The organism is Paenibacillus sp. OK060 (genome assembly GCF_900101205.1).
GTDB classification, from domain to species: Bacteria; Bacillota; Bacilli; order Paenibacillales; family Paenibacillaceae; genus Paenibacillus; species Paenibacillus marchantiae.
In genome coordinates, this window is the sequence record NZ_FNFR01000002.1 from 1 (window position 1) to 115,343 (window position 115,343).

Annotated in this window: 95 protein-coding genes and 5 pseudogenes (1 of these 100 running past the window's edge); 20 read left to right on the forward strand and 80 right to left on the reverse strand. The window is 41.3% G+C overall.

The features are described from left to right. Positions 1-636 precede the first annotated feature (636 nt). From BLS14_RS06420 to BLS14_RS06500, 17 genes are all read right to left on the reverse strand, one after another. Positions 637-1,194, reverse strand: a complete 558-nt coding sequence (locus tag BLS14_RS06420; protein ID WP_090950273.1) for a hypothetical protein — start codon at positions 1,192-1,194, stop codon at positions 637-639. A gap of 173 nt (positions 1,195-1,367) precedes the next feature. Continuing rightward, the gene (locus BLS14_RS06425; protein ID WP_090950276.1) at positions 1,368-2,336 is read right to left on the reverse strand and encodes a hypothetical protein; all 969 of its coding nucleotides are present in this window, start codon (positions 2,334-2,336) and stop codon (positions 1,368-1,370) included. Between the two features lie 660 nt (positions 2,337-2,996). Continuing rightward, complete coding sequence (locus tag BLS14_RS06430; protein ID WP_090950280.1) at positions 2,997-3,611, reverse strand: DUF1349 domain-containing protein; 615 nt, start codon at positions 3,609-3,611, stop codon at positions 2,997-2,999. Positions 3,612-3,692: 81 nt separating this feature from the next. Next, entirely contained in the window at positions 3,693-4,667 is a 975-nt protein-coding gene (locus tag BLS14_RS06435; RefSeq protein ID WP_090950283.1) for an aldo/keto reductase, read from the reverse strand. 51 nt (positions 4,668-4,718) lie between these two features. Further along, positions 4,719-6,332: a glycoside hydrolase family 13 protein gene (locus BLS14_RS06440; RefSeq protein ID WP_090950287.1), complete on the reverse strand. Its 1,614-nt coding sequence runs from the start codon at positions 6,330-6,332 to the stop codon at positions 4,719-4,721. A 48-nt stretch (positions 6,333-6,380) separates the two neighbouring features. Beyond that, a complete protein-coding gene (locus BLS14_RS06445; protein ID WP_090950290.1) occupies positions 6,381-7,217 on the reverse strand; it encodes a carbohydrate ABC transporter permease in 837 nt (278 codons plus the stop codon). Further along, entirely contained in the window at positions 7,217-8,086 is an 870-nt protein-coding gene (locus BLS14_RS06450; protein WP_090950294.1) for a carbohydrate ABC transporter permease, read from the reverse strand. Before BLS14_RS06450 ends, BLS14_RS06445 begins: the two co-directional genes overlap by 1 nt. A 97-nt stretch (positions 8,087-8,183) precedes the next feature. Then, positions 8,184-9,428: a sugar ABC transporter substrate-binding protein gene (locus tag BLS14_RS06455; protein ID WP_090950297.1), complete on the reverse strand. Its 1,245-nt coding sequence runs from the start codon at positions 9,426-9,428 to the stop codon at positions 8,184-8,186. A gap of 225 nt (positions 9,429-9,653) precedes the next feature. Further along, a complete protein-coding gene (locus tag BLS14_RS06460; protein ID WP_090950300.1) occupies positions 9,654-11,198 on the reverse strand; it encodes a response regulator transcription factor in 1,545 nt (514 codons plus the stop codon). After that, the gene (locus BLS14_RS06465) at positions 11,176-13,035 is read right to left on the reverse strand and encodes a sensor histidine kinase (protein WP_090950304.1); all 1,860 of its coding nucleotides are present in this window, start codon (positions 13,033-13,035) and stop codon (positions 11,176-11,178) included. Before BLS14_RS06465 ends, BLS14_RS06460 begins: the two co-directional genes overlap by 23 nt. Before the next feature lie 142 nt (positions 13,036-13,177). After that, on the reverse strand, positions 13,178-14,578 hold the full coding sequence (locus BLS14_RS06470) for a Sapep family Mn(2+)-dependent dipeptidase (RefSeq protein ID WP_090950308.1): 1,401 nt from the start codon (positions 14,576-14,578) through the stop codon (positions 13,178-13,180). A 33-nt stretch (positions 14,579-14,611) separates the two neighbouring features. Beyond that, a complete protein-coding gene (locus tag BLS14_RS06475; RefSeq protein ID WP_090950311.1) occupies positions 14,612-15,457 on the reverse strand; it encodes a carbohydrate ABC transporter permease in 846 nt (281 codons plus the stop codon). 2 nt (positions 15,458-15,459) lie between these two features. Beyond that, positions 15,460-16,332, reverse strand: coding sequence for a carbohydrate ABC transporter permease (locus BLS14_RS06480; RefSeq protein WP_090950314.1), 873 nt, complete (start codon positions 16,330-16,332; stop codon positions 15,460-15,462). Between the two features lie 95 nt (positions 16,333-16,427). After that, the gene (locus BLS14_RS06485; protein WP_090950317.1) at positions 16,428-17,693 is read right to left on the reverse strand and encodes an ABC transporter substrate-binding protein; all 1,266 of its coding nucleotides are present in this window, start codon (positions 17,691-17,693) and stop codon (positions 16,428-16,430) included. Between the two features lie 42 nt (positions 17,694-17,735). Then, positions 17,736-18,911 (reverse strand): acyl-CoA dehydrogenase family protein, encoded by a 1,176-nt coding sequence (locus tag BLS14_RS06490; RefSeq protein ID WP_090951693.1) that lies wholly within the window; start codon positions 18,909-18,911, stop codon positions 17,736-17,738. A gap of 116 nt (positions 18,912-19,027) precedes the next feature. After that, complete coding sequence (locus BLS14_RS06495; RefSeq protein ID WP_090950321.1) at positions 19,028-20,104, reverse strand: response regulator transcription factor; 1,077 nt, start codon at positions 20,102-20,104, stop codon at positions 19,028-19,030. Then, positions 20,097-21,818, reverse strand: a complete 1,722-nt coding sequence (locus BLS14_RS06500) for a cache domain-containing sensor histidine kinase (protein WP_143021517.1) — start codon at positions 21,816-21,818, stop codon at positions 20,097-20,099. The genes BLS14_RS06495 and BLS14_RS06500 overlap by 8 nt, the downstream gene beginning before the upstream one ends. A 406-nt stretch (positions 21,819-22,224) precedes the next feature. Here BLS14_RS06500 and BLS14_RS06505 point away from each other — a divergent pair. Beyond that, positions 22,225-23,078: pseudogene (locus tag BLS14_RS06505) on the forward strand (manganese catalase family protein). 659 nt (positions 23,079-23,737) lie between these two features. On the opposite strand, the gene BLS14_RS06510 reads toward BLS14_RS06505, so the two are convergent. Both BLS14_RS06510 and BLS14_RS06515 read right to left on the reverse strand, forming a co-directional pair. Continuing rightward, a complete protein-coding gene (locus BLS14_RS06510) occupies positions 23,738-24,352 on the reverse strand; it encodes a hypothetical protein (RefSeq protein WP_090950327.1) in 615 nt (204 codons plus the stop codon). 1,006 nt (positions 24,353-25,358) lie between these two features. Further along, complete coding sequence (locus BLS14_RS06515; protein ID WP_090806589.1) at positions 25,359-25,964, reverse strand: TetR/AcrR family transcriptional regulator; 606 nt, start codon at positions 25,962-25,964, stop codon at positions 25,359-25,361. A gap of 195 nt (positions 25,965-26,159) precedes the next feature. Here BLS14_RS06515 and BLS14_RS06520 point away from each other — a divergent pair, with 195 nt between their 5' ends. Next, the gene (locus BLS14_RS06520; RefSeq protein WP_090806591.1) at positions 26,160-26,939 is read left to right on the forward strand and encodes a nuclear transport factor 2 family protein; all 780 of its coding nucleotides are present in this window, start codon (positions 26,160-26,162) and stop codon (positions 26,937-26,939) included. Positions 26,940-27,661: 722 nt separating this feature from the next. Here the strand turns inward: BLS14_RS06520 and BLS14_RS06525 are convergent. The 11 genes and pseudogenes from BLS14_RS06525 to BLS14_RS06570 all read right to left on the reverse strand — a co-directional run. Then, positions 27,662-27,987, reverse strand: a pseudogene (locus BLS14_RS06525) (elongation factor G); the annotation flags it as partial. Between the two features lie 215 nt (positions 27,988-28,202). Further along, entirely contained in the window at positions 28,203-30,299 is a 2,097-nt protein-coding gene (locus tag BLS14_RS06530) for a CAP domain-containing protein (RefSeq protein ID WP_090950330.1), read from the reverse strand. A gap of 91 nt (positions 30,300-30,390) precedes the next feature. Next, positions 30,391-31,341 (reverse strand): stalk domain-containing protein, encoded by a 951-nt coding sequence (locus tag BLS14_RS06535; protein WP_090950334.1) that lies wholly within the window; start codon positions 31,339-31,341, stop codon positions 30,391-30,393. 190 nt (positions 31,342-31,531) lie between these two features. Continuing rightward, complete coding sequence (locus BLS14_RS06540) at positions 31,532-31,774, reverse strand: hypothetical protein (protein ID WP_063563787.1); 243 nt, start codon at positions 31,772-31,774, stop codon at positions 31,532-31,534. A 226-nt stretch (positions 31,775-32,000) separates the two neighbouring features. Further along, positions 32,001-32,147, reverse strand: a complete 147-nt coding sequence (locus BLS14_RS32465; protein WP_176854397.1) for a hypothetical protein — start codon at positions 32,145-32,147, stop codon at positions 32,001-32,003. A 742-nt stretch (positions 32,148-32,889) separates the two neighbouring features. After that, a complete protein-coding gene (locus BLS14_RS06545) occupies positions 32,890-33,243 on the reverse strand; it encodes a hypothetical protein (RefSeq protein WP_063563786.1) in 354 nt (117 codons plus the stop codon). A gap of 302 nt (positions 33,244-33,545) precedes the next feature. Beyond that, entirely contained in the window at positions 33,546-34,025 is a 480-nt protein-coding gene (locus BLS14_RS06550) for a hypothetical protein (protein ID WP_090806595.1), read from the reverse strand. 749 nt (positions 34,026-34,774) lie between these two features. Continuing rightward, on the reverse strand, positions 34,775-35,176 hold the full coding sequence (locus tag BLS14_RS06555) for a DUF3888 domain-containing protein (protein ID WP_063563784.1): 402 nt from the start codon (positions 35,174-35,176) through the stop codon (positions 34,775-34,777). Positions 35,177-35,680: 504 nt separating this feature from the next. After that, positions 35,681-36,121, reverse strand: a pseudogene (locus BLS14_RS06560) (IS30 family transposase); the annotation flags it as partial. A gap of 200 nt (positions 36,122-36,321) precedes the next feature. Further along, on the reverse strand, positions 36,322-36,966 hold the full coding sequence (locus BLS14_RS06565; RefSeq protein WP_063563783.1) for an SDR family oxidoreductase: 645 nt from the start codon (positions 36,964-36,966) through the stop codon (positions 36,322-36,324). A gap of 148 nt (positions 36,967-37,114) precedes the next feature. Further along, positions 37,115-38,248: an NADH-dependent flavin oxidoreductase gene (locus BLS14_RS06570; RefSeq protein ID WP_090950337.1), complete on the reverse strand. Its 1,134-nt coding sequence runs from the start codon at positions 38,246-38,248 to the stop codon at positions 37,115-37,117. A gap of 224 nt (positions 38,249-38,472) precedes the next feature. Between BLS14_RS06570 and BLS14_RS06575 the strand changes: the two genes are divergently transcribed. Further along, the gene (locus BLS14_RS06575) at positions 38,473-38,955 is read left to right on the forward strand and encodes a MerR family transcriptional regulator (RefSeq protein ID WP_176854399.1); all 483 of its coding nucleotides are present in this window, start codon (positions 38,473-38,475) and stop codon (positions 38,953-38,955) included. Positions 38,956-39,433: 478 nt separating this feature from the next. On the opposite strand, the gene BLS14_RS33455 is transcribed toward BLS14_RS06575, so the two are convergent. From BLS14_RS33455 to BLS14_RS32475, 4 genes are all read right to left on the reverse strand, one after another. Next, positions 39,434-40,657, reverse strand: a complete 1,224-nt coding sequence (locus tag BLS14_RS33455; RefSeq protein WP_218133133.1) for a copper amine oxidase N-terminal domain-containing protein — start codon at positions 40,655-40,657, stop codon at positions 39,434-39,436. A gap of 538 nt (positions 40,658-41,195) precedes the next feature. Further along, complete coding sequence (locus BLS14_RS06590) at positions 41,196-41,663, reverse strand: S-layer homology domain-containing protein (protein ID WP_090806599.1); 468 nt, start codon at positions 41,661-41,663, stop codon at positions 41,196-41,198. Positions 41,664-41,861: 198 nt separating this feature from the next. After that, positions 41,862-46,202, reverse strand: coding sequence for an AAA family ATPase (locus BLS14_RS06595; RefSeq protein WP_143021519.1), 4,341 nt, complete (start codon positions 46,200-46,202; stop codon positions 41,862-41,864). Positions 46,203-47,052: 850 nt separating this feature from the next. After that, the gene (locus BLS14_RS32475; RefSeq protein WP_176854395.1) at positions 47,053-47,328 is read right to left on the reverse strand and encodes a hypothetical protein; all 276 of its coding nucleotides are present in this window, start codon (positions 47,326-47,328) and stop codon (positions 47,053-47,055) included. Positions 47,329-47,464: 136 nt separating this feature from the next. Between BLS14_RS32475 and BLS14_RS32925 the strand changes: the two genes are divergently transcribed. Further along, positions 47,465-47,836, forward strand: a complete 372-nt coding sequence (locus BLS14_RS32925) for a hypothetical protein (RefSeq protein WP_218133134.1) — start codon at positions 47,465-47,467, stop codon at positions 47,834-47,836. A gap of 483 nt (positions 47,837-48,319) precedes the next feature. On the opposite strand, the gene BLS14_RS06605 is transcribed toward BLS14_RS32925, so the two are convergent. The 3 genes from BLS14_RS06605 to BLS14_RS06625 all read right to left on the reverse strand — a co-directional run bounded on the left by BLS14_RS06605 (position 48,320) and on the right by BLS14_RS06625 (position 51,686). After that, the gene (locus BLS14_RS06605; protein ID WP_063567440.1) at positions 48,320-48,517 is read right to left on the reverse strand and encodes a hypothetical protein; all 198 of its coding nucleotides are present in this window, start codon (positions 48,515-48,517) and stop codon (positions 48,320-48,322) included. A gap of 981 nt (positions 48,518-49,498) precedes the next feature. Then, a complete protein-coding gene (locus BLS14_RS06620; protein WP_072732990.1) occupies positions 49,499-50,458 on the reverse strand; it encodes an L-threonine 3-dehydrogenase in 960 nt (319 codons plus the stop codon). 37 nt (positions 50,459-50,495) lie between these two features. Then, positions 50,496-51,686, reverse strand: a complete 1,191-nt coding sequence (locus BLS14_RS06625) for a glycine C-acetyltransferase (protein ID WP_064637899.1) — start codon at positions 51,684-51,686, stop codon at positions 50,496-50,498. Positions 51,687-52,136: 450 nt separating this feature from the next. Here BLS14_RS06625 and BLS14_RS06630 point away from each other — a divergent pair. Both BLS14_RS06630 and BLS14_RS06635 read left to right on the forward strand, forming a co-directional pair. Further along, positions 52,137-52,328 (forward strand): annotated as a pseudogene (locus BLS14_RS06630) (response regulator); the annotation flags it as partial. A gap of 494 nt (positions 52,329-52,822) precedes the next feature. Further along, entirely contained in the window at positions 52,823-53,023 is a 201-nt protein-coding gene (locus tag BLS14_RS06635; protein WP_064637898.1) for a hypothetical protein, read from the forward strand. Positions 53,024-53,379: 356 nt separating this feature from the next. Here BLS14_RS06635 and BLS14_RS06645 read toward each other — a convergent pair whose 3' ends face one another. After that, on the reverse strand, positions 53,380-53,763 hold the full coding sequence (locus BLS14_RS06645) for a DUF2750 domain-containing protein (protein WP_063567447.1): 384 nt from the start codon (positions 53,761-53,763) through the stop codon (positions 53,380-53,382). 525 nt (positions 53,764-54,288) lie between these two features. Here BLS14_RS06645 and BLS14_RS33520 point away from each other — a divergent pair. Continuing rightward, a pseudogene (locus BLS14_RS33520) lies at positions 54,289-54,429 on the forward strand (transposase); the annotation flags it as partial. Between the two features lie 46 nt (positions 54,430-54,475). Here the strand turns inward: BLS14_RS33520 and BLS14_RS06660 are convergent. Beyond that, a complete protein-coding gene (locus tag BLS14_RS06660; protein ID WP_090950356.1) occupies positions 54,476-55,057 on the reverse strand; it encodes a TetR/AcrR family transcriptional regulator in 582 nt (193 codons plus the stop codon). Positions 55,058-55,149: 92 nt separating this feature from the next. Further along, positions 55,150-56,160, reverse strand: coding sequence for a fumarylacetoacetate hydrolase family protein (locus tag BLS14_RS06665; protein WP_090950358.1), 1,011 nt, complete (start codon positions 56,158-56,160; stop codon positions 55,150-55,152). Positions 56,161-56,326: 166 nt separating this feature from the next. Between BLS14_RS06665 and BLS14_RS06670 the strand changes: the two genes are divergently transcribed. Continuing rightward, the gene (locus BLS14_RS06670) at positions 56,327-57,169 is read left to right on the forward strand and encodes an MBL fold metallo-hydrolase (RefSeq protein WP_256336219.1); all 843 of its coding nucleotides are present in this window, start codon (positions 56,327-56,329) and stop codon (positions 57,167-57,169) included. A 400-nt stretch (positions 57,170-57,569) separates the two neighbouring features. Here the strand turns inward: BLS14_RS06670 and BLS14_RS33040 are convergent, their stop codons facing one another. Further along, the gene (locus tag BLS14_RS33040) at positions 57,570-57,797 is read right to left on the reverse strand and encodes a response regulator transcription factor (protein ID WP_256336220.1); all 228 of its coding nucleotides are present in this window, start codon (positions 57,795-57,797) and stop codon (positions 57,570-57,572) included. A gap of 108 nt (positions 57,798-57,905) precedes the next feature. On the opposite strand from BLS14_RS33040, the gene BLS14_RS06680 reads away from it, so the two are divergent. Further along, positions 57,906-58,163, forward strand: a complete 258-nt coding sequence (locus BLS14_RS06680; protein WP_024630063.1) for a GlsB/YeaQ/YmgE family stress response membrane protein — start codon at positions 57,906-57,908, stop codon at positions 58,161-58,163. A 138-nt stretch (positions 58,164-58,301) separates the two neighbouring features. Here the strand turns inward: BLS14_RS06680 and BLS14_RS06685 are convergent, their stop codons facing one another. From BLS14_RS06685 to BLS14_RS06695, 3 genes are all read right to left on the reverse strand, one after another. Continuing rightward, complete coding sequence (locus BLS14_RS06685) at positions 58,302-58,526, reverse strand: alpha/beta hydrolase (protein WP_090950361.1); 225 nt, start codon at positions 58,524-58,526, stop codon at positions 58,302-58,304. A 69-nt stretch (positions 58,527-58,595) separates the two neighbouring features. Then, complete coding sequence (locus BLS14_RS06690) at positions 58,596-59,162, reverse strand: sugar O-acetyltransferase (protein WP_063567453.1); 567 nt, start codon at positions 59,160-59,162, stop codon at positions 58,596-58,598. Between the two features lie 86 nt (positions 59,163-59,248). Further along, complete coding sequence (locus tag BLS14_RS06695; RefSeq protein WP_079693627.1) at positions 59,249-59,608, reverse strand: cyclophilin-like fold protein; 360 nt, start codon at positions 59,606-59,608, stop codon at positions 59,249-59,251. Between the two features lie 259 nt (positions 59,609-59,867). Here BLS14_RS06695 and BLS14_RS06700 point away from each other — a divergent pair, with 259 nt between their 5' ends. After that, a complete protein-coding gene (locus tag BLS14_RS06700) occupies positions 59,868-60,413 on the forward strand; it encodes a TetR/AcrR family transcriptional regulator (RefSeq protein ID WP_090950363.1) in 546 nt (181 codons plus the stop codon). A gap of 187 nt (positions 60,414-60,600) precedes the next feature. Here the strand turns inward: BLS14_RS06700 and BLS14_RS32480 are convergent, their stop codons facing one another. The 7 genes from BLS14_RS32480 to BLS14_RS06730 all read right to left on the reverse strand — a co-directional run bounded on the left by BLS14_RS32480 (position 60,601) and on the right by BLS14_RS06730 (position 68,128). Continuing rightward, complete coding sequence (locus BLS14_RS32480; protein ID WP_176854401.1) at positions 60,601-60,756, reverse strand: hypothetical protein; 156 nt, start codon at positions 60,754-60,756, stop codon at positions 60,601-60,603. A 170-nt stretch (positions 60,757-60,926) separates the two neighbouring features. Further along, on the reverse strand, positions 60,927-61,286 hold the full coding sequence (locus BLS14_RS06705; RefSeq protein WP_176854403.1) for a hypothetical protein: 360 nt from the start codon (positions 61,284-61,286) through the stop codon (positions 60,927-60,929). A 406-nt stretch (positions 61,287-61,692) separates the two neighbouring features. Further along, on the reverse strand, positions 61,693-62,544 hold the full coding sequence (locus tag BLS14_RS06710; RefSeq protein WP_090951702.1) for a PRD domain-containing protein: 852 nt from the start codon (positions 62,542-62,544) through the stop codon (positions 61,693-61,695). 17 nt (positions 62,545-62,561) lie between these two features. Beyond that, the gene (locus BLS14_RS06715) at positions 62,562-64,004 is read right to left on the reverse strand and encodes a glycoside hydrolase family 1 protein (RefSeq protein ID WP_090950370.1); all 1,443 of its coding nucleotides are present in this window, start codon (positions 64,002-64,004) and stop codon (positions 62,562-62,564) included. A gap of 59 nt (positions 64,005-64,063) precedes the next feature. Then, positions 64,064-66,022, reverse strand: coding sequence for a beta-glucoside-specific PTS transporter subunit IIABC (locus BLS14_RS06720; protein WP_090950374.1), 1,959 nt, complete (start codon positions 66,020-66,022; stop codon positions 64,064-64,066). Positions 66,023-66,319: 297 nt separating this feature from the next. Beyond that, positions 66,320-66,928 carry a chloramphenicol phosphotransferase CPT family protein gene (locus BLS14_RS06725; RefSeq protein ID WP_072733003.1) on the reverse strand — a complete coding sequence of 203 codons (609 nt, stop codon included), beginning with the start codon at positions 66,926-66,928 and terminating at the stop codon, positions 66,320-66,322. 477 nt (positions 66,929-67,405) lie between these two features. Then, a complete protein-coding gene (locus BLS14_RS06730; RefSeq protein WP_090950378.1) occupies positions 67,406-68,128 on the reverse strand; it encodes a class I SAM-dependent methyltransferase in 723 nt (240 codons plus the stop codon). A gap of 989 nt (positions 68,129-69,117) precedes the next feature. On the opposite strand from BLS14_RS06730, the gene BLS14_RS06735 reads away from it, so the two are divergent. Then, positions 69,118-70,443: a hypothetical protein gene (locus tag BLS14_RS06735; protein ID WP_090950383.1), complete on the forward strand. Its 1,326-nt coding sequence runs from the start codon at positions 69,118-69,120 to the stop codon at positions 70,441-70,443. A 275-nt stretch (positions 70,444-70,718) separates the two neighbouring features. Here BLS14_RS06735 and BLS14_RS06740 read toward each other — a convergent pair whose 3' ends face one another. Next, a complete protein-coding gene (locus BLS14_RS06740; protein WP_256336223.1) occupies positions 70,719-71,684 on the reverse strand; it encodes a DMT family transporter in 966 nt (321 codons plus the stop codon). Beyond that, positions 71,677-72,291 (reverse strand): non-canonical purine NTP pyrophosphatase, encoded by a 615-nt coding sequence (locus BLS14_RS06745; RefSeq protein WP_090950385.1) that lies wholly within the window; start codon positions 72,289-72,291, stop codon positions 71,677-71,679. The genes BLS14_RS06740 and BLS14_RS06745 overlap by 8 nt, the downstream gene beginning before the upstream one ends. Positions 72,292-72,416: 125 nt before the next feature. Here BLS14_RS06745 and BLS14_RS06750 point away from each other — a divergent pair, with 125 nt between their 5' ends. Beyond that, positions 72,417-74,267 carry an ABC transporter substrate-binding protein gene (locus BLS14_RS06750; protein WP_143021521.1) on the forward strand — a complete coding sequence of 617 codons (1,851 nt, stop codon included), beginning with the start codon at positions 72,417-72,419 and terminating at the stop codon, positions 74,265-74,267. An 882-nt stretch (positions 74,268-75,149) separates the two neighbouring features. Here the strand turns inward: BLS14_RS06750 and BLS14_RS06755 are convergent. The 7 genes from BLS14_RS06755 to BLS14_RS06785 all read right to left on the reverse strand — a co-directional run bounded on the left by BLS14_RS06755 (position 75,150) and on the right by BLS14_RS06785 (position 82,454). After that, the gene (locus tag BLS14_RS06755) at positions 75,150-76,190 is read right to left on the reverse strand and encodes an NADH:flavin oxidoreductase (RefSeq protein WP_170867796.1); all 1,041 of its coding nucleotides are present in this window, start codon (positions 76,188-76,190) and stop codon (positions 75,150-75,152) included. 202 nt (positions 76,191-76,392) lie between these two features. Next, positions 76,393-76,968, reverse strand: coding sequence for a TetR/AcrR family transcriptional regulator (locus BLS14_RS06760; RefSeq protein WP_090806636.1), 576 nt, complete (start codon positions 76,966-76,968; stop codon positions 76,393-76,395). A gap of 96 nt (positions 76,969-77,064) precedes the next feature. Then, a complete protein-coding gene (locus BLS14_RS06765) occupies positions 77,065-77,628 on the reverse strand; it encodes a GNAT family N-acetyltransferase (RefSeq protein ID WP_064637872.1) in 564 nt (187 codons plus the stop codon). Between the two features lie 160 nt (positions 77,629-77,788). Further along, positions 77,789-79,762, reverse strand: coding sequence for an elongation factor G (locus BLS14_RS06770; RefSeq protein ID WP_218133135.1), 1,974 nt, complete (start codon positions 79,760-79,762; stop codon positions 77,789-77,791). Positions 79,763-79,978: 216 nt separating this feature from the next. Next, on the reverse strand, positions 79,979-81,061 hold the full coding sequence (locus BLS14_RS06775) for a nucleotidyltransferase domain-containing protein (protein ID WP_090950394.1): 1,083 nt from the start codon (positions 81,059-81,061) through the stop codon (positions 79,979-79,981). 156 nt (positions 81,062-81,217) lie between these two features. Beyond that, positions 81,218-81,484 (reverse strand): CD3324 family protein, encoded by a 267-nt coding sequence (locus tag BLS14_RS06780; RefSeq protein ID WP_064637866.1) that lies wholly within the window; start codon positions 81,482-81,484, stop codon positions 81,218-81,220. A gap of 304 nt (positions 81,485-81,788) precedes the next feature. After that, positions 81,789-82,454: a GntR family transcriptional regulator gene (locus tag BLS14_RS06785; RefSeq protein ID WP_063567471.1), complete on the reverse strand. Its 666-nt coding sequence runs from the start codon at positions 82,452-82,454 to the stop codon at positions 81,789-81,791. Positions 82,455-82,633: 179 nt separating this feature from the next. Here BLS14_RS06785 and BLS14_RS06790 point away from each other — a divergent pair, with 179 nt between their 5' ends. Continuing rightward, positions 82,634-83,167, forward strand: a complete 534-nt coding sequence (locus BLS14_RS06790; protein WP_090950397.1) for a YbhB/YbcL family Raf kinase inhibitor-like protein — start codon at positions 82,634-82,636, stop codon at positions 83,165-83,167. A gap of 450 nt (positions 83,168-83,617) precedes the next feature. Beyond that, positions 83,618-85,021 carry an MFS transporter gene (locus tag BLS14_RS06800; protein WP_090950402.1) on the forward strand — a complete coding sequence of 468 codons (1,404 nt, stop codon included), beginning with the start codon at positions 83,618-83,620 and terminating at the stop codon, positions 85,019-85,021. A gap of 269 nt (positions 85,022-85,290) precedes the next feature. Here the strand turns inward: BLS14_RS06800 and BLS14_RS06805 are convergent, their stop codons facing one another. Next, positions 85,291-86,265 carry a phosphotransferase enzyme family protein gene (locus BLS14_RS06805; RefSeq protein ID WP_090950405.1) on the reverse strand — a complete coding sequence of 325 codons (975 nt, stop codon included), beginning with the start codon at positions 86,263-86,265 and terminating at the stop codon, positions 85,291-85,293. A gap of 316 nt (positions 86,266-86,581) precedes the next feature. Further along, positions 86,582-87,163: an LOG family protein gene (locus BLS14_RS06810; protein WP_063567475.1), complete on the reverse strand. Its 582-nt coding sequence runs from the start codon at positions 87,161-87,163 to the stop codon at positions 86,582-86,584. Positions 87,164-87,274: 111 nt separating this feature from the next. Here BLS14_RS06810 and BLS14_RS06815 point away from each other — a divergent pair, with 111 nt between their 5' ends. Next, positions 87,275-88,198 (forward strand): helix-turn-helix transcriptional regulator, encoded by a 924-nt coding sequence (locus BLS14_RS06815; protein WP_090950408.1) that lies wholly within the window; start codon positions 87,275-87,277, stop codon positions 88,196-88,198. 191 nt (positions 88,199-88,389) lie between these two features. Here BLS14_RS06815 and BLS14_RS06820 read toward each other — a convergent pair whose 3' ends face one another. From BLS14_RS06820 to BLS14_RS06845, 7 genes are all read right to left on the reverse strand, one after another. Next, on the reverse strand, positions 88,390-90,321 hold the full coding sequence (locus BLS14_RS06820) for a fructose-1,6-bisphosphatase (protein ID WP_090806650.1): 1,932 nt from the start codon (positions 90,319-90,321) through the stop codon (positions 88,390-88,392). Beyond that, positions 90,303-90,557, reverse strand: a complete 255-nt coding sequence (locus tag BLS14_RS32485) for a hypothetical protein (protein WP_176854405.1) — start codon at positions 90,555-90,557, stop codon at positions 90,303-90,305. Before BLS14_RS32485 ends, BLS14_RS06820 begins: the two co-directional genes overlap by 19 nt. A 241-nt stretch (positions 90,558-90,798) precedes the next feature. After that, positions 90,799-91,536 (reverse strand): hypothetical protein, encoded by a 738-nt coding sequence (locus tag BLS14_RS06830; RefSeq protein WP_090950413.1) that lies wholly within the window; start codon positions 91,534-91,536, stop codon positions 90,799-90,801. Between the two features lie 380 nt (positions 91,537-91,916). After that, positions 91,917-92,063, reverse strand: coding sequence for a hypothetical protein (locus BLS14_RS32490; protein ID WP_162842462.1), 147 nt, complete (start codon positions 92,061-92,063; stop codon positions 91,917-91,919). 318 nt (positions 92,064-92,381) lie between these two features. Beyond that, positions 92,382-93,047, reverse strand: coding sequence for a Type 1 glutamine amidotransferase-like domain-containing protein (locus BLS14_RS06835; protein ID WP_090950416.1), 666 nt, complete (start codon positions 93,045-93,047; stop codon positions 92,382-92,384). A 297-nt stretch (positions 93,048-93,344) separates the two neighbouring features. Beyond that, positions 93,345-93,749 carry a GNAT family N-acetyltransferase gene (locus BLS14_RS06840; protein ID WP_072733020.1) on the reverse strand — a complete coding sequence of 135 codons (405 nt, stop codon included), beginning with the start codon at positions 93,747-93,749 and terminating at the stop codon, positions 93,345-93,347. A gap of 263 nt (positions 93,750-94,012) precedes the next feature. Beyond that, positions 94,013-94,921: a LysR family transcriptional regulator gene (locus tag BLS14_RS06845; protein ID WP_090950418.1), complete on the reverse strand. Its 909-nt coding sequence runs from the start codon at positions 94,919-94,921 to the stop codon at positions 94,013-94,015. 143 nt (positions 94,922-95,064) lie between these two features. Between BLS14_RS06845 and BLS14_RS06850 the strand changes: the two genes are divergently transcribed. Next, positions 95,065-96,084, forward strand: coding sequence for an alpha/beta fold hydrolase (locus tag BLS14_RS06850; RefSeq protein ID WP_090950421.1), 1,020 nt, complete (start codon positions 95,065-95,067; stop codon positions 96,082-96,084). A 517-nt stretch (positions 96,085-96,601) separates the two neighbouring features. On the opposite strand, the gene BLS14_RS06860 is transcribed toward BLS14_RS06850, so the two are convergent. Genes BLS14_RS06860 through BLS14_RS32935 form a run of 5 tightly spaced genes read right to left on the reverse strand, consistent with a single transcriptional unit; the run spans position 96,602 to position 100,564 of the window. Further along, positions 96,602-97,567, reverse strand: coding sequence for a zinc-binding alcohol dehydrogenase family protein (locus BLS14_RS06860; protein WP_090950424.1), 966 nt, complete (start codon positions 97,565-97,567; stop codon positions 96,602-96,604). A 6-nt stretch (positions 97,568-97,573) separates the two neighbouring features. Then, a complete protein-coding gene (locus BLS14_RS06865) occupies positions 97,574-98,200 on the reverse strand; it encodes an ABC transporter permease (protein WP_064637842.1) in 627 nt (208 codons plus the stop codon). After that, a complete protein-coding gene (locus BLS14_RS06870) occupies positions 98,197-98,997 on the reverse strand; it encodes an ABC transporter ATP-binding protein (RefSeq protein ID WP_256336225.1) in 801 nt (266 codons plus the stop codon). The genes BLS14_RS06865 and BLS14_RS06870 overlap by 4 nt, the downstream gene beginning before the upstream one ends. Then, a complete protein-coding gene (locus tag BLS14_RS32930; protein WP_090950428.1) occupies positions 98,981-99,895 on the reverse strand; it encodes a glycine betaine ABC transporter substrate-binding protein in 915 nt (304 codons plus the stop codon). Before BLS14_RS32930 ends, BLS14_RS06870 begins: the two co-directional genes overlap by 17 nt. A 9-nt stretch (positions 99,896-99,904) precedes the next feature. Next, positions 99,905-100,564 (reverse strand): ABC transporter permease, encoded by a 660-nt coding sequence (locus tag BLS14_RS32935; RefSeq protein ID WP_090950431.1) that lies wholly within the window; start codon positions 100,562-100,564, stop codon positions 99,905-99,907. Positions 100,565-100,692: 128 nt separating this feature from the next. Here BLS14_RS32935 and BLS14_RS06885 point away from each other — a divergent pair, with 128 nt between their 5' ends. Then, positions 100,693-101,043 (forward strand): winged helix-turn-helix transcriptional regulator, encoded by a 351-nt coding sequence (locus tag BLS14_RS06885; protein ID WP_063567488.1) that lies wholly within the window; start codon positions 100,693-100,695, stop codon positions 101,041-101,043. Positions 101,044-101,355: 312 nt separating this feature from the next. Here BLS14_RS06885 and BLS14_RS06890 read toward each other — a convergent pair whose 3' ends face one another. Both BLS14_RS06890 and BLS14_RS06895 read right to left on the reverse strand, forming a co-directional pair. Further along, a complete protein-coding gene (locus BLS14_RS06890) occupies positions 101,356-101,484 on the reverse strand; it encodes a sporulation protein YjcZ (RefSeq protein WP_082935059.1) in 129 nt (42 codons plus the stop codon). Between the two features lie 574 nt (positions 101,485-102,058). After that, a complete protein-coding gene (locus tag BLS14_RS06895) occupies positions 102,059-102,676 on the reverse strand; it encodes a TetR/AcrR family transcriptional regulator (protein WP_090950434.1) in 618 nt (205 codons plus the stop codon). A 530-nt stretch (positions 102,677-103,206) separates the two neighbouring features. Here BLS14_RS06895 and BLS14_RS06900 point away from each other — a divergent pair. Both BLS14_RS06900 and BLS14_RS33525 read left to right on the forward strand, forming a co-directional pair. Next, positions 103,207-104,964 carry a CocE/NonD family hydrolase gene (locus BLS14_RS06900; protein ID WP_090950437.1) on the forward strand — a complete coding sequence of 586 codons (1,758 nt, stop codon included), beginning with the start codon at positions 103,207-103,209 and terminating at the stop codon, positions 104,962-104,964. 504 nt (positions 104,965-105,468) lie between these two features. After that, a complete protein-coding gene (locus tag BLS14_RS33525; protein ID WP_143021523.1) occupies positions 105,469-105,798 on the forward strand; it encodes a helix-turn-helix domain-containing protein in 330 nt (109 codons plus the stop codon). A gap of 535 nt (positions 105,799-106,333) precedes the next feature. Here BLS14_RS33525 and BLS14_RS33460 read toward each other — a convergent pair. Then, positions 106,334-109,930, reverse strand: coding sequence for a collagen-like protein (locus tag BLS14_RS33460; protein ID WP_090950443.1), 3,597 nt, complete (start codon positions 109,928-109,930; stop codon positions 106,334-106,336). 684 nt (positions 109,931-110,614) lie between these two features. Next, positions 110,615-110,896: a stalk domain-containing protein gene (locus BLS14_RS06920; RefSeq protein WP_072733028.1), complete on the reverse strand. Its 282-nt coding sequence runs from the start codon at positions 110,894-110,896 to the stop codon at positions 110,615-110,617. A gap of 1,232 nt (positions 110,897-112,128) precedes the next feature. Between BLS14_RS06920 and BLS14_RS06930 the strand changes: the two genes are divergently transcribed. Further along, complete coding sequence (locus tag BLS14_RS06930; RefSeq protein ID WP_063567972.1) at positions 112,129-113,397, forward strand: glucuronoarabinoxylan endo-1,4-beta-xylanase XynC; 1,269 nt, start codon at positions 112,129-112,131, stop codon at positions 113,395-113,397. Between the two features lie 259 nt (positions 113,398-113,656). Here the strand turns inward: BLS14_RS06930 and BLS14_RS06935 are convergent, their stop codons facing one another. Together BLS14_RS06935 and BLS14_RS06940 are read right to left on the reverse strand one after the other, a co-directional pair. After that, the gene (locus BLS14_RS06935; protein ID WP_063567979.1) at positions 113,657-114,427 is read right to left on the reverse strand and encodes an alpha/beta hydrolase; all 771 of its coding nucleotides are present in this window, start codon (positions 114,425-114,427) and stop codon (positions 113,657-113,659) included. Positions 114,428-114,482: 55 nt separating this feature from the next. Continuing rightward, positions 114,483-115,343, reverse strand: the 3' portion of a protein-coding gene (locus BLS14_RS06940) for a GDSL-type esterase/lipase family protein (RefSeq protein ID WP_090806669.1). 426 nt of this gene lie beyond the right edge of the window; only the last 861 of its 1,287 coding nucleotides appear in the window; its start codon lies off the right edge, out of view; its stop codon occupies positions 114,483-114,485.

Genomic DNA, 115,343 nt, shown 5'->3' on the forward strand with positions numbered 1-115,343 from the left:
CATTAATCGCATGCGCCTGGATTATTGCGACTTACATTAAAACTGTGGCCTATATGTATGCTTTCATCAACGGATTGAGTGAACTGTTTAAACTATAACATCACCGTACTCTGATTCTTCCATCAGGCTTGTTAATTTTTGGTCTTGCAGGTTTTGTTGTTCCTGACCAACTATTCAATACATGGTTTGCGCCATACTGGTTAGAATTTGAATGTACTATTTGTGTAGTAGTTCCTTTATTCTTGATTCTGATTTACCAGTTAAAACAATCCAACATGTGAGAATTACAATGATATGTTGCTTTAATAAGAAAAGTATCAAATCGGCATTCGGACTATGTTCTTATCCTCATTTCGGGACATGAACTTGTATCGATAAAATAAAAAAACCGCTTAAATAGCGACTTCCATGGGACCATGTTTTTGTCCCTCAATAGAAAAAGTGCTAATCCTTACTCAGGATAAGAACTTTGTTTATATTTGTTTGAGTATGATTTAAATCCAATTTTTCAAGTCGCCCTAGTTACACTATCCTGTCCGTTAGTAGAACAAAAGCAGCCGATCACGTTGGTCAGCTGCTATGTGGTTTAATTGAGCTATCGTTTCCCGTTAGCTTAATAGAAAACTGTACCTTGATTCACTTCTTAACGCTTATATACTGACGTTCTTTCCACTTGAACTCATTCCCCAATTGAAATGTGGCTAGTTCAATCACGAGGTCGAGTTCTTTTTTTGGAGCATCTAAAAATCTTTCCTGTCCGTGAGCCCAGCAGCAATACAACTCTAAGTCTTCACCTATTCTCAGATTGCTGCGTATATATTTGAAAAGCTCTACTAAGCACTTTTTGCTTGTCTCAAATAAAATCGGGTGAGAATATTTAATCTCGTCATTAATCTCGAAGTCACCACCTTCGGGGTTCACTTGGTAAACAAATGGATGACGGAAAGGTTGTGAGGATTGCATGGTTATGGGACCGGTTATATATAATCCTGCTGCATCCTCTTCAGTATCGTAGACTTCCATAAGTTTATCGCCCTTTGGGTATTTCTCCAGTAGTATTTGCATATTGAGTTGATCCTTAGCGGCAGGGTTCACATTCGTAACATAATCATTAATTGTCATAACTGTTTTTTTCTTTCCGAATGAGCCTGTTGGAAGCTCATGGCTTGCAGCAATATAATAAAATAGTGTCACAGTATCAACCTCATCTCCGATCTAAAACTATTTTTCAAAGCTTTTAATACCAACTATTCTATCTAACTGCTCCATTAACCGCCAGTTATCTTAACTAAAAAAGGAACAGCTACCAACGGCAAACTGCTCCTTGCTATTCCTCAACTAACGTATCCCGTTAGTTTAATGACATATTATTCATTTAGTCGTTTAAATTTGAAGAGCTCAAGTAATGCATAGAAGAATCGAAGTGTATTTTCCTGAGATGTGATTCTATCTTCATACTCCTCATACAATGCATTAGCTAAAGCGTGATTTCTATTTAAATTCCCTCCATAAAATCCATAAACTGCTCGTGAAATTGTCCAAGCAAATGAAGAACAATCAAGGCGTCTCTTTTGTGATGCTTTACCCGCAGTTGTTTTCCATGCCCAGATTTCTGTTAACGCGTTTAATGCCATCTCAGGAGTTTCTGAACTGAATTCCGGATCAAAACCTTCATCGCTACCCATCTGCATCACTTCATCAAGTCCTATCGGTTTTCCTAAAATCAAACTTAGGTCTTTACGCATTAAGTCACGAATCAACGGAAAGTCTATTGTTGAGAAGTTTAACAGATCCTCTTTCCAGAACCATGAGTCATCGGGGTCTTTTATCTTTGTGAAATCAATTTCATTGATTTCATTCAATTGACCTGGTGTTAAATCAGCGAGCCTAATTTTATTTCTTTTTAAAGTAGTTGTAGTTTGAGGTGACTCTTTATAATAGCAAACGCCATTCTTACACCCATATTCTATTATGTATCCGGTGTCTTCATAGACTAATTTCTCATCGAAGTCAGCAGGCCTTGCTTTCTTTACATATCCAACAAAAAATTGAGCTGCATTAAGAACAGAGGCTTCATTTTCATTGCCTTCTATCGCAAGTCCGCTAGGTCCCTGATAAACTGTAATTTCATAAGAATTTTGAACATTGTCTGTTACTGTGATAGTGTATTGAAAGGCATTCTCTGCATCGGATGTTTTATAATCGGGTTCTCCAAACAGCGCCAACAGAGATCCTCTAAATTGAGCGAGTTCTTCCCTATCTCCAATCTCTGGGGTAAGTATCTTAGAGCTTTCATAGTCATTAATATTTTTTTTACTTGCGATAAAATCATACATATTACTTTAGACCTTTCTTTGTTTAATTAAATTCAATCATATAAAAGGATGAAATAAATAACAATAAATTTTCACTTTAGATCACATTAGAACCTCGAGATGTTTTTAACTAACCTGCCCGTTAGTTTAATGAATTGAAGGGCGAGATGACGATTAGATATATGTCTAAACAGCAATAGAACCATGTTCTTGTCCAATACGGTAATCGGTACAAGTTCTTGTCCTTGGCTTGGGACAAGAACTTGTACCGATAAAATAAAAAAGCCGCTAAAATAGCGACTTTAATGGGACCATGTTATTGTCCCTCGACAATAACAGGTCTGTCCATCTTTAGCCATTGCTACCGGACTTCCACTATCATCCCACGTGTACTCTCGAAGTGTTTTGTTATTTTCGTCCGTTTCATAGATGACTTCATCGCCATCATTTATGATTTTGTAATTAGAAAAGCCATTGTCTGTAAAAGACAATGACTTTTCTACCTTATTGCTTTCGACGGCTTCAAAAGATAACTTGAACCTCGTTAGATGGTTTTTCGGAAGAGATGTTTGATAAAGATTAAATATTTCAATGCTGAATCTGTTTGTAGGCAAAGTCTTAGTCCTTAATGCCTTCTCATATTTTATATAGTACTAGATTACGGTATCAACAACTTCCCACTCATATGGAGTTATTTGTGATCTTTATATCCCTAAATGATGCTTTCACCGTATTGTTCTCATTATGCGAAGTGACAGCTAACCCTAAATAGACAGTTCGGTCAATTTTCATTTCATGAATCGCATATAATATCCATTTCTCACCGTCTATGCTATAGAATCCATAAAAAACATTACCAGACCTCTTTAGTCTTAACCAAGTATTTGGATAATTAGTTGGGAACTCTGCTGGTTCTGAGCTATAATCCTTAGGATATATTGCTGAAGAATCACCGCCAGACTTTTCCCGATATTGAAATTCATAACCACCATTATTTTTATTTCGAGAGCTATTATCAGGAAAGACCATAAAAAAAACATGTTCACTATCAGCAACTAAAGATTTACGAGCCATAAGCCCCGCTTTCGTGTATAGATCAGCCATACTAAGTGATTCTAACCTTACTGCCATATCGAAATCATCCTGAATCGTTACATAGCTAAAATGGAATTGATCTGAGGTCCCCCAGATGTCTTGCCCGCCTGCAATTACATCGTATCCTGTATCAACCTTTTCAATAGAACCTTTTAAATTAACGTTTCCGATATCTTCATTTATAAAATTCACCTGATTCATAGATACCTCCAGCAACTCAATCGTGAGAATTGTTGATTTTAATTTTCATCGTAATTGTATGCGGAAAACAACATATTTCTCCTATGGTAGTCGTCTGCCTCTTGAACTTACAAATAGAGAATACCACTCTTCTCTCGTCATCGTTAGATTCATTGCCTCCCCGCATTTTTGAATACGGTCTGGTCTAGTAGTACCTAAAATAGGTTGAATCCCTGCAGGATGTCTCATTAGCCATGCTAATAGAATTGCCTCGGGTGATGTTTGTTTTTGATCAGCCATATCTTTAACTAGTAATGCTGTTTCTTTTATAGATTCGGATTGACCATCTAGATTTCTTCCCGAAAACAGCCCTTGTGCTAAAGATCCCCAGGCTTGAATTTGTATATTTTCCAGACGACAGTATTCTAAAGTTTCTTCAGGGAAATGAGCATTTATACGTTCATTATGGTTTACAAGTACTCCCACTTCCAACCAATCAAGTTTAGCCAGACTCATCTCCAGTTGGTTGATAATTAATGGTTCATTAGAATAGGATTGTAGCAGTTTGATTTGTGCTGCACTCATATTCGACACACCAAAGTGTTTTACTTTACCGGATTCTTTTAATTCATGAATTACTTCAGCGACTTCTTCCGGTTCCATCAGTGGATCTGGACGATGTAGTAGTAAAAAATCAATATATTCAACTCCAAGTCTTTTTAGGATTCCGTCGACGCTGTTGCGAATATAGTCAGAAGAAAAATCATATCTTCCGGGCCTTCCCGGACCGTCTTCAAATCGAATACCACATTTAGATTGAATTAATATTTTTTCTCTCAAATCTTTACGTTCCTTTAAAACTTCCCCAAATACTATTTCTGCCTTTCCAAAGGTATAGATATCCGCATGATCAAAAAAATTAATACCAATTGAGAGTGCTGCATCAACTGCCTGATGGGCCTGCTTTATATCTTCTTCTGTGATTGGATTTTGATTCCAACCACCGCCCAATCCCATACATCCCATCACCATACGACTTGTGGATATTCCTCGTTTTTCCAATTGCAATGGTTTCATTTTCCATCCTCCATATCATGATTTTTTTGTCATTCTTAAAACATGTTTTTCTTACACACGATATACAATAGCCTCGTAAGGTAGGAAATCGATCACCGCATCCTGATTGGTTCGTTCAGGGTTATTGCCGATGACGATGTCGCCCAGCTTCCCTACGCCGAGGTCAGAGATGCTGCAAGTCGCTGGTTGCTCTGAGATGTTCAGCAGCACCAACCACGACTCCTCTCCGAGTGTTCTTGTATAAGCGTAAATCTGATCATGCTGATCCAGATATGTCTCGAACTCGCCGTAAACCATGACCTCGTTACTCTTTCTTAAAGCGATGAGCTGCTTGTAGTAATAGAAAACCGAATTCTCGTCCGCCAGAGCTTGTTCGACATTGATCTCCTTGTAATTAGGATTGACGTTGATCCACGATTGTCCTTCCGTGAAGCCGGCTTGTGATCCGGCATTCCACTGCATAGGAGTGCGGGAATTATCGCGAGACAAATGCTGAAGCTCCTTCAGTACTGCCTCCGAATCGCGGCCTTTTCCGACCTCTTCCTTATACTTATTCTTCATCGCAATATCGTTATATTCGTCGATAGAATCGAACCGGATACCCGTCATCCCGATTTCTTCGCCTTGATAAATATAAGGCATGCCCGGCAGGGTGTGGATGAGGGTGGCGAAGCATTTGGCCGATTGTTCTCGATATACGGTATCGTTACCGAATCGCGATACAACACGCGTATGGTCATGATTGTTCAAAAATTGGGAGTTCCACCCCTTCCCCCACAAGCACTCGTACCAGCGATCCTGGATTTTCTTGAAGCGCTGCAAATCCCAATGGGCCATATAATCGCACACTTCAAAGTGGAAAAGCGTGTTTAATTCCCCACGTTCCTCGCCGACGTAGAGCACGCCGTCCTCGGGGTTCACGAACGGAATTTCGCCGACCGTAAACACATCATAATGCTTTAACACTTTGTCGTGCATTTCCTGCAGATACTCGTGAATTCCCTGTTTATTTCCCAAATACGAAATATCTTCGGGTCTCTCGGCGTCCGGGAAGCCCGGAATTTTGGCAAGCAAATTGATGACATCCATCCGGAAGCCGTCGATCCCTTTATCCAGCCAAAAACGCATAAAATCATAGACTTCCTCCCGTACCTTCTCGTTCTCCCAATTCAAATCCGGCTGCTCGTCAGAGAAGGAATGGAAGTAATACTCGCCCGTTGTTTCATCGTATGTCCAAGCGGAGGGGGCGAAGTAGGAACGCCAATTATTCGGTTGCTTGCGCCAAATGTAATAATCGCGCTTTGGAGATTCGATGCTGGATCGCGACTCCTGAAACCAAGCATGCTGATTAGAGGTGTGATTCACAACTAAATCCATAATAAGCTTCATTCCGCGATTATGGACGGCAGCCAGTAACTTCTCGAACGTGGCCATCGTGCCCGCCTTTGGCATAACCGAACGGTAATCCGCAATATCGTAGCCGTTGTCGACGTCAGGCGAATCGTAGCATGGATTCAGCCAGATGACGTCCACACCAAGGCTTTGAATATAATCCAGCTTGCTGTATACTCCCTCAAGGTCCCCATATCCATCGCCGTTGCTGTCATAAAAGCTGCGCCAATACACCTGATAGACAACCGCTTCTTTCCACCATGTTTTGTTCATTTATTCTCTCCCCTTTGCAATTCATCTGGCTTGTACAAATGATAAATTTCACTTTACTGCCCCTGCTGCAATCCCTTTAATGATATATTTTTGTGCTATAGCATAAAAAATAACAATAGGAATAATGGTTAATGTTAAGCCTGCCATCGCTTGATTCCAAACAATTGTAAACTCGCCGAAGAAATAGAACGTTGATAACTGAATAGTTCGCAAACCTTTTTCAGATAGCACAAGTGACGGAAGTAAGTAATCATTCCATGAAGCAATAACATCTAGAATCGCTACTGTGACAGATATGCTTTTTAGTAAAGGAAATACAATTTTCCAGAATACGCCTAATGTACTGCAACCATCTAGAACAGCCGCCTCCTCCAAAGCTACAGGGATTGATTTAATAAAACCGTGATATAGAAATACAGCCATGCCAGCGTGGAAGCCAATATTCATAAAGATCAATCCGCCATGAGTATTAAGAACAGGCAAATGTAAATGAGTACGTATCCAATCCATTACTTGCATGAGTGGCATCATTAAAGTTTGAAATGGAATAAGCATCGTCGCTACGAACAAGAAAAAAATGATCTTACTCATGACATTGTCGCGACGTACAAGCATCCATGCCGTCATTGAAGCAAGCACAATGACAAAAATAACAGTTACAATCGTCACATATAGTGAATTTCCAAGTGCAACTAGGAAGTTCATCTTCTTAATTGCTGTTATATAATATTCGAAGCTGAAGGTGCCTGGTAAAGAGAGTACATTTTCATATAATTCGGCCCGTGTTTTAAATGAATTAACAATCACAATGTAAATTGGTGATAAAAACACCAGTGAGATAATGACGATTAACAAAGAGAGTATTCCATTTTTAGTTTTACTCATTACATCTGCACCTCTCTTCGCTTGGTAATGATGACTTGAGTAATCGTTACAACCGCAATAATGATAAAGAACAGAATTGCTTTTGCTTGACCAAGCCCATAATTACCATATCCAAATATCTCATTAAATACATTCATAGCAAACAACTCGGTATGGTGAATTGGGCCGCCATTAGTTAATGACAAGTTAACATCATATATTTTGAACGCGCCCGACAAAGTTAAAAATAAACAAATTGTGAACGATGGCATTAATAACGGAAATACGATTTTGGTCATGCGATGCCATATATTTGCTCCGTCAACTTTAGCTGCCTCCATCACTTCATCAGAAATCCCTTGAATACCAGCAATATAGATAACCATCGTATAGCCTGCCATCTGCCAAGTGAAGACAACTACCAATGCAATCAAAGCATAATTTGGATCTATAAGCCAATTAAAGAATATATTATCCAATCCAGTTAATAATCCTACCTGGTTAGCTCCATCTGTAAAAATGAAGCGCCAGATGTATCCAAGAATCAAGCCACCAATAAGATTCGGCATAAACAATAACGTGCGAACAAGATTACTTGTTTTGAATCCAGAAGTAACCAGCAAAGCAAAAACTAAACCCAATAAATTGACGCTAACCAATGCAAATATAGTGAATTTTATGGTATTCCACGAAGATGCAAGAAAACGCTTATCCTGCAACAAGGCAGTATAATTATCAAAACCAACAAATACTTTAGGGGTACCATCAATCCCCCCCCAATTAATGAAGGAATAGTAAATTCCAATCAAAAACGGAACAAGAACAACAATTAAAAAAATCAAAAACAGCGGCATAGTAAATATGAAATACCATAGTTTTTTATTTGGCATACGAAACTCCCTTTTATCAAGTTTGACTTAGAAGAAAGTAGGAACATCTAACACCTTTTTATAAGGGTTTAGGCTTTCAACAATGTATGTCATTGTCTTAATTAGCTGCTTTTAACCATACTTCACGAAGTTTATCAAGGAATTGATCTGGGGTCATTGAAGGATTAAGAAAAAATTCAGACGCTAGCGGTGCAAGATCATTAATGATAATTCCTTGTGGGAAGTAATTCAAAGCCCGAGGAATTGTATTCCCAGATTGTGCTGCTTCATAAACTTGCTGTGATAACGGATCTAAACCAGTTGGTTCAATCGTTGTAACCGCTGGAACAAACCCAAAATCATTAAGAATTGTATTTTTACCTGTCTCGCTAGTATACAACCACTCTAAGAAAGCATTAGCTGCTGTAATTTGCTCTTGAGATGCTTTATTATTGATAACCCAACCAGCTGGGATGCCCACTTCCAATTTATCGTTTCCAACGATCGGAACAGGAGCCATACTAATATTAATATCATCATAGTCAGCAAGCATACTGTAACTCCAGTTACCTTGGTGCACAATTGCAGTTTTACCTGTTGCCAGATCACCCATTTGTCTATCATAAGTTACTTCAAGTGGATTAACCGTATAAGCACGAATAGCTGCCATCAATTCGGAGAACTCCTGGAATTCTGGTATTTCTTTCAAATCAACTTCACCTTTGTTAACTTTTTTTATGAAAGCTACAGGATCTTCTTGCAATGCAAATGGCGTGTTAATAATATGTCCAATCAAGAAATACGCTGTTTGAGAAAGACCCAAACCGTTGATACCATCAGCTTTGAATTTTTCAAGAGCTTGTATTAATGACTTTGTGTCTTTAACAGTTGAAGGATCATATAAGTTTTTATTGTAAACGAGCCCAAACCCCTCTATTCCAATTGGAACACCTACAATCTTACCGTCAATTTCCAATTCCATATTTGGAACGATATACTTAGCATAAGATTCATTCGTCATGTCATAGAAATATGATGCAAATTTTTCAGCTTCAACACCTTGTTGCACAGAAAAAATGGTTGGACCTTCATTAGCAGCTAACTTTGTTTGTAACTGTGTAATGTAGGAATCACCTGCGGAACCCCAGACCTCAACTTCATTTCCTGTTTCTTTTTTATACTTAGATGCCAAGTTCTCAAGTGACTCAGCAATTTCAACTTTACTTTGGAATAAAGAAATTTTGGCAAGCTTCTCACCATTATTTCCGCCATCACCTGTTCCTTCATCCGTATTGTTACTACATGCTGTTAAAAAAATAAAAAGCACAGTAGTAAGTAATACAAGACCCCATCTTCTCTTCATTAATTCTTCCCCCTATCACGTATTTGGAATTTATTTCACAACACAAGCTTGATTATAACTATAAAAAATTACCGATTACAGGTGTAATATTCGCCTAAATGAGTAAATTATGAACCTGAATTGCTTAATAAAAGTATTAATAATAAAACACATTCATTTCCAACAACTGCCGTCAATATTTATGACAGAAGTAATCTGGAAACGAATGTGTTCTATGCTACATATTTAATTCTTTCGATAAGCGCTAGGTGTGATACCAGTATGTTTTTTAAATACTTTACTGAAATAATTTAAATTTTCAAAGCCACTTTCACTCGCAACCTCTTGAATAGATAACTCGGTATAATCTAGCAAGGAGTATGCTTTTTCTATTCTTAATTGAGTAAGATAATTCATAATCGTTGTGCCATACTCTTCTTTAAACTTTTTCGCCAGATATTGCGGTGAAAAATGAAATATCTCTGCCAAACCCGATAATGTTATCTCTTCCTTCATATGATCATTAATATAATTTCTTACCGTAGCGATAGACTGAACATGAGTTATTTCCAGCCTACTGTAGTTGATTGATTCCAGCATATCACTAAAAATTTGTTTAAGTTTAGAGGACCATTCTTCCAGTTGTGATATCCAAAGCGGCATCGTCTCATGAAAGTTATCACTGTTAATTTGACTATAAATTCGCACGAGCAGAAGGTTGATTTCTACGGTATAGTGCTGAAGCTCTCTGACGCTTACAAACTCATACGAAGCCAACTCCATTTTAAAAGACTCAACCAATTCATGAAGATATTGTTTATTTTTTGCGAGAATTGCTTCTAAAATAACTCGTTCCTTATCTATAAAAAAGTTAATCACTGATGACTTTCGGCCATTCTTAATATGATCAAAAATATTGCAATTAAGAATCATCGATTTTTCCTCAAACAAAGCTAATTGAAGTCTACTAGCTGTCAGGTTCATTTTATAGAAACCAGAAAATGAAGATAGGCGCAAAGTTCTTTTCCATGCATCCTGTATTTTTTTCACTGATATCTCTATATCTACAAGTAAATAATTAGAACTTATAAACACAATGATAAATTCTTCATGTTGAAGCACATACCAACTACCCAGTGATTCAACCAGTTCTTTAACAATATTTTTCATCGAATAATTAAACAGTTGCTCGTCTCGAGCAAAATGTTTCTTTACGATTGCATCTTTATTTCTGGGCAAAAAAGTAACAACATAAAAATAATCAGGGTTGATTCCAATGGTAGTAAGAAAAGTATTAAGCTCTTCTTTAGACACCTGTTCTTCCTCAATTAAGCGAGAAAATCGCTGCTCCATAACAATATTATTCACTTCATTTAAACGAAAATTAGTGCTAAGTTCCTTTAGCCTTACTTCCTGCTCTTGTTTTATTTGATCGCATGCTTTTTGAATGGCTTTTTCCAGATCACGAATTTTAAATGGTTTTAGTAAGTAATCCACACCGTTAGCTAGCAGAGCTGCCCTAGTGTAATGGAACTTTTGATAGCCGCTTAGCACAATAACTTTGGAGCCCCAGCCCTCCTCCCGAAGCTTCTCTAAAAACTCTGCACCATCCATAAGGTGCATGCTCATATCGCAAATTATTAACTCTGGAATATGCTTCCGGACAAGCTCCAATGCCTCTAATCCATTTTCGGCCATAAATATTTGATTGATTTTATAATGTTGCCATTCAATCGATAGCTCAACACCTTCACGTACATGCTCTTCATCATCTACGATTAATAACTTCATCTGCTTGTTCCTCTCTTGATGATTCAATTGGCAAGGATAATGCTACTATGGTTTTTTTATAGGGCTTACTAGAAATCGACCAAGTGAATTCGTTTCCATAATAAAGCATTAATCGCTTCAATACATTGGATAAGCCAATTCCTCGCTTCTCCGATACAACAACTTGCTCAAGGTAACCAGCTTTGACCTGTTCAATTTGCTGATCTGTAAAGCCTTTTCCGTTATCAATTACCTCAATCAACAATGAATGCTTAGTCAAAACAATGTTTACCACTATATGAATTTGACCATTTCCTCGTTCTAAACCATGTATAATACTATTCTCAACAAGCGGCTGCAAAGTCATTTTGGGTACAAGAAGGCAACTCGCTTCATTTGGATATTCTAACTCAAATTGAAGCCTTTGCTTATAGCGACCTTGCTGAAGTACCATGTAATGCTGAATATGTTCGATTTCTTCTTCTAGCGAAACATCCTCGTTCTCAATATCCATAGAATAGCGAAACATAGCTGCAAAGTCAGCAAGTCGATCACTGACGTCATGAGCTTTAGATTTAATTGCTAAAGTTGAAATCGATTGCAACGTGTTATATAAGAAATGAGGATTGATTTGAGCTTGCAGCATTTTCAAACGAGCTTGTGATAACTCAAGCTGATGACGATATTGCTTATTCCATAACTCGTCTAGTTCACCAGCCATTTCGTGCAATCTAATTTCCAACAAATCTAACTCATCCGGTGTCTTCTGTACAGGCCTTCTCTTTAGTTGAAAGTTACCCATTTGCAATTGCTTAATGTGCTGAAACATTATTTTAATCCTACGCAACATGTAATAAGAGATTAAAGTCGCCAAAATGGAAATAAAAATAATCGAAACTGCTTGAATTAACAAAGTTTTACCAAGTGCAGAATTACGTGCCTTATTAATAAGTGTGCGAGGTATAAACTTAACTATTGTCATGATTAAACCATTTTCATCTGTCTTGTTAAAATAGACATAACTGCCTTCAGTAGTTTGAATCTCCCCTTTATCTGTAGATAGTTGGGGTGCATGAAGCCTTTGATAAAGTTCTACCTGCCATGATTCTCTAGTTTTTTGTGCAGTCTCCTGTTGCGTAGGTTGTTTAACTCCTTTTGAGAGTGATAGCTCGGTCGAATCCATCTCATCTGCAGTTGTATAGAGTAGTTCGAGATTATTTCCAATAAATAAGTATACAGGTCCTTGCTCACTTGTTGTTAAGGAAGTAAGAAAATTTTTGATTTGTAGTGGTTTAACATCAAAGGTAGTCAAACCGATTACTTCTCGAGTATAAATATCTATGAATGGCTTATTGACACGCAATCTTGGCTCTCTATTATTAAGTGTAACTTGAAACGGTTGCTTCAGCTCACTATGTGCATCTGACATCTCATGATCTTTAAAGTCAGGAATACTCACTATTTCATTATAATGATTTCGAATATTAAACTGCTTGTTTGTTAGCGCGCTCTTGTAAGAAACTGCACCTATCTCGCTATAATTCGCATATATTTTTTCAAGCCTTTGCTCAATATAGACACTTTCAGCAGGATTTTGAGGTTTTTTTTCCGACAACAGTCTCACAAGCTCAGGATCAGAAAAGTACGTCAAGCCAAGTAGTGACAATTCATGAAAATAGGACTGCAACGCTGACATCGTAATTGACATCGAATTTTGATTCAGTTCAACTAGCTGACGTTTGATTGAGTTGCCTGTAATCTGATACGACAAATAATTTGAAATAATGAATGGAACAGTTGTCGCTACGATCAAGCTAACAATAATTTTTGTTATAATACTCACTTTGACAAGCTTCATCTAGGCATCCTCCACTCATTCCCCCGTACATTGTAGCACAGCAATAAGGAAACTTGTAACATACCTGAGATCATTCATCAGTACGGCGAATAAGCTTCTATAGCGAAGAAACTGTTGTCTGGAGTCTCTCGATAAGGCTGATTTACAGCTCATTTAGCTCTAGTAGTGCTACAATATAAATCTTTAATGCAGTGATCAGATTAGGAATAGACTGCACTTCATCTGGGCCGTGAATTTGACCATGACCAGGAGGCAAGTCAAGCGATGACACATCCGTCGGCAAACCAGGGCCAAAGCCTACCGCATAAGGCAGCTTTCTGGCATAAGTACCTCCACCCATTACAAATGGCTCCGCTTCTTGCTCTCCTGTTACGACTTGATAAACTTGCATGAGAGACTTAACCTCTGGCGTATCAGGATTATAATAACTCGGCTCACTGTCATGGACATTAGTCAGGGTAAAGCCGCTTTCCTGCAACTGCTGCAGCAGCATCTTGGATGACTGATGAATAGGGTAGCGAATATTTAACTCTATCTCAAGTCTTCCATTCCGTCCTTGTAATAAAGTTCCGACGCATGTTAAAGCTCCAGATAGCTTATCCTCACAATGTATCCCTAATGCCCGTCCATCATAATGCTTACAAATTTCATAAATTTTCTCAAGCTGGTAGTGTGTAGATTCCTCAAACCATGTACTCCGTAACAATGGCTCAAGAAGGACCGCTATCGCATTACTAGTGCCTTGAGGAAACGCGGCATGCCCGGACTTGCCGACTGCGAATAATGTAATCTCTTCATCTGTCTGACTATACTGAATATGAGATGGCAGGAGGCTTAGTTTGGCGGCGGCTTTATCACGTCGTATAATAAGCTCAGCATAACCAGGTACACTATTAGAAGCCACTCCTCCCTGTATGCGAAGGATTGACGAATCAGCAATATCACAGCATAAGGTAACAGAGAGCATTCCCTTCTCTCCATAACAGACCGGAAATCCGCTATCCGCCACAATATTAAAATCAGGGGCATGATAATGCTTAAGATAATATGCAGCATCAAACATCCCTATTTCCTCACCACTGCCGATAATGTGCTGAAGCTGATAGTTTAAGGGGATACCCCGTTCCTGAATAAATCTCAGTGCATAAAGAACAGCAATGACTGCACCTTTATTATCTTGTACTCCTCTGCCTATGAGAAAATCTCCCTTTTGTGTACAAAAAAAAGGTGGGTAGCTCCACCCCTCCCCTGCAGGAACAACATCGACATGCCCCCAAATTCCTATTGACCGCTTTGTCTCATCTCCCATACGAATTTCTGCACAATAATACTCCCGATTAAACGTCTGCAAACCATATCGTTGACCTAAATCCAATATATACTGAATAGCCTCTGCACATTTCTCCCCAAAAGGATAAGGAGAGGATGGATCATAGCTTGCTACACTTGGAATACTTACTAATCCAGCAATGTCCTCTAATAGCTCTGTCTTATGCTTTTCCATCCATTGTTCGATTTGTTCTTCAATAACCAAACCTCTCATTTACTTCCCCCCGATCTTGGAGTATCTTGTTCATTATCCTTTAATTGCACCTTCTGTTAGCCCGGCGATTATGTACTTCTGGCCGGCTGCATAGATCACAATAATAGGCAACATCGCCATTAAATAAGAAGTGAAAGCCATTGTATAGTTAAAGGAATATTCAGTCTTGAAGTTGTATTGATATAAGGGGAGTGTCCAAAATTCCTTCGCTTTATTCAAAATTAGTAGTGGAAGCATAAAATCATTCCAAAACCATAATGAATCCATAATGACAAGCGTAACTAGCATCGGCATAATTAAACGTAAAGTAATAAGATAATAGATTTTAAAAGTGCTGCAGCCATCAATTCTTGCCGCCTCTTCAATTTCAGTTGGCATTCCTTCAATATAGTTGACGAGTAGGAATACTCCTCTTGTTAAGCTAAGCGCTCCATATAATAAAATGAGTCCAAAAGGATTTAATAGATTCATATTGGTCATAATTTTTGTTAAAGGAAGCATAATCACTTGAAAGGGTACAAACAATCCTAACAGGATATAGAGATATAAAAATTTATAATATTTCTTATGTCGATTACGAGCAATAGCATAAGCAACGGTAGGATTAATAATAAGAACTATGATTACAGATCCAGTTGTAATCAAGGTCGTATTCCATACAACTCTCCAGTAATTCCCCTTAGAAAGTAGCTCTGCGTAATTAGAAAAATGAAGTGCTTGGGGAAAACTGAAAAAACCTTTGCCTGCCTCCTCTATTGTCTTAAAGGAATTAACTATGACAAGATATAATGGTCCCATGATAATGATGACTCCAATAAGTAAAATGATATTTCGGAGAATACGCCAGCCAAGCCCTTCTTTTCGTATCGCTAAATTCATACTTAATGGACACCACCTTTACGTGTTAATTTAATTTGGATAAAGGATAACACTGCAATGATAATAAACAATATAACTGATTCCGCATTAGCCATTGCAAACTTTAGATTCTGAAATGCATCATTGTATATCATGATCCCAATAACATTAGTAGATTTCACTGGACCTCCACCTGTCAGGGTATAAGCATAATCAAAGGAAGTGATACCCGATTTAATCGCAAGCACCATATTTACGGTAATCGTAGGAATTAGAAATGGAAATGTGATATAACGAAAACGATTAAAAGTGCTGGCCCCATCGATTCTGCCCGCTTCATACAGCTCGGAGGGAACCGATTGTAAGCCTGCAATAAAGATAAGGGTCGGCAAGGCTACAGCCTGCCAAATGTTAACAATCACAACAGCAATTAAAGCATACTTGGGATGGGCTAAAGGACTTTGATATAATTCCATAATATTCAAACCCTGACCAATCGGAGGGATGACTCGAACAAATACCTGGTCCCAAATTAACGAAATGGTTACAGCACTAATGATGGCCGGCAGGAAATATATCGACTTTGTAAAGGTTTGAAGCTTCTTCAGAGAGTTTAAGCTTAAAGCTAAAATTAATGACAGACTCATTACTCCTGCTACAAGCATCACCGCATACTTTCCAGTAACTACTAATGATTGCCTAAAATTCGGGTTGTTCCATAGCTCCGAATAGTTACTAAACCCTACATAATTATAGCTAGAACTAATCCCATTCCAATCCGTAAAGCTATATTGAATACCTACAATAACTGCATAAGCGAAAAATAGTGTATATAGAATGATAGCCGGAACCGTGAATAAGAAATAAGTTGAGCGTTCTAGAAATTTTCCTATCATGCTGCACCTTCCTCATCTCAATGTAACGTAGAGCTAGTAAATAGGGAGCGACAATTTGAATTCTCAAATTGTCGCTCAGATCAAATCTATTATATTTATTTAACAGCGTTAAGCTTGATTGTTTCATCAATGTTCTTCAGGTATTGCTCAGGCGTCTCGTTATTAATGAGATAACCTTGAGTTGTACTATATAATTCCGTTACAATCGCACTTTCAAGCGTTGAAGACATCCAATCATGAACTCTACCATTGTCGATAAAATCAAGGATAGGTTGTAAATATTGATCGCCATAGGTTGTACCCTTAATAATGGAAGGTTCGCCAGATAGATCAGACCATTTCTGAGCAACCTCTGGTCGAGCTATATATTTTAAGAAGGTAAGTGCAGCTTCTTTTTCTTCAGGCTTAGCTTTTGCAGAGATGGACAGAGAAGCATTGACACCTGATAAAGCTGTCGTTGTATCAACAGTATCATTCGGAAGTGGGAACGCACCGAATTTCAAATCAGGGTTAGCAAGCTTAATATTCCCACGACCGTATGAGCCAGAAATAATCATAGCGGCTTGACCATTAGCAAAGGCTTCTTGCATCATTTGAGCGCTCACACCAAAAGCATCTTTGTTAGCATATTGCGTTAGCTCTTTTAGCTTCTTAGCAAATGCCAAGAATACCGGATTGCCTTCCACTCGACCTTCGCCATCAGCCACTTTAAGCATTTCCTCAACACCACCAGGTGCAAAAGCAATGTTCGTTGCTTGGAAGATATGACCTACATCCTTCAATGGAAGATAGAGCGGTGTAATACCTTTGCTTTGGAACAATTTGCATGCTTCGATAAATTCAGCATAAGTGGTTGGAATTTTCACGTTATTTTGTTCAAATAGATCGATATTATAGTATACTGCCATATAATTTCGAGCGTACGGCAAAGAATAGTATCCACCGTCATCTGCCGCCGTCATATCCAAATATTTTTCGTTAACGTCTTTGATAAAAGGTTGATCGCTTAATTTTTCGATATAGCCATTTTTTACTTTTTCCTTAAATTGAAGCTGTGTAGGAAAATCAGTAAATAGGGGTGGAATATCATTTGTTGCAAAACGAGAGGTTAATACTTTAACCGGGTCAGGCACTGTATTCATATTAATTACGATATTCGGATTTTCCTTTGTGAAATCAGCAATAATTTCGTGATAGGCATTTTGTATGGCTTCCTCACCCTGCTGCTGGAAAAACTCGATTTTAACAACATCGCTCTTACTTGAATTCCCGTTCTCTGCTACGTCCTCCTTCCCGCATGCCGTCAGAATTATGGACATTAATAACATAGCTGTAACTGATAACTTTGCACTTCTTTTCATCTCTTTCTCCCCTAACCACTTCTTTTTATGACCATATAGAGCTTACTTTCCTAATGCACGATTCGCTAAATTCGTAATGACTACATCGTCCATTGGCGGATTATGAAGGCCAGCACGAACATCGCGATACATACGCTCAAGCGGGAAATTCTTAGAAAGGCTCAAGCCGCCTACAATTCTCATCGCGTGATCAACAACACGTAGTGCCGCATTGGTAGCAAGATGCTTGGCAACACCTAGTTCAATCTTCAAATTTTCGCGATTACCCGTTTCCTTATCCCAACGATCTGCAGTATCATAAAGGAAGGTTCTTGCTGTAATTAAATCAAGTTCAATTTCTCCAATTAAACGCTTAATATTGGGTAGCTCAGCGATTGGAACTTTTAATGAATTAGGCTGGTGGTTCGCTGCAAATGAAAGGGCGAAATCCCTGGCGCCATGTGCAATTCCAAGATAACAAGCAGGAATATGCAGCATGTTACCATCTGTTGGGACAGGCTTGCGTAGCTGATCACTTGCTTTACCACGAATAAGATATCGGTCCGGAACAAATACCTCTTTCATGGCAATATCATGACTGCCTGTTGAACGCATGCCCATCGTGTTCCATGTCTCCAGCACTTTAACGCCATCGCCAGCTTCTACGATAAATGATCCCAGAGTATCGGTATCTGACATCGTAGCAGCAACTATAAACTTGTTAAGAATTGGGCTTAACGTACAGTACGATTTCTGACCCGTTATCAACCAGCCACCCTCAACTTTAACTGCTTTTGTCTCAGGCTTACCACCACGAGTCGGACTGCCCATTGCTCGCTCACTTACCAGTTCATTCAATACTAGCCCATCATATACAACCTCAAGACATAGCTCACTAAGAAGTTCTTCTGGAATTGCACCTGATAGATGAAGCTGCTTCAATAAACCAATATGCCACCCGATTGCTAGTGCAGTGGAGCCGTCTCCTCTTGCCAGTCGCTCTTGAGAAAGAACCAGTTCATAAATTGATGCTTCCTCTCCTCCATATTGTTTTGGTACGGTAAGAGCAAGGTATCCGCTACCTCTTAACTCATTAAAATTCTCAAAGGGAAACGTTCCTTCAAGATCATGCTTAGGAGCTCGCTCTGCAAAAATCCTTGCTAGCTGATCTGCTCTTGCTGCAATTTTCGCTTCCCGCTCATTTCGTATAAAACGATCTGAAGAATCAGAGTATGTCATCATTAACAACTGCCTTTCTAATAATTCTCATTGGTTTACTTTGTTTAATAGTAATGTTATTTCCTTAAAATTTGAATATAAAAAACCCGAGTTTTTATTGTAAAAAACCGTACTAGTTAGTTGTTCTCCAACTGCTGTTTACGATATTCATTAGGTGTAAACCCATAAAATTTCTTGAATACATTGGAAAAATACTGTGGATCTTGCTCAAATCCACACTGTTCAGCTACTTCATAAATTTTCATTGTAGGATGTGAAAGTAATAGCTCCTTCGCCTTTTTCATGCGAACAGAGGTCAAGAACTGGGTATACTTCTCTCCTGTGTCTTGTCGAAACAGCTTGCCTAAATATTCGGAGTTAAGAAATAAATAATGCTGAGCTAGCCATTGCAAAGAAAGCCGTCTACTCTGAATATACTGGATGGTTAATTGCTTTATTTTTATAACCAGCATCGCCTTCTTATCAATCTTACGATAATGATAGCTTGCATACAGCTCGCCTAACTCCTTCTGGAACGCTTGTATATCTTGACTCTCTTCAGCTGTACGTGTTGTACTAATGCCGTATTCTGATTTCAACTGATTGCGGATATAGGACAGCACATGATTATTGTTTTCTTGAAGGGCATGTGATGATAACCCCTCACTTAATAATTGCTCGATCCATAATCGCGATATCTTCATTAATTGGGCTTCATCAGCATCAACAATCGCCTGCAGCAAATCGCTAGGTATAGAGGAAGAAATGATACTTTGACTTGCTAGCGCATTTGAAACTTTGGACTGTGTATTTTCCGCAAAATTGCTGCGTATAGCATCTACCTCCTGCTTAGACCATTGAAGTGCTTCTGTAATCTCATGCTCATCACTTGGCTTTAATAGATACCGCCTTACACCAAAACGCATGGCCTGCGTAGCTAGCTCAAACTCTCCAAATCCTGATAGAACAATAAATACAATATGAGGAGAAATTTTCAACCCTTGTTCGATTAACTGAAGTCCATCAACGATTGGCATTTTAATATCCGTAATCACAACATCGGGCTGGAGCTCTTGAATTTTCTCCAATGCCTGCTGTCCGTTTACAGCTGTCCCTGCTAACACCATACCAAGTGTAGTCCACTCTATTGTTTCCGCAATACCTTCTCTCGCCATTCGTTCATCATCAACGATTATTACTCTATAGCTAGACATAACTATCTTCACCTTTCCATAAAGCAGGAATTCGAATTCGAATAATTGTCCCTTGATTTATACCTTCTAAAATTGCAATACCATATAACTCTCCATATAACAATTGCAAGCGCTCATGAATGCTCCTTAGTCCAATCCCTCCTTCTGTGTTTTGCTCTAAATAATGTATATCCATCCCTGGACCTTGATCCGAAATCCAAATATCTAAATCCTCGCCAAAGCATTCCCCGCTAATCGTAATTTGACATTCGCCTGTCAATTCATCGATACCATACTTAATTGCATTTTCAACAATAGGCTGGAGGATCATTGCAGGAATATAACATTTGTTTAATTCATCCGGGATATTGATTTCACATTGCAGTCGTTCTTCAAATCGATATTTCTGAATGAGTAAATAGTTATTGACATGCTGAATTTCTTCCTTCAGCATGACCATTTCCTTTTTACTCGTTGTACTTCGCAACATATCACCCAACGCTTTGACCATACTAGAGATGCGCTCTTGTCCCTGTCTGCGTGCTAGCCAATTAATCGAGTCTAACGTATTGTAGAGAAAATGAGGATTTAGCTTCGCTTTCAGCGCCTCATATTGAGACTCCTTTATATGAATTTGTTTTACGTAGTTATCTTTAATTAATCGATCTAACGAGGCTGTCATTTTGTCAAAGCTGATTGTTAACCATCCAATTTCATCCTTATTCTTCACCTGCTCTTCTCGGGACGTAGCAAAATCTCCTTGCTCTACCTTGCTCATCCTAAAGGCCAGTGTCTCCAAAGGACGTGTAATACTTCTTGCAAAAATTATGCCTATCCATACGAGAGATACAAGAATGAGAGTATATAAAAGGAATAGAGTTTTCTTCATCTGAATCGCTTTCTGAAACAATGATTCATAAGGTACAAGATTCACTAATGTCCAACCTGTAAAGCTCATTGTAGATAAGGTACTCAAGTACTTGTGATGATTTAACGTGATCATCTCATAGCGTTCACCTGATCGTTCATTCTGTATTAAAGTGCTTGGCATAGGCTTATCTTTCCACTGCTCATCATTCCAATAGATTGGGGTATGATCTTCATAGATGAGCAATTTATTATTGGAAGATGACTGATTAGAGCCAATAGATTCAATCAAATCATTCGCATTCACTCGAACAATTAACGTCCCTAATGATGGAAAATCCATACTATTCACTGCTCTTATTTCCCTTAGGGAAGTAAAAATCTTAGAATCTCTTTCCCCACCCTTCCACAGACTTCCTCCCTCTTTTTGAGCGGCCATTGCAATAAATTGCTTACTGTAAGCTGGTGCAGTCTCATCCTTGGTTGTGCCCAGCCAGTAATCATTGCCCCAATAATCAATAATCGCTACAGAGCGAATCGGATAATTAAAGAAACGATAGGATAACAATTTCTCTTCCATTTCACGAATCGCATAATAGGTTTCGTGACTATTCTTGTTCTGCTTTATCTTCTCTAACCCATGTTGAATGTCAGCGTCACTTGCTATCGATTGTGTCATACGATCAATGGCTGCTAGCTTGTCTTCAATTCTCTCTGAATACAAATATAGCTTCTCACTAGTTTGTTCATAGACAAGCTGTTCATATAACGTATGCATATTTTGTACGTACAAAAGGCTGATGCCACTCGTCAGTAGAACACCGATCAATACAAACAACACTAGCTTATGTCTTATTCTTATTTTCACTCGAATTCTCCCCTTACCGCATAACTACTTCCAGCATATTAGAACCGATCCATAAAGAAGTAGTAATATAAACATTTAAGGTAATACCCTATTAAAAAATACTGTATATTCCCAAGTAAAACAATAAGAAAATAAGAATATACCTGTTCAATAGGTAGCTGAGTCCTAAAAATTGTGGGGTGTTGATTACCAGAATGGGGAACATAGTTTATTCCAGCTTTCTAGTGTGCGGGTCCTCTTTAAGAGAGAGGATTGGCTTACAAACTATGTATATCAGCTCGAAGCTATGGTCGAACATTACCATACACTTAAGATTCAACATAATATCAGTTGAACAAGCAATTACATAAAAAACAGGAATGACGTAGATACTCCCCTTGGTAATTCACTTGAATGGAGGACAACCATGTTTTTTTATCGAGAAGTTTGTTCAACATGATCGTTCCGGACAAGCCTGATCCGGCTGCAGCAAAAGTGTTGCAGGAAACTCTTGGGGGCCAATTTGGTGAAATGCGAACTATGATGCAGTATTTTTTTCAGAGCAGTAATTTCCGTGGAAAAGCGAAGCAGTATAGGGACCTAATTCGTGGTGTATTTATGGAGGAATTAAGCCATGTTGAACTGGTGCAACAAACAATAAATCAATTGCTGACAGGAGCTGGAGCAGAGGGTGTAGGTAATGCTGGCATTGATGAGGCTCCTCTGGACGAAGCTATTAAACATGCCAATCCACATCATTACATTATGGGCGCTCAAAGTTCACTGCCTGTAGATGCCGCCGGTAATCCATGGCTCGGGAATTATGTGTATGATCATGGCAACCTGGTAAGTAACCTACTTGATAATGCTGTACTGGAATCAACAGGTGTTCTACAAAAAACAAGAATCTATGAGATGAGTACAAACAAAGCGTTCCGTGAAACTCTGGCATTTCTGATCGTTCGTGATAATGCTCACCAAAATGCATTTGCGAAGGCGCTTGAGACTTTAGGAGTAAACTGGGGCAATGTGTTTCCTGTTCCCAATTACGATATCAACAAATATCCAGAGTGTCAGAAATATGTTGACCTCGGCTTCCATAATGCACAATTTAACTTCCGTTTGGACAATACACGCATTGCTGAAATATTTAGTGGACAAACACCTAGTCGTAATGGCGGTGAGCTACACGTCACGGAACCTCCTCAGGGATTCCCACTCCCTTTTATGCCGGAGCTTCCTAATGAGCACAGTCCAGGGTTGCATGATTTAAACACCTAAGATATCTTTAGGTAACTAAGAATAAATTAAGAAGCGTAACAAAACAGGAACCCTGCCAGGGGTTCCTGTTTGTTACGCTGATTTGAACCATATCACGTAAATATAGTATTAAATGAAGCATTCGAATTAGGATATAGAGGAGAAAGCCTACCTACAATGAGACGGTAGGCCTTAGGAAATGGGAGTCTCATAAAATTATCATGATCTGAAGGAATTCTAGATTGATCACCACTTTACCGATATTCGTTGTAGTATATGAGTGTGAAAAACCGGATGCTATACTTGTGAGTCTTAGAACTTACTTTCTTACAAGATTCCTTAACTGGGCTCCCCCCTTTTTATTGCACAGGAGCTTCTGCATCAAATCCCTCGTATCCCTTTACAATAAATAAATGAATCTATGGTTTGTTACTGCTTTGGCGCTATTGCAACTCTGCCTTAGATAATTATCTAATCTTCAATTACACAATGTTCATATCCTTTTCGGCAACCGGGACAAGAACTTGTACCGATAAAATAAAAAAGCCGCTAAAATAGCGACTTTGAATGGAACGTTGTTATTGTCCCACGACTATTTACGCAATTTTTTCAACCGGCTTCTTTGACCGACAGAGCGGTGTTCATGAATTGTGGAGGCGTAACACTTAACATCCTTTGTATTACTTTCCTCCAACATGAAACACACCAATTACGGTTACACCATCAACATCAAACAGCGGAATATCACGACCTTCTGGTGATCTACTGTTCTGTATTGCAATGGCTTCCTCGGGTGATTTTGGTAAAGCACCGTCTAAGTCTTTTTTTAGCACATATCCTGAAGTGCCATCCTCACCTATAGCACTGATTAATTCAGGTTCCGTTTCTGGAGAAGTAGCATCTGCGCTTGAACCGTATGTCTGTCCTTTTTTATTTTTAGGATAGTTCATATTCATAGGGCTAATATGAAAAGAACCAATTATGGTTTTCCCATAAACATCATACAGTGGGACATCACCAGGTTCACCGAGATAATCTTTTTTTAGTAAGTACCCTTTAATGCCATTTACACTTCCTGCATAGATTAAGTCAGGTAGTATCTCAAAGGAGTTGGACTCTTCAATTGTTCCGAATGTCAGTCCATGTTCATTTTCAGAATAGTCGATAGGCGTTATGTGACTTGGATTAATCGTATTTTTAGCACTTGTATTCTGGGATACTATCAGACCGCCTGAAACACTAATGATAAAAACCACAAAACCCGATATTAGGGCGCCCTTAGAGTACATTTTCATAACTGTTCACTCCTCATTCTTTATTAGCTCTTTATTCTTAGCCACACTTCCATGCTCTTTACATTCTAAACGTTACCAATCCATGAAGAGTTACGGTAATTCAATCGTTAATTAAACAAAATCGACGATCCAATTTGGTATTCAATTTCGTATACAAACCGAATTTAGGAGAAAAAACTGCACCTCATTTGGTGTCTTTGCGGCGATACACTTCAAGAAGTAATCCAATCATGGGGAAATTGTCCTTCGATCTATATGGCACGAACTACGGAAGGAACTTCGCGAACTTCGGTCCAACACTTTATTGATAAACCGACATGGTAGATTTCGTTGAAAGACTTAAAACCGGTGTTCGACTCAATGAACCGGATCGTACAACATTCTTTGGTAAGGACAGTCAGCAAAGGATACACTGACTATCCGACACTCAATGAACAATAATCTTTTCAGCAATGGAACTGAGTTCTTACCTTCAGAAAGCGAATTGTGCTTTTATCTCGCCACAGTAATTCTGTCATGATAATATTTAGATAACAATCTAATCCGAAATGACACAATGTTCTTGTCCTTTTCGGCAATGGAACCAAGTTTTGGGACAAGAACTTGGTTCCTTAAAACAAAAAAAGCCGCTATAATAGCGACTTGAATGGAACAATGTTCTTGTCCCGCGACAGTACCTGGATTCAATCCAGGCGATGACGACCTCAGCTTCCACCTCCGTTCCAAATTATTGCTTCAGGAAACGGTTTTCTGCTTTAACTTTTTCGAGCTCTGTGGAGTGTCTTGGGCCTTTTCCATAGCTATATTGCTTGCCTACGGGTTGCTCCAGGAGATGAACTTCTCCTTTTCGATACCAAGATGATCTCCTTATCTTACGAAAAGGATTCATTCACTTGAATGCAATGGCCTTACCGGTAGGATCAAAAACCTCCTAACTTAGAAAGTTACCATGGTTCTAAAAAAGACGCCCCAGCGCTGAACCATGCTCTTTCTATCCTAGCTAATTTTATTCCTCGCCGGCGATGCCGGCAGCTCTTAAATGCCCGTATGCAACGATTCTACTAAACTGAGATGAAACTTCATCTGCAGGAAGGGGCTTATCGTTTTTAATCCACCAAATTACAATCCCCATGAAAGACGATCCGAGGTATTCGAGCAGCAATTCCTTGGATATTGCTAATGGGGAGTTTCCCTGAGCAGGTTTCCTCCCCTCCATTAATTTATCTTTAATGATATTCTCCATTTTCGCTTGAAACTGATAGATTCTATTCTCTTCAATTAACATGGAATGATAAAAGGTCATATTTACGGAAATATGTTTCAGTACAGTTTGCATGACGGTTTCGAGTAGAGAAATACTGAAAGGATTCATGCTGATGGGACAAAGAACGACCGCATCCTTTAATTCGCTCAACAATTCATTCATACATGTATCTAATAAATTAGGTTTATTTTGGTAGTGGAGATAAAAAGTGTTTCGATTGATCATAGCCCGGTCGGCAATATCCTGGATCGTTATCGCTTCATATCCCTTTTCCCGAATAAGCTCATAAAACGCTTTTCGAATCGATTGTTTCGTGCGCAGTATTCTTAGGTCGGTTTTCTTGTTCATTGTTTTCGTTCCTCCTAAATTTATTTTTAGGTCGTTAAGCGACAAAGTTTTATGAGTTGTCTGTTATACTTCAAAACTAAAAATATTGAATATTGAGCCTTCTATTAACCTCTATTATAATGAGCATCAGATAGATAAACAACATATTGTTCATTATTTATCTAATGACTAAAAAAATCCAAGGAGGATATTTCAATGACATCCAACCATCAAAATGAGCTTGTTCGTAAGGCAGTCGCCGTACTGGAAAGCTTTGAGAGCGGCAACCCCGAAGCGATTACGGCTTACGTTCATCCAGATCAATATATTCAGCACAATCAGGCCTTACTCGATGGTCGTGAAGCCATGCTTGGCGCACTTGATCATTTAAAGGAGATTGGTACTAAGGTAAGCATAAAGCGAATTTTAGTCGACGGAAATTATGTTGCTCTTCATTCTGTATATGATTTTCACGGCCCTAAAATCGTATATGATATCTTCCGTTTTGAGAATGGACTAATCGTTGAACATTGGGACAATTTGCAAGAGATGGTGGAGAAGACACCAAGCAAACATACGATGATTGACGGACCGATTACGATTAAGGATATCGACAAGACGGATGCCAACAAAGCATTTGTCAAAAGCTATGTTGAGAACATCTTGCTCGGGAAGAACCCTGACCTGCTTGCTTCTTACTTTGATGGAGATAACTACATTCAGCATAGTCCGCATATTGCAGACGGTCTTTCCGGTCTTCACGCTGCTTTGCAAGCTCTGAAGGAGAAGAATATTGAGTTTGAATATACTCATGTCCATCAAGTAATCGGACAAGGTAATTTAGTTCTTACAGTAAGTGAAGGTCTATTTGATGGTCAACATACTGCTTTCTACGATTTGTTCCGTGTAGAGGATGGAAAGATCGCTGAGCATTGGGACGTAATCGAGGCCATACTGCCGGCAGAAAAACGAAAAAATTCAAACAGTAGATTTTGAAGTTTGTGTAGCTGAATCGGATGAAAGACATCGCCAAATTTAAGTACGGTGATGTCTTTCACCGTTCTTCTTCGCCCTGTTCGGGTGATGCTAACATAAGGCTGAGAAGTGTTTAATCGCTCAGTTATTTCTCGTTGCTTAGTTCGATTTTGCCCGTATGTCAAATGTATAAACGTTTCTTTGGAAAGTTTAAAATCTGGTGCATTCCTAACTCAACGATCCTCTCGTGAGTATCTTCAATAAGTTACCGCGAGATCTCTTTAAGATCCATATTCCCGCTGTATCGCCGGAACCAAATTCACTTGCGCGATATCCATATCTAGAAACTGTTGCGGTAAGACGCTTAGCTCGTAATATTCTTTTATAACTTCAGCACGAAGTCTTTCCTTATATCTGTTATTTGAAATCACATTTATTTTACGATCAAATATCGATGTTGCTATCATGTTTATCTGCCCGTTTGCTGCTCAATGAAACAGATAAAGATTCTTATCAACATTGGTGCCAAGTTCTTAATCGTTTCAATGATGAACTAGTCCTCAACTTTTACCGAAAAAAACTATTTCCTGATACAAAAAAATCGATATTCACGCGAATTCTTAAATTCATGTGCTTTTTACTCGCCACATGATCTCCATCATGATACTATTTAGATGACTACCTAATCCGAAATGGCACAAAGTTCTTGTCCTTTTCGGCAATGGTACAATGTTCTTGTCTCTCGACACATTCAGATCATCGGCATGACATCTGCTATCGAACGTGATGCCGCTCCCCCTCTCTCTCGATTCAATCAACAGATGCACTTAATTTCTCGAAGTGGCCGTACCCTTTCACAGCCGATTTAATCGTTTCCTTATACAAAATTTGCTGTTGTCCAAAAGAGGATAGCAAAGCCAAACCGCTCTCTAACAAGCTGCTCCAGCACTTCCAGTTGAATCAATCCCATAACGCGGATAGAAATCTCCTGCAATTTCTCATCCCAAACGACGTTCAGAGACGGCTCTTCCGCCTCCAGCGTACGAAAAGCACCGAGCACCTTCTGTACTTGGGGTTTTAACTACATCGTCTTTTGTTTAGGTATTCATCTAATCGGAAATCGGACGATGTTCTTGTCCATTCTGGTAATCGGTACAAGTTCTTGTCCTGCGGTTCAACTTCGCTGAAAGCTTTCTCGACACGAAGAAGCCTCCGAACCAGGTCGGAGGCTTCTTCGTGTTTTGATGTTGAGTTTGCGAACGCGTTCGTGGGGACTTTTTTTTCTTAGCTTGAATACTCGGACGCGTTCATTGTGCCTCTTTTGACCCCGATGTAATAGATGACTTCTTCCGTTCTTAGGTTCACATCCAGGATAGCATCTCCATACGTACCTGTGGACGAAATAGAGAATCGCCCCGAGGAATCGGTCTGCACTGGAATTTTATCTAGTATCTTCCCGCTTCGCCCATTATTCTGGTGTTGATTAATATGGATCTCCAGCTTCTTGTTCGCCTGCTCCGCGAATCGTCCCTCCACCTGCAGCGTACCGTCCGCGCGGAATTCGGCAATCAACATCTTGTTGCCAAGCACTGGTTTGTTATACACTTCCGGAAACAGCCGTTCAGGTTGCTTCTTCTCGGATGTGATCGCTTTAGGTGCGCCGACCAAATACTTCATGCGGGACTGCAATTGCATCAAGATCACCGCTGCCTGTGCCCGAGTAACGATATCGTTGGAACCGAACATCCAGCTCTGGTTGCCATTGGTTCCGCGCATATAATCATGAGCCAGCACGTAGTTCACCGCATTCGAAAAATCAAAATTCACGCCGTCCGCCGACGCGATCAGGCCAGCCGCGCGATAGCGGTTAATTGGCTTGTCCTTAAAGTCGCCTTTGCCAGGACTAGAACTAAACAACAACAGGTTGCGGACCGTCGCCACGTTGTAGGCGCCTTCCGCCCAGTGCTTCTTCTTTTTGGAAGCATATGATTCGTCATCTACTTTATAGGTGCGCAGCAGCATGATAAGGAACTGTGCTTCGCTCACGGAATCTTCCGGGTGGAATTTGCCGTTTGTATCCGCTCCGGCGACGCCCGAACGAAGCGCCCACTCGATCGCTACTTGATCGGAGCGTCCAGCGATATCTTTGACCTTGGCCGGATCCGTTGCTGGATAGCTCTTACTCTTGAGACGCTCGAATACTCGTACCGGCACCGTGCCACGCACTGCCCCGGAGCTGAACGTCACCTTGTAACTGCCGGGCTTAACCCCTTCGAGCATGCCGTCTGCCGAAACTTTCAGACCCGCAGGGGAACTGCTGGAGTAGGCAATCGGCGTTTTCGGGGTTCCATATGTGCCGTCGCCGTAAGAGGCCACGATCTCGATCGGCAGCTTGCTTCCCGGATTCAGCATGAATTCGTCGTACTGTGTGGATAAGCCCTGTATCGCGCGCCCTTTGCCAGTCGTGAACGACCAGGTCTTGGTGCGAAGCTGCGACTCTTTATACAGCGTATAATCGAGCTTCACCGTATAGACACTGTACCCGTCTAGCACTTCCTTCGGAAACAAAAACACCGTATCGCCTTGCAGTTCGCTGTAGTACGGAACTTCTTGCCTTTGCGAGTCCACGATGCTCGCTTCGAACGAATCGATGGCGAGACCAGCCGTAGCCGAGATGATGCCACCTGAGTGTTCAACACCGAAGCGGTCAAGCGGATTTGGAATTTCCAATCCATAGAATCCAATGTCGGCTCCTTTCATGCCGTCATACGGATACACTTTGGCTTCCGGGTCTTTCTTCTGGATTTTCACGTAAGCCGGGTTCATGACCGCGGTACCACCTTGCAACCCAATGCCGACCGATGTATACTGGCCGTCCAATATAATCTTGCGATGATAAGCGGTGCTTAGCCAGGAATCAATCGCTTCCCTTGTCGTTTCTTTTTCAAAAGACATGACTTCAGCGACCGAAATGTTTGGCCATCCGGCTGCTTTGCCCCGGTCTCCGGCCGTCGCTCCTGTAAAGCCTGCCGTACCGGGCTCCTCCCGATGCGCTGACAATCCTTCGAAGCGGGTGGTATTGTAATAAGCCGCGTGCGCCTGCGACGCCTGCGTCAATCTCGCATCCAGCTCCAACGGGCCTACGCCTACCTTCGCCCGAATCTCGTTCAGATAAGCCAATCCGTCGAGTTGATCCTGCATGAACCCTCCCTGCGACGCCGTCGTAGCCGATGCCGCGGATGCGCGTTCTGCCGGATAAGCCGGTACGACGACCGTAATGGCCAGGACCGCGGCGAGCAGACAGGTTGCCCACCTGCGCCCCGATCTCCGGCCGATCCCCCGATTCGGCCTGTTGTTTTTGCTGCGTTTGCTTGCGTTCATGGTGTTTCTCCCCTCGTCTTCCCATTTTTACGAAACTTGCTAACGACTTGTCAGTTTCAAACTGATAGTCTTTTTCATCCAATCATTTCACTTACTTGAATGGATTGATGATGGCCACAGCGTAATTGTCCAAATCGCCATCCCTCAAAAGAATATAATCTGCCGAAGAAAGCTTGAACTTCGTGTAATCATAATTCTCTACGAAATTTCCATATTGGAAGAGATCCAAGCTACTTACTACTGGATAGTTATTCATTCCTGTTTTATCACCATTATTTATAAAAGCAGCATCTAGCACATGGCGCCCCTTTGCAAAACTATTCTTTACTAAGAACGAGATAGGATTTCCTCTGACACTACTTCTGATCTGTACCACATTCCCGCTGCGTACAGGATCTTTTACCAAATCGATGCTGTATACCACTTGACTATTCGCTAGTTGGATGGGTAAATCACTCTCTTTGATAATCTTCACGCCAGGGTAAGTTTCATTCTTCAGGTTTTTATAATATTCAATGCTTTGTGTATATGCTTTAAAATCACTTAATTGGGTTAACTTAAATGCCTTATCATCTGTACTACGGAACTCTTTGTTACCGATCCATACCCAACGACCGATCTTATCCCACTCTACCTTCTGGCCAAGACCTTCACTCACCAGACGCAGGGGAACGAAAGTCCGGTTTTGCTTCAAAATAATTTGTGTGCCATAGTCTTTATTCTGGCCATCAACGAGTGCTGAAGTCTGCCCGATCGTCATATCTACCTTATGGTCTTTGCTGACCATCCCAACCTTGGAAACTTTTCCTTCCTTGGAGTACGTCACCTTTGCACCCAGTGCTTCAGATACAAAGCGGATCGGAACCATGACACTACCTTGGCCATCCTGGAATGGCTTCGCATCTGGAAACTTCATTTTAACGGTATTCAGCAATACCTCTACTTGCTTCGGAGTGCTTGCAGCTGCAACTGCTTCGTTTCCCGAACCTATCATGCTTACAGTCAATATACTTACTATTACTGTTAATAACAGTTTCTTCATGATCTAACTCCCTCTGCTTTCCATATGTACTTCTTCTCAATATCACTTCCCGGGATCTTTTTTTACATAGGTCTAACAAATCCTAAATATCAAAAAACCTGGCAGTAGTAAGAATATTTTACCATGTACAATAGTTTATAAATAGGTATTTTATCCCATGGGTATAATAAAACCTAACTTTTTATATGAATTAATTAGATATGTATCTAGTAGAAAATTGGCTACTATGTTCTTGTCCATTCCGGTAATCATTACAAGTTCCTTTTCCTCGACAAATCTCCAACTGCTTGTTCGCCTGATCCGCGAATTGTCCTTCCACCAACAGTGTTCCGTCTGGGCGAAATACGGCGATCATCCTTGCTGCAAAATCACCACGGGCTTCGCCCGAGTAACGATATCGTTGAACCGAACTTCCAACTCTGATTGCATACACGCTTAGTCTCCTTAATAAAAAAAGCCGCTATTTTAAATAGCGACATCAATAAATCCATCTGTAGTTCTCCTTCAAAAATATACACTTAAGTTTACTTATAAATATCTCATCGACTCATTTCAGTTCTGTCTTCATTCCCTTTACCAAATATAGAGTGTTTAAGCGATGTTTCATCAGTCTTTCTTCACCTTTAACATGTAAAGAGTAAGCAAATAACTCAAACTTCTTATAAAGCCCTTTTATCTCCCATTGTGTTTCTATTCGTTATATTATCCCCTTGGTAAGGCTTCTTCATTTCATCTTCCCAGAAAAGAACTGCTTTCCTACCTAATCCTTTATTTCGATATGTATCATCAATCCAAATCATATTCATAAAAGGTGTGTTGTCCCAAAAAAGCTGTGCCGAATCCAGCCAATGATACTATGCTCTTCATCCTGTAGAATATAGATTTAATATAGATCTCATTCCCCCTAATCTTCGGTAATATTAAGTTTTCTATGATATGATGGTCATGTTTCTTAATATATTCATAGTGTGCGAATTAGTTGCAGCAATAATTTTCATTAAAATTACTCCTCATCATTTTTAATTATAATATTATAGATCTATTCACTGACCTAGATAAAATGGAATTTATTAACCTGACCTACCCGTTAGCTAAATGCTTTTATAATCGGAAATCGGTACAAGTTCTTGTCCTTGGCTCGGGACACGAACTTGTACCGATAAAATAAAAAAGCCGCTAAAATAGCGACTTTAATGGGACTATGTTCTTATCCCTCGACAACACATGTTAACTCTTCTTCATAACTGTACATTCACTGTCTCCCCTTCCATAATCTCCAAGAAATTCTAGGTTTCTGTTTATTCCAATCGCAATTCTTGAATTTAAGTACTTTATCTCTAGCGTGACATTTTTATTATGTATTTTGATACTAAGAAAGTCTAATCTACATTTGTTTAATAGTTAGATATGCATCTAATCGGTTATCGGAATATGTTCTTGTCCATTCCGGTAATCGGTACAAGTTCTTGTCCTTCGACAAATTTGCATTTGAATTGTTCCATCTTTTTTAGTGAAAAAACGCTGGGTATGACCAGCGTCCACAAATTATCACTTCACTCTTTCGGAAATATTTTCACTTATTTCTTCAGGATTATCAACACCAATGATCAACTTTGATATTTCGAACTTCCCAACTTTAAAGTTATTCAAATCTAAATGAAGAGTTTTAAGCTCGTTTTCAAAAAAGTGTAGTTGATAACCACCATTTGATCTAAATAACCCATTTCTCATTTCTCCTAATAAAGCACCATATAGTTTAAAAGCATTTGGTATCGGTCTACCTGTTGTTATTCCTTTGATTGAAGAGTATGGAATTTGCAACCCTTTATCTAATTTTAAAAAGGGTGAGTTTCCAAAGTCGATATTTACGTAGGTTTCCATTAGTTGAATTTTACGTTCCATATTTTGATTCCCCCATTTTCTTTTCAAATAATCCATTTATTTCACAACCCATAATTACATATAATACCACAAAAACCTATTTTGTTCATGAAAGACTAAGCACTGCCCTCCGCCCCTTCGCGGGTTACGTCCTCCTTTTTATATTTCATTTCCAATCACCTAATAAAGAACCTACGCGTGTAGCATGTAGTGCTTAGACAGGGTAGCTTGCATTGTTTTTCCCTCTATATCAGTTCCAGATACCTCAAACTTACCTTGTTCCAGAGAATTAACCCAATATCCGCCAATTTTTGGATTCCACACTAGAAAATAAATATTTCATTACCTTCTTGCATTGGTGTGTAATCTTCATAATTTATTCTAATGCTACCCTCTTTATCTTCGATCACATAGGAAGGTTCAAATGTTACAAGCTCTGAATCGATCTCCTGTTTTGTAGAATCCTTATATACTTGGGTTACTTTCACCTTAGTTTCTGTTCTGCCTGAAGGCCCCCACTCGAAATTTTCAATGACATTTTTGCTTTCACCAGTTGCAATAACTCTAACTACAGCGTCTGATTGAGATTCTGCATCATCTGCGTTTGTGAAAATTGCATGGTTGGCTTCGATTTTATCTGTACGCACTACAGATGGAGCAAATTTCTTAGCAATTAAATCAATATTTTTACTTATTGCAGCACTATCGTTTTTGCTCTCTACAGTAGAGCTATTTGAATATGATAATACCCCTAGCCCAATTGCTAAAGAAGCAACGGTTGTCAATACTATAATTTTCTTCATGCTTACCACCCCCATTTTTTCTTTCATGAGCCAAATCAGTAGCAGTAGGTGAAGTCAGTTTATATTTACCTGATTTCATCCAATGGTCGCCAGAGTGTGCCGGTGCATTCTCAAAATGATTTAAGCCGAGTATATGACCGATTTCATGTCCAGCATTCATGTATCTTCCGACTGCCCCCAGCCACTTGTCCAACCGGCATCTATTTGTTTGTAAAGGTAATACAAAAAAGGATCGTCAGCATTTCTGCAACGATCCCTAATGTCAGCCCGCTAGTTGAAATCAGCAGCTGATCAATTTTGATGCCTTCTTAAGTTTCATTAAGCTAACGTTACATGCTTAAAAAATATTTATCAAAGTATCCACTATGGTTTACAGTTATATGGTGTTTGACTGCCTTAACTGTATTTTTAACTTTGCTGTTTTGGAAAAACGGTTTAATAATTCTCCTTTCAGTGATTGTTTTATATGTGGCTAACGGATTTCGGGCGTGGAATAGTGATCGGAAATTATCTCTTGTATCGTTTGTATTGGCATTCGTTTTCTCTTATATCTTTTATCGGTTTTTGACTTTGTAGACGCTGTAGAAAAGGAATATGGCTTCCCGCCAAAAATTGCCGGAAACTGTGATGGTCGGTAGAAAGACTTCTGTTTTCTGGATATTTGAATATCCTGCCTGTTAGCTAAAAAAGCTGCTGATACTTTTATCAACTGTTTTCTTTGTATCATTGAGTTATCGTTTCCCGTTGGTTTAACGAGTTTTAATAATTTCTTGCCAGTTAGGAGGCAAGTCATAATCCCTAATGTGCTTATACTCAAGAACCACTATTAATCCGGAGTTATCCATACTAAACCTCATCGAGTCGAGTCCAACATCCAAATGAGGTCCAACGTACGGGATTGTTTTAACCTGAACTTCAATATGTGAAGGATGATATTTAACGTCTACATCAGTTCCATCCAAAAAAGGCGTAAACGAAGGTGATACAGTTAATTTATTTTTGTAATAGTGGTTAATCTGTTCCTGTATTTTTGGAGCTAACAAAGTAAGTACAAGCCGTTTCAATTGTTCATCGTTTGGCTTTGCACAAACGGGCTGGATTGCCATCAAGAAAATGATGACTGTTAGCAATGATCCGATAAAACTTTTCATTTCTAAAACCCTCATCTTCAGCATTTTTAAGGGTAGTTTTCACTAAATAAAGTGAATTTATAATGCTACCCTGCCCGTTAGTTGAACAAAGGCAGCCGATCACGTTGATCATCTGCTTTGTTGGTTTTATTGAGCTATCGTTTCCCGTTATTTTAATGAAAAAATAGCCTCTCACTTGAACGAATTCATTACGTCACATTATGTTTTTATCATTCAAATATTCAATTAAGGCACTTAAATCATACTTAGGCAACTCTAATATGAATGATAGTCCGATAAAACAAAAAAAGCCGCTAAAAAAATAGCGACTTTCAACGGAATATGTTATTTCCCCTAGAGAATTATCAAAATACACTAGTCACGATAATATGGTTCCATAACTCCTTTATTGTTTTGCTCTCAATTTTGGATTTTGATATTAACTGTTCTACAGAGTCATATCTAAGTTGAACTTCTTCATTTTGTTTAACGCAATACCATCCATCTTCATTATAACTGATTAAGAACAGCGGTATATAGACGCGTTTTGCGTTCAATCAACGTCGCTACGCAGCCCTTACTTTTCCCACGACCCGATAATACGACGGTATCCAGTTCCCAGTGCCCAAACGTTTCACGGGAACGGACTTCTTTCGGACGATCTGAAATGGTTCTCCCAATGGCGAATTTACCGCGAGTTTCTGCGGGTTTCTGACGCTTCCCTTTGTGACGGAGAACCTGTAATGTGCCTTGAACCAGGCGTCCTGCGTAGATCCAGCGATAGATGGTTTTAAAGGAGACCGCAGGTAGGCGATCGGCGAGGAAACGTTCTGTGATTTGTTCTGGAGACCACGTTGCTGCCAGTTTTTCCTCTAGTAGAGCAGCCAAGGCGTCTGACCATTTACCGGGAGATACCGAAGCCTTACGACGTTCCTGATAAGCATTCTGGTGGATTCTCCTTGTGTGAATGTGGTGTAGGAACCTTCATTCTACACGAATCCGGCCATGGGCCCTTTTTTATTTATTTCCATTAGGTGTCGCACTTCATATTACAATCCGTTCTGCATATAAAAACCCATCGTTTTGAATAAAATTGTTCAAAACGATGGGTTTCTTTTGTTTTTTAAAAATTGTTTTTATTAAAAAGTTTGTTCTGGAGTCACCATTTAAATTTCTGGTTCAAAGGCCAGTCTATCGCCCTCCGTATTTGGTTTGTTCACCCCCAAATTGCGACGAACTTCCAATTCAGGTGATTCCGCTAACTTAACAACTAACGCCGCAACACTCTTACGTGAAACTTCTGTCCCTTTAAATGGCTCATTCTTTTGAGTAATCTCATAGTCAATTTCATCATAATCCGTGAGCCAGGCAGCCCTTAACACTGTATAGTCAAGGTCTGAAGCCTCAATAATATCAACTGACTTTCGGTATGGGCCTAAATATTGACCGATTGTCCGCTTATTCCATTCACCAAACTCCCCTGGGATTTCCTCATAAATTCCAAGCGAAGTGATAAAAATTAAGCGTTTCACTCCTGTCGCACCCATTGCTTCAACAATATTTTTGGCTTGTTCTTCTAAGTCTCCATTTAGATTAGCATACACGACATCCTGTCCAACCATTGCTTTTTTTAATGCCTCAAAATCTAGAACATCACCTTCAATTACTCGTACACGATCGGAATCAAGGTGGTTTAATCTGCTAGAGTTACGCAAATAAAGTGAAAGTTGGACATCAGTTTCGTTTAGAAATAATTCAATTGCATAACGTGCAATTTGACCGCTTGCTCCTAAAATCAATACATTACTCAAATTCAAAACTTCCTTTCATATCTTTTATAAAAATTATAAATAAGGTAGTAATTCTACAGCCACATTATTAGTTACAGACTTAATGAATCACTTCAATTGAGTCATTGACTCAAAAACATCTTGCTTTAAAAATAAACTTTAGCTAATTTTATTCTTCGATCATAAACCATGGTCCAGAAGCTTGGATGACACCCCAAAGTTTTTCCGGAAGCTCAAGCGCACTAACCTTGGAAGCCTTTATAGTAGTTTGAATTTCGGACTCTTGTCCACTTTGAACTTTTTCAACCCAGTCTGGTTCTGTAATTAACGCGTGTCCGATCACTGCTAGGTTAAGCCCTTTATCTAATCCTTTTGCAACATCATCCGGCGTTACCATAGAACCCGCAGCCAGTACGGGAACCCGGCTATTTACATGTTCAACGATCAACTCTAGATACGTTTTTTTATCTTGGCTATCGACTGGCTTTGAAGAAAGAGCATCAGCTAGTGAAGCATGTACATAATCAACACCCGCTTCAATCAGTCGGTCAATCAATACATAAGAGTCCTTCATTCTTAAACCGCCTTCTTGATGTTCGTCAGGAGAGATTCGGTAGCCCAAAATAAATGGTTCTGTAGCATGGTTTTCGATGACGTTTTTCATTTCCTTAATCACGGCTAGTGAGATACGTAGGCGGTTTTCAAGTGATCCTCCCCATTGATCCTCACGTCTGTTGAAGAAAGGAGAGAAAAAGTTTTGAAGCAAAAATCCGTGCGCACCATGGATTTCAACGCCATCAAACCCTGCTTCAATGGCTCTTCTTGTTGTTTCTCCAAACGCATGAATCACTTCCAATATTTCATCGTGCGAAAGTTCTCTTGGCATAACGGAAGGAGCAAATCCAGTTGCTTCCGTCTCTACTGCGCTGGAACTAACCACATCCCCATTTGGTGTAAGATCCGGCAGTGCTTTGTTGCCTGCGTGGAAAATTTGAAGTACCACAGGGGCTCCACCGCTTTTCGCTGCATCCGCCAATTTACGTAAACTTGGGATGAATCTATCGTCATATGCTGCAAATTCATTTGTAAAACCTATTCCATTAGGTTGGACATGCGTACATCCTGTAATAACTAGACCTACGCCTTTCACTCTTCTTTTGTAATATTTCACTTCATCATCTGAGATGGTGTAATCATCATTACTTGCCCAAGTAGTCATAGGCGCCATTACAACTCGATTTCTAAGGGTAATTCCATTTTTGAATGTGAAGGATGCAAACAAATTTTTATAATTTGTATTCATTTTCAAACCTCTTTCTAATTTTTTATAAGCTTTATTAATAGTTGTCTGAACTTAAAGCGTTTATTCTTATTCCAAATTTATCACCAAAAAAACATCTATGTTTCTTGTTTGATAACTGCGAAACGAAGAAGGTAATTTCCAGTTGATGGGCGTTCACAACATTGGTAGAATAAAATCATAAAGTATTCGAGTAACTCGAAGTCAATAGCATGGAGGTGCGAAATTTGAGTCAGACATTACATGAACCAAAATATACGGTAAAAGATGTATCTGAAATAACTGGACTTACAAAACATACGATCCGTTATTATGATGACCAACAATTGATACCTTTCGTTTCAAGAGACGGCAGAAATAATCGTTTATTTTCTGACCATGATCTGGATTGGTTACGAATGGTGCACTCCTTTCGTATTTCAGGATTGCCAATTTCAGAAGTCAAACATTACATTGCTATGTGTTTGGAAGGTGATAAGACGATTCCTGAAAGGGCTGAGCTTGTTGCAAAACAAGAAAAACAACTAGAATCGAAGATCTATGAGTACAACCTTCAATTAAAACACATCAAAGAGAAGAAGGCTTACTACAAAAGTGTCTTATCTGGTCAATTGAACGATACCTGGAATCCTGTTAACAGTAACCCAGAATGCGGAGAAAAATATGATATTCCAGAACATATCAAATCAGCATCAAAAGTTCATGTTTGACCTTAAATGTGAGTCTAAGGCTTCGTGTGCACACGAAGTCAATTTTTTTATTTGATTGATGGGTATTGTACTAACCTGCCCGTTAGTTTAATGAATTGAAGGGCAAGATGCCGATTAGATACACGCCTAATCGGCAATAGGAACATGTTCTTGTCCATTCCGGCAATCGGTACAAGTTCTTGTCCTCAGTAAGGGACAAGAACTTAGTTCCTTAAAACAAAAAAGCCGCTAAATAAGCGACTTTGAATGGAACAATGTTCTTGTCCCGCGACATCTTTTCAGATTAACGGCTTTCAAAAATTCAATTTTTTCACAAATCGATAAGGTCAGTTGCTCTTTCTCAATTTATTAACATTTGGCGCATCCCATCCAACTAGCAAATGGCCATTGTAACACCCTATAAGTTTATTGATCTCTCTATACCTGTTAGAGGTATTCCTATTACCAAAGGTTCAACTGCACCTCATGTAACCTTGTATTAGGATAGCCGATGAATCGACCATACTATATCCGTACTGAATCCAATGGGTAGACCATCAGCTTCGTAATATAACTCGACTTGATCACCTGCCTGCAGCTCTACATCACCGGTTAACGTCACCGTCGCACTACCTAGTACAGTTCTCATTGTTAAAATTAACGCTATATTAACGTCAAGGAAAGGCATATAACCTTTTATTAAATCAATATTGCCATTCTTCTTTACAGTAAAAACCGGATCAATGCCTCTTCCTATGCTTACACTGATTGGCGCGTCAATCTTATAATTAACAGTTGCATGTATGGAATATCTACCAGTGTCCGGTGCCGTAAATATCCCTGTAGCAGGATTAAATGTAGGGCTTCCATAATATGGAGACGCCTCGTTCCAATTCGAAAATAGCGTGCTACTATTGATTGAGTATGTCGTACCGGTAACAGAAAATCCTTCCGAGGTAAAAGAAGTCCCCGCTGGGCCTGGATCTCCCTGCGGTCCCGCCAGGCCTGCTGGACCTTGTGCTCCTGCTGGCCCTGGATCTCCTTGCGGCCCTACCGGACCTTGTGCTCCTACTGGCCCTGGATCTCCTTGCGGCCCTACCGGACCTTGTGCTCCTACTGGCCCTGGATTTCCTTGCGGTCCCACGTGGCCTTGTGGTCCTGCTGGCCCCGAAGCTCCTTGTGCTCCAACTGGTCCAGTCGCTCCGGTATCGCCTTTATCTCCCTTGGCTACATCGCCTGTAGAATTCTGCGATTCTTCGACAACCGATTGCAAAGTACTAATGATTATGGTTTTAATGGTGGGATTCCATACTACTTTTGCTCCGAATAATTCCGCAATAAAACGTACTGGTACCATAACCCGGTTCTGAATGATCTTAGCAGGTTGATCGAGCACCACCTTCTCCTCTACATCACCGATTTTAACGCTGGCAGTCGGGTTTCTAATAATTAGAACACCCAATGCATCTCCTTTAAAAACCGTTATGGTTTGTGTAGAACTATTCCAGTTAAGAGACACACCGAGCGATTCTTCAAGGACCCTTAAAGGAATAAGTGTGGTTCCTTTATGGACAACGGGTTTAACGTCACTCTGGACTACACTATCATTAACAATAATAGAGATCTCATCTATTTGGCCAACTGGAGCCGCCTGAGCAGCAGAAACCACAAACAACGTCATTACAAGCACAAATACAATAGATAATTTCAATCTTCTTATCACTTAACTTTCCCCCATATTAATGAATTTTTATCCCTTAATCCCGGTTGCGATCATCTGCAGAATTCGAGCCCTGCGATTTCAACTAAAGCTCCAAACAACGGATAGAACGTTCCTCATTATCTTCGAGCAACAAAAGAATCCTATCATTCCCCACGTAGACATTGTAGACAAAATTATAGAAGTTGTAGTCATACGAAAGTAGTACGCTGCCCTGAAAAAACGATCGTTCGGGTATACGCCATATATAGGGTTTGAATAAATTCAAAATTATGAGACTCACTACTCAGACTTAGATATACAACTAATAGGCAATCGGATAAAACAAGTGACTCATTCAATCGGGCTTACTGCTACTTCCTATGCAGATCCATTTACCGTTGCCCGACAGATGGCTTCACTAGATAAAATTAGTAAAGGACGTGCATGATGGAATGCCATCACTTCGAATCCGGGAGGATTAGCAAAATATAGCCGCATCCATCTTTCAAAAGCAGATTTGTATCCTATGAAAAAAGAGTTTTTAGAGATTGTTGAAGGCCTATGGAATTTCTATGAGGATGATTGAAATGTGGCTTTTATATCGCCACCTAACTTCCATCATAATGCTGTTTAGATAACTACCTAATCCGAAATGACACAATGTTCTTGTCCTTTTCGGCAAAGGAACCAAGATCTTGTCCTCAACTTTGGACAAGATCTTGGTTCCATAAAACAAAGAAGCCGCTATGATAGCGACTTTGAATGGAACAATGTTCTTGTCCCGCGACACTGCCTCACGTACTGGTTCAATCTCAAAAGCACGCATCAATAGTAGAGCCATGTGCTGGCGCTTGATGCTTTCATTGGGATGAAAAGAACCGTCTGGATATCCTGTAATCATCCCTTGACTTGCTAATTCCTCAAACATTTCTTTTGCCCAATGTCCTGAAATATCGTCAAAAGTTACAACGGGTAGTTCAGATTGTGGCTTAAGATGACCTCCTATCACTTGACTCCATCTAGACATTATAGTCTCATCACAGGATATTTAAGTCCTACTAAAGTAGTACACCATAAAAGTTTGATACATAAATTAATCGGACCCATTTTTGTGCATTTCTAAGACTTCTTCCTTTCTACAATATGGAATGACCAAAGAACTCGAGTTGTCGTCTGTTTGAAAACAAACAAAGAAGCGGCCCTTTCAGGCTCGCTTCCTTGTTTGTCACTCTATTAATTTCAACTCTCTAGCACGTACGACAGCTTGTCCCCGCCGTTTTACACCCAACTTGCCGTATATTCTAGAACTATGTGTCTTGACCGTCGTCTCTGCTATACCAAAGAGATTAGCAATCTCCCTGTTCGACAAGCCTTTTGCAATCGCTTTAATAATTTCCGTTTCACGTTCAGTCAGCGGTTCAGTCAGCCCCGGTTGTATGAGACAAGGCACCACGGACAAAGCGTTACTGTCAAAAGCCTTCGGGAATGTTGTATCCGCAGTTTCGTTTTCCAGCATCTTGAGATAAATGATCCGTGTCGCAATAAGCTCCATCATCTGAACATCCCTCTTTGTAAACACACCCGACATCTGTCGATTTTCCAAGTATAGTAGATAGGAAGCTTGTTTTCCCGGAACATCGATTGACATGCACAGAATCGACCTCTGTTTTTTTGCTGCAATATAAGCATCCCTCACCCAAAAACTCTGAAGCGCGTCATGCAGAATTAGCGGTTTCGCCGTCATCGCTGTATGACGTAAGACGCTCTCCGCATACAAGTCGGCTTCTTTTTCCTTATCAGTCCAGTAAGAAGAGTTAGCTTCAATAATGAACTCATTATTTTGACGCTTCAACAACAGACCACGCTCTGCTCCGGTTTGTCTTAGAGCCGTTTTTAAGAGATTTAACCTCCAGTCTGCCTTACTCGTCTGTGCTAACCCATTGATGATTCGTTGTAAAAGCTCGAATTGCTCTTCGCTCTTCGAGCCTTCACCTATCTTGGGGCCGTTCTGCCAAGCTAACTCTGTGATGGTTTGAGTCATATGTGCTCGCTCCTGTAATACTGGACCCTCATAACGTTTGTAAACCGGGTCCAGCAATTCAGCGTGTCTGCTTCTAATTTGAGTTACTTTGGAGGTGATTCCCCATTCGGCGTATGCCGCACAAGCATCCATCATCGTAATTGCCGCTCCGGATCGGCTAAGCAGATCATCTTGATAACATACAGCAAGCCGTTCGCAAGCAATGGCTTCGAGCAATACGTATTTTTCTGTTCTCGCTCGCTTAATTGCAGCCGTATATTGATTCATGGCGCCAAACGAATTCCCTGCAATTCGTTCACTTTCTGCTTTGATTAGCAAATATGCGGAGGACTTACTGTCTAGAAATCCTCGCCAACTCTTCATCAATCGCAATTGCGCGCGTATGGTCTTCCGAATCCGCTTACGATCCTCCCTATTCGTCTCAAAATAAAATCCAGCTAATGCCAAACTCTCGTAAACACGTTGTTTACGAACTCGCATCCAATCCAAATGAAATTCGTTTACCCTTCCTCGTTGCGACCAATACAGCGCTTCCCTGTACCTGCCCGACAGCAACGCCACCTCAAGCCGACAACCGCAACTATAGTTGTCTTCGCCCCGGTGATCCAACTCACTGTCAGTCGACACCAGTGGAATAGAAACAAAACTGTCGATCAAAGAATCGTCTTGCAGCACTGCTGTGTAACTACTCGTCAGCAGCATCATTTCCAGTATCTTGTCGTCGGCAATCTGTCGCATGTTCTCCTCAAAGTATCGGAGCAATTCATTTATGACATATGTATTCCCATGATTACCCATAACACAAAAAATTAAGGCAGAATTAGCAAAGTCATGATCGCCTGCTTCCATCCCTTGACGCATCGCATTGAACAAGACAACAAAAGATTCCAAAGGACTGTCCATTTGCTTGATCATTCCGCTCAGAAAAGTAAAAACATGCTTTTTCCTCAATGTAGAGGTGTTCGCAATTTGCAGAAACACCCCCTCAGCAATCGGAGTCGCTCGAGCAAAGCTCGGAAATGTCCTTTGCACAATCAGCTCATATCCTCCGATCATTGATGCTAACGACTCATTCACCCCTTTATGCAACCCATAACGAATAAATGGGGCATACAATTCCAGTAGCGATCGTGCATCGTGTGTAAGTAATGGAAGAAACAACAGCTCCATTAAATGGCATAATTCCTCATAATCCTCGTCAAGTGGGTTGGACAGCAGAAGGTGCTTCTCCCGTTTTCGATGTAAGAGGACCGCGGTCGAGGCCATTTCCTTGGCGATAGACAACAGGGAACTCTTCTTCCCAAGCTTCCAGCCGTACGAGCCTAGCGCCTCCATTCCAAATTGAACCGCAGTCTCATTGTCCACGAATGCATGAAATTGTATCAAAGGTGCCCAGATTTTGAGTCGCTCCGATCGGCTCAGTCGATCGCTGCTTTGGTTCAAGTCCACCAACAGTTCTTTCGCCCGTGCGCTATTGCCACCCATATACTCCGTCCAAGCTAATACCAACTGCAACTCGACATCGAGTATACCTGGTACTTCCGCCTTGCATATTGCCAGCAGATGAAGCCCATTTTCTGCATAATACTTCCCTTTTGCATAGCGCGCCGCTGCCAACGCCTCTTGTCCCGCTTGAAGATTGTACTCAATCAATTGCTTCGTTTCTTGGTCTGATAATGCCGAAGCTGCCAAGTTCAGATGATCAATCGCTGTTCTTGACAGGTCATCGTGTGACTCCTGAGTGCGATCCAGTAGGAACCGTCCAATTACCCGGTGTCGGTGGATATTGCGTCCTGAATCGAAAGCATATACCATTCGGTGAATGAATTCATGGGCAAACACATAGATCAAATCCTGTTCATCTTCTTGCTCTGCTTCGTCTTCCCGATAAATAAACCCTTCAGCTTCCGCCTCTTGAAGATTAAGGAATACCATATCCACTGATATGCCGCACACTTCGGCCAAGAGTGTTAACTGAAATACCGGACCAATTGCGGCCGCCATAGCCAAGAACTCCTTACGATCTTCCTTGAGCTTGGAGAAGCCTACCTCCAACAAACGCAGATGTTCTTTCGATCTGCTTAGTTGCCGGGTTATTTCAGAGTCCCATACCCACTGACGTCGTCTTTCGTCAAAACGTAGTCTGTTCTCCTTTATCCATCCCTCCAGCAAGAGACGAACCGAGCCAGGATTACCACCTGTCTGATCGTGGACAGACCGCGCCAGAAGTTGAATGCGACCGGATTTCTCATATAGAGCATCAGAGATCAGCTGCCTCACATCCTCATAAGCCAGCGGTGGCAGAGTCACTTGTTCCTCTGGATTGGCACGGCATCTATGGGTTAACCAAGCCAGCAAATCCTCTTGATCAAAATTCGCTACATCCCCCGTGGAAGTGATCAACTCCTCCGTACGATAAGCCCCTATTAGGAATAACCCATGCGCTTTTTGTGATAATGCAAGTTCACGAATTACCTCTTGTGTACCATTGTCGACCCACTGCAGATTGTCCATAAATAAAACTAACGGTGGCTTGCATTCAGCCATACAACAGATCAAGTCGGGCAGAAGTTCTTCAAACCGTTCCCAGACCTTCGCATCGTCCGAGATATGTGCTACCTTCGCATCGTTGTCGAACAACAGCTTGGCCTCAGGCCAGCAGGATACGATTACCTGCATTTCTGGACCGAAACCGGCTTGTAGTTTGGCTTTCAGACGTGTAATGATTTCAATCGGCTCACTCCACAGTTGATAGACCCATTCCCGCATTCCCTGAAGGATCGGCCCACATCGAATATTTTTTTGGGAAAGTTCCACTTTCATAGCGATCATCCGGCCACCATGTCGAACGACGTTTTGTTCGATTCTATGGACAAGCGCCGTTTTACCCGTTCCTTCTTTGCCTATCACCCAACGAAAGGCATTCATTCCTTGAAAAGCCTGCTCCAGCCCAGCCTCCATTTGCACCACTTCGGCACTACGTCCATACCACGATTCGGATAGGGAAAGCGTACGGATTTTATCTAAACGTCCCACTTCCAATGGCTTAAACGCTCCATCGTTATCTATCATCATATTCTGATACAATTTCAGATCTTCAAGCACCCCATATATACTCTGATAACGCTCCACCTGTGATTTGGCAAGTAATTTCATCAGTATAGCTTGCAGTGTTTCGTCTAAACTCGGTCGAATATCGGATAAAGATTGAGGTACCTTGCGGGTATGTACGGTACCCCAGTCTTCATCATTGTCAGCATGAAAAGGCAAATGTCCGGTTAACAACTCATAGAGAATAACCCCTAATGCGTAAAGATCACTGCGTTCATTCGGCACCAGATTGAATCGTGCAAATTGCTCGGGAGAACGATAAGCTGCATGACTTTCCGTATGCCAGGATACTTGAGCTGTTTTCCCCTCCCACTGTACGCTGATATGGTCAGGGCTAAGGTATCCAATTATCCTATTCCGCTCGTGTTCACGATGCACCATTTCTGCAAGTATAATAGACAGTTCAATGAACACCGCCAACTCTAAAGGGGACTGCGTTATGTACTCTCTTAAAATCTTAATAATGATGCACACCTATCTGAGTTATATTTGCGTTTCGTGAAAAGGATATTTTTGAATTTAATAATAATTTCGGCTGGATGAGATCGATTTATAAACCTAAAATAATCTTAATCCATGATGCATTTAGAGTCTAGCCACCGATATATATGCTATATATTTGCGAATGGCAAATGGTGGAATAAATAACCGCAAATATAAGTCGTTTTTTTTCCTCTACGCATATATACAGAAATAGAGATGAGCTGCGGCTTAAGAATAGCTGTCTCTATAAATTAAATCATCTTGTACAGAATGAAAAAATAAAGAGCACCTGATTAGGTGCTCTCTAGTAACCACTATTGCGTTGCAAGTAAATCCTCTACATTGACGTTGGAAGCGGCTTGAATATCGCCATACGTCCAGAACCATTCGGCAACGTCGTTCCACTTAATGGTACTTCCCTCAATTGGCTCGCGACCTAGAAGCTTATTTAGAATAACAACGGCCTCTGCTCTTGTTAAAGGTGAATTAGGATCTTAAAAATGACTGTGCCGAAACTAGCCAATAACACTCATCTAATTTAGCTATTATCTATGGTAATCTGCTTTTATCACGCGCGTTGATTTCCATCATCTAACTGTTTAAATAGTCATCTAATCCGAAATGACACACTGTTCTTGTCCTGCGACATTTTACTACTTTTCAAGATCCCCATCACAGAGCCCACTAGTAAACTTTTCAACAAAAGTTATATTTAGCATAGTTTTACTAGTGCGTCTCTGATCAAACCATCGCAGTAAAAAAGAAGGATTCTGTCGAAGTGTTAACGTTTTGCACGGTAACGCAATCCATCTACAAGAAGAGAAACAATATTTTTCGCATGCGCTATATCACCGTTGTCTACTCCCGTACAGAGACTTGCTACCGCCCACAACAATTCATCTGGTGTAATCTTGGCACGTACTTCATCTGCAGCTGTTGCTGTTTCAATCAAAGTCTTCAGAGCTGGACTTAATTCCTCTACAAAACAAAGTGGACGCACTGATCGAAGCCGAATAGCAGCAGCTGGACATTCCTTCGGTGGCCAAACGGCGGGCAATCTCTTGGGATTGCGAGTCCTCGACCCAGAAACTAAGAAGGACGTGGACCTGTTTGACTCGCGCATCAAAGCGGGCGTGCTGTTTGCCACCGCTGGACAAGGTGGCGACAGCCTGACGACGTTCGCGGCCGAGAATATGTCGCACTTGAACGTGAGCTTCACGCACATGATCACACCCACACTTGTGATCGTCGGGGACCAGGACTATACCCCGCAAAAGTATCAGTTGACCGTCCGCGGCCCGGAATGGATGTCCGACCCCTACTTCTTAAGCCCAGGGGCCGAGAGCCTGCTCACCCTATTCGGTGCAGAACACTCACTTAGCGGAATCCCGGGTTATGAAGTTACGGAAACAACAGATGAAAATCCAGAACATGTCGCCTTAATTCAGCTGGTCTCATGGGCTTATCTTTGTCATGCGCTCGATATTGAACATGACAGCTGGACGGCAGTTCAAAAGGCTTTATCAGAAGATCCAAATCCAATCGGTCGAATTGAATCCAAGTAAACTTTCATAAGATCTAGATATGCTCCTTTACCCACCTCTCACTGGTAAAGGAGCTTTTACGTATATACTCAAAGGACAATTTACAGTGAGGGAGGTATGAAATCATTTCTTTCTGAATCCCATATGTGCAGCAAAATTTGCTCCATATATGATCGAGTTGGTGTTAGCCGCCATAATCGTTATATTGCGTCCTACAAGACTTACAAAATCAAGATAATCATCTAATAGGTAATCGGAATATGTTCTTGTCCATTTCGGCAATCGGTACAAGTTCATGTCCTCGGCTCGGGACACGAACTTGTACCGATAACATAAAAAAGCCGCTAAAATAGCGACTTCAATGGGACCATGTTTTTGTCCCTCGACAACAAAGACTGAATTTTTTTAAAGTTCCCTACTTTCATGCAATTATGCCCTTTAGTCTTTATTTAACTGAGCAGAGTTAGAACTTGATCTGTTGGTCCCCTTTCTTGCAGTACAATTTTATTTATTATCCTCAAATTTATGTGGCTCTTTAACAAAACTTTTTAAAATAAATCCACACGTTATACAAATTACATGAGTAACATCTGATCCTAATGTTAGCATCTTTTTCATAGGATATACCCTAGCTTCGCCGTGCGACTTGCCCTCCCCTAATTTTGTTCCTCCACATTCAGGACAACATTCTTCGTTTCTCATCTCGAACCTCCTTCAATGAAATTAATCTTATCATTGCTTCTATATAGACCATATGTAACTTTCTATTATCAACGTAAAGCCTATTTTTTTGTAAAAGGCTATTAGATCAACGTGTGAAATCGTATCATCTGAAACTATACCATCAGTAATATGAGTCACACCTTCTTTAATACCGATTTCAATTAGACTGTCACGAAACAAAGGAACTACCTTGAAAAATGTGCTACAACCCAACGGATCGCTACTATTTCTATAGGCGTCAGTTAGTACTCCTGCAAGGTTATCCCCTTCCTTCTTCAAAATAGAAAATTAACTTATAGCAGCTTGCTAAGCGGTAATAAGGCATGATGCATATGTCCTGCCATATGGTATTGGTATTTACGAACTTCTAAACGAAGATACTTCAGTCGTATAAGAGACACCCGTTAATTCCCAGAATTCTTGCCCATCTAGTTGATAACCAATATAACATGGATCTCCAAGTTGTATCTTAGTTACATTTTCTGACGGAATTACTACGTAAGAATTATCTTTTGTTTCTTTCGAAAACGAATCCATTATATGCACACTCCTTGTTTGATTAATGAAACTATCATTTTATTCTTTTATTAATGTGGCTGAAAGGGTTCTCTTGTTTATTGTTTGGTAACTTTGTGTCATTGTACATCTGCATTATATCTATAAATGAATTAACAGGCAAAATAACGATTAGATAAACGCCTATCGCAATGAGAACATGTTCTTGTCCCGCGAAATAAACAGCTCCCTTTCTTTCACTTCTGTGTTTTATTTTGCATTCCTCGGTCCGTCCTGTTGCAAACTTTATGCCGTGTTCTTTATCTGATAAGCCACAGACCACGGAAATGTCTGGGCTGGAGGATGAAAAAAGAAGCTGCAACAAAAGGTCCGAGTAACGCCAAACCTCTTGATGCAGCTTCTTTTGTATTTCAACTCGCTTTGCACAGCGAATTCATAATCACTTTAAGCCTTGCGAAGCATTTGTCTCTCGCTTAGCTGTGAAAGCATATCCTTCGTCATGGCCTTCAGGTCGTAGCGGGGATGAAATCCCCATTCTGTTTTCGCTGCCGTCGAATCAATGGAATGCGGCCAGCTATCGGCAATTGCCTGTCTCTTCGGATCAACGTCATAATCGAGGATAAAGCCGGGAAACTCATCCCGAATCGCTGCAGCAATCGCCTCCGGATCCACGCTCATTGCGGTGACATTAAATGAATTTCGGTGTATCAACCGGGAAGAATCCGCTTCCATCAATTCGATGATAGCGTTCAGGGCATCCGGCATATACATCATGTCCATGTTTGAGTCCTTGGCGATATAAGATGTATACCGTCCAGCCGTCACAGCTGCGTAATAAATTTCCACGGCGTAATCCGTCGTTCCTCCGCCGGGAGGCGTCATATAAGATATTAAACCCGGGAATCGCAGCCCCCTAGTATCCAGGCCGTATTTGTGAAAATAATAATCACAAAGCAGTTCGCCGGACACTTTGTTCACGCCGTACATCGTATTGGGCCTCTGGATCGTATCCTGCGGGGTATTGTCTTTCGGAGTCGAAGGACCAAAAGATCCAATAGAGCTTGGAGTGAAAAATTGGCAGCCGAGCTCCCTGGATATTTCAAGTGCATTCATCAATCCGCCCATATTCAAATTCCAGGCAAGCAGCGGTTTCTCCTCTGCGGTAGCCGACAGCAGAGCAGCCAAATGGATGACGGTATCCACTTCGTACCGCTTGGCGATTTCGAACATCGCCTTATCATTCGTCACGTCCAGCAGCTCGAATGGCCCGGATCGGGTAATTTCGTGGGCTGATGACCTGAGATCCGTAGCAACGACGGAATCCGCACCATAGATTTCACGTAATTTAACAACTAACTCAGAACCAATTTGGCCCAGTGCTCCGGTCACCAAAATCTTGTTCATAAGACATTCCTCCCGAAATATACTCCCGCGAATGCAGCTAAATCAGCTTCATTTCCTTGCCAACTTTCTCATAAACAGAGATCACCTGGTCGAGCATCTCCTTGGTATGGGCAGCTGTCGGCATGTTGCGTATTCTTCCGGTTCCTTTCGGGACCGTCGGAAACACGATTGCCTTGGCGTAAACGCCTTCTTCATAGAGCCGTTTGCTGAACTGTTGGGTGGTTACTTCATCGCCAATGATACAAGGTGTGATCGGCGTTTCGCTTTGGCCTACATCATATCCAAACCGGCTCAAGCCGTTTTTCAAATCATTGCCGTTCTCCCACAGCTTCTCGATCAGCTCTTTGTCATTCATCAAAATGTCGACAGAAGCGCTGCAAGCAGCGATTGCAGCCGGAGGTAGCGATGTCGAGAACAGAAACGGACGGCTTCTCAGCTTCAACCATTCAATCAGTTGCTTTTTACCCGCCACATAACCGCCGACAACGCCGATCGCCTTGGAAAGAGTACCAATTTGAAAGTCAATGCGGTCGGACAATCCAAAATGCTTCACGGTTCCCGCACCCGCTCCGAGAACGCCCGAACCGTGAGCATCATCCACATAAGTAATCAGATCGAATTCTTCAGCTATTTTCACGATTTCGGGCAGCTTTGCTATATCACCATCCATGGAGAAAACCCCATCCGTGATGACCATAATTTTATGGTACTGACCGGATTCCTTGGCCTCTTTCGCCTTTTGTCTTAAATCATTCATATCCGAGTGCTTAAAGCGAATCACCTTGGCTCTCGACAGGCGGCAGCCATCAATAATTGAAGCGTGGTTCAGCTCATCGGATAAAATCGCATCATGCTGGTCCATTACCGCGGATATAGCAGCCATATTGCAGTTAAATCCCGATTGATACACGATAACAGCTTCCGTTTTTTTGAAACGGGCCAGTTTTTCTTCAAGCTCAATATGAAGATCCATCGTACCATTAATTGTTCTCACAGCCCCTGCGCCTGCCCCGTATGTCTGCGACGCCTTAACTGAAGCATCAATCAGGCGGTAATCTGTTGCCAGTCCCAAATAGTTATTGGAAGACAAATTGATTAGGGACTTTCCGTCGATACGAATAACAGGACCATTTGCACCCTGCAGCGTATCGATGACGTTATATAGACCTTTAGTCTTTAGATCTTCGATGTTCGAACTTAAAAATTGGTCCAAGGCTTGACTTGACATCCCATTCCCTCCTCGATATACGTATGTCCTCGTACAGGAGACATAAGAATCCTCCAAAAAAACCTGTTTTAAAAGGGATTAAACTAATTTCAATGTATCATCTTTTTTATTTATTGTACACATGTGGCGGACAAAAAATAAAAATATCCGCACAAAATATAGCGCGTTCTAAATAAGATCCTCCACCACTACTTAGACATTTATCTAATCAGAAATCGGATCATGTTCTTGTCCATTACGGTAATCGGTATAAGATCTTGTCCCTCGACACGCAATAAACTTTTTCATTATCTTCTTTCATCGTAATTATTAGGCCGAAATGATTTTATACTATTTATACACTAGCCAGCTTTCATGTTAAACTATCCTGCCCGTTAGTTTAACTTCGCCCTCGATTTGCGCATCTACTTTAATTTCTCATTCTAAGTATGGAATGGCAAACTCCGACCTGATGTTATCCTGATGGACCTGTACATGCTAATAATGGACGGCATTGAAGCCAGTCGCCTCATATCGGAAGCGTATCCGGATACACGAATCATCATTTTGACCAGTTTTTCCGACCGCAGTCATATCGTACCGGCCCTTCAGGCAGGAGTTATAGGGAGGGGAGTCTTAAGTGGCTTTCCAAACGTAGCATGATGATCCTTGTTTGCGACTTTAGTAATAAATAAAACGACCGTTTCCAGGTAGAATCTGAGAAACGGTCGCAGTTTAAATAATTTTGAATAAAAATTTATATATGGGCTACGTAATGTATTTAATCTCAATGACATCCATAATTTCAATTGGAATATCTCAAAATATGGCTTTTTTGCTCAACAAGAAAGATTTCACTATGTAAATATTTCATGTGGATTTGATTTTAATAACAGCTAATACTCCTACTGTGAGGCCCCCACAACTTCATTTTACCAAAGGATCTTTCCATATCACTCATTATCTTTAATCACTCAAAAGAGATCACTACTCTCACTTAGATTTTCATTAAATCGGAAAGACAAATAACCTTAGCACTGTAGTTCTTTTTAGGACTCTTGACAACTTTCTTCCAGCCCCACTCATTTACATAACCTAACTCTGTAATTTCAGGGCAGTCTCTTTAAATGGTATAATATCCCTTGTGAGGTGATTTGATGAACAAGATTTTAGCGATCTCGATTTTGGGAATGGGTTTAACAGGTGCTGTTTTAATCATCTCAATTGCTCTGTTGTTTAACCCTCCAATAGGAAATGTGTTGAAGATGGTTACTGCTGCTTCAATATTATCTTTTATTATATTTGCTGTTTCGGCTTTGGTATTTCGTCGGCGATTAGATAATGAAAAAAGAGAGTAATATAATTATACTTCCTCGATTTAGGACGAATGATACCCAGTAGCAATCCTAACAATGTTTCTACTCAAGAAAAAAAGCATCTCCTTCAGGAGATGCCTTTTTTCTGCTTATCTTCAGATAATAATGAAATATATCTCCTCCAACATGCATTCTCCCCTACAAGCACCCATGCCAGAAAATAGAATCTTCTGTTTTAAGATATATAGAGTTTGTTTCTATTGAGCTGTGTCCGGCTCTAACCACAAATATCTTACTAATGTCCTTGATCATCTCATAAATCTGATCGATTCGCCTAACATTCTCCGGTTCATTTCCTTCAAGCTCTCTGGAACGTTTCCCGTTAGCGTAACGATGGATCAATACTTTTCGAGTTCCTTCTCTAAATCATTTAGTAGCACTTGAATCTCAAGAACTGCAGAATCATCTCTATTCCAAAAGATCGACAGCTTATGCTGATCCTCCACCATATTGGGTAACCAGTCACTAATAAACTCGTCTAATGAGATACAATGTGCTTTATAATTTGACCATTCTTCATAAGCACAGTACTCTGCAAACTCTTTCCTAGGCCAGAATGAAATAAGCAATCTCTCTTTATCATCTGAAGACATTGCCCAACCGTCATCATACAACCCCCAAATTTCTTCTGAATCAGTAACCTTCTTTATAAAATATTCATATCGAATATTCGCAGGGAGTTTAATAACAGCTTCAAACTCTTTCGAGGTTATCGAATTCATTTGCGACCTCCTTGTTAGAACTTTAAATTAAATATACCACGCTAATCTGCCCGTTAGCTTAATGAATTAGCAGGCAGAGATAGAATAGATATCCTTCTAATCGGCAATCGGATCATGTTCTTGTCCATTACGGTAATCGGGACAAAAACTTGTCCAAGTTCCCTACTCTCCTCCTGTTTTGTTGGAAATTTATATTAAAATGATGCAAAATATCTGACAGAGCATTACCTAATCTGTACTGATTAATAGACTCATTCTTTGAAAGAATGAAGATACATGTATCTTCATCAAAATAATACTGAACATAAGTGCTTATCCCAAGGTGATCTCCTCCATGGGAGTACCGATCGAAATTCATCTCCGAAATTATAAATAAACAACCTCATTTATGTTGCTCTTTAGAAAAATCCATCATCAAATAAGAATAACTAAAAGAGTCCGCCTAATAATTAGGTGGACTCTTACTCCTATTTCCCGTATAACTTTTGGGAAGTGATTCTTTTTTGAGTAACTACTGATAAATGCAGACCCAATATTGAGTTTAAAAATGCTGAGATGAAGAGGTTCCACGGTATGGCAACAGCCAAGTACCGAGGTCTATTTCGTATGCGAATACAGACATACCTCACAGCATTTGTTGTGAATGTGAAACGAATGGTAAAGCTAGTCGAGCAAAAGCAGTCTTTGGCATATTTAAATAAATCAACAAAGCTTATGACTGAGACAAAATTCCTTTTACAAACAATGAGACACTGTGCTTGTAGAAATCTTCCTCGGTGACGAGTTGGGACTGATATTGCCCGTGAATCAGCTCGCTCATCTGAAATCCGTAGCACATCGAGAGAAAAGACATGGCGGCAAGGCGCTCATCCTGTCTGGCTATAACTTTTTTCTTCTGCAGGCGTTCAAAATATTCAACCAGCAAGGAGTGCAGCTTCACCGGTGGATCGGCCAGCACTCTGTCCAATTCGGGAAACATTCCTTTGTCGCGGATGCCAATCAAAATGATGTCTGCATTTTTATGGAAAAACAATCGGTACTGCTGACTTACATTCAGCAGATCGACTTCCGGATTATCGGTCGCGTCCTCTTTTAACAGCTTCTCAAATTGCGGAATATCCGAATGTCTTTCAATGATGGCTTCCAATATGCCTTGCTTGCTTCCAAATTGCCGGAAAATCGTAGATTCATTGACTTTAGCTTCCGTTGCAATGGCTTTGGTGCTTACTCCCCGATAGCCATTCTTTTTGATGAGCCGTGTCGCGGCTTCAATGATTTTGTCTGAAGTTTGCATTGTATTTCTCCTTTTGCATATGTTAAACCTATTCTACTACAAGTTTTGTATATACAGCAGGGTAGGGGTCCATCATTTTCATAAACATTTATTTAAGGTAAATCGCTTCTTTTTTCCCAGCGGCTTGGTTCCGTAATCTTGACATGATCAGGCACCAATTGCGTGAGCGTGCCTAATTTATCAAATGTAATCTGGATTCGGTCAGAGGGCAACAGCCATTCTTCGGTCTCGATTGCGCAGCAATCCGGTATCGTCCCCATTCCTATAATCGTGCCCGGGAGTGGCGTGAAAACTTTGAGAACCTCCTCCATCACTTTTCCAGGGTGTGCAGAATACTCGGATGTGCTTCCCTTCCAGTGCAGTCTCTCCCCGATACGTACATCCACATCCAATGCCAGCGGGTTGTCGATTTCATCCGGCGTTACCAGAAATGGTCCGATTCCTTTGCTGCGATCGAAATCTTTGCAGCGCGTCGGTCCGGTCATCGCCTGGAAATCCGGCCACTGCACATCGCGGACAGTACTGTCGTTAAAAATAACATAACCTGCAATGCAGTTCCCCTTCCCTGTAACAAAAGCCAGCTCCGGCTCGATATCCAGGTAGGAAGAGTACGAAGGCCAATGAATCGTATCCCCATCGCCAATTAATGCATTATGGTTACACTTATAATAACTGAAAGTTACTTTATTCAGATCTTGCTGGAATTTTTCAGCAATTTTACGTGTAAGCTCTTCTCTTTCCGGCCCTGTATATTCTCTTCGCAGCAGATTTACGCCAGCATTTCTCAGATGTCTTGGCGTCAGCCCGAAATCGATAAGCGCAGCCGGATTTGGAACTGGCGGTAGCAGGGTTACCGCTGCAATCGGGCTGATTTCATTTTCATTGAATTGATGCACCTGTTCGATAGCATATTGCATCATTTCCTTAGCGGCATCATCACTTGCCGGCAAATAATGAAGATAGCTGTCCATACTTTCAAGACTGTCAACGAATGTTCCCTGATTTTTCATGATTGCGGCAAAAGACACGACAAATTTCTCGTTTATTACAAGCCCAAACAACGGTTCCTGGGATGTATTGGTTTGAAAGGTTACTAGTTTCATGGTTAAGCGCCTCCATCCATGCAGTGTGATGTTGTTCTGATACTATCATATCGTACAGTATAATTGCATGCAAGTACTTGCTTGCATTCCTGTTTTCCCTTCTCTATAATAAAGCCATAGTCAGTATGCCTTACACCAAAAACATATACGAAAAAGGAGAATTTTCATGAAGTATGGACGTATTATTCAAAAACCTCGCGTTAAATTTTTTGAAGTCGCAGATGGCGTCTTTGCCGGTATTTCGCCGTATCGCGGCATCAGTTGGGCCAATGCCGGGTTCATCAACAAGGGTGAAGGGCTGGTGTATGACACGTTCTTCGATTTGTTCCATGCGCGGGAAATGCGGGAGGCTTTTAAGGAAGTAAGCAACGGAGGCTCTCCCGCATATGTGGTGAACTCGCACTATAATAGCGACCATGCCTGGGGAAACAAAGTGTTTGAAGATGCTTGCATTATTATGCACAAGGAAGCGTCCAGAGAGCGTCTTACCGAAAATATCTCCTGGATGGACAGCGTCATCAGAAGAGGAAAGGATTCTCCGGAATCTACTTCGGGCGAGCGGTTCTTTGCAGCTGAATTTGAAGGATTCGACCTGGAAGGCGTAGAATGGTTGCTCCCGAATATTGAGATAAAGGACGATATAAACATCCGTCTTGGCGATACGGAAGTAATGATTTACAATGTTGCTCCGGCCCACTCTGACAGTGACTTGCTGATGTGGATGCCAAAAGAAAAAGTGCTGTTCGCCGGCGATGTGGTGTTTAACGGGTGTACGGCATACAGCGAAGAGGGAACCCTCAATTGGGTTAAAGTGCTTGACCGCATTATTGATGAAATTAAACCCGAAATCGTTATTCCAGGACATGGCGCCATCTGCGGCCTGGACTTCGTGAAGGAGCAGAGAGACTACCTCCTGAACCTGATCAGCGAGTTCAACAAGCATTACAATGACGAAATTGATGCCTTGTCCCTGACCAAGCAAATTGATATTTCCCGCTTCCTTCATTAGATTCAGCCAGAACGCTTGTATGTTACAGTGGACATCCTATTGAAAAGCAAACGAGGGTTACCACCCCTTCCAATTTGGAACGAGGTGCCTGCTAAGCTGGAAGACATGAAAGTTTTTTTGGCCGGAAAATATGATAATCAAATCAAGCCATGGGACCCTATGAGTGTTTGGCAAGAATGAATAGCAATTGATGCTAGCCTACGAAAAACAAAAAACGGCCCTGTCGCAAACGATGCGAACAGCGGCCGTTTTTTTTGAATAGTTCCACGGAATTAAAATGGGTGCTTATAAACCGATTATGAAGAAAAATGGAGTTGGACTTATGAATTGCTAGTAGAACTCTTCTAAAACGATATAACCAAAATTTGATGTTAATCCGTTAATTTAATAACACAAAGATCTATCCATAATTTAAAGCAGTTTTTAAAGATGTTACCATTATATGATAGAGTACCGCATCCAGCAGCTGCAAGGCTATTTTACCGTTTTCAGCCGTTTGAACGACGTCGTTTTCTCTTCTCGGTACGAGCTCAATTAAATCTCTGATTGCGACTTCATCGTCAATGACAAGTATCTTCTTCAAGTGCACCCCTTTTAGCCTTGCTCCCCAGCTTGAATCATAATTCACCCTCATCTTAGCACAGACACTTTAGATTGCTCCACCAACTGGAAGGTGAGGTATATTCCACTCAGTCCAACATAACTTGTAATAAACTCGAAGAAAGGAGAACAATCCATGGATCTGCTCTGGGTACTCATTGTTGGTGGACTTATTGGCTGGTTAAGCGGCAACTTGATTGGGCGGGACGTACCAGGCGGTGTACTTGGGAACATTATTGCGGGTTTTATCGGTTCCTGGTTAGGTACGGAATTGCTGGGACCAAGGGGGCCGGTGATTGGCGGATTTCATATTATTCCCGCCATCGTTGGCTCGATTATTGCCCTGCTCATCTTCTTCGCTCTGGCACGCGGCGGAGCCTTCCGAAGACGTTAACAAAGAGAGGCGGAAACCGATACCGTCGTTCATTAAAAATTTTTATAAAGATGCTGCCAGGGCATAAAGGTACAGGATAAACAAAAAAGGACCGAAAGCAATCATCGATGAAAGATGAACACTTACGGGTCCTTTTTTTTATTTTTGTACTGATTTCATCCATTCTTTCAGTGCCTGAACAATCTGCTGAAGCTGTTCCTGTCCTGTAATCTTAGGCGCGCTGTCTCCCTTTTGCATCCGGTAGGAGCCAAGTTGACCATGGTTGCCACCCTTTATACTCACGAATGTCGTGTTTTTCGGAAGATTGGTTTTGGCTTTTTCCCACGCTTCCCTGTTCAGAACACCATCATTACTTGATGTCACTCCTCAGTCAGGTTGGGAACTTTATGTCTTTCTACATTTTTCTATATATTCCCGATTACATGAGCGCTTCTATTCCAAATTCTTTATAATTTTCGCAGGAACACCTGCAGCAATCGTATTGGGTGGAACGTCCTTGGTGACCACTGCACCTGCAGCAACGATAGAATTTTCTCCGATCGTAACCCCAGGCATGATCATCGTGCCTGCCCCAAGCCAAGCGTTTTTCTTGATGACTATTGGAGTAGATATCGTGGAGCGTCTTTCAGCTGGTTCCAGCGGGTGGTTAATGGTAATCAGGTTAACTTTTGGACCTATCAATACGTTATCTTCGAGGGTTATGCCACCTCTGTCCATAAAAGTACAAGCATGATTGATAAACACATTTCTTCCCACTCTGATATTCTTGCCAAAATCCGTGTAAAAAGGAGGAAGAAGTCCAAACGATTCATCTACCTCTACTCCCGTTAATTTCGAAAACAATCCTCTGACTTCTTTCGCTTCATGATATGAGTTGTTTAATTGCATTGTAATTTTCTGTGCTTCAACAATAAGATCATGAATTTTATAATACTCCGGGTCATTTAAAGAAATTAACTCGCCATTTTTATCTCGTTCAAGAATGTCTTTGGGTTTCATTTCACTTTACTCCTTTTCCATATAGATAAACTAATCAGTAGTCTTCCTTCTCTAGATAACTTCACCTCTGGAAACATTCCTGCGGTTTATTCTGCAAGCGACCAGGTGACTTGTACATGCCCTGAACCAAGCGTAGCTGCCAAATTAGACGGATCGTCAACACTTCCGAGTAGTACATAACCGCCATAAGAATTGGAGAAAGTCTGATAAAAAAGCACCAAAGTGTTTCCGGACCAGGACATAATTTCACCGGCATGAATGGTTTCAGGGCGTTCGGTAGATGCAGCAGGAAGCTCCTCGGGCAGATCATTATACTTTTCTAGCCCATTCAGTTCTTTCATTTGGATGGTCATCGGAAATTGCGCTATCAGGGCTTGTGTCGTTTCATTGTTATTTAAAGTTGCTGTAAACGTGCTGCCGCCAACAATAATATGGATGGGAATCACGCTGTTTTCCTCCGTCTCATGATCTACTGTTTCAGCCGTTACCTCCAGATTTTACGAATCCTCTCCATTCGTACCGGTTCAGGGTTGTCTCTGCCGCAATGTAGTCGTTTAGTCATACGCGATTTTGATCGTTTACACGACATGTGTATAATATTATATTGAATCGAGGCACTTACAATCGTTAAATAATCTGTGTTTGTCGATTATTCTACAAAATCCCCTGAATTGACTATTAACTAAGAGAGCTTGGTGGAAATACATGCCTAAAATAGATCGAAGAATACTCAAATCACAGGAAGCGATAAAAAAGGCCCTCATTGAATTGATGTCAGAAAAGAATTTCGATTCCATTACGATCCAGGAGATTTCCAACAGGGCAAATGTTCACAGGGCAACCATCTACCTGCATTACACAGATAAATTTGATCTGCTGGATAAACTGATTGAAGAGCATATTAACAACATGAAAGACATCAACCAATATGCATGTGAAATGGAGTGGAGTGAAGCGAATCTGGTCTATTTCGAATACTTTGAGCGCAATTATTTATTCTTTTCAACGATGTTGGCGAGTAAAGGAGCTCCTTCTTTTCGTGCCCGGTTCCTTGAGTTTCTTATTGAAGAATATAAAGGTGAAGTAAATATGAACGAAGAAAGAAACCAGGGATTGGATGAATTAATTGTGGGCTCCTTTATGGGAACAGCTTTTGTAGGAATAGTGGAATGGTGGATCACGAGCGGGATGCCGTATCCACCTCATGTCATGGCAAACCAGGTTGGGGTCTTGCTTGAGAGGGTTGTATAAGAGGGATATCAAACGAACGAAACAAAAAAGCTGCTAATTCAGCAGCTCCAGGCTGTCGAGACATTCTCGGCAGCTTGAGCCCTGTTTAGCAGAGAGGTTTTATCCGTGCCTATTCAATATGATTATATTCCTCGAAATCGTAATTCGTTCATCATGGCAAGCAAAGTCAATTTGAAACTAGTCGTATTTACAACAAATATCCCAACGGACACCAGACTCTATACCCTTGCGCAGAACCCATGGCATAATCCACGCCCCCATTAAAATGAACCAGGCCCGCTCGAAGTCCATCCGACATTCCCACCAGATCAAGCTTGGTATCCACCTGTAGCCCTGTCGTCATGAGGTAACGTTGAGATAGCGTATTGCCAGCCCGGAAAATGCCACCTTCCTTGATAGGTCTGAATCACTTCAGTCGCAAATGTCCCGGCCGTTCAGCGAGAGACTAATAATCCGCCCATAAAATACCATTATACATCTGGCGTATGCCTTTGCCTTCCCCTTTATAACCATTCACATATACTCTGAATACTCCTTCATGATATTGAATGGGAACGCCTGCAAGCGATCATATGCCGGTTTCGTTTTATCCAGCTTGCTCTGATTTCGAATATCATAATCCAGCGATCCACTGGGACAGTTCCTGAAGTCCTCGAACGCACTCGCCCATGTCTTTGCACCAATGGCAACCTTCTCCTGCATTAGCTTCAGCGCATCGCCAGTGGAACCCACGGAAGGATGTACGAATCCTGACGGGCTTACCGTCTCCAAGATTGCTGGCTGGGTATGGATAACCGAATCATCGGCCGCCACCCTGCCGGGAACGTACCTTATAACCGCACAGATGCTTACGACAAACACACGAATAACCATCCATTTAACAAGGTTATAGCACTACTTCATTTTTATTGCCTCCTGATTCGCTTAAATGTCGAATTCATCATTATTGCCTCTCGATTTTCTGCTGTCTTCTCCTTTCCTTTGGGATATTTTTCTTCATGAATCGTAAATAAAATCCGGTCTGAAGTGAACCCAAATTTCAATAAAAAAAGTAGGAGAAAACTATTTTTTCATAAATAAATCATCGACAGGCACCATACGAATAGATTTTTGCAAATATAAAAGACCGTTTCCCGAAAGAATACGAGAAAACGGTCATTGTTAGAAAGTATCTTATCTCCTGTGTACTAAAAGGCATATGAACATGCCAGAAATCAAGGGCATCAGATGTTCAGAGAATCGCTCCTCCTAAGTAAGGGAATATAACTTTAGCTTTGTTTTATAATCCTCCCTCGTCACCTTGCTCCTCCTGCACAATTCGAGCAATGTGAATCATCAAATATAATAATTCCTCGTTCGATATGGAGATATCCAGCATGTTTTGCACGTAGGTTTTGATCATCTCCGCGCATTTGTATTCAAGCGGATGCTCCTTCGCCATGTGTTGAAATATAAAATCTTTCGCCGAATTGCCCAGACGCCCTTCTTGTAAACGCTGGATGAAGAATTGCAAATGTGTGACGAGTCTCACATAATGGATGGAATTTTTGTTCAATTGTATATCAAAGGTGTATTGAATCAGGTTAAAAATATCTTTTAACATCTTAAAGGATTGCATCGTGCGCTCCATATTCTGCTCATGTGTTTGGGCATTCACGAAATGAAAAGCGATATTCCCTGCTTCTTCTTCCGGCAGTTCAATACCCAGTTCTAGATTCAGCATCTGAACGGATTCAACCCCCAGTTCGAACTCGACAGGATGAAACCTCTGGATCTCCCATAACATGCGATTCTGTAATGCTACACCTTTTTTCCATCGCTCAATAGCAAACGACAAGTGATCCATAAGCGTAAAGAAGATTTGATCATCAAGAGACAGCTTTTCTTTGGCATTGGAAATCAGTTTGTTTATGACATTCACATGTTTTTCTGGCATGTTTTCGATGGTTCGTACGTAAGCCTGGGCAGACGGATTATTTTGCAGAATGAATCGTTTCTGGATGTGCTCCTCATCGAGTCGCTCGCCGACTTTGCCTTTGAATGCCAAGCCTTTTCCCATGACAATCATTTCTTGTCCCTGTTCATCTTTGGTCAGAAGCAAGCTGTTATTCAATATTTTGATTACTCTCATGCATTCATCACGATCCTTTATTCTTTCGTGACCGCCTGATCCGAGTTTCCGATACATCTGCCATTCTGTTTAATGACCTCCTGATACCACGAGAAGCTTTTCTTCTTCAAGCGCTTCAAGTCTTTCAGATCCTGTTCACCGCGGTTTACATAGATCATGCCGTAACGTTTCCCATAACCTTGATGAGTGCTTACCACGTCAATCACGGACCAAGGGCAATAACCAATCACATCTACCCCATCCGTCAGAGCCAGTCTGATCTGTTCCAGGTGTTTCTCAATAAAATCAATCCGGTACGTATCGTTAATGGTGTAATCTGCCTCCAGTACATCCGGAGCACCTATACCATTTTCCGTAATTAGAATCGGGAGACCATATCGTTCACATACCTTACGCAATGTTAGCCTCAGGCCAACCGGGTCAATGACCCAGCCATATTTTGTTTTTTCGGTATAAGGATTCTCCGCGGCCCGGTATACTCCCTGCTCGCCAAGCATGATTTGCTGATCACCCGCACGAGCTGTAACATCCGACGCATTGCCCGTACTGGCGGCAATGGTTGCCGTCGAATAATAATTGATTGCTACCAGATCGGGGCGGCCAGACCGGATATCATCCATGTCACCCTGCTCAATAACCGGCTCAATGCCACGTTCATGTAAATAACTCCAGAATAATGGATTATACCGTCCCCATACTGATAAGTCGAGAAAACCCCATCCGCGAATCGTCTCCCAGTTATGTGCAGCGATTGCATCTGCTGGTCTGGAGGTTGCCTGGTACATGGAAGTCATGTTCAATGCAGGACCGATCTTGCCTTGCGGGAGCATGTCATGAAATAGTCGCATCGTTCTGCCTTGAGCCACAAACATGTGATGATTTTGCTGATACAGTTCCTTACTGGAAAGCAAACGTCCGCCCTTCGGTGTGCCAATGGCACCCGGATGAAGAATCATCGTATTTTGCTCATTAATGGTCAACCAATATTTCACTTTATGCCCGTAATGCTCAAACAAGATACGCCCGTACTCGACAAAAGCATCGATCGTTTCCCGGTTGTTCCATCCTCCCGTTTTCTCAAGCTCATAAGGTAAGTCGAAATGGTACATGGTCACAATGGGTTCGATACCATGGAGCAGCAATTCGTCAATCAGTTGGTGGTAAAAATCGAGTCCCTTCTCATTAACAGCTCCTGTGCCTGAAGGCAAGATTCGAGTCCATGCAATCGAAAAACGATATGCTTTGAGGCCCAGCTCTGCAAAAAGCTTCACGTCTTCTCTGAATCGGTGATAGTGGTCGCTCGCTACTGTGAAATCGGCGGTTCCGGCCGGATGATAACACATATCGATGACGGACAGACCTTTGCCATCTTCGTTCCAGGCTCCCTCCACTTGATAAGCAGAGGTAGAGCCTCCCCACAGAAATTCATTGGGGAATAGTTTGATGTGTTGATATAACATCTCAAGCACTCCTTCATTTTAATATTGATCAAGATATATGACGGACCGTATTAAGCTTGTTATGAAAGGTGGATAATAGTCGCTCCAACCTCCACAGGACTCTGCTTCTCCAGCTTAATATCCGGGAAACGATTCGAATTGGCGATAATGATCGGGGTTATGACTTCATACCCTTCCGCCTTGATGGCATCGATATCGAAGCTGATCAACAAGTCACCCCGTTGTACCCGGTCCCCCACTTTAATGGAAGAGTTGAAATGTCTCCCCTTCAGGTTGACGGTATCCACTCCAATATGAATGAGTACCTCTTCTCCATCATAACCATTTAATTTGACCGCATGTTTGGAGTCCATGAAAGCCGTAACTTCACCTGTGATTGGTGCATACAGTTCTCCTTTTGCAGGGATAATTGCAGCGCCTTTACCCAGCAATCCCAAAGAGAAAACATCGTCTGGTACACGGTCCAGATGGACTAATTCCCCTTGCATCGGGCTGGCGATCGTAAGTGGGCGTAATTCATTTTGGCTCGGTACATTTGCATTTGTTGTTGCAACAGACTGCGTGCCGGCCGTGTTGTCTTTAACAGGCTGCCCGGAAAGCATCTTGTCATCGTTAACATTGGAATTGCCTTCTTCTTCATCGTCTACTGGATCTTCAAAACCAATGATCCATGTCAGGGCAAAGGTAACGATAAAAGCAATCAGACAAGTCACAATAGCATGAACGATGTTCATCGGATTGCTGCCAATGAATGCAGGTAACGCGGCAAGCCCTGGAGAAACGAAGGCATAACGTACTAATCCGGTCAGACCAGCGTATATCCCTGCTACGCCACCACCAATCATTGCGGCAATCAAGGGTTTCTTCAGTTTCAGTGTTACACCGTACAAGGAGGGTTCCGTGATGCCCAGCACAGCGGTGAAACCGGATGAAGCAGCGAGCTGTTTCAGTTTTTTGTTTTTGGTTTTTAATGCTACAGCAAGCGTAGCCCCACCTTGAGCAATATTGGACGCTAGCATTCCCGGACCGTTGATCATTTCATATCCATTTTTGGTCAGTTGGCTAGTTGCAATCGGCGTCATCGCCCATGCAGTGCCTGTCACGATCAGGAACGGTTGCAAAGTTCCCATTAACAAAGGAATCAGCCAACTGGCTCTGGCATTAATCGCTTCTGCACCCAGCGCAACCAGATCATTCAGGTACGTTCCGAAAGGCCCGATCGCCACCAATGCAAGAGGTGCTGTAATCAATAGCACAATCATCGGTTTCGTGAAAAATTTGATCATTGAGGGCGATACTCGATCCGCGAAACGTTCAATATAAGACATGAGCCAAACGACAATAATAATTGGTAGCACGGAGCCTGCGTAATCGGTAAGTCGAACTGGAACACCGATGAAAAACACGTCTTTTCCTCCCGCCATCAGGGCGCTCCATCCCGGGTGTAACAAAACACCGGCAACTGTCATCGCCAGAATTGGACTTGTTTCGAACTTAATGGAAGCTCCATAAGCCAGCAGAATAGGCATGAAATAAAACGCCGCATCCGCAATGGTGTTAAGGATGTAATAGTTTTGGCTTTCTGTAGTTACGAGGCCTGTCAGCACAAGTACGGCTAATATCGCTTTGATCATACCCGCGCCAATAATTGCCGGTATTACCGGAGTAAATGTCGTCGAGATTACGCTTATGAATCTGGAAATCCAGCTCTGTTTCTGCTTTGGTCCGTTATTTTTGCCGGAATCTGATTTGGACTCCGCACTTTGGGTTGCTGAACCCATCTGCTGAGTGATAACTCGGTAGACCTGCTGCACCTCATTGCCCACGACAACCTGGTATTGTCCACCATTGTTCACAACGGTAATGACACCTGGAAGAGCTTTGAGTTTTTCTGTCTCCGCTTTGGAGATATCGTGCAGTTCGAACCGAAGTCGGGTTGCGCAGTGCGTAAGCCGAGCGATATTATCCTTCTTTCCAACCAATTCCGTAATCTCTTGTCCCAACTTGCGATAATCCATACCTTTGCCTCATTTCTGAAATTGGATATAAAAAAGACCAAAACGATATGCCTCCCCCTACTCACATAAGGAAAATGCAAAATCATTTTGGTCATGCCTGCTTTACCAGTAACAGCCAAACACTGCTAATATTCAATTCATTATTGATGTAAACGTTTACTGGATCATAATATCACACAACAATTTAGTTAGCAATCACTTTATTCGACATTTTTCTTTATACCTATTAACAGGAACGAGAGCCAAATGACCCGAAGCGTGAATATGATGTTAGCTGATGGATACGCCTTCTTTGAACTACTTACTTACACTTTCCCCCTTAATCAACTTCTTAAAAGCAGTGTATTCTTTATTAGATCTTATAAAATTTAATATCTCATTGGCACACTCACTCGATCTCATTATTTCAGTATTAAATTCAAGATCATATTCATTAAAGCAATACACGTTATCGTATTGTGAATTTGCTAAACCAATCTCCCTGTCTCCTCTAAGTTGTTCTCTTCTAGCAAGTTCTTCCTTTGAACATTTAACTTCTACGAATATGACTGAGTGATCTGATAATAATTCAATACAAGTATTGAACCATTTGTCATTACCTATAACAGAATCTACAACTACGTTGTTTCCCATCGCAGAAAATAGTTTTATTGTCGAGTAGTATAATGAAATCAACGGATCTGCAAGAATTTGATTTACTACTTGTCCATCCTCTGCACCATTTGCTTCCATACTCGGATATGTGCTATTAATGAAATCTTTATAACTATGAAATAGCCCATTAATAAAATTATCAAATGATAAATGTTGAAATGGGATATCACTTTGAGTTAATAATTCATTAGATATGCTTGTCTTTCCAGAACTTGAAGTACCATTAAGAAGAACTATAATCCCTGGCTTCAATAGAATCCGCCTTTCATCATTTTATTTTTGCGTATCTTTCAGCTAATACTGAACTTCATGAAATTATCCATTTTAAAGTATTCGCGAAGTTATTGAACAATCCTGCCCGTTAGTTTAATGAATTGACGGGCAAAATAATGATAAGATATAACCCTAATCAGCAATAGGACCAAGTTCTTGTCCCAAGTCAAGGACAATAACTTGTACCGATAAAACAAAAAAGCCGCTATAATAGCGACTTTAATGGGAATATATTCTTGTCCTTCGACACTTACCCTTTATGTATACAGCTCCAATTACGTGGAAAGTTGCCAGACTATTCCTCATTCCGCGCTAACGGAGAACGTTAGTCAAAACGACAACAGCGGCAGTCTAAGACTTTATTTATCAAGTCTTGGTCCGCCGCTGCTTCTTTTAATTGATCAGTCCAATTCTTTATTTCAACCGAACATTTAGTGTTATCTATATTGTACTGCTCTAGACAGTTTTGGACCCTATCCCATACTGAAAGTACTTAGGGGTGCAATGGACATGCAATTCAATTCCCGCACTAGCAGCAATTTGCTCAATCTCTTTATCGCCAAAGAAATTCTTCACTATAGTAGCATGATCACCATTATTAAGCTTCCGAACCATCGTTTGCCCAGATGTCCCCACTACATGAGACTCACGGGTTCCTGCTACTTCTCGATCATCGATAAAGAACATTTTCCCTCCGGGCTTCAAACAGCGTGATACCATGGTGAAGAAGCTCGCCAGTCTCTCTCTGGGTAAATGAGATATCCAAAAAGTAAAAGCAACTGAATCGTATAACTGATCCGGAGACCAACTGAAAAGATCTGCAATGATCGTTCTTACATTGGATTCAGATACTACCGGATTATGCGAAAGCATTTCTTCGGAACCGTCTACAAGGGTCAATATAAGGGCTTCTTTTAAGAACAGACTACTCCAAGTGCCAGTCCCCGCCGCAAGTTCAAGAAAGTCACCATGAAAATGTTCAGCTTTAAAAGCATTCTTAATCGTACTGATCTCATCGAACCAGATTTGGTTAGCTTCGTCTCCTTGATTAAATGTGCCTCGACGGTACCACCAGTCATCATACTCTGGAGCTCGTTCTTTATAATATTTCAACTGATCTTGAAGCTGCTGATCTGTCACACTTTCGTACGAGACACCGTTGGCTTCCTTGCTGTTCATGTAAACATCCTTCCCTTCTCCTCGCCAGAATACAGCTTCCTACAGTAAAACCGTTCAATTGGAAGCAAATCACTTCTGGTTCGCATTTGAGCCGTTCTCAAGTAACGGAAACGAATTATCCAGAACACTCTCTTGCTTCAATTCCCTGCATTAATACTCTGTGTAGCATTGTTAATATTATAATCATAGATACAACAATTATATGATACATCAACTTTAAAACTTGAAATTTTTTATTCTAAAATCATTATGTAATTCGCATTCAATATAGATGATCTAACGTTGTTTCTTTAGGGAAGGATTTCGTGGCTACTTGTCGAAGTAATATAGACAATGATTCAGACAGGCAGGGGAATTTAATGGACTATAAAGCATCCATTCAAGAGATCAAAACCGCACTCCTGTGCTTTTATCTCGTCAGATGATCTACATCATGATACTATTTAGATAATTAACTAAACCGAAATGACACAATGTTCTTGTCCTCACCTTGGGACAAGAACTTGATTCCTTAAAACAAAAAAACTGCTATAATAGCGACTTTGAAAGGAATAATGTTTGTGCGCCGCGACAATAACCCTTAAAGACCGCTCACCCGAGTATCGGATGAGCGGTCTTTTTATTTTACTTCTTGTACTGATTGCCGTGTAAATCCCCACTTCTCGGTTTAAGGATCATCGATTGAATTTCTTATTTAGCATTTTCATGTTGATAAGGACAATTTCATTTATTAAAGAACGGTTCTTTTTATTTAAAAGTTAATACTCAATGCTGCTGGATGAACTGCGCTCATCAAAGTTGTATTTGAATGCAACATCGGAAGAAGACTGATCCTTCATCTGCTCAATTGATTTTCATTTGGTAACTGACAACTTGATCAGAGAACTGGCTAGCGATTTTCATTGGTAATATTTACTTATTAAACTGTGTTCTCTTCTTTGTTAAAGTGGATAAGCATTATCAAGACAAAGATGGGAGTTTTAATAGACATGAACGTTCTCACTAAATCCATCATTGGTCTGCTTTGCGCGACGACACTAGCGGGCACGTATTTCAGTTATACGGAGCATCAGGATAATCGACAATGGGAGCAGCAACAACAGCGCAATACGCAATACTGGTCGCATATGCAATCGATCTACTTGGGCAATTTCGACTATGCGCTTGCGGAGTCCCTTGCGGCACCTACGTTTGCAGATCGGCAAGCAGCACTTCAATCTGCGATTGAAAATGCCAATCTTATATTGCAATTAATAAGGAGTGCATCCGCTACAACGAACATTCAATCTTGGCCAGCGTATGAATCTTTTATCACGAACGGCAGTCGCTACTTGGCCTATCCCGCCAGCGAGAAGGAAATTTCGCTCAACCAGAATCAATTAGAACAAATTCAGCGTCTGAGAAAGTTCGCGAGGACCGCCCTATCGTATCTCGATCTGATGAGAGAGAAAGGTGACGGCACCTCTTTATCGGATATAGAACGGATCTCGACCGAAATGGAAGAGGCCTTGTCTCAACTCGACTCGGTGTCCACGTACGGCAATAAAGCCTTTAACGAGTTCCTGTACAATCAGAATCCTTACGCACCTCCGAAGCCAGGAACCGTTTTCGCCGGTGAAACCACTTATAAGGCTACGGAGCTTGCGGCCAAAGCGAAAATCTTTATGGGCGAAGCTTGGAATACAGGAGCAGGTAAGCAATTCGTCAACATGGTCTCAGGCGGGAGCAGCCCCCAATTAGGAGAAGTCATGGATTTCAAGTTATCAGACACCGCTGGAAAACCAACCAGCACCTATATTGCAACACTGAGTAAAAGCGGACACGTGCTCCAAGTGACACGCGACGCCTCGACCTCCGAAGAAGAAGCTGTGGAGCAATCGATGGACTTAAAGCAGGCTATCTCGGTAGCAGACACCTGGATGGCGCGTTGGTCTGACGAACGTCTGACAATAGTAGCAAAAGAAATAAAAAACACCTCAATTCATATCACTTATATTCCGGTTCGGGAGCAAGTTTCCATTCCGCAGATGCAAGTTTTATGGGAGTTTGATCGCCGTACTGGTGCGTTAAAGAGCTTTGATGCGTATAATTATTTTTACAATTACAATAAAACCTTTCCACTTCACCCGAAACTGACAGCGAAGCAAGCCTTTGAGAAGCTCGGACCAAAAGTAAACGTCTCGGGTAAGCCAAAGCTGGAGATCCACAACAGCAAGCTTGTATACGCATTTTCTGTCACTGGAATCGAAGGCGTTTCTCACGTATACATAAACGCCCTCACAGGCGCTTACGAAGACATCGATTACAGCTTATAACCACAACAAAACTAGGCAACCCCACGTACACCTCGCTGAGGGCAGCCTAGATTTTTGCGTGCCGATGTGGGGCCACCACAATTCAACTATTCTATCCGTTAGTTGAATAAAAAGCAGCAGATCACATTGGTCAGCTGCTTTCTTGGTTTTATTAAGCTAACGTTTTCCCGTTGTTTCAGGTGCTAACAAACCTAGTTTATTGAACGGTGTTGATTTTAGGTTGTGTTATGTCTTATTAATTGAAACACTTTTAACAGTTTAGTTAGTACTATCAGTTACTGAGTAAGCCGTTTTAAATGCCAGTATATTTGCACAAATACTATAGCCAACCCTGCCATCAGTAGCCCCAGCACCTCAACAAATGATAAATTACGATGTAAGAAGAGAACATCTAATACAGTGACCTCCAATAGCATCAAATTGTTGATCAGACTATTTTCATAGGCTCTTAAGTGCTTTTGACTCCAAGTCCATAAGGAGAATGCAAATGAACCATTTATGATCCCCAGCCAAAGTAGAATACCGATAAGTGGCCAAGAGAAGCTCGGTAACCCTTCAAATAATAGTCCTATTATTAACATACCGAAGGCACCAATCGACATAGGAATGAGAACAAGATCTCCCGGCTTTGCTCTGCCGTTTTTTAGTAAGTGCCTCGTAAAGGCCAAATGGACAGCATATCCAGCACAAGAAGCAAGTATTAATACAATTCCGCTAAAATCGCTTTTACCAAAATCCCAAGGGAAATAGAAAACAACAATTCCAGCAAGTGCAGCCATTATACCTATAAATGATGAGCGACCACGTAACTCTCTAAGCCAAAAAACGTCGAGTATAAGTAAAGCTGCAGTATTACCAACGGAGAGTATCATACTCGTTTGTGTTGGTGTTATAAACATTTGGCCAGCGTACTGTAGTCCCTGTGCCATTAGATATCCGGTTACTCCAAGAATAACCAAATAATAGGGTCGTAATTTGATACGTGCATTTCCCTTTTGAGTATCCGGTTTTGGCATGATCATAGTTCGATTCACCAGAATCAACCGAATTAGCAGCAATGTAATTGCAGAAACAGTGTATCGTAATCCAGCTAATGTAAAAGGTCCAATATTATGCTGAAACGCAAACTTATTTAAGATATAAGAAGTCGACCAGAGCAAAGTGACCAATACGGCTGCACCAATGGCGAGAAAATAACGATCTTTGACTGTACCTACACGACTTGAGTCTTCCTTAGTCAATAGAGACACCTCTTGCTTCGTGAGCAATGAGCCATTCTTTGATACACTCCGTTGCCTTTGCTAAAGCCTGCCGATGATGATCATTAATTTCAATAGTGGGTGATCCTTTTTCAGCAATGGTTAAACCGCTAGGCAACTCAAAAATGCGAGAATAACCACTCGCTAGCTCACCACGTGGACTGAACGCAATTCTTCCTTCTAACTTTCCATATGTAACTGAACTACTACCATCCGGGAAACGGATTACAATTACACTCATAAATCGTGCGTTACGAAGTGGAGGGTTATATACATGTTTTAATTTTTTAAGCAATTTTAAACTTCGATCATCATCTGTACCTGGAGCCCACCGGGCAGTACGAACACCAGGCTCTCCATCCAAAACATCTACACATAACCCTGAGTCTTCCGCAATTACTATCCTATTCGATGTTAGCTGCACTGCATTGGCCTTCAAAAGCGCGTTTTCTTCAAAAGTTACTCCGGTCTCGTCAACTTCGTTCACTTCACCTGAAAATAACGCCCTAGTTTGTATCGGTAATTCCATTAGTCCTTCCATAAGCATTTTTATTTTCCTCGGGTTCCACGTGGCTAAGACAATTTCCATAACTTTCTCCTCCTATTTAGCTACACTTATGGTTCGTATGATATGATTGTAGTTAAAAAAAGGGAAATAAAAAGAGTATAATTTTCAATTGAAAACTTCCCCTTTTTATTGTGGAGGTGAATCTTTTGCAGTTATCGGAACATTTCTTCAATCTCAAGAACTTATTTGGCAAGCTCGAAGCTCAAATTTCACAGAAGACTACATTAGAGGAGCTCGGCACATTGTGGAACTGTACACCACGAAATGTAAAGTGGATCATCCGTCGTTTGTGTGCGGCTGGGTGGATCGCATGGTCCCCAGGTCGCGGACGAGGTAATCGCTCAACGTTGACTATATTAACTTCGGAAGCCGAGGTAGCACTTGCACTTGCCCAGGAAGCAACGAATAAAGGAAGATTTCATGATGGAATAAGATTTCTTGAAGAGCATGACGTAGACGATGCAATACGTGGTCGTTTTGTACAATGGCTGGAAGGACAGTATGGTTACCGAGTAGATAAGAATGAGAATTATCAACTTGATACGCTGCGTCTACCCTTTTACCGTAGTATGCCTAATTTAGATCCGATTTTCACACTTCGGCGCACGGAGTGGCATATGGCTCGCCAACTCTTTGATACGCTTCTTACCGAGGATGACAACAGCGGAGTCCTCCCTCATTTGGCTTATTACTGGGAGACTGACGAAACTGGATGTATATGGACTTTTTACATACGTAAAGGGGTACTTTTTCACGATAATACTGAACTGCATGCTAAGGATATTGTCTATACAATTAAACGTTTAACGTCTACAGATTTTGGACGAACGGAATGGACTGAGCTTCCATTGGATAAAATCCGGGCACAGGGCCCTTACTGTGTTGAGATTAGTCTTAAACGACCTTATCATCTTTTATTACAACTGCTCGCTTCTCCGCGGGCTTCAATCCTCCCCCTTTCTTCCGCAGAACGTTTGCCTAGGGATTTTGCACGTCTACCTATTGGAAGTGGACCGTTCCGAGTGATTGAGAATGATAACTCCCAAATTGTTCTCGAGGCATTTCCTTCTTATTTCTCGGGACGAGCTCAACTCGACCGGATTGAACTGTGGATCATAGCAGAGACACGTTATCGTCCATTGCCGCTTAAGGAAATAGCAGGAGAAGCCCTCCCTTATATTCACCCTTTTCAACTTCACACACGGAACAATCATCCGCCTGATATTAAACAAGTAGAAACGGGATGCACATATATGACATTTCAACTGAACAAGCCGGGACCTTTGGAATCTAACGATTTTCGACATTGGCTTTGTCGTGCGGCCAACCCACACCGCATGAATGTTGGTCTCAATAATCATACCTATTCCCCTGCGTACAGTTTTTTTCCCAATTGGAGCATAATAACCGAACAAATGTTAAAGCGTGAATATATGAATGATGGCCCCAGCTATTTTAATACTGAACCAGATCCTCTTAATGCACCTCCCTTTCATCCAGAGCAACCACTATCAATTCTAACTTATCATATACTGGGTGATTCCTTGGAGCGAAATGCTCGCTGGTTTAGCGAACAATGCGCTGAATATGGAATAAAGATTAACGTGGAGGTTCGAGATTATGAAGATTTTATTCGTCCGGAGATTATCGATGCCGCGGATCTTGTATTAGCTAACGCTGTTGTTAATGATAATTCGGTAATTTCTTTCTTACGTCTTATGTTTGACGATCGTCACGTCATACGTAGGCATCTATCCCCTGAGATTTATGAACATCTAATCATAAGATTACGCAAGATCGAAAATGAGCTTGAAGCAAACAAACGGATCCGAATGACTCAGGAAACAGAACAATGGCTTAAAGATAAATTGGCTATATCCTTTTTGTACCATCTAGATCAGTTTACTTACTATGACAATCGTTTAATCGGAATGCAAACAAACGCTTATGGTTGGGCAGATTTTTATAGACTTGCGTTACGACCGTCCAAGCACTAATGATTTTTCCATATCCAGGAGTAGTAAACTTGGGAGGTTTTGATTTAGGTACCTTCAATCGTTAATCTGAATAAGTTCCCATCCTCGTTTCGAGACAGGAACTTATTCAGATAAATAAAATGGTGACTTTATATCAAATATCAAACACAGTCCCCTTTCTATACGGACAAGCATATCAACAACCTTCGAGTTATCATCTGATTTAATGATGAAAGACTTAAGCAATTGATTTTCTATCGCAAAGTAAATTTTCTACTAAACTAAAATATCACAAAAAATTTAAGCAAGATCAAGAACACCCTAGAAACTTCCTTTTATTCAACTAACCTACCCGTTAGCTTAATGAAACAGATGAAGAATCTTATTAACATTAATACCATGTTCTTAACCTTTTCAACAATGAACTAGCTCTTTGGCTTTGGTCGAAAAAACCTAGTTCCTTAAATGAAAAAATCGTTATTCAAGCGAAGTCTGATAATCGTATGCTTTTATCTAGTCACATGATCTCCATCGAGTTCTATTTAGATAATAACCTAATCCGAAATGATACATTGTTCTTGTCCTCAGCTTGGGACAAGAACTTGATTTCTTAAAACAAAAAAGCCGCTATAATAGCGACTTTGTATGGAACAATGTTTTTATCCCGCAACATCTCTGTTTGCCAATTCATTTCTATGGCTTTCATCTTTAATTCCACCGGATAACTCACTCTGAGGTTTTCATTAAAAAACACCTCCAAGATGATCTCCCTATCTTACGACAAGGTTTCATTCTCTTGAAGGTGTTTTATTTGTCTCACGTTATGTGATCAGTCCATCCGCTTCGTTGGTCTGTCACTGCTTTTCTTTATAACATAAATATTCCTAATGAATATAATTGCAATTAAGTAAGTACGGTCATCGCCTCTCTTGTAAATGGAAGCAGATCATCGGTACGTCCTTCTTGAATTTTCTTAGCCCATTCAGGGTCGACCAGAAGAGCACGCCCTACAGCAACCAGATCAAACTCATCATTCTGAAGTCGTTGTACCAATCCATCGATACCGACGTTACTTGCACCTTTACCTTCTGTGAACAGACTTGTAAAGTCACCATCAAGACCAATCGAACCAACGGTGATTGTCGGTTTTCCAGTCAGTTTTTTGGTCCATCCAGCAAAATTCAGATCAGAACCTTCGAATTCCGGCTCCCAGAAACGTCGTGTGGAACAGTGGAAGATATCGACTCCAGCTTGAACCAACGGTGCGAGAAGCTGCTCCAGTAATGCCGGTGTTTCAGCCAATTTAGCCTGATAATCATCTGTCTTCCACTGAGATAAACGCAGTACAATCGGGAAGTCCGGTCCAACTACTTCACGGCAAGCCTCAATCACTTCAACTGCAAAACGTGTGCGAGCCATCATATCTCCACCGTAACGATCCGTACGAGAGTTGGTTTTCTCATACAGGAATTGGTCGATCAGATAGCCGTGTGCTCCATGGATTTCAACACCATCGAACCCAACGCGTTTCGCTTCTGAGGCTGCTTTTGCGAATTCCTGAACGATTGTAGCAATCTCAGCTTCCGAATAATCATTAACATGACCCTTGGCTCCCATATGCCAGATCTGTGGAATAATTCGACCGCCAGCTTCATGTACTTCAGATACAACATGTGCCCACCCATTCATTGCAGCTTCCCCATAAAAATGCGGCACATTGGCTTGATTGGATGCATCCGGGTGATTAATTATCGTCCCTTCCGTCACAATAAGCCCCACTGCGTTCTCTGCTCTGCGGCGGTAATAGCCCGCAACATTCGAACCCGGGATACCGTCCGGAGAAAACTGACGCGTCATCGGCGCCATCACGATCCGATTGGATAACTTCAAGTGACCTAACTCTATAGGTTGGAACAATGCTTCTACGGATTGAGAAAAATTCATAATAACCTCCACATATTTAGTTTATATAGTTGACCTAGGAGATGTTAAACAGCAACCAGCCTGGTTAACAGCTAGACGTTACTTCCAAATGAATCAATACACGATTTTTATCGAAAAGCCCCACCTCCTTCAAGGTTTCGTGGTGTATTAATCCGCCTTAATTATTTTTGACTTCACAGTCAAGAATTTCACAAAAAAAAGATCAAGACATGATCATGCCAAATGAAGTACGCAGAACCATCTCGATCTGTTCACGAGATGAACCTGATTTCTCCATAACTCTCACACCCAGGATGGTGTTATTTAGATAAGATGCAAGCTCTATACTCGTATACCGGTTGGAAATTAACTGTTGTTCCTGGCCACTACTTATGATCTTCTCTAATACCAGTTGAATCTCTTCTACCATGAGTTCAGCTTCGCGTGTGACCTGCTCGTCATCTGTTCCGAATTCGAGTGATGCATTCACAATTAGACACCCTTGGCAGTTAGCTTTATCGTCTAAAAGGGAATATCGTAAGGCATCCAGTTTATCACCGGGAGACGAATCCAGGGCTTCAATCTCCTTCAGTTTCGCTATAACCTGTTCACGGTAAAGTGCCAGTGCCTTCAGGAACAACGATCGCTTGTCTTTAAAAACACAGTACAAACTTTGCTTTTTGACTCCTGTGGTACGCGTAAGGTCCTCATAAGAAGTTGCTTTGAAGCCTTGATTCCAGAACACTTCCATAGACTGGTGTAATACACGATCGACATCAAATTCTCTTGGTCTGCTCATGGGATTAATATATCAGTTATTGACCATGCAGTCAATAACTGATCATCTTCCATCCTAATCTCTACGGAAATTTCCTACTGGTCCCTTGAATGCAGTCTAACTCTTCCGGTAAGCAACCTTGTGAAAAGCATTGATATAACGGAATAGTGCTTCACCATCATCAGGCACATGCGTGCTTTTATCCAGCGGAAACATCATTGCCTGATACGGCTCTGGCACCATTCTATATTGATGGACATAGGAGGTCAGGATGAACCCGTTGCGTTGCCAGAACTGAATGCGTTCCTGATGAGCCTCCGTTGTCCCGGACTCCGCCTCGATAATCATACCTTTGATCTCGTGTTCCCTTAACGCCCAGGCTCTGAGCTGCTCTAGCATCCAGGTCCCTATGCCCAACCCGCGCAGCTTCTGATCAACCGCGAGGTAATCGATGATCAGGATGCGGTCCGCAGCCTGCCCCTCCAGTCCAGTAACAGCCATCGCAACCACTTCTCCATGATGCACGCCCGTGTGTAAATAGCCAATCCCCCGGTCAAGCATACTGCGCAGAATCGCTTTTGTCTTAGCACCGCTTTGAAAAGCCTCGTGATAGATTCGCTCCATCCGCGCCCACAATGCTTCATCCCACTCCTCTATAGTAGTAAACTCTAATTCCAGCATCTCATTCGCCTCCAGATTTCTATCATAACAATTTCCGCCTCTGCTAATAACACTGTTAAACGTTTGTAGAAGGTACTCTACTGTCTAGTACTTTTATAAATGAATCAAAGAAAAAGCAGAGTACACCACTTGTACGCTGCTTTTTACTCGCTTTTTCAGCTTACACCGAATTCAAGACATGTAAGAGATACTCCTTCCGATTTAATGGATTATGATCGTATCTTGTACATGATGGCACTTCACCATCGAAGGACTGATAGCCATAAAATTCGGATAGCAATACACCTTCACCTTGGGTCCAACCCGGAAGTTGGTTCTTGAATGACTGAATATTCTTAATCGGGATCATGCCATATATCATAAATACCTGGTCATTCTGAATCGGATCCTGATAGGTTGAAGAGGCTTGAGTTAGTTTAAATAAAATCCTACTTAGATAATTAGCAGGAACCTCTAATTCGAACCGATGAATGGGTTCATAAATTTGAGTAGTTGCTTCAGCTAGTGCTCTCATTAGCACAAGAGGCGTTAATTTTCGAAAATCACTAGCTGTACTAACTGCACTTGCATAGGCGGTATCCGTAAGTGTCACGATTAGATCGCGAACTTCCCAACCATATAGTCCTTGCTTAAGCGTCTCATAGACGGTTTCTTCAATTGCCTTATGAAACGATAAAGGTAGGGAGCCAAGCTCTACTTCTAGATGATATTCAATACCGGTTGAACGAGGATTCGGATCAATACGAAAGCCTATAGTACTATAAAATGGGTTTCCCTTGTCTCCCATTCTCTCAACTGCCTCCCCTGTAAAGATAGGCTTTTCAATATAAATAGGCTGTGTCACAAGAAATTCGATATCGATTTGAGCGTCTTTTTTCAGTTGATCCCGAATCACTTCTTTTTGAATTTCACCATAAAGATGAATAGATAGCTCCCTTTGAAGAGAATTCTGCTTGATATGAATAAATGGATCCTGTTCGGCTAATTTTTTCAATGCTCTGAATAAATGAATGGTCTCGTTTTCGTCAGAGGCTTTGATCGTTGTTACTAAACTAGGCGGCGAGAACAGGGTTTCGGTCGTTTCATTGGAAGGAACACCGATATCATCGCCAACCTGGCAGTCTGTTAGACCCATAATTTTTACGATATCTCCACTTGCAGCAATTGTTCCATCTGTTGTTTTTCCAGAAAAGAAGTGCTTCAACCCCGTGACCTTGTTGGTAAATTTGATAATTTCTCCTGTTTGATTCATCCGATAATAGGTAAGACTCTCACGTATTTTGATTTCACCAGAGAAAACTCGTACGTAAGCGATCTTTTCGTCGTTTTTTCCACGTTCAATTTTAAAAACTCTCCCTCTTGTAAAAGGAGTATTTTCATAATGAACGGAAGAATGGCAATTCTGTATGGCTGTAATCAAATGGGGAATGCCCTCACCAGTAATTGCTGAACCAAATAGCACCGGATAAAGCTGTGCTTGCTTGAACTGTTCAAGAAACTCCGATTCAAAGTCATCAGGGGCTAATTCTTCAGAGCTGTAAAGATATCGTTCGAGAAAGCGTCCATTATTATCAGCTAAACGATTTGCTAGGTCCTCCATAAATTTTTGATTGTTTTCCGTGAACAATTCCATATGCGCGGCTGATGTACCGATATTATTAACAAAGCCCATTGCTAAAGCATGGGGTGTCAATTTATCATGGATCTCAGTTAGTAACGATTCGTACCTTGCACCCATACGATCTATTTTATTGATAAAAAAGATTGTAGGGATTTTCAATTTAGCAAGTGTCTTCATCAAAACTCGTGTCTGAGTTTGAATACCTTCGACAGATGAAATGACAAGGATGACTCCATCTAATACTCGTAAAGCCCTCTCAACTTCAGAGATGAACTCGGGGTGACCTGGTGTATCAATCAAATTCACTTTCACATTATTAACCGTAAAGGAAACGACAGCAGATTGAATGGTAATTCCTCGTTGTCGTTCCATTTCCATAGAATCTGTTTGCGTATTTCCTTTATCAACACTGCCGATTTCAGATATGATACCCGTTTCAAAAAGTAATCTTTCAGTTAAACTCGTCTTTCCTGCGTCTACATGCGCAAGAATCCCTATATTTATATTTTTCAAACGTTATCATCCTTTTTATTTTCATAATATTCTCCTTTTGTATAGTCATAGTATTTTTTCGCATACTATTCACGCTCCTTATATGTAATACTCTTATTATACTTTTTATGAATTTTATTACAAACCTTCAACATCAGATTCGTTATCCATCTAGATAAACTCAAAATGAAAAAGACCGTAAAGAAACTAATTCTTCACGGCCCTTTATAAGGTAGGTCAATGATTTAAATAATAGTCATATAGTTGCTCGAAGGTTGTAAAGCGTTTGACTTCTCTGCCCACCTTATCATACTCGTCTAGATATTCATCCATCACTTCAAGGAACTTCTCTTTCATTACTGGTAAATCACTTGCATCAAAGTACTGCATAAGATCAAATTTCTTGATCCCCTTCTCCACAGCCATTTCATCAAGATACCCTTGTGCTCCAAAGGCCGAAAGAAAGACGTAGGAAGCATCATTCGTTGTAACACTGTTCAAGATTTTATTGTAGTAGTTGCACCACAATTCTTCGTATGTTCCCCTCAGATTATCAAAGTTAGGAGCAGGTTTAACAATGAAGTTATCGCACATCGTACTATGTAACCTTGTAACGCTATTCAACATATGAAATGATGCTATTCGGATATCTTCAATGGTATGAGCTTCGATGACTGACATGTATAAGGATTCGAGATCATCAGGAACATAGCGAAACGAGTATATCTCTTCCAAATATCGCTTGATTCCTCGTTTGATACACGTGTTATTCATACTGACCAAGGCATTGACTAGATTGTAAAGAACGTCGGCAGATGCATGTCGCACTGAACCGATATCTTCACTCAGCATCGTATCGCTGTATGCTTGCTTAGCCAGATCAATCCATTTTTTTGCTCGATTAAGACACGCTTCTCCTATCGGGCTTGCAAGTGCATCAAGAGCTTTTTGCCTGAAGTCATTCAATTTCTCCAAATCCTCAGGCTTTGCATAGTAGAGTATTTTGAGCTCGGTTAGGCTTGATACGTTGGGACTCTCTAGTGTGGATTGCTCTTGTATTCTTGAATCCCATGGCGTGCAATAGATGTCATATCCAACGTCATCCAAGATGAAGCAATCGGATATTTCCCATCCCCTTTCTGTATTGTTGATAATAATCAAATCAAGATCGCTCTTCTCGTGAAAGTCCCCGGTGCTAAATGAACCCGTAAGCCCAATAATGGCGATATCGTCTAGAAAATCTTTTTTTGCGCGTTCGATAACCATGTTAATTAGCAGTTCATTTTTGTCCAGCAGCTTCTTCTTCATGATTTCGTTCATTCGTTACACCCCTTCGTATAAGCAGGCCGTTCTTCATCCCAACAACCTTAACTTGAGTCTATCGATGTAGAGGTGCGGTTTCTATGTATAAGTTGATTTAATCCAACTTTGCACAAAACCCGCTAAACCGTCGATACGACCATTTAGCGGGTTTCATTAGTTCTTACTATAAACAATTTTCTTTATGCTTTCGTAGGACAAGAAATACTGAGCCGCTAAATCCTCTATGCTGACTCCATTGCGAAACAAGGATTTGATCTCAGCGTTTCGAGCAGAGACCCTACTTTTGCTTTGTGTTTTCTCGCCCCATTTTAGGTGTGCCTCTTTGGGTTTGGGGATATAAATCAATTCGCCTTGAACGTATTCTTGAATGATACGTAGCAGTTCTTCGGGAAAAACAAACTCGGCATTTGAATATTTCATGAGCCTCACTCCTTATTTAATAAATCAATAAGGTGCAAAGCCAGTTAGTAGAATATTACGATTTGTCGTTGGCAATGTGATTGTCCCTAAGCTCTATGCAAAGCATTGCCATATCCTTTACTGGCTTTGCATAGAGCCATGCATATAAGAACCCTACCCCGATTGTTTTCAATAGCCTCACCTCCATAGAAAATAGTTAGATTAACCAAGAAATCGCTAATGCGAATATTAAGTATCTCCGTCTCTATCCAATTCCCCAGGTACCGATAAGTTTTGATTTAAACTTTTGAATCTTATAAACAACTTATTGGTTGTCGAATAAGACCTCTGCGGTTAGTTGGATGTGTGCTCTAAAGATCTGTGTAGCACGTTCACCATCGCGGCTAAGAACTGCATCTGCTAATGCCTTATGTTCAGCGAGCCCATCGCGGACTTGCTGTTGCGGGGGGGAACAATGTCGATAAAATTCGCTCAAATCCCAAAGGTTACTGCAGATATCCAAGAGAACTGGATTCGGACATGCGGCAATAAGCTCGTAATGAAATTGACGATGAATCTCGGACCATTCTTCGCGGACAACAAGCTTTTCATTCACTTCCTTGTACTCAGCCGTTTGCGATAGCTTGTGATGCACGGCAATTACATTGGATTCCCATGTGAGATCACCATGGGCGATGGATAGGCGTAAAGCTTCGGATTCATTGATTAACCTCGCTTGTATGATGTTGTTCAGTTCTTCTTCCGACGCCGTCTTTACTGAAAATCCGTGGTTAGGATTTTGCTGTACCAGACCCTGAGTCGCCAATCGCGTCAACGCTTCGCGAACAACAGCAACTGAGACTTCGAAACCTTTAGCTAATTCCGCAACTTTTAATGGAGAACCCGGTTCATATTGTCCAGTCAAAATATCGGATTGTAGTTTCTTCCTGACATTCTCGCTTAAGGTGGACGAACCATTCCTTTTGGCCATGAAGCAGCACCTTCCTTCATACACATTATAATTCTACGTAATTGTATGTAGATAGTTTACACCGTTATCAATAAAAAACAAACATTAAATTCGATAGTGAATTATAAAAACGATTATTATTTACAGAATCGATTATTTAATGTATTATCGAAAATGAAAATAAAAGGAGGTAATTTACAATGAACAACAATCCATTTTCCAAATTGCCAGAAGTAGCAATCTTTCAATTGGAGAGTAATGACATTATGGAGGGACATCCTCTACCGACCCAGCATTATTCGGAGATGTCAACACTTGAGGGAAGTAAAGATCTCTCGCCCCATTTGAAGTGGTCGGGTGCACCCGACGGGACAAAGAGTTTTGTCGTAACTGCATATGATCCGGACGCCCCAACTGGATCGGGGTTGTGGCACTGGGCCGTTATCAACATCCCTGCCAGCGTAACCGCGCTACCTACAGGCGCAGGTGACGAGTATTCCAGCGGTTTGCCGCAAGGCTCCTTGCAACTACCGAATGATTTGAGACTTGAACGCTTTATCGGTGCAGCGCCTCCAGCGGGACACGGTCCGCATCGATATTATTTTGTCGTTCATGCGCTGGACGTCGAAAATATTAGTGTCGCCCCTAATTCCACGCCAGCTCTCCTTGGATTCACCATGCTGAGTCATACGCTGGGGAGAGCAGTTCTCATGGCAACAGGGGAAATCAAGTAAACCAAGATGTTGAAGCATAGGAAAGAATGATATGAAAAATTCCGAGTATCTTATGCGTGTTTACGATTTTTTTTGCACACAACAGGGTTTGAAAAATAAGTACTCCATGCAATGCGGAGTCAAGTACGGAGGAAGTGGTGAAGCTGAACGATCACCCACATCATCATGTATGCCCCAATTGCCAGCAGCCAATTATAATTTTGAAGCATACCGTCATTTGCGGCTGTGGGAGCAAGATTAAAAACAAAGTGAAATTTAGAATATATCCAGAAAAACTGAAAAGTCCTCATCATTGAGGACTTTTCAGTAAATTAGCGTTGACCATCTCTGCCAGCGAAGTATTTAAAACATTACATTGTCGGTTTATTCAGATGAAACTTTTATCATCAAAGGAATACAGGTTCGTTATTTCATCAATACAGTTTTATCCTATAGAAATGAGGCATTCCAATGCAAACCAATCATAGCGTTCAAAAAAATAAAGGAGAGTTATTACTTGGTTTAATTGTCTTTACACTCATCATATCCGTCATGAATGCAACCATGTTTAATATTGTACTCCCTAATATCAGTAAACAATTTCAAATTTCTTCCTCACAAGCGAGTTGGATCATCACAGGCTATATGATTGTGTACGCAATTGGCTCGGTAACTTACGGTAAATTGACAGACAGATACAGCTTGAAGAATTTATTGACGTTTGGCCTACTGCTTTTTGCAAGTGGGTCTGTCATCGGCTTAGTGGCTAGTGAATATTGGATGGTCATTGTGGGGCGAATTGTACAGGCAGCTGGTGCATCAGTCATTCCGGCGATTTCTATGATTGTACCCGTTCGTTACTTTACATCTGAAAGGCGCGGTCGTGCATTAGGTACCGTTGCAATCGGATTTTCATTGGGTTTGGCCATTGGTCCGATCATTGCCGGCGTGGTAAGCAGTACATGGAACTGGCGGGTACTATTTGTAATCTCGCTTTTATCATTACTTACTTTGCCGATGTATCGGAAATATTTAGATGATGAAAAAGGAGTTTCCAGAAAAATGGATTATATTGGCGGAATACTTCTGGCCGGTACTGTAGCCATTTTGTTACTGGCTTTAACAAACGGAAGTGTTTGGCTTGCCTTAGGCGGGATTCTTATTTTCATTTTTTTCGTACTACGTATACGCTATACTCCAAACCCATTCATAAACCCGGCCATATTTCGAAACAAACCGTTTTCATTCGGTCTAATTATTACTTTCGTCATGATCGGGATTGGCTTTGCCTTTCCATTCATTACACCTCAGCTACTTTCTTCTGTAAACCACTTGTCACCGGTTTTCATCGGAATAGTTATGCTGCCGTCGTCTTTAATGGCAGCGCTTTTGGGTCGACAAGGCGGTAAATTAGCAGATGATAAGGGAAATCGTTTCCTTGTGTTTACTGCAGCTGCACTTCTTATTATCGGTTTTCTCTCTTTGTCTTCAGTCGTTGGTATGTCGCCAGTATTTATAGCGATCTTTCTTATTTTTGGTGTTCTTGGTCAATCGTTCATGCAAATTGCAATGTCAAACACGGTTTCACATACACTCTCACAAGAGAATATCGGCGTAGGGATGGGCTTATTCTCGATGGTCACTTTTATTGCTACGGCCACATCAACAGCTGTTATCGGCAAGACACTAGACCTGGGCACATCGACCATTCGCTTAAATCCGATACCACAAAACAGTGCAACTTTTGTATATAGCAATATTTTCCTGACACTTGCCATTCTTATCGTTGCCGTAGCTGCATTATATTATCTCCAATTCAGGCGAACAGGTAAAATGGCTAAGGACGAAAAAATGAATAGTGAACCAGTTACTTAGTAACAGTAATATATAATTGCTAGGTCAGATTGGGTTAGCTAACATCAAAAAATTAAATCTAGCCTGCTTAATCAAAAAAATCTGCATGCCAGTTTATTCAAAGTTAATAAGAGACATTCTTCTTGCTGAGAATCTATAACTCTTAGGTTCTATGCTGTTAATTAGATCACACTTATTACGGTTCTCCGCGCTGTCTGTAACGGCAAGTTTAAAGCCATCCTTTGTGGGATGGCCCTTCCTTTTCTAGCTTTTTTAAAGTATCGTACACGTTAACACAAAAAGTCCATATCAATATAGGGAGTGTTATTCAACAAATTTTCATAGTAGAAGCGTCGGGCTTGCTCATCCCATTCGCTCCAATCAGGAGCGTTAAAATCTCTGCTTCTATAGAACGCGGCTAATACTCTAGCTTGCCTTAAATTAATAAATAATGGGATTTTGTTTAACCAACTTTGACTCACAGTATTTTCCTTACAATAGCCGTTTAAAAAGTTGCAATAGTAACGCTTTGCAATCTCCCTCCTTACATCTCCAGACACAACCCACGGAATAGGAATTTCATAAAGTAATGGTGTAGCAATATCAGAAACAAACCAGCTATATTCCGCATCGTCATAGTCAATAATAATAGCTTTGTCCCCATCATTAAGATAATTTCCAGGGCTGATATCCCCATGAATAAGACCGTACGTATCTTTTTCCTTGGGTAGAGCGCTAACTTCAGTAATTAAACGATCAAAGTTATCGTGTAATTCTAACGGACAGTACTTCTTGAATGAGGCTAATAGGGCATTATCATTCCATTCAAAGCGTGAATGTTGGGACGAATAATGAAGTGAAAACTTATGTATTTTCCCGACCATTTGACCGATATTCTCATAAAACGTATTGCTCTCCTCGGCTATTACTGCATTTCTGCCGGGTGCTTTCTCAAAAGCTGTCACAACAAAGGACTCGTCAATGATATGAATAAGATCCCCGGATAAAGACTGAATGGGCCTCGCTACTTTCATTCCTCGATCAGCCAGGAACATGATATAATCTAGTTCCGCTCTTGTTAATAATTCATTTCGATGTGTGACATGGGCAATTCTTAAAATAACTTCTCGATCTCCAATAACCCCGGAATAAACGAAATTTTGAAACCCATTTAATTCGAAAATGGAGTCTTCACGTATTCCAAAACATTGCGCGGACTGTCTCAATATATCTTGTGTGTATAGTCGTTTATTCTTTTTATCCATATTAACCCCACCCTTTACTTTTATGGTAACAAAAGGTGCTAATAGAAAATATACCGAATTTGATTCAGAATCAAACTCTACACAAAAAGCCACATCGGAAAGCTCGATGTGACTTACAAGTGAATCTATTTTTTAGAGTAAATGATTTTCTTAATGCTTTCGTAGGAAAGACCGATTTTTGTGCAATTTTTCAGGGGGTCGGGACATACCATACAAACAACCGCCGTTGTTTATAGAAAAGACTTTGCATGGAGCAGATTGTGGATTTTCTCACCAGTTGAAACCCTCGATCCCTCACACACATAGCGTCATTTAATCAAGTACGTTTTTCCGTGAGATACGTTCTGACAGGAGGAGCAGTATACATTGAAAATTGATTAAGTATCCCTTCCGGAGTTTGATCTATTAAGACCATATCCCGAACGTTCGGTTGCATGAAACGTTCTCGGTCCATAACATTAAACATGGATACAATGGGATCGAAGTACTGATTAACATTCAATAAACCACAAGGCTTTTGATGCAGGCCAAGCTGGCCCCAAGTAAATATCTCAAAATATTCTTCCAACGTCCCTGGCCCCCCCGGGAGTGAAATAAATCCATCTGCTAATTCAGCCATTTTGGCTTTACGTTCATGCATAGAGTCGACCATAATAAGTTCAGTCAAACCTTTATGCGCAATCTCACGAGTCTGTAAAAAATGAGGAAGCACTCCAATTACACGGCCCCCTTTTTCCAACACTGCATCAGCAACTTCTCCCATGAGCCCAGTAATAGCACCTCCGTAAATCAGGGTGATTTCTCGTCTGGCTAGTTCATGACCCAGTTCTATTGCAGCCTCTTTGTATATTGCAGACTTTCCTTCTTTGGAACCACAGAATACAGCGATTGATTTCATAGATACATTTTCTCCATTTCTTTTGTTAACTGCTTCATACTTTCTATATATTACAGGTGAAACTATGACATCTTTATGTCATAATTAGATTAAAAATTTTGGGGGATCTCCATGAAAATTGAAAGGATTCTATCGATAGTGTTACTTTTGTTAGAACGTAAAAAAGTGAGTTCCTCTGAATTAGCGAAAATGTTTGAGGTCACTCCTCGTACTATCTTTCGAGATATCGAAACTATTACCAAAGCCGGAATTCCAATCACCTCTGCCCCTGGTGTGAATGGGGGCTTCAGTATTATGGAACGTTACAAATTTGAGAAGAAGATCTTTACTCAAGCGGAGATACTAGTTTTAATACTTGGATTAAACAGTATCCATTCGACTGTTTCTAGCGACGAAGTATTGAATGCCATTGCTAAAGTGAAATCTTTGATCTCGGAAGATGAAAATCGACTGGTAGATAAACTAATAGCAATAGATCCTTCACCTTGGTTCGGAAGTACTCATGTCAAACCACCTGAATTGGGGCAAATTCGAACCGCAATTGAAGAGGACCGCTTAATTACATTTGAATATCTAGATCCTTTTGAAGGTATGACTCCTTTGGAACTCACCATTGAGCCTTGCCGATTAGTATTGAAGAATTCAGTGTGGTATATGCAAGGATTTTGTACAGAAAAAGGGGGGTTCCGAATGTTTAAGGTTTCCCGCATTTCTTCTCTTGTTACTCACCATGATACATTTAGGAAAAGACAAATCGAAGACGAGGTTTTAGATATTACGGAGAAAGAAATCATTCATTTAACTCTGCTTTTTGACCAAACACTTATTCCTTATATGAGCGAGTACTGTGGAGAGAACAACATTCGCTTATATGAAGGTGCTAAGTGGATAGCAAAGTTCCCCTTCATTGCAAATGACCATGGATATACTCATTTACTTAGCTTTGGGGACAAATGCGAATGTATCGAGCCTGAACATGTAAGAAGCGAGTTAACCAAACGAATTGAGGGTATTCACAAAATCTATTCCACTTAAAAAAAACGCATCGATTTCTTCCATCGGCACCTTTATTACGCCTTTCAATATCCCCTGCCTCGTGTTAAATCGCTCTGTAAAAAAAGAAAGGCTCGCACAGGCAGGGTATTATTACTTCCCTGCCCAATACGAGCGTCTACGTCAAATTGCACTCAAACGGTTGATCCGGGTGTGTACTTTTAGCAATCGTTTCATTTCATGTAGCGATATTCTAGTAGATCCTTCAAATTTGAGATTTTCTGCAGAAGCTTCTCCCCGACATTGGTTTCCCTCACCAGCTTCCGCTCCAGTTCTTTGTCCACTAATCTTTTTACAGATAACACGTCTATTCCGTTACATAACACATCTTCTTTTGAATTAAATTTCTTATGGGCGACGAGCTGCATGCCAAAGGAATTGTACAACAAGGTGTATCCGGCAATGCCCGTCGTGGATTGATAGGCTTTGGAAAAACCGCCGTCAATCACGATCATTTTTCCGTTTGCTTTAACAGGGTTCTCTCCACGAATTTCTTTGACTGGCGTGTGGCCGTTAATGACATGTCCATGGTCCGGATTCAAATCAAACTCCAGCAAGATTTTTCGACAGGTCTCTTCATTTTCACGTAAATGGTAGTAAGGATTCTTTCTCTCCTTATGTGCTTCTTTATCTTGGATAAAATACCGTTCAAAAGTGGTCATTTCTCTCTTTCCAAAGAGCGAGGAACATTCCCCTGTCCAGATGTACCATACCATATCCGTCGCCAGATCTTCTGTCTCTTCCGGGTGCGCATAGGCGTAACGCAAATAATCTTCAAAAACATCAAGCAATTGACGGCCTGCATATGTCTTGTCTTCAATCTGCATTTCTTCCATATTTCCTTCTTCATCCAAAGGAATACAGCCGTGGATTAACAAATTCCCGTTGTATTTTAAATAAAGGCTTCCCTTTTTCATGAGAAAATTCATATGTCTGGCCAGCTTTTCGGAATGCTGAACGGAGAACAGAAGCTTTTCCATCACCTGGCGTTCTTCCTCCAGCAATTGTTCAGGATTCTGCGGATTTACTGTTGCGAAACAGGTGTTTTCCAGCAGGTACGTTTTACCACAGATATTAATTTCATTTTTCTCGTAATCAATCTGCTCCAGCAAAAGTCTTTCAGACATATTAAAGTATGGACGTCTCTTGATAATCGGGATTTCAAGTTTAAACTGGATCATGGCAATGGCTTGGTGAATTTTGGTGATCTGCAGAATTTCCTGCTCCGATACGGTATGGCCAGCCTGTAGCTTCGGTCTGAAGGGCGAATTGTCTTCATAGTATTTCTCCGCCAAGTTTAGCAGTGGGCGTAGATTGATTCCGTATACATCTTCAATAATGTCCAGATTGTCGTATCTGGCGCAGATCCGGATAATATTCGCAAGGCAGACCAGAGAACCCGCGTAGGCACCGATCCAGAGGACATCATGGTTCCCCCACTGAATGTCTACAGAATGGTAGTTGATTAACGTATCCATAATTTTATCGGGGTCCGGCCCCCGGTCATAGATATCTCCAACCACATGAAGATGGTCAACCACCAGGTGCTGGGTTGTATAAGCAAGGCCGATAATGAGCTTGTCCGCCTGGCCCAAGGATATAATTTGCCGATATATTTCCTCATAATAAGGATCCTTATTGTTGGTCGAATCCGTCTTGTATAGAAGCTCTTCTACAATATATACATACTGCTCCGGCAGAGCTTTACGCAATTTCGAGCGCGTATACTTGGAAGAGGCATAAGAAATAAGCTTAAGCATTTGTTCAATCGTTTGTCTATACCACTGGTTCAAAGCCTGTTTATTGCACAGTTCCCCTATAACCAGCTGTATTTTTTCTTCCGGATAATAAACCAACGCCGCAAAATCATTGATTTCTTGATCCGTCCAAACCTCCCGGAATATTTCTTTGATTTTCTCTTTGACGGTACCCGAACCGTTTCTTAGTACATGCTGAAAAGCCTGGAACTCCCCATGCAAATCACTGACAAAATGCTCGGTTCCCTTCGGGAGATTGGAGATCGCTTCAAGATTGATGATCTCTGTTATAATTTTTTCTTCCGTATCATATTTCTGGGCCAATAAATCTAGAAACTGCTCATCCAAAACAGATGTCCCCCTTCAAGGAAGTTATGTGGCATTAATTTTACAGGAAATTTCAAAGGACAACCCTTTTGAACCATAGAAAAACATTGGGTTTTTGCTAACTCTTTACCTGTATAGTTAACAATAAATATAAAATTATTTATATGGTGATTATCAGCATTGCCTTCCCCCATCATACTCCAGTTTCTCATATATGAACAAATTTCATTAAAGGGATGTATTTTGGAGTTGCTCATTTAAGTCCACTGACTCATGTGTTATCCCGCTGCTTAAAACTTTTGAAAACAGGATTAGGAAGGAAGCGAGATTATGAGCAACCATTCGTTAAAGGAATTAGCTCCTTGGCTCGGGACACTAACTTGTACCGATAAAACAAGAAAGCCGCTAAAATAGCGACATCCAATGGGACTATGTTCTTGTCCCCCGACAGCAGTGCCGCCTCCCAGCCCCCCATCGCGTTGCAGATTCCTTAATAATTTATTTTGCTTTCTCTAGATTTATTGAAACCATCCCATCATTATCTTCATCAATTAAAGCAACTTCAGAATCAGATATCCATTTAAGCTCACCTAGATGTCTAGCATATGCAAATTCATCTGGAAATTCTGAAATTACTTTTTCTAACAGTATTTGTGTCCCGTCTCGGTGCATAATAGAAAGATATATATCCATGCTTTCTACATTGTGTTGACAAATAACCTTAGCACTGTAGTTCTTTTTAGGACTCTTGATCACTTTCTTCCAGACCCACTCATTTACATACCCTAACTCTTCAATTTTCAGGGCAATCTCTTTAAATGGTGTAATATCCCAGTTTTTATTCACAACCAGTTTTTCTATTCCATTCATAAGCAGTTGGAGCGTCGTTCTTTTTTTCTCCGTCTCACTTTTTACGCTGAAGTCATCCAAATTAAATTTGATTTGTACTACACAGACTCCTGAATCATTAATAATCCTCTCATCCGAAATATTTTCAACGCAATCCACAAGAATTTTCCAACAATCTTTCGTTTTTTGTTTTCCGAATAAACGTTCAAACATAGCAGTTATACAACGCGTCTCCAAACTAAATGAACGCCGTTTCCATTTCCAATTTAACTCGTAATCCTTTTTTGTCGCATCGTCATATTCACAATTTTCTTCTTTCATTATTGATTCAACATTTTCATCATCAATTATATAAGGTAAATCTAGATCAAATGCTTTTAGATACAATACGCTCATCTCCCTCTATTTTCCCCATAGAGTTCTTGTTGATGTCTACTCATTATATTGCCTTTTTTCCATAGTCTCATAGCATTCGCTTTCTCCCAATCGAGGGCTTCCCAGCCTGTTACGGCAAGTTGGTTTTTACTACTTTTGCTTCGTATTCTATGCTTCCTTTATTTTTATTCCATTTAAAAATCGGTCACACAAAAAAACCGTCGATCTCATTTTTAGATTATCGACAGTTTTTTGAAGCATTTTATGTAATGTTTTTGTCACCCTACAATTTATTTTTCTATTCTTACTCCATCTAGATCTTCATTTTTTCAATGCATAATGGGAATGAAAAAACCTCAGCTGAGTTAACCAAGCTGAGGTAAATGAATTAACTATTTAATAACTTCAACCTTTTTATCCCCAGCTGACTTCGCTACATCAAACGTTGTTTGACCTTGAAGAGCGACTATTACGCCAGTAGCCAGCATAGAAACGATTAAAGCTGCGCTGAGGGCTTTGGAAATTTTCTTCTTGACCATAACTACACCTCCTCCGATATCTATTATGTAATAAGGACTTCAATAAATAATTACAATATTTCACTTTTTATGTTGGGTAATCCACCTGGTGATTGTATTATAACGTACTGACAATGATTGTAAAAGGATTTTTTCCTTGTGTTCAAATAAAATAAAGTATTAGACTCGGGCTATTCAACTAAAGTTTCCCGCTAGTTCAATAAAATGAGCAGATAGCATCCTCCGAGCATAGAGAGGAGATCTGAGCTGATTCGCTGTAAGCCTTGATTTTATACATAAAAGGAATTAATTCTGTTAGTTCACGGCCACTCACCCTAATTAGAGCGTCTCAACTAATTTCTGAATCTTTGAGTGGGAAATTAAATATACAGGACCCATTATGTCTTTTTTGCCGTCCTTTACACGTATAGCGCTCTCCTGCTCTGCCGCGTAAACATCAATCTCTTCAGACAAGGGGAACAGGTAGCCTTGAACAAACGTGGCGTAGTCGCGTTGAGAATGAGATTCATAGGCAAAATGATCAAAGCCAATACCATCATAAATAGTACTTGTTTCAACTTCATCAGTGTTATTCACACTTATCCATTTTGCAGCCATGTTTAACGCACCGGCGCTGGCACCCATTATAACGGCATTGCTGTTCTTAATAACATTCGATAACTCATATTCGGCCAAAAAATCGTTCTGCAAAGCAGGATATCCACCGCACAAAAAAATGACAGAAGCATTTTGAATGAATCGCCGGGCATCTTCCTTCTGCATGCGGTAATCAATGAAATGATATTCATCAAAAATAATATTAGCCTGCTTCAACCATGTCCACTCAGAAACATCATCAAAGTTAATTTGCTCACCTGTATAACCAGACGGATCAGCGCTAATCATAACAAGCGATTTTCTGTCTGTTATATCCTCATGCAACAATTTGACCAGCTTCTCTGGAAAGAAATCATTAAACCAACTGAGATAGTAGTGAGATTTCAAACTTAATTACCTCCATATGTACTATTTACATTCTTCCATTCTTAACGATAAAACATATTATACACGCTAGAAAGACAAACGGTTTTTCAGCCATTTCGTTTACACACCATTGTACACTTTCGCTAAATCTAACACTATATTACCATAACATGGAATTGCATTATGAGAAATATGTTTCCACGTTAACCTGCTGATAGCTTAATGAGACATCATCACTCTAATATAATATTCCCGTTCTCTGATCATTTTGATGCCTTCTTCTTAGTTTTATTGAGCTAACGTTCCCCGTTAGTTCACTCATATCAACTCTGAGATAAACATTGGTGTAGCTCCATCCTCTGTATTAAAACCCAATTTATTATAGAAATCCACTGCATAAGGATAAGAAATTAATACTTTTGTTTTACACCCTTTATATCTATCAAGCATTATATTCATCATTTCCTTACCTATACCTATACTCTGATAACTCGGATTAATAAGCATATAATGAAAATATACCGTTAAAACACCATCTGACAAAGCATTTATTAAACCAACAAGCTTTCCTCCCTCCCAAGCGGTAACAATTGAATGAGACCCTCCGATTGCTTGTAAAAGCTCGTTTGGATACTTGCCAGACTCCCATCCTACCGAAAGAAATAACTCCTGGAGTGCATCCTTAGTGATATCCTCTTTGCTTGAATCGTAATAAATACTCACACCTATAACTTCCTTTCATAAAACTAACTACGGCTCAACATCTGTTTTAAACTCCCATATTTCGATGGTTTTACAACCCGTACGAAGCCATAAAATATTACCGACAAAGCAGTTTCGGATTTATCAAAGTGAATGATCACTTTATTTACCTCAATATACTATTAAAAATATGTAGAGAAAATGGATTAACTGAAGTGGAATTTGGATTTGTTTACATTAGAGAATTCATCAGAATACTTCTTGATGCCTCTTTTATACATAGGCTATATGGTTTTATTCTCATTCTGTAAACGAAAAACATCCCTTGCTGCTTCAATGAAAGATAACATGATTGGTGAAAGCCACTTGTCTTTATGCCACAACATCTGTGTATACACGTGCAAATCCGGAATTTCCCATGGAAGGACAACAAGTTCTCCGCGTTCAATTTCAGCTTCCACGACGATTTCAGGAAGAAAGGCAATACCGATTCCAGAAATCGCACATTTTTTAATGGCTTCAGCACTTTGAAACTCTAAATACGTAATGCTATCAACGCCTTCTTTCTCGAATGACCGGTCAAACATAGTTCGATATGGACAACCCTTCTCATTGGTCAGGAACACTTCTTCATGAAAATCTTCCAATTGCAGCACAGTTCGTTTGGCGAGCGGGTGATCTGGAGCAGCTAACAATCTGAAATGTTCTTTCAGCAGCGGTTCCACGGAAAGTCCACTCGAGCGAATGGGTTCATCCAACATATAAACAATATCCGTGGTTCCCTCAAAAAGCGTTTGCTTGAGCTCTTGATTTGGAACTGAGCGAAAGATCAGACGAACTCCCGGATGTTGCGAACGAAACCGTTGAAAGACAGGCGGAAGCCGATAGGAGCAAATAACCTCATTGGCACTTATCGTTAGGGTGCCACTTAGATTTTCATTGTCATGAACAGCACTACGAGCTTCCTCCAATTTGTCAAGAACGCCTTGGGCGTGTGTTAAAAAGCGTTTACCCGCAGTTGTGAGCGCTAGTTGCTTGCCCAACCGATCAAAGAGGCGAACACCTAGCTCATCTTCCAATGCTTTAATTTGCATCGTGACGTTGGAAGGAACGTAGCTCAGCACTTCTGCTGCCCGCGTGAAATTTAATGTTGTTGCAACCGTACAAAACGTATTCAGTTGACGCAATTCCATCCGATGCTCCCCCTTCATCTTTCAATTATATTGAATACTATCTTGAATTCTATTCACTTTTATTGATGGTATCATGGCTCTATACTGAGCACAAGAGATCACAGTGACATGTGGTTTTTCATTTTGAAGGGAGCGACCATACGATGGACTATGAAATTTTTAATTTGGGTGATGTACTCTTACAATCAGCAGTGACGTTACCTAACGCTTTTCTTGCTTATAAAACTTACGGAAAATTAAATGGACAGAAAGATAATGTTATCGTCTATCCAACTGCTTTTGGGGATCAGCATATTCAAAATGAATGGCTAATTGGCAGCGGGATGGCATTGGATCCAGAGAAATATTTTATTATCGTTCCAAATTTGCTGGGCAATGGACTATCTTCATCTCCCAGTAACACACCTCATCCATTCGATGGGGCTAATTTTCCACAGGTAACCATCTATGACAACGTTAGATTTCAGCAGCAACTGCTGACCGAGAAATTCGGCATTCAAAAGATTGCTCTCGTCGTAGGGTGGTCCATGGGCGGCATTCAGGCATTTCAATGGGGTGCAAGTTATCCAGAGATGGTCGAACGAATTGCACCTTTCGGGGGAATCGCCAAACCTTGGCCTCACACATATGTAGTTCTGGAAGGTGTAAAAGCTTCCCTGCTATCTGCAGTCCGCTTCGACTCAAGTAAACTAAACCAATTGACTTCTACTGACATGCGCGCCGTTGGCCGGGTCTATGCAGGATGGGGACTATCGCATGCGTTTTATAGAGAAGAGCTTTATCGTGAGATGGGATTTGACACATTGGAGGATTTTGTAGCTGGTGTCTGGGAAGAGAGCTTTATGAATATGGATCCGCACAATGTTCTGTCCATGTTATGGACAGGCCAACATGCAGATATTAGTGCCAATCCTTCCTATAAGGGAGACTTTGATAAAGCACTTCAGAGCATAAAAGCTCTTGCCTGTATCATGCCGGGGAGCACGGATCTCTTCTGCACAGCGGACGACAATGAATACGAAGCTGAGCGCATACCCAACGCTACCTTTAACCCAATACAATCGAAATGGGGCCATTTTGCCGGTCGTGGAATCAACAGTGCCGATAATCAATTTATTGATGACAATCTGAAGCAATTGTTGTCACATAGCGCAAAAGAATAGATCGTTACCTGTATTGGATGTCTGTCAGGCATAACAAGATCCCTATTCTTTAGCCGGTATATTTCTCTCATGAATTAACAACCTAATCTAACGTATTTGAGGTCACCAGAACCTACTGGTTCGACCTCTTCTTTTTTTTCTGTGTTTTTACTAGCTTTAACGAATTAAATGAAGTCTGAAGTTCTAGTTTTTATCCACATTGAATGATGTTAGGTTTTGTAAACAAAGAGACTGTAACATGTCTTAAATCTTGTAAGTCAACCTTACTTTTTTTATCGTTCGCACACTTGAAGTATGTGACAAAATTCAATTAACCTTCCTATGAATAGGAACAAGTTCTTGTCCTCGGACAATTTTTTCTTCAGTTGTCATTTTAGTGGCCACGTTGTTCATTGCATAGTATTGCCATTCCTCCCTAATAGTTGAGGTTCCATCCGTTGCAATAACCACTTGATATCCATAATCCGCACCATCTCTGTGAAATTCATTTTTATTCTTCCTTTCTTTTAGGCACATCCTATTCATTCGTGATTACAATTTTGCCATTTGCTGAGTTACTCTCCATTAACAGATGAGCCTCTGCTATTGCTTCTAGTTTGAACACTTTAGCAATGGGCGGAATAAGTGCATGATCCTTTATATGATTAAATAGATCGACCAGCACCGTTTCTTTAATAACTTCACTTGTAAAAGCCGTAAAGAAAACACCTGTTGGTATATCAATCAATGGTTCGAAGGAATCGAGGGTCCATTCATTGCCTAATATGCCTGACATACATAACATTCCTCGTTCTGAGACCAATTTCAAAGATTCCTTCAAGGTCACCGTCCCGATCAATTCCAACACTTTGTTCACTCCATTTGGAGCAATTTCAACTACTTTATTCGTAAAATGTTCATCATCAAGTAATGCGAGGTCCGCACCCGCCTGCTGAAGATATGTCAGCTTTCCGCTGTCACGAGTGGTCGATATAACGGTGGCTCCTACACTTTTGGCAAGCTGGAGGGCAGCCAGACCAACGGAACTGGTCCCGCCTCGAATGAGAAGCACTTCTCCTTTAGTTAATTGAAGACTTTCAAATAAAGATGCATATGCCGTGTAATACATTTCTGGAATGGCAGCGAGCGTAGTCCACTCCATTCCACCAGGAATGAGATACACCTGCTCTGAAGGAATCAAAACATACTCGGCATAGCTTCCATCAAATTCTCGCCCCAACCCTCCCATCAGAGAAGCGACATGCTGTCCTTTTTGGAAAGTGCTGTCCGATGCGTCCTCGATCTCCCCCACACACTCAATACCAATGATCCGTGGAAATTGAACGGATGGTGAATGCCCCTGCCTTGTATACATCTCCGAGCGGTTAATGCCAAATGCTCTGATCTTGATTAATACCCAGCCTGGTTTAACTTCGGGAATGGGAACCTCCTGTACTTTTAGTTCTTCAGGTGCACAGGCACCTTCCAGCACAACTGCTTTCATCAAAATTTATCTCCCCGCTCCGATGTAGATTCGTTTTTCCAACTGAATGAATAATGTATTTGTCGCCAAGGCAAGTCCTGCGGACAGGATGCTTCCCCACAGAATTTTATCGATATTCATGGTGCGTAAACCATCATATAAGATCGTTCCTAACCCGCCTGCATTGATGAATGCAGCAATGGTCGCCATGCCAATCGTAGATACGGAGGCAAGTCGCAGTCCTGTAAAAAGGGTTTGAATCGCCAAGGGTACCCGAATCTGAATCAATATTTGCATACGACTCATGCCCAGCCCAGTAGCTGCCTCAATAATAGGTTGTTCCACATGATTCAAACCTGCGATAAAGTGGCGCAGAAGAATGTATTGATTATATAGAATCAGCACGATGATTGCCGTCGTTGTACCCAGTCCCGTCACAGGAATCATGATGGTGAACAAAGCCAGGCTGGGGATAGAATACAAAATGGAAAAAACATAAATGAAAATGCGTGACACCCAGTCGGAAGTCAGGATTACGATGGTTAGAAGCACGGCGACAATAATTGAGATCACCATGGTTATGACAAGTATCTCCACATGCTCGAACAGTGCGCTTCCCCACTTATCTGGATGTTTGATGGCATAATCGATCATTCTAAGGCCTCCCAGAAACGTTCTTGCTCCCTTGAAGATTGAATAAGCGACGCTACGAATTCATCTGCAGGATGATTAACGATTTCTTTAGGCGTGTCAAACTGGCACACTTTCCCTTGATTCATAATTATGACCCGGGTGCCCAACTTGAACGCTTCATTAATGTCATGTGTGACGAACAGGAAGGTTTTATTCGACCCTCCATGAATTTTCAATAATTCATCCTGTAAATGTAGACGGGTAATCGCGTCCAAAGCACCAAAAGGCTCGTCCAGAAGCATGATCGCAGGATTGGTCGCTAAAGCTCGGGCGAGTCCAATTCGCTGTTGTTGCCCTCCCGATAATTGTGAAGGATAGCGATGTTCATACGTCCGAGGGTCCAGTCCCACCAGATGCAGTAGTTCGGAGACCCTCTCCTCGATTTTCTCTTTATCCCATTTCAACAGACGAGGTACGGTAGCGATATTTTTCGCGATGGTCATATGTGGGAACAACCCAACCTGCTGAATGACGTAACCGATTCTTCTTCTTAGCATCACGGGATCTATGGATACAATGTCTTCTCCAAACAGCTTAATGTTCCCCTGAGAAGGTTCGTACAAACGGTTTACCATTTTCAAAAGCGTCGTTTTTCCAGATCCAGAGGAGCCCAGTATGGTAATAAACTCCCCTTCTTCAATAGACAAATTGACATGATTCACTGCGTATTCATTGGATTTTGAATATGTTTTGCACACATTATGAAATTTGATGGCTGGTGGCCCCATGTTACCACTACGTTTATTGGATGGATTCATAGAAGGCTTTTGCGACGTCTTCATATTCTTCTTGATCGACATCAACTTTGGCATTAAGTGCCGTGATCGTGTCTGTGTCCAGTGCCGAACTGATCTTATTGATGACTTCAGCAATATCTGGATGTGCAGACAGTACTTCATCACGGATGACAGGAGCCAAGTTATAAGGGGGCCATACTTGTTTGTCATCTTCCAATAGGATGTACTGATCTTTATTTACGAGTTCTCCTTCCGTCGTATATGCAGGTGCAACATCTGCCTCATTATTTTTAAGCACTTCATATTTCAGACTATTATCGTAGACTTTGGAGGACTTCCAGTTTAGCTTGCCATATACTTTTTCCAATGCTGGAATACCGTCGGCACGCTGATCCACTTCTCCTTGAGAGGCAAATCGAAGCTCGGTTGCATGCTTTTGCAAATCAGAAATCGTCTTAATTCCCCATTGTTCCGAGGCTTCTGCACGTATGACGAGCCCTGCTCCATCATTGGCTTTGGAATAGTCGAGCCAGGTTAAGTTGAACTGCTTTTTGTATTCTTCCTTCACTTTGGCATATACTTCATCCGGATCAGTCAACAACTCCAGCTTCAGGATGGCTAACAAACCGGTGCCTGTGTATTCCGGATACATATCAATATCTTGATTCACAATGGAAGAATGGATCACAGATCCCGCAATGTTAGGTACACGCTCTACTTGGTAGCCGGCATCCTCCAAGGCCAAGGCGTAAAGTTCTCCCACAATCAGATTTTCAGTGAAATCTTTGGTGCCGATTCGAATTGATGTCTCTTTATTTTCCGAAGCATGATTTTTTTGCTCACCACAGGCGCTCAACAGGAGCGATAATACGATGATAAGTGAAGTTATGATATAGATTTTTTTCTTTTTGTTTTTCATGTCGTTTTCCTACCTTTGCAAAAATTGATATCGAAATAACATTCGTTCGGATATATCAAGCAAGACTCCGATTAAGATGGCCAATATCGCCACAGATCCCCCGCCAATTAGAAGCAAATCGATTCGATTGAGTCCTAGACCGGTGAAAATGATCTCACCGAATCCACCAGCTCCGATCTTGGCTGCCAAGGTGGCACTGGCGATAATTTCAATGGCAGCTGTTTTGATTCCTGTCAGAATGAGTGGGGCAGCAAGAGGGAACTTGATCTTCCACATCATTTGACGATCAGACATCCCCGCCCCTTTAGCAGATTCAAGAACAGATAGAGGAATATGATTCAAACCGGAAATGGTATTCATCAATATCGGAGGTACCCCCAATAAGATTAAAGCAACCAATGCTGGCTTCATGCCAGTGCCCATCAACGGAATTAATAGGAGTAAAACAGCCAGGCTAGGTACAATCCGCAGAATCTGAATCAGCGATACAATCCACTTTTCCGAGCGTTTGTATGTGATGGTCAGATATCCCAGTGTAATTCCGATCCATGCAGAACAAAGCAATGCCAGTAAACTGACCTCTATATGCTCTCGCCCCAGAGCGAAGAAAGCACTCCAATTGTCTGAGAAATAGGTTGCCAATTGCATTCCCAAGCTTTCTTGCAACATGTTCCCTCCTTTCATTCAAGTTGCTTTTCCCTCGACAGCTTTATAATATAAGCATTATAATCGTTTTGAAAGTAGGCACCTTTTTATTAGATAGGAACCAAAAAGTAACTATTGGAGGATTAGCTTAAATGTTTACCAAAAAAGAGTTGCCTGAATGCCCTGTAGCAACAACTGTCGGTTTGATTGGTAACAAATGGAAATTACTTATCATGAGAGATCTTCTGAAAGGAACCCAACGGTTCGGTGAGCTTCGCAAAAGTATTCCGGAAATTAGCCAAAAGGTATTGACCGAAAATTTGCGTTCCATGGAAGGAGACGGTATCGTCATTCGCACCGTCTATGCGGAGGTACCGCCCAGAGTCGAATACAGCTTGAGCGATTTAGGTAATACGCTGAGACCCATCATTAGTGTGATGGAAACATGGGGAATGGATTATAAAAAGCTCAATGAGGATACTTCGACCGATACAGACGAATAGGATTACGGATAGTAGAAAAATGAGCGAATCCATGTTCAGGATGCGCTCGTTTTTTGGTGAGTCCTTTTGTGAAATTGTAAAAGTGTTCATGCTTCCTAACTAAAGGTATAAAAAGCAGGTTTTATAAGCACCTCCGCTGAGGAAAAAAAGATTAGATAGATATCTAATCGGTAATGGGAACATGTTCTTACCCATTCCGGCAATCGTTATAATTCATTTCTCCAATTATCCGGGTTAGTTTTTAGCCTTTACTTGGTTCTATGTAAAAATCCGCCAAGGAAATGTAGCGGAAATTTTTTAAAGTTTACTATATTAAACTAAGAATGCTTTAGAAATGATGACTAACAGGATGAAGAGTACCAATATTGCACCTGTGCTACTATAACCTCCACCAAACCCTCCGATACTTCCATTGCCATACTCATATCCAACTTCACTCATATTTCTTCCCCCTCATTTTCGATATATATTAAGCTATTCAGAAATGTTTAATTTGACACGGCTAAAATGAAAGGTTTCTACAAGAGAGTTTAGTTCAATCTCGTCTTGTTATCGTAATCACGAGTTATGTTAGAACAAGAGTATCACCCTTTTTCAATTCGACAAACAAAAACACCGCCATAGCGAGGTTTTGGAATACCAATGAAGAAAAAAAGGTGTTACTTTAAGATATGCTAATAAAAATAAGATGTGAATAATAATTATCAAGATTTCCCCTCAATTACATCTTCTTATCTTACAAACTCAAGAAAAGTTCCATCAGAGTTTCTATAACCTTTCCAATCCTCTTTCGGCACAAGTTATTTCTCGAAATCTTTATACTGACGGCTCCCGACAATGGGAACGAACGTAATTGCGCAGCTCTGTCAGAACGGCCATTTCGTAATAATGCCGGTTGATCGTTCCTCCATCATCGTAGACGTGCTTTTGCCAACGGTTTGAAATGAAATTTAGCGGTCATTTATAAACACAGGCTGTTTTCGGCGTTCTCTACAATGAATGATTTTGTACTGAATTATTTTTTTAAACCAGCTGCATAGAATGGACCATTAACTGATATGGTCGTTAGGATACGAGCCATTTCTTGAGGAGTTTCTTTCGTACCACTTTCCAACCATTGCTGAATTACCCCTATTATTGCAGTCCCCATATAAGCAGCTAAATATTGTCCTGGAACAAGAAGATTTTCTTCTTTTACAAATGAGTTTGGATTATTTCCATAGAGTGTTTCCCACATAAATTGTTTCAATCTGGTTTGAAATGTTAAATCCCCGTTTGGACCTAACACAGCTTTCATAAATCCACCATTTAAATTTAAATACTCAAATATTGAAACGGTTAAGGAAAATGGAATTAATTTTTCAGAGTCACTTTCAAGTGCGGCAATAACACTTGGATAGTTTTGCTTTGTAATTCTGGACATATCAAGCATAATTTCTTCCTCACATTTAGTCATTAAATCAAATTTGTCTTGATAGTGAGCATAAAACGTACCTCTATTAATGTTCGCCTTCGTTGTTATGTCTTTAACCGTAATTGCTTTAAAACCTTTTTCATCTATTAGTTCAACTAGTGCTTGTCGAATGGATTCTTTTGTCCGAATGACACGTAAATCAGGGTTAATATTGCGCAAGTAAATTCCTCCTTAATTTTATCCAACACAATCATTAAAGGTGTTCCGTAACCAACACATTTGGCATTTTTAATTATTGAACATAGACTTCTCCAATTTTATAATTCGAAGTGTAATAAACAACAGGTTGTTCGTTTATTATAACTTATCATCTGGGAGGGGATACAGGCAAAATTAAAACGAATATAAAAGCTAAGCAAAATTCGATATAAATAATCGGAGTTTTCATGCAAAGTTGAAACCAACACATCCCCATGACACTGTATAAGGTTTGAGCAAAATAGTCGTGACTACTTCACTTATGAAAATCAAGAGATAATCATCGAAAAGGATGTTCCCCTCAAAATTCGAGATGATATTCTAATATATGTAAATTTATTACATCTGGACGAGCCTGGTAAATTTCTTCCGTACCCCAAACGAGGTTTTCTAAAATGCGAATAACGTTTTGATGCACGGGGACGATATCAACTAACGAGAGAAGATTTTTAAATCAAAGAATGCAATTCGATTTTAAGGAGGAAGCAACTATGGATAAAGTAAAAGAAATGATGTTATTCAACCCATCATTCGAATATATCGATGATGGAGTAGAGCACGGTATACTGAGCCAATTTAACCCGGGTACAACGGTGCTAAAGAAAGGCTATCAAGTAGATCAACGTTTTATGCCACTGCCGTGTGATGTGATTTTTGAAAAAGATGTACCGGTAAAACTTAGAGATGGTGTTACCATCTACACTGATGTTTTCCGCCCCTCTGGAGCAGAAAAGGTTCCTGTTATTATTTCTTGGAGTCCTTATGGAAAGGCAGCCGGCACAGCCCCAAGATACACAAATCTTTTTGGTATGATTGGTATACCTGATTCAGAACTTTCGGGTCTTCATAAGTTCGAAGGCAGTGACCCCGCTTACTGGTGCAATCATGGTTATGCAGTTTGCAATCCTGATCCGAGAGGAGTTGCTCATTCTGAAGGCGATATATATATGATTGGTACACAAGAGGCTCGTGATTGCTATGATCTTATTGAATGGCTTGCAGAACAGGAATGGTGTAACGGAAAGGTCGCTACAAGCGGTACTTCGTATCTTGCATTTTCACAGTGGTTTATTGCTGCTGAGCAGCCGCCCCACCTTGCAGCAATAAATCCGGAGGAAGGCTTGGGAGATGCTTATCGTGACCTCATTCGTCGCGGTGGTATACTTGATGTAAACTTTGCATCTCGTCTGCAGGTTAACCATGTTCATGCCGGTGAAGCTGTTAGGAGAGAAGATGTACATGATGAAGGACTTAAATATCCATTTGCCAACTGTGACTTATGGGAGGATAAAATTGCTAGATTCGAGAATATAACTTGCCCTGCTTATGTTGTAGCAAGTTACAGCAATACATTGCACACACCAGGCACATTTCGTTCTTGGAGAAATATGCCAAAGGAAAACAAATGGCTTCGTATCCATGACAATCAGGAATGGCCGGATTTCTACAAGGAAGAACAGCAGGAAGATCGCCTTAAATTCTTCGACCATTTCCTTAAGGGAATAGATAATGGCTGGGAGAAAACACCTGTGGTGCGGTATGCGCTTCATGATTTTGAAGGCGGTCATTACGAAGGTATAGAAGCTGAAACGTTCCCACCAGAAGGAACGGTATACAAGAAGATGTATCTTAACGGAGTTACTCGTACTCTTTCAGAAACACTTGCCCAAATAGATATACCTGCAATTTATGATAGTGAGGCATCTCTTGCACAGGCATCATTCCTTTATAAAGCAGAGGAAAAGACAGAATTTGTCGGTTATCCTAAAGCAAAACTTTATGTTGAAGTTGATGGAAGCGATGATATGGATATACTTGTATATCTCTATAAGCTTGATAAATTCGGAAATCACCTTCAGCAGTTTGTAATTCCAAATATGACTGCAAGGATGCATGATCTAACAGACCGCGGCGGAAGTGTTTTAAGATATAAAGGAAGCAATGGTCGTCTTCGTGTATCAATGAGACACCTTGATGAAGAAAAGAGTACAAATGAAGTACCTGCATATACTTTTGATCGTGAAGAAAAACTCCACAAGGGTGAGATTGTAGAGATTGAAATTGAGATGTTCCCAATTGGAATGCTCCTTTATCCGGGAGAGCAACTTCGCTTTATTGTAAGCGCCAAGGATGAAGTCGGTGGCATAATGCCGGGTACACCTGCCGCACCACCGGTAAATCATGGTAAGCATATTATTCACTGCGGCGGACAGTATGATTCGTATTTGCAGCTCCCTTTTAGAAAATAATTTCTAGTCTTCCGTCCTTGAGAAACGCAGTCTGCATGTCCCATTGGGGGTACCAACAAAACGCGAAAAACGTACGATAAATCAAACAAGCTGGAAATTTTGTATGCTAAGGAATTCTGGCTTGTTTTGTGTAAGTGCTGTGAAAGATCAACTTTTAACCTCGTAATGCTTCTTGCTTCCTTTCCCTTCATCATCCCTTCTTCGTACTGTGTATCAGACACTATGCTCCTCAACAGCACTTCTATATAGCTAAATGTGCTGTTGAGCGCCTGTTCTTGTTAAATGAGGGTCATTGGCAGGAACATTGTCACTAACGGACAGGTGGTGCAAAGACTGGAGCCAATCTAGACGGATGTACCTTTTCCCCGATACTATAAAACTCACAAAATTTCATTATTTGCAGATTCCACTTATCTGGATCGATATAATTCTCCTCTCCATGGGAAGTTTTTTATGCGATAAAAACTATAAGAACACTTAACACTCAGCTTAATAGCAGAAAATTTGCACATCAATATGTATTACCTTCACCACACATTTAAACGCGTCTCACGCATAACGATAATGGAATATGTCATGAAAAAACATTTTGAGAAGACGAAACAATTATTGGAAAACTCAAATTACACTATAACGCGTTTTGCTGTTATTATTGGATTTTCTAGCGCTGCGCATTTCACGTCAACCATAAACATCTATAAATACCATAAAGTATCAGGAATGTCTGCGTTAAGCGATTATGTGAATGCAACTGATATGCAAGATTTACCTACGAGGATGATGCAATCCCCTTTTTATAGTACAAGCACTGCTGAACATAAATTCTACAGCTGACAGCTCATTATTCTTCCAGTTGAGATACTCGGCATTCAGGATGCCCCGCTGACCTACTGTAAGTGTATTCAAATTCATTTGTGGCGGCCCCATGTGATCCCTTTATTTCGTGGCTTCAGCAATACCTTCAGCCTGTGCTTGCTTAATACCACTACGTTCCTCTTCGGCAAGCCAGCTAAGTATCTCACAAGATCCATAATAAGCTGCCCGATCCCTTCAACCGTTTGATGGACTTAACAAATTATTTATCCCCCTCACGGATGAAACGCTGTACAACCTCACCTTCTCGAAATTTCATCTGTATGTTGACCAGAGCTCGATTATAAGTCATTTATTTTATCCCTAATTGGAAATGTCCTCGTTCAGTGAGTAAAAAATAACAAAACACTTACCAATCAATGATATATATTGCGCAATTATTTCTTTTCTTTTTTTCGTTTTTTATCATCAACTGATGTTGGATAGCTAACGTGCAAGAGTCTGGTTTAGTCAGCCTAATGCACGCCTTGTCGCCATCATATAATTGTATAAATGATCAAAAGAAGGCTGAGAACCTTGAAATAGTTACATGACCTGCGCTGTTAGCTATTACTGATGAATTAGCAATGGTAATAGGAAACCCAGATATATTCCTAAATTGAATTGTATCTCCAACAGCAAAGGACTCAACTTGAACTAAAACCAATTGACCACTTGTTGCCGTGGTTACAGCAGCAGCCAGATATGCTGTAGAATTATTTAGCGATAGCCCAATTGTTGCTCCTGGTAATGTAGCAGCTGCAAGATTTAGTACAACACTTATGTTGTACAAACCTGCATTTTGTATTGTGAAAACACTAGTTGCTGCATTATAAGTAAGTGCAGTAAATTGGTTTGGAGTAATATTTAAAATATTTGATCCAGAAGCAATTGTCTGAGGTTGAATATTACCATTAAAGTATGAGTCTACAAACGTAGGAGTTGCGCCTGTTGCGCCTGTTACCCCAGTAGATCCTGTCGCACCAGTGGCGCCAGTAGCGCCAGTAGCCCCTGTTCCCGTGGCACCAGTCACACCGGTTACACCCGTTGATCCTGTCGCACCAGTAGATCCAGTCGTTCCTGTTCCTGTGGCACCAGTCACACCGGTCACCCCAGTTGATCCTGTTGCTCCAGTAGCTCCAGTCGTTCCTGTTCCCGTGGCACCAGTCACACCGGTTACACCCGTTGATCCTGTCGCACCAGTAGATCCAGTCGCTCCTGTTCCTGTGGCACCAGTCACACCGGTTACACCCGTTGATCCTGTCGCACCAGTAGCTCCAGTCGTTCCTGTTCCTGTTGCACCAGTCACACCGGTCACCCCAGTTGATCCTGTTGCTCCAGTAGATCCAGTCGCTCCTGTTCCTGTGGCACCAGTCACACCGGTTACACCCGTTGATCCTGTCGCACCAGTAGATCCAGTCGTTCCTGTTCCTGTTGCACCAGTCACACCGGTCACCCCAGTTGATCCTGTTGCTCCAGTAGATCCAGTCGTTCCTGTTCCTGTTGCACCAGTCACACCGGTTACCCCAGTTGATCCTGTTGCTCCAGTAGCTCCAGTCGTTCCTGTTCCCGTGGCACCAGTCACACCGGTTACACCTGTAGATCCTATTGCTCCAGTAGCTCCAGTCGTTCCTGTTCCCGTGGCACCAGTCACACCGGTTACACCTGTAGATCCTATTGCGCCCGTTATACCTGTGGTTCCGGTCGCACCCGTGCTGCCTACAGACCCTGTAGAACCTGTTACTCCTGTTGTTCCCGTTGTTCCCGTTATTCCAGGATCGCCCGTTGTACCCGTTAAACCCGTCGCGCCGGTGGCTCCTGTTACACCTGTTGATCCCGTAACTCCTGTAACTCCTGTTACCCCGGTGGCTCCTGTTGCGCCGGTTACACCTGTAGATCCTGTTGTTCCCGTTATTCCAGGATCGCCCGTCGTACCCGTTAAACCCGTCGCGCCGGTAGCTCCGATTCCCGTTGCGCCTGTCGCACCAGTTACACCTGTAGATCCTGTTGCTCCAGTCGTTCCTGTTCCTGTGGCACCAGTCACACCGGTCACCCCAGTAATTCCCGTTACACCAGTGGCGCCAGTAGCCCCTGTTCCCGTTGCACCTGTGACACCGGTTATTCCAGTAGAGCCCGTCGCTCCCGTTGCGCCTGTCGTTCCGGTTACACCCGTAGATCCTGTTGCTCCGGTTCCACCGGTATCTCCTGTTGTTCCCGTTATTCCAGGATCGCCCGTCGTACCGGTTGAACCCGTCGCGCCGGTGGCTCCAGTCATCCCTGTTCCCGTTACGCCGGTGTCTCCTGTTACACCTGTTGAACCCGTTATTCCTATTGCACCAGTAACACCAGTGGTACCTGTAGATCCCGTAACTCCTGTTGCTCCTGTTACACCAGTGGCGCCAGTAGCCCCTGTTCCCGTTGCACCTGTGACACCGGTTACTCCACTAGAGCCCGTCGCTCCCGTAGATCCTGTTGCACCAGTAGCTCCAGTCGTTCCCGTTCCTGTTGTTCCTGTCGCACCGGTCACCCCAGTAATCCCCGTTACACCAGTGGTGCCAGTAGCCCCTGTTCCCGTTGCGCCAGTCGTTCCGGTTACACCCGTAGATCCTGTTGCGCCAGTAGCTCCGGTTCCGGTGGCTCCGGTGGCTCCGATTCCCGTTGCGCCTGTCGCACCAGTTACACCTGTAGATCCTATTGCGCCCGTTGTACCAGTGGTTCCAGTCGCACCCGTGCTGCCTACAGACCCTGTAGTACCTGTTGCTCCGTTTCCACCGGTATCTCCTGTTGTTCCCGTTATTCCAGGATCGCCCGTCGCGCCGGTGGCTCCAGTCATCCCTGTTCCCGTTACGCCGGTGTCTCCTGTTACACCTGTTGATCCCGTAACTCCTGTAACTCCAGTGGCGCCTGTTGCGCCGGTTACCCCAGTTGAACCCATCGCGCCGGTGACTCCAGTTGTTCCTGTTCCGGTGTCTCCTGTCGCACCAGTTACACCTGTAGATCCTATTGCGCCCGTTATACCTGTCGCACCCGTGCTGCCTACAGACCCTGTAGCACCTGTTATTCCGGTTCCACCGGTATCTCCTGTTGTTCCCGTTATTCCAGGATCGCCCGTCGTACCCGTTAAACCTGTCGCACCGGTTACTCCAGTAATCCCCGTTACACCAGTGGCTCCAGTAGCCCCTGTTCCCGCTGATCCTGTGACACCGGTTACTCCACTAGAGCCCGTCGCTCCCGTGGATCCGGTTGCGCCTGTTGCGCCGGTTACCCCAGTTGTTCCTGTTCCGGTGGCTCCGGTGGCTCCGATTCCCATTGCGCCTGTCGCACCAGTTAGACCTATAGATCCTGTTGAGCCCGTTGTACCTGTGGTTCCGGTCGCACCCGTGCTGCCTACAGAACCTGTAGCACCTGTTACTCCGGTTCCACCGGTATCTCCTGTTGTTCCCGTTATTCCAGGATCCCCCGTTGTACCCGTCGCTCCGGTGACTCCAGTCGTTCCAGTTCCCGTTACGCCGGTGTCTCCTGTTACTCCTGCGCTTCCGATAGCTCCGGTGGCCCCTGTAATCCCAGTCACACCTGTGGTACCTGTAACTCCTGTTACCCCAGTTGCACCTGTCGGACCAGTTGCGCCAGTCGAACCCGTCGATCCAGTCGTTCCTATTCCTGTTGCACCTGATGCACCAGTGACTCCCGTTGAGCCTGTAGCCCCTGTCAATCCACTGACTCCTGTAGCTCCCGTTGTCCCGGTTGTTCCTATGATCCCATTGGCTCCTAACAACTCTGATGATACGATACGGTGAGGCGTTACAAGCTGTCCTGAAGAATTTTTTCCCCAAACTGAAATTTCTATCTGCTGTTCTGCTAAACCACTTGTTGTAAAGACAAATTCAAATACATCCAGATCCGCAAAATAATCTTTCCTTATTGCTTGATTTGGATTTACACTAATTAATTCGAGTACATATTCCGTTCTAGTCCCGTTTAGGTAATAACCCTGAATCAAGATAATTGCATTAGTGGCCACATTTCTATTATCAATATTGATGGTCAGCTGTTGTGTTGGTCTTACACCATTGACCGGATTATTCTCAATCGGTCCAGTTGATAAAATAGTCATTATTCCCTCCCCTTTGTACGTTTTTTAGAAACAGGAGAGATATCTACATTCCTTATATACTAATACTTCTCTGACTCCTATAGACCGACAATTTTAATTGCCTGGTCTTCCTTTTCCCTGTGCCACATATTTTTGTCCATACATGGTATACTTTTATTTTTCAAGAGTGTGAACAGTTGAAGACAGTTCCACTTATAAATTTTCTCCTGCGACATTCAAAATGCTCAATTTATTCATCCGACTCTTTGTTTATTTTTATAAACCACCAAGCGTCATTTGAAGATAACCAAAGTAGGGATGAACGCGATGGATATTAGATATTAAAGTAATCTGCCTGTTAGTTTAACTTCACCCTCGATTTGCGCATCTACTTTAATTTCTCATTCTATATATGGAATGGCAGGTAAAATAGTTAAAACCAGTGACATGTCATTGTTTGTTACGGAGCTACAATCCCCCATGACTCATAGTAATGATACGAAAAAGGAATCCATTTCTCTTTGGACTTTTTCATTTTAGCCTCAATAGTTCCAGTTCTATAGGAATAATCTCCGGTCTGCCATTCAACAGAATATTTAACTTTGAATTTATCGATCCCTTCCCAAGTTAGCGCTCCAGCAACTGCACCATGAGCTTTCTCAATTAGCTCAGTACGCTCTTTTTTATTACCAAAGAAATTATCGTTTAATTCACGAAGTTGAACATAAACTCTCTTCCGTCTAAAATCTTGACATAGGGACCAACTTTATCAACTAGCTGATCCCCGTATTGCTGAATGGAAGCTGTCTTTGTTTTTTGATTCCAACAGATCTTAGCTCCTAGCTGCTCGCCAGTTTTACGGGTGGGCAAGTATACTCTGTTATCAAGCATTTTGCCATCGAAAGTAACATTATTATTTGCATGAGCAGTGATTGGGATCAAGAATAGGGCAATTGATACAATCCCAGAAATAAATCTGTTTTTCATGTTGTTTCCTCCAAAAAAAGATACGATGAAAATAAATAATTCTTAAATTAGATACTATAAATGCCCAATTTGTTTCGATATTATTAAGTTATCATGCACATGAATAAAACCTCCTATTAGAACAATTTTCTAGTTTGCTTCTAATAGGAGGTTTAGACATATCTATAGAATACTCAGCACGTCAGTTGAATAAAAGCAGCCGATTACATTTGATCGGCTGCTTTCTTGGTTTTATTAAACTAACGTTACCCGTTAGTTTAATCATATACATGCAATCTCAACTACCTGTGTACGGATTATTATTTAAATACCCGAAAAACGTCATCTTTCCATCTCGTTTTCAGCAATACTGTATGGTTGCATTTGGTCACAATATCTGCGTACAAATAAGCCTTCGCCAACTGGATAAATCTCAATATGAAGATTTCCGACGAATCTCGTAAACTATAATTTTCCGTTCCTCATGTTTTGTTGGATATTCTACATTAATATGATAAATTAACCATCGATCAATAGATCGAATTCAATTTTTAATATTCTATTGACTCTCCCCGTTCAAGACAAGAACATTTCCAGCATATTCAGAGCATGAGGCTCAACGTCCACCAAATTTTTACGAGGCAAACATTTGGCCCCCCAAGTGCTTTCCTTTTTTTCTTAACGTTAGCAAAACATTCAGCCTGTGCTTGCTTAATGGAATTACTTTCCTCTTCCGTAAGCCAGCTAAGTATCTGTAGCACAAAATCCATAACAAGCTGCCCGATCCCCTCGAACTCCTGGTACTTCCACTGCCATCAAGCCAGAATGGATATGTTTAGCTGTAGCTTCACGATGAACACACCAGCTCAGCCAAATAGCCCCCGGCCTTATCCTTAAAAAATCGTCGTACAGATTACGCTTCGCATCACATAAGTTGCCCTTGACTCGACTGTATGGACGTAACTTCTTTGGTGAAATGAACAAAATTATGAATTCATCAGTTATCAGATAGCGACTCATGCTATGGCCGTGAGTCTCTTACATGCACAAAAAACTGGAATCTGTCCGGTTTAAATCCCTTATATATTCCCGTAGAATTAAATTCACAACAATACAAAAATATATAAATTATCCCATATATTTATATATTTTTGTATGAAAGAGGGTGATACAAGAAAATTATTTGCCCAAAATAAGATCTAGGCTTTCTTATTCAGGTTGATAAAATTTCGTTTTAGAGGAGAGTGTACGTTTTGTTATTCAAATTGAAGAAGTCAATTAGTGTTCTTTTGGCCCTCCTGACTGCCCTCCCGCTGATATTAACTCCAATTCAGGCTTCGGCTGCCAGCGATGTTACTGTAAACTTGTCTTCTCAAAAGCAGCTTATCAAGGGATTTGGGGGAATTAATCATCCGGCCTGGATAGGAGATTTGACACCATCGCAAAGAGATACAGCATTTGGTAATGGACAAAATCAGCTGGGTTTTTCAATTTTGCGTGTCTATATTGATGATAATAAAAACAATTGGTATAAAGAATTGCCTACCGCAAAACGAGCGATTGAACAAGGGGCAATCGTCTTTGCGTCACCATGGAATCCTCCAAGTGATATGGTGGAGACATTCAATCGTAATGGGGACACCACGGCCAAACGACTTAAATACGATAAATATGCTGCGTATTCACAGCATCTTAATGACTTTGTTTCTTACATGAAATCCAACGGTGTTAATCTCTATGCAATCTCCGTACAAAATGAACCGGATTATGCGCATGATTGGACGTGGTGGACGCCTCAGGAGATGCTTCGATTCATGAAAGATTATGCAGGCTCCATTACAGGAGCGAAAGTAATGGCGCCAGAATCCTTCTCCTACCTAAAAGAAATGTCAGATCCCATACTGAATGATCCTCAAGCTTTAGCAAACATGGACATTTTGGGTGCACATACGTATGGTACACAGTTTAACAATTTCCCTTACCCACTTTTTAAACAAAAAGGTGCTGGAAAGGAACTTTGGATGTCGGAGGTATATTACCCTAATAGTAACGCGAACTCAGCAGATAATTGGCCAGAGGCGCTGGATGTCTCCTATCACATCCATAATGCGATGGTAGAGGCAGATTTCCAGGCTTATGTATGGTGGTATATTCGTAGACAGTACGGTCCCATGAAAGAGGATGGCACCATAAGCAAACGGGGATATAACATGGCCCATTTTTCCAAGTTTGTTCGACCAGGCTTTGTAAGAGTTGAAGCGACGAAAAATCCGGATACCCAGACGTTTATCTCTGCTTACAAAGGAGACAACAAGGTGGTTATCGTAGCAATCAACCGAGGTACTTCCGCCGTAAACCAAAAATTTGTATTGCAGAACGGGAATGCCTCAACCGTATCTTCCTGGATTACGGACAGCACTAGAAATCTGGCAACCGGCTCTTCGATAAACGTCACTGGCAATTCCTTTACTGCTCAACTTCCTGCCCAGAGTGTTACCACATTCACAGCTCCATTAAAATAGTAACATGTCCGATCGCCTCACACTTTTCCTTGCATAAATGTTGATGTCCTCATATTAAAATCGTACCGCAAATAAACGCAAAACCCTTGAGACAACTTCCAATGATATTCATTGGGAGTTGTCTTCATATGAATGGTCAAAACCAGAATAAAAGACAAAAGCGCTCCCCTGTCTAAAACACAATAGGAGTGCTCTTGTCTTTTTGTTCTTGTCTATTTCTTGAACATGAACTCGTTATAGGCTTTTCCTTCCACTCCTTTTAATATTGAAAAATTAATTTGGAATATTGATACAGATCGTTCTTCCATACAGGCCAATCATGTCCACCGCTTTCCTCATACCAAATATGAGGTACTTCGTGTTGTGTCAAATAACCGTGCAACTGTTCGCTGATTTGCTTGAGGTTATCTTGGTCACCGCAGGACAACCAGAGCAAACGGAGAAGCGATGACGCTTCTGATGGATTCGGGAGGAGCAGCTCCGGGGCTTTGGTGTTTGGAGCTGCGGAGAACGCACCGATCCAGGCAAAATGGTTCAGATTGTTCAATCCGATATTTAAAGACTGGCCTCCGCCCATGGACAAACCTGCAATTGCCCGGTTCTCCCTTTTCGTCCGTACATGGTAATTCGATTCAATAAAAGGAATTAAATCGTGAAGTAAATCGGATTCAAACGTCTCGAATGCTTTTATTTTCTCAGGATCAAACAGATCTCCCTCAGCCCTGTCGTTTGGCATTGCGCGACCATTAGGAAATACGACAATCATCGGCTCAAGCTTTTTATCGTCGTACAGATTATCGAGAATCACTTGTGGATTGGCATGATTATGCCACTCGGCTTCGTCTCCACCGATCCCATGCAAAAGGTAGAGGACGTTATACGTATACTCAATGGAATATCCGGGTGGAGTATACACCATTGTTTTGCGCGAGTTCCCAACGGTTGCCGAGAAATATTCCACCATTTCCATGTTGCCGTGTAGTATGTTTTCCCTGTACTGGTCATACCCTTCTGGTGCTGTAGTTATCATCATATTCTCCCCTTCCAACATGCTTCTTTTGTTGCTGCTAAACAGGATGTTGTGACTAATCAACATAACCAAATCCCAGAATCGTAAATCGTTTGCCCTCGTGGCCTTCAGCCATCTCAATCTCCACCGTGTGCTCTCTGGAATGCTTTTCATCGTACAGGATTACGGCATGGCAGTGTGTCCAGTTCACTTGATGCGGATCGGCTGTCTTCATCAGTGTTCCGTCCACTCTAATATTCGCGGTTCCAAAATCCGCCCTTCCGGAATCCTTGAACACCAGAATAAGGCGCTTGCTCCGGAGGATCAGCTTAAAGCTGTCTTTACCCGCTACGTTCTGCCCCGTATGCATCCAGTTATTAGGAAATAGCGGTGTACTGTGTGCATGATCATCCATCTCTGTCAGTTGCAGATCGGTATCCGTCTCCCGAAACCCACCCGCCTCAATCCGGGCGATCCTGTCGCCATTCAGACGATCAAGCAGCTTCGTGTCAACAAAGGCATTTCCGAGCAGCGGTGGCTTTTCATTCGCGTTATCTTCCTCATCCGGGGCGGATCGATCCGTTACGTCGAACAACCAGCCCAGACAGTCGGCCATAATATGATGTCCGGCATTGGTCGGATGGTAGATGTCATGGAAAAATTGCTTTTTGGTAATGACATTGCCCTGTTCCTTCGTCCACTGGAATTGCTCCACCACAGCATCTTTTACACTCACCATAGGCAGATCATAATGCCAGCCAACAGGAGTCAGGCGATCCTGAAGATTCCAGTCATTCTCAAACACACTGAACAGCAGAATGACGGCTGGTTTGTTGTTAGCGCCAAGTGCCTTGAGCACCAGGCTCTCGTAACAAATGCCTTTGGTCTCATCGTCTGCATCATTGACGGCAAACTCCACAATGACAATATCAGGCTG

What these genes read in the sequence shown, in the direction of transcription:
- BLS14_RS06425 (WP_090950276.1), bottom strand. Translation starts at nt 2,336, where the DNA reads ATGTATGATTTTATCGCAAGTAAAAAAAATATTAATGACTATGAAAGC.
- BLS14_RS06430 (WP_090950280.1), bottom strand. Translation starts at nt 3,611, where the DNA reads ATGAATCAGGTGAATTTTATAAATGAAGATATCGGAAACGTTAATTTA.
- BLS14_RS06435 (WP_090950283.1), bottom strand. Translation starts at nt 4,667, where the DNA reads ATGAAACCATTGCAATTGGAAAAACGAGGAATATCCACAAGTCGTATG.
- BLS14_RS06440 (WP_090950287.1), bottom strand. Translation starts at nt 6,332, where the DNA reads ATGAACAAAACATGGTGGAAAGAAGCGGTTGTCTATCAGGTGTATTGG.
- BLS14_RS06445 (WP_090950290.1), bottom strand. Translation starts at nt 7,217, where the DNA reads ATGAGTAAAACTAAAAATGGAATACTCTCTTTGTTAATCGTCATTATC.
- BLS14_RS06450 (WP_090950294.1), bottom strand. Translation starts at nt 8,086, where the DNA reads ATGCCAAATAAAAAACTATGGTATTTCATATTTACTATGCCGCTGTTT.
- BLS14_RS06455 (WP_090950297.1), bottom strand. Translation starts at nt 9,428, where the DNA reads ATGAAGAGAAGATGGGGTCTTGTATTACTTACTACTGTGCTTTTTATT.
- BLS14_RS06460 (WP_090950300.1), bottom strand. Translation starts at nt 11,198, where the DNA reads ATGAAGTTATTAATCGTAGATGATGAAGAGCATGTACGTGAAGGTGTT.
- BLS14_RS06465 (WP_090950304.1), bottom strand. Translation starts at nt 13,035, where the DNA reads ATGAAGCTTGTCAAAGTGAGTATTATAACAAAAATTATTGTTAGCTTG.
- BLS14_RS06470 (WP_090950308.1), bottom strand. Translation starts at nt 14,578, where the DNA reads ATGAGAGGTTTGGTTATTGAAGAACAAATCGAACAATGGATGGAAAAG.
- BLS14_RS06475 (WP_090950311.1), bottom strand. Translation starts at nt 15,457, where the DNA reads ATGAATTTAGCGATACGAAAAGAAGGGCTTGGCTGGCGTATTCTCCGA.
- BLS14_RS06480 (WP_090950314.1), bottom strand. Translation starts at nt 16,332, where the DNA reads ATGATAGGAAAATTTCTAGAACGCTCAACTTATTTCTTATTCACGGTT.
- BLS14_RS06485 (WP_090950317.1), bottom strand. Translation starts at nt 17,693, where the DNA reads ATGAAAAGAAGTGCAAAGTTATCAGTTACAGCTATGTTATTAATGTCC.
- BLS14_RS06490 (WP_090951693.1), bottom strand. Translation starts at nt 18,911, where the DNA reads ATGACATACTCTGATTCTTCAGATCGTTTTATACGAAATGAGCGGGAA.
- BLS14_RS06495 (WP_090950321.1), bottom strand. Translation starts at nt 20,104, where the DNA reads ATGTCTAGCTATAGAGTAATAATCGTTGATGATGAACGAATGGCGAGA.
- BLS14_RS06510 (WP_090950327.1), bottom strand. Translation starts at nt 24,352, where the DNA reads ATGAAAATGTACTCTAAGGGCGCCCTAATATCGGGTTTTGTGGTTTTT.
- BLS14_RS06515 (WP_090806589.1), bottom strand. Translation starts at nt 25,964, where the DNA reads ATGAACAAGAAAACCGACCTAAGAATACTGCGCACGAAACAATCGATT.
- BLS14_RS06520 (WP_090806591.1), top strand. Translation starts at nt 26,160, where the DNA reads ATGACATCCAACCATCAAAATGAGCTTGTTCGTAAGGCAGTCGCCGTA.
- BLS14_RS06530 (WP_090950330.1), bottom strand. Translation starts at nt 30,299, where the DNA reads ATGAACGCAAGCAAACGCAGCAAAAACAACAGGCCGAATCGGGGGATC.
- BLS14_RS06535 (WP_090950334.1), bottom strand. Translation starts at nt 31,341, where the DNA reads ATGAAGAAACTGTTATTAACAGTAATAGTAAGTATATTGACTGTAAGC.
- BLS14_RS32465 (WP_176854397.1), bottom strand. Translation starts at nt 32,147, where the DNA reads ATGAATATGATTTGGATTGATGATACATATCGAAATAAAGGATTAGGT.
- BLS14_RS06545 (WP_063563786.1), bottom strand. Translation starts at nt 33,243, where the DNA reads ATGGAACGTAAAATTCAACTAATGGAAACCTACGTAAATATCGACTTT.
- BLS14_RS06550 (WP_090806595.1), bottom strand. Translation starts at nt 34,025, where the DNA reads ATGAAGAAAATTATAGTATTGACAACCGTTGCTTCTTTAGCAATTGGG.
- BLS14_RS06555 (WP_063563784.1), bottom strand. Translation starts at nt 35,176, where the DNA reads ATGAAAAGTTTTATCGGATCATTGCTAACAGTCATCATTTTCTTGATG.
- BLS14_RS06570 (WP_090950337.1), bottom strand. Translation starts at nt 38,248, where the DNA reads ATGAATACAAATTATAAAAATTTGTTTGCATCCTTCACATTCAAAAAT.
- BLS14_RS06590 (WP_090806599.1), bottom strand. Translation starts at nt 41,663, where the DNA reads ATGTCTAGATGGAGTCAAGTGATAGGAGGTCATCTTAAGCCACAATCT.
- BLS14_RS32925 (WP_218133134.1), top strand. Translation starts at nt 47,465, where the DNA reads ATGTCGCACTTGAACGTGAGCTTCACGCACATGATCACACCCACACTT.
- BLS14_RS06605 (WP_063567440.1), bottom strand. Translation starts at nt 48,517, where the DNA reads ATGAGAAACGAAGAATGTTGTCCTGAATGTGGAGGAACAAAATTAGGG.
- BLS14_RS06620 (WP_072732990.1), bottom strand. Translation starts at nt 50,458, where the DNA reads ATGAACAAGATTTTGGTGACCGGAGCACTGGGCCAAATTGGTTCTGAG.
- BLS14_RS06625 (WP_064637899.1), bottom strand. Translation starts at nt 51,686, where the DNA reads ATGTCAAGTCAAGCCTTGGACCAATTTTTAAGTTCGAACATCGAAGAT.
- BLS14_RS06635 (WP_064637898.1), top strand. Translation starts at nt 52,823, where the DNA reads ATGAACAAGATTTTAGCGATCTCGATTTTGGGAATGGGTTTAACAGGT.
- BLS14_RS06645 (WP_063567447.1), bottom strand. Translation starts at nt 53,763, where the DNA reads ATGAATTCGATAACCTCGAAAGAGTTTGAAGCTGTTATTAAACTCCCT.
- BLS14_RS06660 (WP_090950356.1), bottom strand. Translation starts at nt 55,057, where the DNA reads ATGCAAACTTCAGACAAAATCATTGAAGCCGCGACACGGCTCATCAAA.
- BLS14_RS06665 (WP_090950358.1), bottom strand. Translation starts at nt 56,160, where the DNA reads ATGAAACTAGTAACCTTTCAAACCAATACATCCCAGGAACCGTTGTTT.
- BLS14_RS06670 (WP_256336219.1), top strand. Translation starts at nt 56,327, where the DNA reads ATGAAGTATGGACGTATTATTCAAAAACCTCGCGTTAAATTTTTTGAA.
- BLS14_RS06680 (WP_024630063.1), top strand. Translation starts at nt 57,906, where the DNA reads ATGGATCTGCTCTGGGTACTCATTGTTGGTGGACTTATTGGCTGGTTA.
- BLS14_RS06690 (WP_063567453.1), bottom strand. Translation starts at nt 59,162, where the DNA reads ATGAAACCCAAAGACATTCTTGAACGAGATAAAAATGGCGAGTTAATT.
- BLS14_RS06700 (WP_090950363.1), top strand. Translation starts at nt 59,868, where the DNA reads ATGCCTAAAATAGATCGAAGAATACTCAAATCACAGGAAGCGATAAAA.
- BLS14_RS32480 (WP_176854401.1), bottom strand. Translation starts at nt 60,756, where the DNA reads ATGACGACAGGGCTACAGGTGGATACCAAGCTTGATCTGGTGGGAATG.
- BLS14_RS06705 (WP_176854403.1), bottom strand. Translation starts at nt 61,286, where the DNA reads ATGGTTATTCGTGTGTTTGTCGTAAGCATCTGTGCGGTTATAAGGTAC.
- BLS14_RS06710 (WP_090951702.1), bottom strand. Translation starts at nt 62,544, where the DNA reads ATGAGAGTAATCAAAATATTGAATAACAGCTTGCTTCTGACCAAAGAT.
- BLS14_RS06715 (WP_090950370.1), bottom strand. Translation starts at nt 64,004, where the DNA reads ATGTTATATCAACACATCAAACTATTCCCCAATGAATTTCTGTGGGGA.
- BLS14_RS06720 (WP_090950374.1), bottom strand. Translation starts at nt 66,022, where the DNA reads ATGGATTATCGCAAGTTGGGACAAGAGATTACGGAATTGGTTGGAAAG.
- BLS14_RS06730 (WP_090950378.1), bottom strand. Translation starts at nt 68,128, where the DNA reads ATGAACAGCAAGGAAGCCAACGGTGTCTCGTACGAAAGTGTGACAGAT.
- BLS14_RS06735 (WP_090950383.1), top strand. Translation starts at nt 69,118, where the DNA reads ATGAACGTTCTCACTAAATCCATCATTGGTCTGCTTTGCGCGACGACA.
- BLS14_RS06745 (WP_090950385.1), bottom strand. Translation starts at nt 72,291, where the DNA reads ATGGAAATTGTCTTAGCCACGTGGAACCCGAGGAAAATAAAAATGCTT.
- BLS14_RS06755 (WP_170867796.1), bottom strand. Translation starts at nt 76,190, where the DNA reads ATGAATTTTTCTCAATCCGTAGAAGCATTGTTCCAACCTATAGAGTTA.
- BLS14_RS06760 (WP_090806636.1), bottom strand. Translation starts at nt 76,968, where the DNA reads ATGAGCAGACCAAGAGAATTTGATGTCGATCGTGTATTACACCAGTCT.
- BLS14_RS06765 (WP_064637872.1), bottom strand. Translation starts at nt 77,628, where the DNA reads ATGCTGGAATTAGAGTTTACTACTATAGAGGAGTGGGATGAAGCATTG.
- BLS14_RS06775 (WP_090950394.1), bottom strand. Translation starts at nt 81,061, where the DNA reads ATGAACGAAATCATGAAGAAGAAGCTGCTGGACAAAAATGAACTGCTA.
- BLS14_RS06780 (WP_064637866.1), bottom strand. Translation starts at nt 81,484, where the DNA reads ATGAAATATTCAAATGCCGAGTTTGTTTTTCCCGAAGAACTGCTACGT.
- BLS14_RS06785 (WP_063567471.1), bottom strand. Translation starts at nt 82,454, where the DNA reads ATGGCCAAAAGGAATGGTTCGTCCACCTTAAGCGAGAATGTCAGGAAG.
- BLS14_RS06790 (WP_090950397.1), top strand. Translation starts at nt 82,634, where the DNA reads ATGAACAACAATCCATTTTCCAAATTGCCAGAAGTAGCAATCTTTCAA.
- BLS14_RS06800 (WP_090950402.1), top strand. Translation starts at nt 83,618, where the DNA reads ATGCAAACCAATCATAGCGTTCAAAAAAATAAAGGAGAGTTATTACTT.
- BLS14_RS06805 (WP_090950405.1), bottom strand. Translation starts at nt 86,265, where the DNA reads ATGGATAAAAAGAATAAACGACTATACACACAAGATATATTGAGACAG.
- BLS14_RS06810 (WP_063567475.1), bottom strand. Translation starts at nt 87,163, where the DNA reads ATGAAATCAATCGCTGTATTCTGTGGTTCCAAAGAAGGAAAGTCTGCA.
- BLS14_RS06815 (WP_090950408.1), top strand. Translation starts at nt 87,275, where the DNA reads ATGAAAATTGAAAGGATTCTATCGATAGTGTTACTTTTGTTAGAACGT.
- BLS14_RS32485 (WP_176854405.1), bottom strand. Translation starts at nt 90,557, where the DNA reads ATGAGCAACTCCAAAATACATCCCTTTAATGAAATTTGTTCATATATG.
- BLS14_RS32490 (WP_162842462.1), bottom strand. Translation starts at nt 92,063, where the DNA reads ATGGTCAAGAAGAAAATTTCCAAAGCCCTCAGCGCAGCTTTAATCGTT.
- BLS14_RS06845 (WP_090950418.1), bottom strand. Translation starts at nt 94,921, where the DNA reads ATGGAATTGCGTCAACTGAATACGTTTTGTACGGTTGCAACAACATTA.
- BLS14_RS06850 (WP_090950421.1), top strand. Translation starts at nt 95,065, where the DNA reads ATGGACTATGAAATTTTTAATTTGGGTGATGTACTCTTACAATCAGCA.
- BLS14_RS06860 (WP_090950424.1), bottom strand. Translation starts at nt 97,567, where the DNA reads ATGAAAGCAGTTGTGCTGGAAGGTGCCTGTGCACCTGAAGAACTAAAA.
- BLS14_RS06865 (WP_064637842.1), bottom strand. Translation starts at nt 98,200, where the DNA reads ATGATCGATTATGCCATCAAACATCCAGATAAGTGGGGAAGCGCACTG.
- BLS14_RS06870 (WP_256336225.1), bottom strand. Translation starts at nt 98,997, where the DNA reads ATGAATCCATCCAATAAACGTAGTGGTAACATGGGGCCACCAGCCATC.
- BLS14_RS32930 (WP_090950428.1), bottom strand. Translation starts at nt 99,895, where the DNA reads ATGAAAAACAAAAAGAAAAAAATCTATATCATAACTTCACTTATCATC.
- BLS14_RS32935 (WP_090950431.1), bottom strand. Translation starts at nt 100,564, where the DNA reads ATGTTGCAAGAAAGCTTGGGAATGCAATTGGCAACCTATTTCTCAGAC.
- BLS14_RS06885 (WP_063567488.1), top strand. Translation starts at nt 100,693, where the DNA reads ATGTTTACCAAAAAAGAGTTGCCTGAATGCCCTGTAGCAACAACTGTC.
- BLS14_RS06890 (WP_082935059.1), bottom strand. Translation starts at nt 101,484, where the DNA reads ATGAGTGAAGTTGGATATGAGTATGGCAATGGAAGTATCGGAGGGTTT.
- BLS14_RS06900 (WP_090950437.1), top strand. Translation starts at nt 103,207, where the DNA reads ATGGATAAAGTAAAAGAAATGATGTTATTCAACCCATCATTCGAATAT.
- BLS14_RS33460 (WP_090950443.1), bottom strand. Translation starts at nt 109,930, where the DNA reads ATGACTATTTTATCAACTGGACCGATTGAGAATAATCCGGTCAATGGT.
- BLS14_RS06920 (WP_072733028.1), bottom strand. Translation starts at nt 110,896, where the DNA reads ATGAAAAACAGATTTATTTCTGGGATTGTATCAATTGCCCTATTCTTG.
- BLS14_RS06935 (WP_063567979.1), bottom strand. Translation starts at nt 114,427, where the DNA reads ATGATAACTACAGCACCAGAAGGGTATGACCAGTACAGGGAAAACATA.